Source organism: Thalassospira sp. A3_1 (assembly GCF_017744215.1).
In the GTDB taxonomy this organism is placed as follows: domain Bacteria; phylum Pseudomonadota; class Alphaproteobacteria; order Rhodospirillales; family Thalassospiraceae; genus Thalassospira; species Thalassospira lucentensis_A.
This window is the reverse complement of record NZ_JAGHQQ010000001.1, coordinates 230687-346029: the sequence shown is the minus strand read 5'-3', so window position 1 is coordinate 346029 and position 115343 is coordinate 230687. Positions and strand designations below refer to the sequence as shown.

Annotated in this window: 98 protein-coding genes and 1 other RNA gene (1 of these 99 cut by a window edge); 36 read left to right on the top strand and 63 right to left on the bottom strand. The window is 56.5% G+C overall.

Annotated elements, in window-relative coordinates; all coding sequences use genetic code 11:
• Positions 1 to 81 precede the first annotated feature (81 nt).
• Genes J7395_RS01565 through J7395_RS01550 form a run of 4 tightly spaced genes read right to left on the bottom strand, consistent with a single transcriptional unit; the run spans position 82 to position 5241 of the window.
• Positions 82 to 633 (bottom strand): sarcosine oxidase subunit gamma family protein, encoded by a 552-nt coding sequence (locus J7395_RS01565; RefSeq protein ID WP_209220318.1) that lies wholly within the window; start codon positions 631 to 633, stop codon positions 82 to 84.
• 32 nt (positions 634 to 665) lie between these two features.
• Positions 666 to 3659, bottom strand: coding sequence for a sarcosine oxidase subunit alpha (locus tag J7395_RS01560; RefSeq protein ID WP_209220317.1), 2994 nt, complete (start codon positions 3657 to 3659; stop codon positions 666 to 668).
• Positions 3656 to 3976, bottom strand: a complete 321-nt coding sequence (locus J7395_RS01555) for a sarcosine oxidase subunit delta (RefSeq protein WP_062960758.1) — start codon at positions 3974 to 3976, stop codon at positions 3656 to 3658. Before J7395_RS01555 ends, J7395_RS01560 begins: the two co-directional genes overlap by 4 nt.
• An 11-nt stretch (positions 3977 to 3987) precedes the next feature.
• Positions 3988 to 5241 (bottom strand): sarcosine oxidase subunit beta family protein, encoded by a 1254-nt coding sequence (locus J7395_RS01550; protein ID WP_062947815.1) that lies wholly within the window; start codon positions 5239 to 5241, stop codon positions 3988 to 3990.
• 245 nt (positions 5242 to 5486) lie between these two features.
• Between J7395_RS01550 and J7395_RS01545 the strand changes: the two genes are divergently transcribed.
• Positions 5487 to 6434 (top strand): 2-hydroxyacid dehydrogenase, encoded by a 948-nt coding sequence (locus J7395_RS01545; protein WP_209220316.1) that lies wholly within the window; start codon positions 5487 to 5489, stop codon positions 6432 to 6434.
• 66 nt (positions 6435 to 6500) lie between these two features.
• The gene (locus J7395_RS01540) at positions 6501 to 6881 is read left to right on the top strand and encodes a LysR family transcriptional regulator (RefSeq protein ID WP_209220315.1); all 381 of its coding nucleotides are present in this window, start codon (positions 6501 to 6503) and stop codon (positions 6879 to 6881) included.
• On the opposite strand, the gene modC is transcribed toward J7395_RS01540, so the two are convergent.
• From modC to J7395_RS01500, 8 genes are all read right to left on the bottom strand, one after another.
• Positions 6878 to 7993 (bottom strand): molybdenum ABC transporter ATP-binding protein, encoded by a 1116-nt coding sequence (modC, locus tag J7395_RS01535; RefSeq protein WP_209220314.1) that lies wholly within the window; start codon positions 7991 to 7993, stop codon positions 6878 to 6880. The two genes, J7395_RS01540 and modC, sit on opposite strands and share 4 nt — an antisense overlap.
• Positions 7990 to 8682 carry a molybdate ABC transporter permease subunit gene (modB, locus tag J7395_RS01530; RefSeq protein WP_082832814.1) on the bottom strand — a complete coding sequence of 231 codons (693 nt, stop codon included), beginning with the start codon at positions 8680 to 8682 and terminating at the stop codon, positions 7990 to 7992. The genes modC and modB overlap by 4 nt, the downstream gene beginning before the upstream one ends.
• 6 nt (positions 8683 to 8688) lie before the next feature.
• Complete coding sequence (gene modA / locus J7395_RS01525) at positions 8689 to 9477, bottom strand: molybdate ABC transporter substrate-binding protein (protein ID WP_209220313.1); 789 nt, start codon at positions 9475 to 9477, stop codon at positions 8689 to 8691.
• A gap of 169 nt (positions 9478 to 9646) precedes the next feature.
• Positions 9647 to 10162, bottom strand: coding sequence for a hypothetical protein (locus J7395_RS01520; protein WP_062960752.1), 516 nt, complete (start codon positions 10160 to 10162; stop codon positions 9647 to 9649).
• A gap of 75 nt (positions 10163 to 10237) precedes the next feature.
• Positions 10238 to 10927, bottom strand: a complete 690-nt coding sequence (locus J7395_RS01515) for an exonuclease domain-containing protein (protein WP_062947804.1) — start codon at positions 10925 to 10927, stop codon at positions 10238 to 10240.
• A gap of 2 nt (positions 10928 to 10929) precedes the next feature.
• Positions 10930 to 12798 carry a DUF294 nucleotidyltransferase-like domain-containing protein gene (locus tag J7395_RS01510; protein WP_062947802.1) on the bottom strand — a complete coding sequence of 623 codons (1869 nt, stop codon included), beginning with the start codon at positions 12796 to 12798 and terminating at the stop codon, positions 10930 to 10932.
• Between the two features lie 114 nt (positions 12799 to 12912).
• Positions 12913 to 14679, bottom strand: a complete 1767-nt coding sequence (locus J7395_RS01505) for a sodium:solute symporter family protein (RefSeq protein ID WP_209220312.1) — start codon at positions 14677 to 14679, stop codon at positions 12913 to 12915.
• Positions 14680 to 14714: 35 nt separating this feature from the next.
• On the bottom strand, positions 14715 to 14972 hold the full coding sequence (locus J7395_RS01500) for a DUF4212 domain-containing protein (RefSeq protein ID WP_062947798.1): 258 nt from the start codon (positions 14970 to 14972) through the stop codon (positions 14715 to 14717).
• A gap of 538 nt (positions 14973 to 15510) precedes the next feature.
• Between J7395_RS01500 and ettA the strand changes: the two genes are divergently transcribed.
• The gene (ettA, locus tag J7395_RS01495) at positions 15511 to 17193 is read left to right on the top strand and encodes an energy-dependent translational throttle protein EttA (RefSeq protein WP_062947796.1); all 1683 of its coding nucleotides are present in this window, start codon (positions 15511 to 15513) and stop codon (positions 17191 to 17193) included.
• A gap of 133 nt (positions 17194 to 17326) precedes the next feature.
• Here the strand turns inward: ettA and J7395_RS01490 are convergent, their stop codons facing one another.
• Together J7395_RS01490 and J7395_RS01485 are read right to left on the bottom strand one after the other, a co-directional pair.
• Positions 17327 to 17974 carry an ABC transporter substrate-binding protein gene (locus J7395_RS01490; protein WP_247741919.1) on the bottom strand — a complete coding sequence of 216 codons (648 nt, stop codon included), beginning with the start codon at positions 17972 to 17974 and terminating at the stop codon, positions 17327 to 17329.
• A 14-nt stretch (positions 17975 to 17988) separates the two neighbouring features.
• The gene (locus J7395_RS01485) at positions 17989 to 18774 is read right to left on the bottom strand and encodes a VacJ family lipoprotein (RefSeq protein ID WP_231858108.1); all 786 of its coding nucleotides are present in this window, start codon (positions 18772 to 18774) and stop codon (positions 17989 to 17991) included.
• Positions 18775 to 19078: 304 nt separating this feature from the next.
• Here J7395_RS01485 and J7395_RS01480 point away from each other — a divergent pair, with 304 nt between their 5' ends.
• The 4 genes from J7395_RS01480 to metH all read left to right on the top strand — a co-directional run bounded on the left by J7395_RS01480 (position 19079) and on the right by metH (position 24832).
• Positions 19079 to 20056, top strand: coding sequence for a metalloregulator ArsR/SmtB family transcription factor (locus tag J7395_RS01480; RefSeq protein ID WP_209220310.1), 978 nt, complete (start codon positions 19079 to 19081; stop codon positions 20054 to 20056).
• Between the two features lie 78 nt (positions 20057 to 20134).
• Positions 20135 to 21037, top strand: a complete 903-nt coding sequence (gene metF, locus J7395_RS01475; RefSeq protein WP_209220309.1) for a methylenetetrahydrofolate reductase — start codon at positions 20135 to 20137, stop codon at positions 21035 to 21037.
• Complete coding sequence (locus tag J7395_RS01470) at positions 20985 to 22151, top strand: homocysteine S-methyltransferase family protein (protein ID WP_247741918.1); 1167 nt, start codon at positions 20985 to 20987, stop codon at positions 22149 to 22151. The genes metF and J7395_RS01470 overlap by 53 nt, the downstream gene beginning before the upstream one ends.
• A 35-nt stretch (positions 22152 to 22186) precedes the next feature.
• Positions 22187 to 24832, top strand: a complete 2646-nt coding sequence (gene metH / locus J7395_RS01465; protein WP_209220308.1) for a methionine synthase — start codon at positions 22187 to 22189, stop codon at positions 24830 to 24832.
• A gap of 63 nt (positions 24833 to 24895) precedes the next feature.
• On the opposite strand, the gene J7395_RS01460 is transcribed toward metH, so the two are convergent.
• Positions 24896 to 26140, bottom strand: coding sequence for a multidrug effflux MFS transporter (locus tag J7395_RS01460; RefSeq protein WP_209220307.1), 1245 nt, complete (start codon positions 26138 to 26140; stop codon positions 24896 to 24898).
• Positions 26141 to 26466: 326 nt separating this feature from the next.
• On the opposite strand from J7395_RS01460, the gene J7395_RS01455 reads away from it, so the two are divergent.
• Positions 26467 to 28260 carry a chloride channel protein gene (locus J7395_RS01455; RefSeq protein WP_062947781.1) on the top strand — a complete coding sequence of 598 codons (1794 nt, stop codon included), beginning with the start codon at positions 26467 to 26469 and terminating at the stop codon, positions 28258 to 28260.
• Between the two features lie 106 nt (positions 28261 to 28366).
• On the opposite strand, the gene J7395_RS01450 is transcribed toward J7395_RS01455, so the two are convergent.
• Positions 28367 to 29128 carry an EF-hand domain-containing protein gene (locus J7395_RS01450; protein WP_209220306.1) on the bottom strand — a complete coding sequence of 254 codons (762 nt, stop codon included), beginning with the start codon at positions 29126 to 29128 and terminating at the stop codon, positions 28367 to 28369.
• 208 nt (positions 29129 to 29336) lie between these two features.
• Here J7395_RS01450 and J7395_RS01445 point away from each other — a divergent pair, with 208 nt between their 5' ends.
• Positions 29337 to 31694: a UvrD-helicase domain-containing protein gene (locus J7395_RS01445; RefSeq protein ID WP_209220995.1), complete on the top strand. Its 2358-nt coding sequence runs from the start codon at positions 29337 to 29339 to the stop codon at positions 31692 to 31694.
• A 60-nt stretch (positions 31695 to 31754) separates the two neighbouring features.
• Positions 31755 to 32636 (top strand): 50S ribosomal protein L11 methyltransferase, encoded by an 882-nt coding sequence (locus J7395_RS01440; protein WP_209220305.1) that lies wholly within the window; start codon positions 31755 to 31757, stop codon positions 32634 to 32636.
• Here the strand turns inward: J7395_RS01440 and J7395_RS01435 are convergent.
• From J7395_RS01435 to J7395_RS01405, 7 genes are all read right to left on the bottom strand, one after another.
• On the bottom strand, positions 32633 to 33394 hold the full coding sequence (locus J7395_RS01435; RefSeq protein ID WP_062947775.1) for a sulfite exporter TauE/SafE family protein: 762 nt from the start codon (positions 33392 to 33394) through the stop codon (positions 32633 to 32635). The genes J7395_RS01440 and J7395_RS01435 overlap by 4 nt on opposite strands.
• Positions 33395 to 33515: 121 nt before the next feature.
• Entirely contained in the window at positions 33516 to 34871 is a 1356-nt protein-coding gene (locus J7395_RS01430) for a DUF2252 family protein (RefSeq protein WP_209220304.1), read from the bottom strand.
• A 78-nt stretch (positions 34872 to 34949) separates the two neighbouring features.
• Positions 34950 to 35690, bottom strand: coding sequence for an SDR family oxidoreductase (locus tag J7395_RS01425; protein WP_209220303.1), 741 nt, complete (start codon positions 35688 to 35690; stop codon positions 34950 to 34952).
• A gap of 94 nt (positions 35691 to 35784) precedes the next feature.
• Positions 35785 to 36744, bottom strand: a complete 960-nt coding sequence (locus tag J7395_RS01420; RefSeq protein ID WP_209220302.1) for a diacylglycerol kinase family protein — start codon at positions 36742 to 36744, stop codon at positions 35785 to 35787.
• Complete coding sequence (locus J7395_RS01415; RefSeq protein ID WP_209220301.1) at positions 36731 to 38404, bottom strand: phosphoethanolamine--lipid A transferase; 1674 nt, start codon at positions 38402 to 38404, stop codon at positions 36731 to 36733. The genes J7395_RS01420 and J7395_RS01415 overlap by 14 nt, the downstream gene beginning before the upstream one ends.
• Positions 38405 to 38535: 131 nt before the next feature.
• Positions 38536 to 39075 (bottom strand): cytochrome b/b6 domain-containing protein, encoded by a 540-nt coding sequence (locus J7395_RS01410; protein ID WP_209220300.1) that lies wholly within the window; start codon positions 39073 to 39075, stop codon positions 38536 to 38538.
• A 2-nt stretch (positions 39076 to 39077) separates the two neighbouring features.
• A complete protein-coding gene (locus tag J7395_RS01405) occupies positions 39078 to 39356 on the bottom strand; it encodes a PepSY domain-containing protein (protein WP_062947763.1) in 279 nt (92 codons plus the stop codon).
• Between the two features lie 168 nt (positions 39357 to 39524).
• Between J7395_RS01405 and J7395_RS01400 the strand changes: the two genes are divergently transcribed.
• Positions 39525 to 40181: a response regulator transcription factor gene (locus J7395_RS01400; RefSeq protein ID WP_062947761.1), complete on the top strand. Its 657-nt coding sequence runs from the start codon at positions 39525 to 39527 to the stop codon at positions 40179 to 40181.
• A gap of 1 nt (position 40182) precedes the next feature.
• Positions 40183 to 41583, top strand: coding sequence for a HAMP domain-containing sensor histidine kinase (locus J7395_RS01395; protein WP_209220299.1), 1401 nt, complete (start codon positions 40183 to 40185; stop codon positions 41581 to 41583).
• A gap of 106 nt (positions 41584 to 41689) precedes the next feature.
• Here the strand turns inward: J7395_RS01395 and J7395_RS01390 are convergent, their stop codons facing one another.
• Complete coding sequence (locus J7395_RS01390; protein ID WP_142994591.1) at positions 41690 to 41887, bottom strand: hypothetical protein; 198 nt, start codon at positions 41885 to 41887, stop codon at positions 41690 to 41692.
• Positions 41888 to 42162: 275 nt separating this feature from the next.
• Between J7395_RS01390 and J7395_RS01385 the strand changes: the two genes are divergently transcribed.
• Together J7395_RS01385 and mgrA are read left to right on the top strand one after the other, a co-directional pair.
• The gene (locus tag J7395_RS01385) at positions 42163 to 44187 is read left to right on the top strand and encodes an aminopeptidase P family protein (RefSeq protein WP_209220298.1); all 2025 of its coding nucleotides are present in this window, start codon (positions 42163 to 42165) and stop codon (positions 44185 to 44187) included.
• Between the two features lie 163 nt (positions 44188 to 44350).
• Positions 44351 to 45406 (top strand): L-glyceraldehyde 3-phosphate reductase, encoded by a 1056-nt coding sequence (gene mgrA / locus J7395_RS01380; protein WP_209220297.1) that lies wholly within the window; start codon positions 44351 to 44353, stop codon positions 45404 to 45406.
• 58 nt (positions 45407 to 45464) lie between these two features.
• Here the strand turns inward: mgrA and J7395_RS01375 are convergent, their stop codons facing one another.
• Entirely contained in the window at positions 45465 to 46370 is a 906-nt protein-coding gene (locus J7395_RS01375; RefSeq protein ID WP_037992114.1) for a LysR family transcriptional regulator, read from the bottom strand.
• Between the two features lie 141 nt (positions 46371 to 46511).
• On the opposite strand from J7395_RS01375, the gene J7395_RS01370 reads away from it, so the two are divergent.
• Positions 46512 to 47558: a DMT family transporter gene (locus J7395_RS01370; protein ID WP_209220296.1), complete on the top strand. Its 1047-nt coding sequence runs from the start codon at positions 46512 to 46514 to the stop codon at positions 47556 to 47558.
• A gap of 9 nt (positions 47559 to 47567) precedes the next feature.
• Here the strand turns inward: J7395_RS01370 and J7395_RS01365 are convergent, their stop codons facing one another.
• The 8 genes from J7395_RS01365 to ftsA form a co-directional block, all read right to left on the bottom strand.
• On the bottom strand, positions 47568 to 48116 hold the full coding sequence (locus J7395_RS01365; protein ID WP_247741917.1) for a thermonuclease family protein: 549 nt from the start codon (positions 48114 to 48116) through the stop codon (positions 47568 to 47570).
• Positions 48117 to 48131: 15 nt separating this feature from the next.
• Positions 48132 to 48524 (bottom strand): hypothetical protein, encoded by a 393-nt coding sequence (locus tag J7395_RS01360; protein ID WP_209220295.1) that lies wholly within the window; start codon positions 48522 to 48524, stop codon positions 48132 to 48134.
• Between the two features lie 34 nt (positions 48525 to 48558).
• Positions 48559 to 50658 (bottom strand): NAD-dependent DNA ligase LigA, encoded by a 2100-nt coding sequence (gene ligA / locus J7395_RS01355; protein WP_209220294.1) that lies wholly within the window; start codon positions 50656 to 50658, stop codon positions 48559 to 48561.
• A gap of 62 nt (positions 50659 to 50720) precedes the next feature.
• Entirely contained in the window at positions 50721 to 52391 is a 1671-nt protein-coding gene (gene recN / locus J7395_RS01350) for a DNA repair protein RecN (RefSeq protein ID WP_209220293.1), read from the bottom strand.
• Positions 52392 to 52616: 225 nt separating this feature from the next.
• Complete coding sequence (locus tag J7395_RS01345) at positions 52617 to 53441, bottom strand: outer membrane protein assembly factor BamD (protein WP_062947741.1); 825 nt, start codon at positions 53439 to 53441, stop codon at positions 52617 to 52619.
• Between the two features lie 224 nt (positions 53442 to 53665).
• Complete coding sequence (lpxC, locus tag J7395_RS01340) at positions 53666 to 54634, bottom strand: UDP-3-O-acyl-N-acetylglucosamine deacetylase (RefSeq protein WP_209220292.1); 969 nt, start codon at positions 54632 to 54634, stop codon at positions 53666 to 53668.
• 297 nt (positions 54635 to 54931) lie between these two features.
• The gene (gene ftsZ / locus J7395_RS01335; RefSeq protein ID WP_062960729.1) at positions 54932 to 56614 is read right to left on the bottom strand and encodes a cell division protein FtsZ; all 1683 of its coding nucleotides are present in this window, start codon (positions 56612 to 56614) and stop codon (positions 54932 to 54934) included.
• A gap of 254 nt (positions 56615 to 56868) precedes the next feature.
• Positions 56869 to 58119, bottom strand: coding sequence for a cell division protein FtsA (gene ftsA, locus J7395_RS01330; protein ID WP_062947737.1), 1251 nt, complete (start codon positions 58117 to 58119; stop codon positions 56869 to 56871).
• Positions 58120 to 58415: 296 nt separating this feature from the next.
• Here ftsA and J7395_RS01325 point away from each other — a divergent pair, with 296 nt between their 5' ends.
• The 5 genes from J7395_RS01325 (at position 58416) to J7395_RS01305 (ending at position 63724) form a co-directional block, all read left to right on the top strand.
• Complete coding sequence (locus J7395_RS01325) at positions 58416 to 59675, top strand: ABC transporter substrate-binding protein (RefSeq protein ID WP_114111400.1); 1260 nt, start codon at positions 58416 to 58418, stop codon at positions 59673 to 59675.
• A gap of 64 nt (positions 59676 to 59739) precedes the next feature.
• Positions 59740 to 60633: a sugar ABC transporter permease gene (locus J7395_RS01320; RefSeq protein ID WP_209220291.1), complete on the top strand. Its 894-nt coding sequence runs from the start codon at positions 59740 to 59742 to the stop codon at positions 60631 to 60633.
• The gene (locus J7395_RS01315; protein WP_114111398.1) at positions 60633 to 61511 is read left to right on the top strand and encodes a carbohydrate ABC transporter permease; all 879 of its coding nucleotides are present in this window, start codon (positions 60633 to 60635) and stop codon (positions 61509 to 61511) included. Before J7395_RS01320 ends, J7395_RS01315 begins: the two co-directional genes overlap by 1 nt.
• Before the next feature lie 31 nt (positions 61512 to 61542).
• Positions 61543 to 62652 (top strand): ABC transporter ATP-binding protein, encoded by a 1110-nt coding sequence (locus J7395_RS01310; RefSeq protein ID WP_209220290.1) that lies wholly within the window; start codon positions 61543 to 61545, stop codon positions 62650 to 62652.
• Between the two features lie 25 nt (positions 62653 to 62677).
• Complete coding sequence (locus tag J7395_RS01305; protein WP_280634641.1) at positions 62678 to 63724, top strand: LacI family transcriptional regulator; 1047 nt, start codon at positions 62678 to 62680, stop codon at positions 63722 to 63724.
• Between the two features lie 528 nt (positions 63725 to 64252).
• Here J7395_RS01305 and J7395_RS01300 read toward each other — a convergent pair.
• The 6 genes from J7395_RS01300 to J7395_RS01275 all read right to left on the bottom strand — a co-directional run bounded on the left by J7395_RS01300 (position 64253) and on the right by J7395_RS01275 (position 70222).
• Entirely contained in the window at positions 64253 to 65290 is a 1038-nt protein-coding gene (locus tag J7395_RS01300) for an L-idonate 5-dehydrogenase (protein WP_209220289.1), read from the bottom strand.
• Between the two features lie 11 nt (positions 65291 to 65301).
• On the bottom strand, positions 65302 to 66069 hold the full coding sequence (locus tag J7395_RS01295; RefSeq protein ID WP_209220288.1) for an SDR family oxidoreductase: 768 nt from the start codon (positions 66067 to 66069) through the stop codon (positions 65302 to 65304).
• Positions 66070 to 66093: 24 nt separating this feature from the next.
• A complete protein-coding gene (locus J7395_RS01290) occupies positions 66094 to 67293 on the bottom strand; it encodes a mandelate racemase/muconate lactonizing enzyme family protein (RefSeq protein WP_209220287.1) in 1200 nt (399 codons plus the stop codon).
• 19 nt (positions 67294 to 67312) lie between these two features.
• Entirely contained in the window at positions 67313 to 68617 is a 1305-nt protein-coding gene (locus tag J7395_RS01285; RefSeq protein WP_037992146.1) for a TRAP transporter large permease subunit, read from the bottom strand.
• Positions 68607 to 69134, bottom strand: coding sequence for a TRAP transporter small permease (locus J7395_RS01280; RefSeq protein WP_085644079.1), 528 nt, complete (start codon positions 69132 to 69134; stop codon positions 68607 to 68609). The genes J7395_RS01285 and J7395_RS01280 overlap by 11 nt, the downstream gene beginning before the upstream one ends.
• A 62-nt stretch (positions 69135 to 69196) precedes the next feature.
• Positions 69197 to 70222 carry a TRAP transporter substrate-binding protein gene (locus J7395_RS01275; protein ID WP_209220286.1) on the bottom strand — a complete coding sequence of 342 codons (1026 nt, stop codon included), beginning with the start codon at positions 70220 to 70222 and terminating at the stop codon, positions 69197 to 69199.
• A gap of 172 nt (positions 70223 to 70394) precedes the next feature.
• On the opposite strand from J7395_RS01275, the gene J7395_RS01270 reads away from it, so the two are divergent.
• Positions 70395 to 71156, top strand: a complete 762-nt coding sequence (locus tag J7395_RS01270; RefSeq protein ID WP_209220285.1) for a GntR family transcriptional regulator — start codon at positions 70395 to 70397, stop codon at positions 71154 to 71156.
• Between the two features lie 110 nt (positions 71157 to 71266).
• Positions 71267 to 72238, top strand: a complete 972-nt coding sequence (locus tag J7395_RS01265) for a 2-hydroxyacid dehydrogenase (protein ID WP_209220284.1) — start codon at positions 71267 to 71269, stop codon at positions 72236 to 72238.
• Between the two features lie 116 nt (positions 72239 to 72354).
• On the opposite strand, the gene J7395_RS01260 is transcribed toward J7395_RS01265, so the two are convergent.
• The 5 genes from J7395_RS01260 to murG are packed head-to-tail and all read right to left on the bottom strand — an operon-like array spanning position 72355 to position 77785.
• A complete protein-coding gene (locus J7395_RS01260) occupies positions 72355 to 73230 on the bottom strand; it encodes a cell division protein FtsQ/DivIB (RefSeq protein ID WP_062947728.1) in 876 nt (291 codons plus the stop codon).
• 39 nt (positions 73231 to 73269) lie between these two features.
• Entirely contained in the window at positions 73270 to 74184 is a 915-nt protein-coding gene (locus J7395_RS01255; protein ID WP_209220283.1) for a D-alanine--D-alanine ligase, read from the bottom strand.
• Positions 74181 to 75125 carry a UDP-N-acetylmuramate dehydrogenase gene (gene murB / locus J7395_RS01250; protein ID WP_209220282.1) on the bottom strand — a complete coding sequence of 315 codons (945 nt, stop codon included), beginning with the start codon at positions 75123 to 75125 and terminating at the stop codon, positions 74181 to 74183. Before murB ends, J7395_RS01255 begins: the two co-directional genes overlap by 4 nt.
• 39 nt (positions 75126 to 75164) lie before the next feature.
• Complete coding sequence (gene murC / locus J7395_RS01245; protein WP_209220281.1) at positions 75165 to 76574, bottom strand: UDP-N-acetylmuramate--L-alanine ligase; 1410 nt, start codon at positions 76572 to 76574, stop codon at positions 75165 to 75167.
• Positions 76575 to 76585: 11 nt separating this feature from the next.
• Positions 76586 to 77785 carry an undecaprenyldiphospho-muramoylpentapeptide beta-N-acetylglucosaminyltransferase gene (gene murG, locus J7395_RS01240; RefSeq protein WP_209220280.1) on the bottom strand — a complete coding sequence of 400 codons (1200 nt, stop codon included), beginning with the start codon at positions 77783 to 77785 and terminating at the stop codon, positions 76586 to 76588.
• A 243-nt stretch (positions 77786 to 78028) separates the two neighbouring features.
• On the opposite strand from murG, the gene J7395_RS01235 reads away from it, so the two are divergent.
• Together J7395_RS01235 and J7395_RS01230 are read left to right on the top strand one after the other, a co-directional pair.
• On the top strand, positions 78029 to 79039 hold the full coding sequence (locus J7395_RS01235) for a hypothetical protein (RefSeq protein ID WP_209220279.1): 1011 nt from the start codon (positions 78029 to 78031) through the stop codon (positions 79037 to 79039).
• Positions 79033 to 79848 carry a hypothetical protein gene (locus tag J7395_RS01230; protein ID WP_209220278.1) on the top strand — a complete coding sequence of 272 codons (816 nt, stop codon included), beginning with the start codon at positions 79033 to 79035 and terminating at the stop codon, positions 79846 to 79848. The genes J7395_RS01235 and J7395_RS01230 overlap by 7 nt, the downstream gene beginning before the upstream one ends.
• A 404-nt stretch (positions 79849 to 80252) precedes the next feature.
• Here the strand turns inward: J7395_RS01230 and J7395_RS01225 are convergent, their stop codons facing one another.
• The 11 genes from J7395_RS01225 to J7395_RS01175 all read right to left on the bottom strand — a co-directional run bounded on the left by J7395_RS01225 (position 80253) and on the right by J7395_RS01175 (position 92047).
• Positions 80253 to 81215: a zinc-dependent alcohol dehydrogenase family protein gene (locus tag J7395_RS01225; RefSeq protein ID WP_062947827.1), complete on the bottom strand. Its 963-nt coding sequence runs from the start codon at positions 81213 to 81215 to the stop codon at positions 80253 to 80255.
• 77 nt (positions 81216 to 81292) lie between these two features.
• Positions 81293 to 81595 carry a metalloregulator ArsR/SmtB family transcription factor gene (locus J7395_RS01220; RefSeq protein ID WP_062947825.1) on the bottom strand — a complete coding sequence of 101 codons (303 nt, stop codon included), beginning with the start codon at positions 81593 to 81595 and terminating at the stop codon, positions 81293 to 81295.
• Between the two features lie 167 nt (positions 81596 to 81762).
• The gene (gene ftsW / locus J7395_RS01215; RefSeq protein ID WP_209220277.1) at positions 81763 to 82908 is read right to left on the bottom strand and encodes a putative lipid II flippase FtsW; all 1146 of its coding nucleotides are present in this window, start codon (positions 82906 to 82908) and stop codon (positions 81763 to 81765) included.
• Positions 82905 to 84311: a UDP-N-acetylmuramoyl-L-alanine--D-glutamate ligase gene (gene murD, locus J7395_RS01210; protein ID WP_062947716.1), complete on the bottom strand. Its 1407-nt coding sequence runs from the start codon at positions 84309 to 84311 to the stop codon at positions 82905 to 82907. Before murD ends, ftsW begins: the two co-directional genes overlap by 4 nt.
• A gap of 17 nt (positions 84312 to 84328) precedes the next feature.
• The gene (gene mraY, locus J7395_RS01205) at positions 84329 to 85417 is read right to left on the bottom strand and encodes a phospho-N-acetylmuramoyl-pentapeptide-transferase (protein ID WP_062947714.1); all 1089 of its coding nucleotides are present in this window, start codon (positions 85415 to 85417) and stop codon (positions 84329 to 84331) included.
• Positions 85418 to 85441: 24 nt separating this feature from the next.
• Positions 85442 to 86872 carry a UDP-N-acetylmuramoyl-tripeptide--D-alanyl-D-alanine ligase gene (murF, locus tag J7395_RS01200; protein WP_209220276.1) on the bottom strand — a complete coding sequence of 477 codons (1431 nt, stop codon included), beginning with the start codon at positions 86870 to 86872 and terminating at the stop codon, positions 85442 to 85444.
• A gap of 65 nt (positions 86873 to 86937) precedes the next feature.
• On the bottom strand, positions 86938 to 88398 hold the full coding sequence (locus J7395_RS01195) for a UDP-N-acetylmuramoyl-L-alanyl-D-glutamate--2,6-diaminopimelate ligase (RefSeq protein ID WP_209220275.1): 1461 nt from the start codon (positions 88396 to 88398) through the stop codon (positions 86938 to 86940).
• A complete protein-coding gene (locus tag J7395_RS01190; protein WP_062947708.1) occupies positions 88385 to 90103 on the bottom strand; it encodes a penicillin-binding protein 2 in 1719 nt (572 codons plus the stop codon). The genes J7395_RS01195 and J7395_RS01190 overlap by 14 nt, the downstream gene beginning before the upstream one ends.
• Positions 90100 to 90531: a hypothetical protein gene (locus J7395_RS01185; protein WP_062947706.1), complete on the bottom strand. Its 432-nt coding sequence runs from the start codon at positions 90529 to 90531 to the stop codon at positions 90100 to 90102. The genes J7395_RS01190 and J7395_RS01185 overlap by 4 nt, the downstream gene beginning before the upstream one ends.
• Positions 90528 to 91511: a 16S rRNA (cytosine(1402)-N(4))-methyltransferase RsmH gene (gene rsmH / locus J7395_RS01180; protein WP_209220274.1), complete on the bottom strand. Its 984-nt coding sequence runs from the start codon at positions 91509 to 91511 to the stop codon at positions 90528 to 90530. Before rsmH ends, J7395_RS01185 begins: the two co-directional genes overlap by 4 nt.
• The gene (locus J7395_RS01175; protein ID WP_209220273.1) at positions 91511 to 92047 is read right to left on the bottom strand and encodes a division/cell wall cluster transcriptional repressor MraZ; all 537 of its coding nucleotides are present in this window, start codon (positions 92045 to 92047) and stop codon (positions 91511 to 91513) included. Before J7395_RS01175 ends, rsmH begins: the two co-directional genes overlap by 1 nt.
• Before the next feature lie 566 nt (positions 92048 to 92613).
• On the opposite strand from J7395_RS01175, the gene J7395_RS01170 reads away from it, so the two are divergent.
• Positions 92614 to 93327: a hypothetical protein gene (locus J7395_RS01170; protein WP_348541197.1), complete on the top strand. Its 714-nt coding sequence runs from the start codon at positions 92614 to 92616 to the stop codon at positions 93325 to 93327.
• Between the two features lie 164 nt (positions 93328 to 93491).
• Positions 93492 to 94532, top strand: a complete 1041-nt coding sequence (gene corA, locus J7395_RS01165; RefSeq protein ID WP_209220272.1) for a magnesium/cobalt transporter CorA — start codon at positions 93492 to 93494, stop codon at positions 94530 to 94532.
• Here corA and J7395_RS01160 read toward each other — a convergent pair.
• Positions 94529 to 95515, bottom strand: coding sequence for a helix-turn-helix domain-containing protein (locus tag J7395_RS01160; protein ID WP_209220271.1), 987 nt, complete (start codon positions 95513 to 95515; stop codon positions 94529 to 94531). The two genes, corA and J7395_RS01160, sit on opposite strands and share 4 nt — an antisense overlap.
• 99 nt (positions 95516 to 95614) lie before the next feature.
• Here J7395_RS01160 and J7395_RS01155 point away from each other — a divergent pair, with 99 nt between their 5' ends.
• Both J7395_RS01155 and J7395_RS01150 read left to right on the top strand, forming a co-directional pair.
• Positions 95615 to 96193, top strand: coding sequence for a cysteine hydrolase family protein (locus J7395_RS01155; protein ID WP_209220270.1), 579 nt, complete (start codon positions 95615 to 95617; stop codon positions 96191 to 96193).
• 56 nt (positions 96194 to 96249) lie between these two features.
• Positions 96250 to 96870: a pyridoxamine 5'-phosphate oxidase family protein gene (locus tag J7395_RS01150; RefSeq protein ID WP_062947692.1), complete on the top strand. Its 621-nt coding sequence runs from the start codon at positions 96250 to 96252 to the stop codon at positions 96868 to 96870.
• A gap of 73 nt (positions 96871 to 96943) precedes the next feature.
• On the opposite strand, the gene rnpB is transcribed toward J7395_RS01150, so the two are convergent.
• Positions 96944 to 97339: RNase P RNA component class A (gene rnpB, locus J7395_RS01145), an RNA gene on the bottom strand.
• Between the two features lie 199 nt (positions 97340 to 97538).
• On the opposite strand from rnpB, the gene J7395_RS01140 reads away from it, so the two are divergent.
• On the top strand, positions 97539 to 98351 hold the full coding sequence (locus J7395_RS01140; protein ID WP_181850618.1) for a transporter substrate-binding domain-containing protein: 813 nt from the start codon (positions 97539 to 97541) through the stop codon (positions 98349 to 98351).
• A gap of 9 nt (positions 98352 to 98360) precedes the next feature.
• On the opposite strand, the gene J7395_RS01135 is transcribed toward J7395_RS01140, so the two are convergent.
• From J7395_RS01135 to J7395_RS01115, 5 genes are all read right to left on the bottom strand, one after another.
• Positions 98361 to 99089: an N-acetylmuramoyl-L-alanine amidase gene (locus tag J7395_RS01135; RefSeq protein WP_209220992.1), complete on the bottom strand. Its 729-nt coding sequence runs from the start codon at positions 99087 to 99089 to the stop codon at positions 98361 to 98363.
• Positions 99090 to 99104: 15 nt separating this feature from the next.
• Positions 99105 to 99977 carry an EamA family transporter gene (locus J7395_RS01130; protein ID WP_062958465.1) on the bottom strand — a complete coding sequence of 291 codons (873 nt, stop codon included), beginning with the start codon at positions 99975 to 99977 and terminating at the stop codon, positions 99105 to 99107.
• A 156-nt stretch (positions 99978 to 100133) separates the two neighbouring features.
• Positions 100134 to 100316, bottom strand: a complete 183-nt coding sequence (locus J7395_RS01125) for a hypothetical protein (RefSeq protein ID WP_114123976.1) — start codon at positions 100314 to 100316, stop codon at positions 100134 to 100136.
• A 91-nt stretch (positions 100317 to 100407) separates the two neighbouring features.
• Positions 100408 to 102240 carry an ATP-binding cassette domain-containing protein gene (locus J7395_RS01120; RefSeq protein ID WP_209220269.1) on the bottom strand — a complete coding sequence of 611 codons (1833 nt, stop codon included), beginning with the start codon at positions 102238 to 102240 and terminating at the stop codon, positions 100408 to 100410.
• A 107-nt stretch (positions 102241 to 102347) separates the two neighbouring features.
• A complete protein-coding gene (locus tag J7395_RS01115) occupies positions 102348 to 103121 on the bottom strand; it encodes a TerB family tellurite resistance protein (RefSeq protein WP_209220268.1) in 774 nt (257 codons plus the stop codon).
• A 238-nt stretch (positions 103122 to 103359) separates the two neighbouring features.
• Here J7395_RS01115 and J7395_RS01110 point away from each other — a divergent pair, with 238 nt between their 5' ends.
• From J7395_RS01110 to J7395_RS01100, 3 genes are all read left to right on the top strand, one after another.
• Positions 103360 to 105354 carry a HAMP domain-containing methyl-accepting chemotaxis protein gene (locus J7395_RS01110; protein WP_209220267.1) on the top strand — a complete coding sequence of 665 codons (1995 nt, stop codon included), beginning with the start codon at positions 103360 to 103362 and terminating at the stop codon, positions 105352 to 105354.
• A gap of 253 nt (positions 105355 to 105607) precedes the next feature.
• Entirely contained in the window at positions 105608 to 107572 is a 1965-nt protein-coding gene (locus J7395_RS01105; protein WP_209220266.1) for a methyl-accepting chemotaxis protein, read from the top strand.
• Positions 107573 to 107708: 136 nt separating this feature from the next.
• Positions 107709 to 108218 (top strand): winged helix DNA-binding protein, encoded by a 510-nt coding sequence (locus J7395_RS01100; RefSeq protein WP_062953248.1) that lies wholly within the window; start codon positions 107709 to 107711, stop codon positions 108216 to 108218.
• Positions 108219 to 108293: 75 nt separating this feature from the next.
• On the opposite strand, the gene J7395_RS01095 is transcribed toward J7395_RS01100, so the two are convergent.
• On the bottom strand, positions 108294 to 109043 hold the full coding sequence (locus J7395_RS01095) for an SDR family oxidoreductase (RefSeq protein WP_209220265.1): 750 nt from the start codon (positions 109041 to 109043) through the stop codon (positions 108294 to 108296).
• 271 nt (positions 109044 to 109314) lie between these two features.
• Here J7395_RS01095 and J7395_RS01090 point away from each other — a divergent pair, with 271 nt between their 5' ends.
• From J7395_RS01090 to J7395_RS01075, 4 genes are all read left to right on the top strand, one after another.
• The gene (locus J7395_RS01090; protein ID WP_062958461.1) at positions 109315 to 110289 is read left to right on the top strand and encodes a TRAP transporter substrate-binding protein; all 975 of its coding nucleotides are present in this window, start codon (positions 109315 to 109317) and stop codon (positions 110287 to 110289) included.
• Between the two features lie 127 nt (positions 110290 to 110416).
• Positions 110417 to 110929, top strand: coding sequence for a TRAP transporter small permease (locus tag J7395_RS01085; protein ID WP_209220264.1), 513 nt, complete (start codon positions 110417 to 110419; stop codon positions 110927 to 110929).
• Between the two features lie 10 nt (positions 110930 to 110939).
• Complete coding sequence (locus J7395_RS01080) at positions 110940 to 112241, top strand: TRAP transporter large permease subunit (protein ID WP_062953252.1); 1302 nt, start codon at positions 110940 to 110942, stop codon at positions 112239 to 112241.
• A gap of 68 nt (positions 112242 to 112309) precedes the next feature.
• On the top strand, positions 112310 to 115343 hold the 5' portion of the coding sequence (locus J7395_RS01075) for a hydantoinase B/oxoprolinase family protein (protein WP_209220263.1). Its footprint extends 620 nt past the window's final position; only the first 3034 of its 3654 coding nucleotides appear in the window; the start codon lies at positions 112310 to 112312; its stop codon lies off the right edge, out of view.

Here is a 115343-nt window from a genome sequence, read left to right as displayed (position 1 = left end):
GGGAAATGCCGTTGGTCGAGGCGTCATATCGCAGCGTCGGTCCCGGTTTGCGGCAGCTTTGCAAAGAGCCTGAGTGTCGGGTTATTCGCCCGCCAATTCACCACAACCCGTTTCCAGAAGGGCGATGACATGCGGAGCAAAGGAGCGCCAAAGATCGAGGCGGTAATCCTGATCGCCATCCCGCCAAAGCACCGCGGACACACCATCAAAAACCGTGCGGCGTGCTTCGCCGGTTGGTAGTTGATCAAGGTCGCGCGGGCATCCGATGGTGATAAGGTCGCTGGCCTTCGGGCCTGTGATATGGACGGTAACCTCGCGGTCGGAAATTTCCGTCAGGCTGTGCGGGGTTTGGGCATAGATCGCGGCACAGGCATCGGTGATCGTTCCTGCCTGATCTTCGGGGGCGATGATCGTCCATTCGTCCGGGCCAAGGCATATGATTTCAATATCCCCTTTGCGCCCGCACTGACCGATTTTGGCCGGAAGGGTTACGCCAAGCGCCTTTGACAGGGCTTTCTGTTCGGGCGTTGCGGCCCGAAGGGAAAAGCGGGCGACAGGGGGCAGAAGTGCTACACGCACGGCGGAGCTTTCGGCCAGTATCCCGGCTTTGGACAGGTCGATATGTGCAGTCATTGCAGTCATCTCCGCTTGTATGACCTTGGAATTTAAAGTTTGAGACGCGCATTTTCGGGGTCGTAAAAGACCGTGCCGGTGATGGTGGCCCTGATCGTCCGGTCCGGCATCGGGATATAAACCGTTTCGCCGGTCTTGCCGTGGCCGCCTTCGATCAGGGCAAGGGCAATCGGGCGACCTGCCGCGTCGCTGTGATAGGACGATGTCACGTGGCCGACCATCTTCATCGGGATCGGCTGGTTCGGATCAAGGACAATCTGCGCGCCTTCTTCAAGTTTGGATACGCCATCATCGGTCAGAAGCCCGACCAGTTGTTTGCGGCCTTCTGCCGTCAGGTCCGGGCGGTTAAGGGCCCGCATGCCGACAAAGTCGGGCTTGTTTTTGCCAACCGCCCATCCGGCACCCGCGTCATAAGGCGTCACCGTCCCGTCGGTATCCTGACCGACAATGATGAAGCCCTTTTCAGCACGCAGGACATGCATGGTTTCGGTGCCATAGGGGCAGATATCGTATTTCTGACCCGCCGCGAACAGCGTTTCCCAAAGCGCGCGGCCATGACGGGCGGGGACATTGACCTCAAATCCAAGTTCGCCCGTGAAGCTGACGCGGAACAGGCGGGCCGGGAAACCGGCAACCGAGCATTCGGCAATCGACATATGCGGGAAGGCTTCGTCGGAAATATCGAGCCCCTCGACAAACGGGGCCAGAAGATTACGCGCATTCGGACCGTTCAGCGCAATGGTTGCCCATTGTTCGGTGGTCGAGGTCAGCCAGACTTTCAGATCCGGCCATTCCGTCTGAAGGTAATCTTCCATCATGTTCAGGACACGCGCCGCCCCGCCGGTGGTGGTGGTGATGTGGAAACGGTCATCGGTCAGACGGCCAATCACGCCGTCATCGCGGATATAACCATCATCGCCAAGCAAAAGGCCATAACGGGTGCGACCGGGGGCAAGTTTGGTCCAGGGGTTGGTATACATGCGGTTCATGAATTCAACCGCATCAGGGCCGACCACCTCGATCTTGCCAAGGGTTGATGCGTCAAACATGCCAAGCGATTTGCGCGTTTCGCGGCATTCGCGACGTACGGCGGCGTCCATGTCTTCGCCGTCCTTGGGGAAATACCATGCACGACGCCACAGGCTGACCGGTTCGAATACGGCGCCATTTTCTTCGGCCCAGCTATCGATGGGGGTTTTGCGGGTGACTTCGAAATGATCCCCCTTGTGATAACCGACAAACGCCCCGAACGTCGTCGGGGTATAGGGCGGGCGGAACGTAGTCAGGCCGACTTCGGGCTGTTTCTTGCCAAGCGCATCGGCGGCAATGTTCAGGCCGTTGATGTTTGACATCTTGCCCTGATCGGTTGCCATACCATTGGTGGTGTAGCGTTTGACATGTTCGATCGAACGCATGCCTTCGCGCACGGCAAGGCGCAGATCCTTGGCCGTCACATCGTTCTGATAATCGACAAAGGCGCGGGCCTTGCCAGCGTCAAGGTCGGTCGGAAGTTCGGTGTGGCTGGCACCCGAACCGGTTCGATCATCGGCAACCGAAAGCGTTTTGACCGTGGCGGTTTTGCCAAGTGCTTTGGCCGCCGCAGCGCCCATCGCGGCCCCGTCATTAAGGGCGGCTTCGATCCCCCAAAGGCCACGCCCGGCACCGGCGATCTGGCAATCCTCGGTAATGCGGTCGGGCAGGAAGGTCTGGCTTTGGTCATCCCATTTTAGCGATCCCTTGGTGTGGGAAAACAGATGGAGCGACGGGGTCCAGCCCCCGCAAACCAGAAGGCTGTCGCAGGCCAATGTCTGGGCGGCCAGAACGGTGCCATTTTCAACCTTGTTGATCCGCACCGATTTGATGCGCAGGCGACCGGACGTGCCGGTTGCGGTATAACCGGCAAAGACCGTGATCCCGCGTGCGGCGGCTTCCTTGACAAGGTCGGCATTCGGGGTCGGGCGGGTGTCGACAATGGCTTCGATCTTCGTTCCGGCCGATGCCAGATCAAAGGCCGCATACCATGCGCTGTCATGGCTGGTGACGACGACGGCATTGTTTCCGACACGCACGCCATAGCGGTTCAGATAGGTTTGCGCCGACCCGGCCAGCATCACGCCCGGACGATCATTGCCATCAAATACCAGCGGCTTTTCAAGCGCACCCTGCGCCAGAATGACCTGTTTGGCGCGCACCCGCCACATCCGTTCCCGCGGGGTGCTGGCGGCCGGTTTTTCGAGATGATCGGTCAGTTTCTGACACAGGCCGATCATGTTCTGATGGTAATAGCCAATTGCTGTGGTGCGGGTCATGATCCGCACACCAAGGTCGGTCAGGGCATCAAGTTCGGCCTCCAGCCAATCCCATGCCGGTTTGCCGTCAATTTTTGCCTGTGGTTCGCTTAAAATCGTTCCGCCCGGTTCGGCGTTTTCATCGACCAGTGTGACGCGAAGCCCGGATTCAGCGGCGGCACGTGCGGCGGCAAGGCCGGCAGGACCGGCACCGACAACCAGAATATCGGTATGCAGATAACGCGATGCGTAATTGTCCGGATCGGGTTCGGTCGGTGACACGCCAAGACCGGCAGCCGCCCGGATGAAGGGCTCGTAAACCTTGTCCCAGAACGAGCGGGGCCACATGAAGGTCTTGTAATAGAACCCGGCGGAAAACAGCATGTAAAGGCGGTCATTGATCGCGCCGATATCAAATTTCAGGCTGGGATATTTGTTCTGGCTGTTGGTTTCAAGCCCGTTCCAGATTTCCTGCACGGTTGCGCGCGTGTTGGGTTCAAACTGTCCCTTGCCGCGGCGCGTTCCGATCAGGGCATTCGGTTCTTCCGAGCCTGCGGCAATCGGGCCACGTGGACGATGATATTTGAACGAACGCCCCATCAGGTGAACGCCATTGGCGATCAGCGCAGATGCGACAGTGTCGCCTTCAAGGCCCTGATAGGTGTCGCCGTCAAAGGTGAAGGAAACCGGCCGATTGTGAAGGACCCGGCCACGCCCCGGAACACGGAAAGCGGTCATTTCGAAGGCTCCTTCTTTGCGGCATCTTCAAGCAAAACAGCAAGGTCAGGGCGCGGTTCGCCTGCCTTGTATGTCGTCAGGAACCGGTCCGAAACGGTGTCGCGCACGGCGTTAAAGAACCGGCCGCAGCCATGTGCATGACGCCAGCGTTCAAAATGCGGTCCCTTGACATTGGTGCGGATGAACAGGAAATCGCGCCATTCATCATCGGTTTTGTCCGCCGGATTTTCCGGACGCGCGATATGGGCTTCGCCGCCATAGGTGAATTCCAGTTCCGGCAGCGTTTCATCGCAATAGGGGCAATGGATGAGAAGCATGTTCGTTCTCCTCAGTGTGCGACGGCGGCTGCGGCCGCTTCGTCAATCAGACGGCCGGTCCGGAAACGGTCCAGCGTGAAGGGGGCGTTGATGTCATGCGGGGTGCCCTTGGCAACCGTCCATGCAAGCGTATGGGCAGCCCCCGGTGTGGCCTTGAACCCGCCCGTGCCCCAGCCGCAATTGACGTAAAGGCCGGGTACCGGTGTCATGCCAAGGATCGGGGAGCGATCCGGGGTCACATCCACAATGCCGCCCCATTTGCGCAGCATCCGCATGCGGTTGAAGATCGGGAAAATCTCGCAGATCGCGGCAACCGTATGTTCGATCAGCGGCAGGCCGCCACGTTGCGAATAACTGGTATATTGATCGGTGCCCGATCCGATTACGAGTTCGCCCTTGTCCGACTGGCTGATATAGGCATGCACGGTGTTGGACATGACGACACAGGGGAAGATCGGCTTGACCGGTTCGGACACCAATGCCTGAAGCGGATAGCTTTCAAGCGGCATGCGCACACCGGCGGTTTCCATAACGACACTGGTGTGACCGGCAGCCGAAACCGCGACCTTTTTCGCACGGATAAAGCCCTTGGCGGTTTCAACACCTTCGACCGCGCCATCCGGCCCGCGGCGGATCGCAGTGACCGGGCAGTTCTGGATGATGTCGACACCGCGTTGCGATGCCCCGCGTGCATAGCCCCACGCAACCGCATCGTGGCGGGCGGTTCCGGCACGCATCTGAAGCGCGGCACCGACGACCGGATAGCGTGCGTTGGGCGAAATATTAAGCGGCGGGCAGAATTCCTTGGCTTCCTGGGGCGTGAGCCAGCGGTTATCGACACCGTTCAGGCGGTTGGAATGGATGTGGCGCTGGAAGGACTGAACGTCGTGAACATTGTGTGCGAGCATCAGAACGCCGCGGCGCGAAAACATGACGTTGTAATTCAGATCCTGGCTAAGACCTTCCCAGAGATCAACGGCATGGTCATAAAGCCGCGCACTTTCATCATAAAGATAGTTTGACCGGATGATCGTGGTGTTGCGCCCGGTATTGCCGCCACCCAGCCAGCCCTTGTCGATCACGGCGACATTGGTGATGCCATGTTCCTTGGCCAGATAGTAGGCCGCGCCGAGCCCGTGCCCGCCGGCACCGACAATGACGACGTCATATTCTGCCTTCGGTTGGCTGTCGGGCCATTGCTCCTGCCAGTTCTTTTGTCCTGTAAGAGCATTCTTTAACAGCGACAAAGCAGAAAAATGCGTCATGAGAAGCGGCTCCACCAAGTGTCATGATTTTGCACGATTAGATGTGAATTTGCGACGTCGCGATTGGATATTTGCGTCATATCTGTTGTACATATTCGCCATCCGGGCAGGTAGTGTGCAATGGCGCAGCGGCAGGTGGCAAGTTCAGGGGGCCTGCACACGGGCCTGTTAATTGTCCTGTTCTCTTGTTTTACAAGTTGCATGCCGCTAGTCTGTGACCTCCCGCCACCAACGGAGAAGCCCCGATGTCACGTTCTGACAAACATATCCTTGTTGTTTCGGCCATCCGGCCGCGTCACATGGAAGAACTTGCTGCGAAATACGAACTGCATCGCTGGGATCAGGCGACGGACAAGGATGCGTTTCTGGCCAATGTGGCGGACAGGATTACAGCCCTTGTTTCGACCGCCGGGGTCGGGGTGCCGACGGAGCTGATCGGGAAGTTGCCGAACCTTAAGGTCATTACAAGTTTCGGGGTCGGTTATGATGCGATTGATATTGCGGCCTGCACGGCGCGAGGCATTCGCGTTTCCAATACGCCCGATGTTTTGAATGACGATGTGGCCGATACCGCGATCATGCTGCTGCTGGCGACGCTTCGGCGGCTGGTTGTTGGCGACCAGTGGGCGCGCAGCGGTCAATGGTCGGAAAAGGGGGCGATGCCGTTAACCACAACGGCACGCGGCAAGAAGCTTGGCATTGTCGGGCTTGGCCGGATCGGGCAGGCGATTGCGTCGCGGGCGGAGCCGATTGGCATGGAAATCGGTTATTTCGGACGATCCAAAAAACCGGTCGATTATCATTATGAGGCCGATCTGATCGGGCTTGCGAACTGGGCGGATGTTTTGATGATTTCCTGCCCCGGCGGGGCGGCGACACAGGGGATCATTAATGCCGACGTTTTGAAGGCGCTTGGCCCGCGTGGTTTTGTCATCAATATCGCACGTGGTTCGGTGATTGATGAACCGGCCCTGATTGCGGCACTTCGGGATGGCGTGATTGCCGGGGCGGGGTTGGATGTGTTCCATAATGAGCCGCATATGGACCGTGCCTTTGCCGAATTTGAGAATGTCGTGCTGTATCCCCACAACGCCAGCGGCACGGTTGAAACCCGCGATGCGATGGCGCAGATGGTGGTCGATAATCTGGCGCGGTGGTTTGCGGACGGGACGCTGGTGAGCCCGGTTAACTGATTGTACGGATGCCCGTTTCGCGGTTGGCAGTAGCGCACATGTGACCAAGGCGCTAGATTGTCCGTCATGAGCAAAAACGACCTTAAAATCCGGCTTAAAATCGAATTGCCCGATGGGGTTCGCCTTGGTTATGGCAAGATTGATCTGCTGCGCGCGATTGATCGTGAACAGTCGATTTCGGCGGCGGCGCGGTCGATGGGCATGTCCTATCGCCGGGCATGGATGCTGCTTGAAGAATTGAACAAAAGCTTTGCCAGCCCGGTTGTTGAAACCCGGATGGGGGGTGCAGGCCGTGGCGGGGCCAGCCTGACCGGGACGGGGATGCGGATCATTGCGATTTACGACGATGCGCAAACCCGTGCGGAGGACGCGCTGGCCGACCAGTTACGCAAGCTTGCCGATGAACTGGCGGGCGATCCTTCCCCGCCGACCGAAGACGGGGCTTAAAGATCGTCGGCGCGCAGATGCCCGTCGACCGTGACCGATTTGATCACCGCGAAGACCCTTTGTCCGATGGCAAGTTTCAGACGTGTTGCCGACCATTGGGTGATGCGGGCATGGATTGTGCGGTTTTCACCGGTATCGTCATGACCCAGCCCCAGTGTGACATCCAGCGTATCGCCGCCATTATCGGCGATATCGCGGATCGTTACCGGCAGGACGTTGTTGGCGCTGATCCCGGTCGGGGCTGTTCGGGCGATCATCACATCCCGTGCACGGATATGCAGGCGCACCGGGCTTCCGGATTTCTTGCCAAGGAAGGGCACGACAAATCGTTGCCCGGCACAGTCAAGGAAGCTTATGACACCCTTCGGGTCGCGGCTTTTGACCGTGGCCGGAAGTACGGTTCCCGTATCGAACTGCCCGGCAAGCGGGGCAAGGTCGGTTCGGCCCAGCATGTCAAACACCGATCCGCTGGCAAGCGTTTTGCCGCCTTCCATCACCACCATATGATCCGCCAGACGGGCGACTTCATCAATCGCGTGACTGACATAAAGGATCGGCAATTGCCGTGCGTCGCGCAGATTTTCCAGATAGGGAATGATCTCGTTCTTGCGGCCCTGATCAAGGGCGGAGAGCGGTTCGTCCAGCAGCAGGATTTCCGGATTGCCCAGCAATGCCCGGCCCAGCGAGACGCGCTGTTTCTCGCCGCCGGAAAGAAGGTTGGGGCGGCGCGATAGCAGATTGCCGATACCGAGCATCGCGATGACATCATCACAGGCGGCTTTGTTCATGGGCCGGTCGCAGCGTTTATGGCCGTAAAACAAATTGGCCGCGACACTCAGATGCGGGAACAGTCTGGCATCCTGAAACACATAGCCAACCCGGCGTTTTCGCGGTGCCAGATTGATCCGCTTCATGCTGTCAAATACAGCACGGTCATGGATGGTGATCCGCCCCCGATCCGGGCGCAGCAACCCGGAAATCGCATTGATGATGGTGGTTTTACCGCTGCCCGACGGGCCAAAAAGGGCGGTAATGCCGGGTTCGGCAATGTCGAACTGCGCATGCAGGTCCAGCTTGCCGATCTTGTGGCGGATATCGACGGAAATGCTCATGCGCGGGCCCTTTTGCGAATATGGCGCATGGCAAATTCCGAAAGCAGAAGCCCGATCAGGGCAAGTCCGATGGAAATGGCCGCAAGGCGTGCGGCGGCCAGTTCGCCGCCCGGTGTCTGGATCGCGGTATAGATCGCAAGCGGCAGGGTGCGTGTTTCACCCGGAACGTTCGACACAAAGGTAATGATGGCACCAAATTCGCCAAGGCTTGCGGCAAAGGCGGTAATCGCCCCGGCAATGATACCGGGCAGGGCCAGCGGCAATGTCAGGCTGAAAAACCGGTCAACCGGCCCGGCCCCCAGCGTTTCGGCGGCGTGATAAAGGCCGGGATCGATATTTTCCAGTGCCAGCCTGATGGCGCGGACCTGAAACGGGAAGCTTACGATCCCTGCGGCCAGTGCCGCACCGGTCCAGCTAAAAATCAGGCGGATATCAAACGTTTCCAGCAACCATGCACCAAGCGGCGCGCGGGTGCCAAAACTGATCAGCAGCAGATAACCCATCACAACCGGTGGCAGGATGAGGGGCAGATGCACCAGGGCATCGACCAAAATCCTGCCGGGAAAGCGGGCCTGCGCGAGAAGGGAAGCGGCCAGAATGGCAAAGGGCAGGGCACATATCACCGCCACGCCGGAAATGCGCAGGCTTAGCAGCAGGGCTTCGATCTCGGCTTCGGTGAGTGTGATCATGGTTTGTTATTGTGTCTTCGGGCTGGTTGCCGGGCGGTTGAAACCATATTCCGCAAAAATCATGCCCGCGTCATCCCCCAAAAGCCACGCCAGCAATTTTACCGCGGCGGGGTTTGTTTGCCCGGTGGTGATGGCAACCGGATAGGTAATGGCCTGATGACTGTTTTCGGGGAAGGTGGCGATGATTTTAACATCGGCCGCGATGGCGGCATCGGTGGCGTAAACGATGCCAAGCGGTGCCTCGCCCCGTTCCACCAGCGCCAGGGCGGCGCGCACATTGTCAGCGCGTGCGAGCCTTGGTTCCACGGTGTTCCATTGGCCAAGGTTTTCAAGTGCCTGTCTGGCGTAAATGCCCGCCGGGACATGGTCCGGGTCGCCAACGGCGATGCGGTCTTCTTCACCGATCAGGCTGGTCAGATCGGTTTGGGAATTGATCGTGATCGGGGCGAGGTCGCTGTCGGCCGGTGCGATCAGGACAAGCGCATTGGCCAGAAGGTCATGGCGGCTGTTGGCGGCAATCAGGTCCTGATCGGCAAGCCAGGTCATCCATTTCTGATTGGCTGAAATATAGAGATCAGCCGGGGCACCTGCGGCGATCTGGCGGGCCAGTGTCGATGAACTGGCAAAGGACAGTTGCAATGTGTCCCCGGTCGCCGTGGCATAGCTTTGGGCCACCTGTGTCATGGCATCGGTGAGGCTGGCGGCGGCAAAGACCGTGATTTCCTCGGCGCGGGCGGTGGTTGCGGCAGCCACAAGCAACAGGGAAGCAAGGCCGGTTCGGATCAGATGGCGCATGGGAAAAACCGTGCTGATGGGGTTGGGAAGGGGCAATAATCCCCGCTATATTTCATGAAATATAGCGGGGCGTCAACCACCTGCACCGTCAGGGCGAAACCGGTCGGGATCGCCAAAAAGAAAGGACCGGCAATGCCGATCCCTGTCTTGGATGGTTGGAATGTCCGGTTCAGTTGCAGACCGATCGCAGCGGATCGTCGTCATTCATGGCGAACCATTCGTCAATTCCGGTCGGGAAACCGTTGGCGTCCAGTTCGGTTTGGGCGGTGATATATCCGCGCCTGTTTGCACCGCACTCCACCAGATGGGTAAGGGCGAGCGTTTCGGCACCCTTTTTAAGCAGCAGGGTGGTGACCCGTTTCTGATCGGGGTTATCCGGATTAACGACAATCTTTTCGCTGTCGATGGCGGTAAAGCGGTTAACCGGTGCCGAAATCAGCGTCCAGGGTGCAAACGGATTTTCGTCGGCAAAAGTCTGCACGATGCTGATCTGTCCCGGCAGGCGTGACGAATAGCGATCAAACCAGCTATATTCGTCCCAGATCATATAGGCGAACATGCCGATTGCCGCGACAAATGGAATGACATATTTCGGTGCCTTTCGCCCCCACAGGCGAAACAGCAGCATGACGACACCGGCACAGGCAAAACCGACCACAACGGTCGTCAGAATAAACACATACATCCGGCGCGAAGTCCCCTGATTTATTGTTATGACTTGATCAGTCTGGCGGGTGTTCCCGTTTCCCCTGATAACGGATTAGCGCAGCACGCGGCGAAGCTCAAGTTCACCTTTCGGATCACGCTTGGCAATCTGTGCCAGAAACAGCCCGGATGCGGCAATCGCATCGGAAAGGGCATTGTGAACGCGATACGGCGGCAGGTTGTGGGTATGGCGCAGTGATTCCAGTTTCAGTGCCCCGGCCTTCATCGGTTGCCCCTGCCGGTGCAGATCACGAAGGGCCAGTACCAGCGTATCGACGGTCGGCATTTGCAGGGATGCGCCAAAATAACGTTTGCAGGCATGACCAAGAAAGCCCAGTTCAATCGGCGCGTGATGGGCCACCAGAACCCGCCCGGCGAGAATCGGCAGGATATGGGCCAGCGCGATTTCGATATCGGGTGCCTGTTCGACATCGGTATCGAAAATGCGGTGCACGATCACCGAACTTTCGCTGAGTTCCTTTTTGGGGCGCACCAGAAGATGCTGGCAGCTTGAAAAATCGACTTCAAGGCGGCGAATGATCACAAGGCCAATCGAAACGATTTCGTCCTGTTTCGGATCAAGGCCGGTGGTTTCCAGATCAAGGGCGACAAATTCGACATCGCGGACCGGCGTATCGGGATCGGCGGCGGGGATATCGTAATAGGCGCGAAGCGGCCCGGTTGCCCGACGCTGGACCATCTGGCGGTAAAAGTCGCTATCGATGATTTTCTGACGCAGGCCCATTGTTATGTCCCGCTTTTGCCAAAGGCGCTTTCAAGGGCGGCCTGGAGATTCTTGATCACCGAAAACGCATCTTTCAGATGGGTGCGTTCAAATGCCGACAGGCTTTCGGGATGCAGGAAGTTATCGGGGCGGTCGCCATCACGAATTTGCCGGACCTGATGTTTCAGGCGCGTGATGCTGATGAATTCAAATGCATCCAGAAGGTCGGATGCCCCCTGTTTGCTGATGGATGGGAAGGCCATCGCGGCCTCGAGCCGTTCATAGGTATTGACCACGTCAATGCCGTTCGCAAGCGCATGGATGCGCGCGATATCGACAATCGGCACCACGCCGTTATGTTTCATATCGAGCGTGCGGTCATGTTCGCCGCCACGGATCATGACAAAGTTTTTAAAGAAGCCAAGCGGCACATGATGGGTCAGGGCGTTGCCAACCATATAGGCCAGGAAAATGCGGTTGCCCTTTGCCTTGGTGACAATCATCCGGTGCAGGTCTTCAAAGATCGCACGTGTCCCATGGATCACCCGCAGGTCGAACCAGACAGAACACAGCATCAGGGCCTTTGGCTCCGGCTGTTCGATCCATTTGTTGAAATATTGCTGCCAGACACGGACCGGCTGACGCCATTCGTCGGTTTTTGCCATCATCTCGCCGGGGCAATAGATGTAGCCGACGGTATCAAGGCCATCACAGACAAAATCGGCCAGTGATTTGAAATAATCCCCATGCTGTTCGGGATCATAGGCGTCATCAAGGATCAGGCAGTTATCCTGATCCGAAAGGGCGGTCTGTTCCTGTCGCCCCTGTGATCCACCCGCCATCCAGACATAGGGGACAGGCGGCGGGCCAAATTTTTCCTCGGCCAGTTGCAACAGGCGTGATGTTGCCGCGTCCGAGAGGGTGGTGACGATATGCCCCGCATTGCGCGATGTCGCCCCGGCCTCGATCAGGTTGCTGAGCAGTTCGGGGATTTGCGCAATGACCTTTGCCATGTCTGCCGGTCTGGTCATCTTGCGGATGCGTCCGACCATGTGGACGGCGGAAAGCGATTGGCGCGCCAGCAGGTTGTTGGTGGTAATCACGCCGATTGCCTTGCCATCCTTCATCACCGGAAGGTGACGGACATTGTTGCGCGTCATGGTCAGAAGCGCGTCAAAGGCATAATCGTCCGGCCCGATGCTGATCGGGTTCGGGGTCATGATATTTGTCACCGGCTCGTCAAAGGATCGGGCTTCGGCAACAACGCGGTTGCGCAGGTCACGGTCGGTCATGATACCGGCAACCTCGTCCCCGTTTTGCGTGATCAGCAGGCAGGAAACCCGTTCACTGCTCATAAGTTTGCCGGCTTCGAGGATGGAGGCACCGATATCGATGCTGACAAGGTCCCGCGCGATCAGATCGGATACCCGGATGGACATCAGTTTAAGCTGATCATCATCACGTTTTTCAAGCAGTTGCATGCCGCTTCGAAGCCGGGCACCGCCCATCTGTTCAAAGAAGTAATTGAACTGCGGGTATTTCCCCGCCAGATCGTGGAAATCCTTTTCGGGCAGCAGATAGACAAGGCTGTCTTCGAGCATGGTGATGTTGTTGGCGGCCTTGCCATTGCGGAACATCGCGCGCACGCCGAAACATTCACCTTCGCCAAGGCGGGCAAGAAGCTGTCCATCGGGATCGCGTGTTTCGGTTCCGCCTGTCCGGATGATGTGCAGATGCAGGCATTGCTGTTCGGGTGAGAGGACTTTGGTGCCTTTGCGGAAATAGCGCGCGGTAAGGCGCTTTGGCAACGCCTCGATCACGTCGTCTGGCAACAGATCGAACGGGTGATGCTGTTTGAGGAAATCGCTGATTTCTTTTAGTTCCAGACTCATATGACCATTCCTCCCTGTCGTGCTGCATTGTTGCCCGACTTCGAGGCAAAAGAAAAGGCCCCCGGAAGAACTTCCGGGGGCCAGCAACAGGTTTCTTGCAAACCAGTCGACCGATTAGTGGTCAACGGCGCCACCGGCTCCTTTCGGAACGCGGATGTCTTCAATCAGGTGCTGGATATGTGCCGGCGGTTCCGCCGTAACTTTCGACACGCCGAAAGCAACGAGGAAGTTCAGGATCATACCAACAACACCGATGCCTTCCGGCGAAATGCCGAACAGCCAGTTTGCCGGAACGTTTTCGATCAGCACCGGGATAAAGATGCCCTTGTAGGACATGATATAGCCCATGGTGAAGACCAGGCCGACAAGCATCCCGGCAATCGCGCCTTCACGGTTAACCTTCTTGGAGAAGATCCCCATGATGATAACCGGGAACAGCGATGCGGCAGCCAGACCGAAGGCAAAGGCCACCACCTGCGCCACGAAGCCGGGCGGATTGTATCCCAGATAACCGGCAATCAGGATCGCAACGGCTGCTGCGATACGACCGGCCATCAGTTCCTGTCCTTCTGTCATATCCGGCGTCAATGTGCCTTTCAGAAGGTCATGCGAGATACCCGACGAAATCACAAGCAACAGACCGGCTGCCGTTGACAGTGCGGCGGCAATACCACCGGCAGCGACAAGGGCAATCACCCAGTTCGGAAGCTGTGCGATTTCAGGGTTGGCCAGAACCATGATGTCGTTGTCAACTTTAAGTTCGTTACCGGCCCAGCCATATTCGGCGGCTTTGGCGGCAAAGTCCTTGTTGGCATCGTTATAGTACTGGATACGGCCATCGCCGTTTTTGTCTTCGAATTTCAGAAGACCGGTGGCTTCCCAACGGCTCATCCAGTCCGGACGATCTTCGACTTTAAGGTTGCCTTCCGGATCGCCAACTGCGCCGATCTGGACGGTTTCGGTCAGGTTCAGACGCGCCATTGCGCCAACTGCCGGGGCAGTGGTGTAAAGGATCGCGATGAAGACCAGTGCCCAACCGGCCGAAGAACGCGCATCGCGGACTTTCGGAACCGTGAAGAAGCGGACGATAACGTGCGGCAGACCTGCCGTACCGACCATCAGCGCAAGCGTGATGCAGAAGATGTCGATCGTCGATTTGCTGGTGGTGGTATATTCGAGGAAGCCCAGTTCGGTCACGATCTGGTTCAGACGGTCGAGCATGTAATCGCCCGTGCCGTTAACCGTGGAACCGAATGCCAGCTGCGGCAGCGGATTGCCGGTAAGCTGGAAGGCGATGAAGATTGCCGGAATGGTATAGGCAATGATCAGCACGCAATACTGTGCCACCTGGGTGTAGGTGATGCCCTTCATGCCGCCAAGAACGGCATAGATGAAGACGATGCCCATGCCGACGATCAGGCCGGTCAGGATTTCGACTTCGAGGAAGCGCGAGAACACGATACCAACACCGCGCATCTGGCCTGCAACATAGGTGAACGAGATGAAGATCAGGCAGATAACGGCAACGATACGCGCTGCTTTGGAATAGTAACGGTCACCGATGAATTCCGGCACGGTGAATTTGCCGTACTTGCGCAGGTAAGGTGCCAGAAGCATTGCCAGCAGGCAGTAGCCGCCGGTCCAGCCCATCAGGTAAACCGAGCCGCCATAGCCAAGGAAGGCAATCAGGCCGGCCATTGAAATGAAGGATGCAGCAGACATCCAGTCTGCAGCGGTCGCCATGCCGTTGACGACCGGGTTAACGCCCTTGCCAGCGACATAAAACTCGCCGGTGGTGCTTGCCTTGGCCCAGATCGCGATGCCGATATACAGCGCGAAACTCAGACCGACGACAATATAGGTAAGGGTAGTAAGATCCATTTGTCTGTCTCCCCGGATCCGGAACTTCGTTGACGTCAGTCGTCTTCGTGAACGTCGAATTCACGGTCCAGTTTGTTCATCTTGCTCACGTAGACGAAAATCAGCGCGACAAAGACGTAAATGGACCCTTGCTGGGCAAACCAGAATCCGAGCTCAAAGCCCGCGATCTTGATGCTGTTCATCGCATCGACAAACAAGATGCCGAAACCGTAGGAAACGACAAACCAGATGATCAGCAAAGTGGTCACCAGTTTTACGTTTCGCTTCCAGTAGGCTGCGCTTTGCTCATCCATAGCGCGTCTCCTTCCTAGAAAATGAAAACTTCCCTGCCGACCGGTTATTGAGTTCTTTTTTGTCCCGGTCCGCCTGCTTTTGATGCAGTGGTGGCGTCTGCACACACCATTGCCAACAAATTCGATAACAGTTTTCAGAATGCGCCAGAAGCTAATCATTAGTCGTATATATTAGGGCTCCTGCGTTCCCCAACCTGCTGGAAACACTGAAAGAACCCACAAAATCCGCCATTTTTTCGACATTGTTCGGCGCTGCACAATGACATGCTGTTTTTAATCGAAATACGCGCATATTTGTTTGATTCTGCATTATTAACGGTTGATTTTGCCCCGAACGGGGTGTTTTGCGACGCGTTTTGGCCCGCGTCGTTTCCACCCGTGCACATTCAAAGCGCATCACAGTGATTGCCGTTGTTTGTCATTGTTTGTAAGGGGCCGGTCGGTTACAAACGGGCAAAGCTTTCTGGATGGTCGCAATGCGATGATCCGCATGTCCCGGCATGGTCCGGGATTTCTCACATTTTGGATGGGGAATTTAATGGCATCCTACCAGTATATTTACGTCATGAAGGACCTGACCAAGATCCTTCCGGGTGGTCGTGAACTTTTCAAAGGCATCACGCTGTCCTTCCTGCCGGGTGTGAAGATCGGTGTTCTCGGGAACAACGGTGCCGGTAAATCGACCCTGCTTAAAATCATGGCGGGTATCGAAAAGGATTTTTCGGGTGAAGCCTGGCCTGCCGAGGGTGTCCGTGTCGGTTACCTTGAACAGGAACCGCAGCTGAACCCGGCAAAAGACGTTCTGGGTAACGTTATGGAAGGCTGTGGTCAGATTGTTGACGATCTGGCGCGCTTTAACGAAATCAGCATGGCGTTTGGCGAGCCGATGACCGACGACGAGATGAACAATCTCCTCGCCGAGCAGGGCGAATTGCAGGAACGCATTGATGCGGCCAATGGCTGGGATCTTGAGCGGACGCTTGATATCGCCATGGACGCGCTGCGCTGCCCGCCCAAGGATTCCGACGTAAGCAAGCTTTCGGGTGGTGAGCGCCGCCGCGTTGCGCTTTGCCGTCTGTTGCTGGCAAAGCCTGACATTCTGCTGCTTGACGAACCGACCAACCATCTGGATGCGGAATCGGTTGCGTGGCTGGAACGTCACCTTGAAGACTATCAGGGCACTGTCATTCTGGTCACCCACGATCGTTACTTCCTCGATAACGTTACCGGCTGGATCCTTGAACTCGACCGTGGTCAGGGCATTCCGTATGAAGGCAACTATTCATCCTGGCTGGAACAGAAGCAGAAGCGTCTGGATCAGGAAGCCCGTCAGGAAGGCAGCCGTCAGAAGCAGCTTGCATCCGAACTGGACTGGATCCGTCAGAACCCGAAAGGCCGTCAGGCGAAATCCAAGGCCCGTGTCCGTGCCTATGACGATCTCGTTGCCGAAGCCGCCAAGGCGGTTCCGGATTCAACCAAGATTGTTATTCCGATTGCCGAACGCCTTGGTAACGAGGTGATCACGGCCGAAGGTCTGACCAAGGCATTTGGTGACAAGCTTCTGTTTGATGATCTGCATTTCCGTCTGCCGCCGGGTGGCATCGTTGGTGTTATCGGTCCGAACGGTGCGGGTAAAACCACTTTGTTCAAGATGCTGACCGGCAGTGATAAACCGGATGCCGGTACGCTCAAGATCGGTGAAACCGTCAAGATGGGCTATGTCGATCAGTCGCGTGACTCGCTTGATCCGAACAAGACCGTCTGGCAGGAAGTCTCCGACGGGCTGGACGAGATCCTTCTGGGCAAACGCCCGATGAGCTCGCGTGCCTATGTATCGCAGTTCGCGTTCAAGGGGGCCGATCAGCAGAAGAAAGTCGGGCAGCTTTCAGGTGGTGAACGTAACCGCGTTCACCTTGCCAAGATGCTGAAATCGGGCGCGAACGTTCTGCTGCTTGACGAACCGACCAACGATCTTGATGTCGATACGCTGCGTGCGCTTGAAGAAGGTCTGCTGGAATTTGCCGGTTGTGCCGTGGTCATCTCGCACGATCGTTTCTTCCTTGACCGTATCGCGACCCACATCCTGGCCTATGAGGGCAATTCGCATGTCGAATGGTTCGAAGGCAACTATCAGGAATATGAAGCGGATTACAAACGTCGTTATGGCGACGCGGCGGATCGTCCGCATCGCATCAAATACAAGCCGCTGACCCGCGGTTAATGACAAAGGCCGCCCATCGGGCGGCCTTTTCTTTTGCGGGCATCTTGGGTTGGCATTCGGGCCGCAAGCGTGAAAAAAGCCACCGGCAAATCACCGCCGGTGGCTTTTGATTTCTGTTCTGGTTGCGACGGAATTATTTTCCGACTTTCGCCCGCAGGTTTTCTGTCAGGGCGGAAACCTCGCCACCATTTTTCTGGATGACAGCGGTAAATTCGTCGCGCTGGGTGATCCCCATGCTCAGGCCTTCGACGGTCACATCAATGATTTTATATTCATCACCGAATTCGCGCAGACGCCAGACGATCGACACCGGCGGGCCGTCCGGGCGGACGAACTGCGAATTGACGAACGTATCCTTGTTCTGCTGTTTCTCGTCGCCGACAACGAACTGCTCGCCATTGAAATCCTTGAACTGGCTGGCATAGTTAAGGGCCAGATAGTCCTGCAGAAGATCGGCGAACTCGTTGAGTTCTTCCTCGGAGATGGAGCGCCAGTAGCGCCCCAAGACAAAACGGGAAATCACATCCATCGCGAAGTAACGATCCATCAGCGCGACGAAGTTCTGTCGGCGGGTGTCGTTGCTTAGCGATTGATCGGTCAGGCCGACAATTGCCTCGCTCGCAAGGGTTTTGATGACGTCGGTTGCACTGCGGCTGGCTGCGACCTCGACCGTATGGGACGATGCGGAAGTCGCGTTACCTGCAAATGCAGGACCGGCCACAAGGCCGGTCACACTGACGATTGCTGCCGCCAAAGCGGGAATCGCAATTCTGCTTTTCATGTTCGACCGAACCATTAATTTGCTGCTGCTTCAAACGCGTCATCAAAGTCGGCAGAAGCGCTTTCGTCTTCGAATTCCGGTGCAGAAGGTTCTGCGCCGTTGCGAATGGCGGCGTTTCGTTGCTGACGATAGAGGCTACGCAAAGCAGCATAATAGTCAATCGAGGTTTGTTGCAATTCGTTAAGCTGGTTGAGCGTGCTGTAGCGCGCATTCAGTGCGGTCAGAGCCAGCGAACCGAGATAGAGCGTATCAAGGGTCTCGCTGTTCCGGCTGCCCCAGGTCAGCGGATTGCTTACATAATCGACCGCAATACCGGCGGTATCGCGCAGGTTCGACGGACCAAGCAGCGGCAGGACGATGTAAGGACCGCCGCCGATGCCGTAATGGCCAAGAGTCTGGCCGAAATCTTCGGAATGATAGGCGATGCCAAAATCGGCAGCCACATCATTGAAACCAAGGAAGCCGATCGTGGTGTTCATGATGAAGCGCTGAACCGAGTCAGCGGCCTGATCAGGGTCACCCTGAAGCAGCGAGTTCAGCGCATTGACCGGTTCACCGATATTGCGCACAAAGCTGCGGACGGCGGTTTTGACCGGTTGGGGCGCGATGTCGCGATACCACATGGCGGCGGGGTAAAGGACCATAAAATCAACGGCACCATTAACCCCGTGAACGACCCGGTTTACCGGTTCGAGGGGGTCATAATCACTTGTGTCCTGTGCCGGCTGGGTGGACGCGCATGCTGTCAGCATGGACAGAGATGCACCAGCGCACAGCGAAAGCAAAGTTCGAAGTTTCATTATTTTTGCCAAACGATTTCGATACAAACTTTCCCCGACCCCGAGACGCCCTTGAAATCGGGACTTCAAGAACATTACCCAACCTGCTGCCCGCGAAGAAAACAGGAATGTGCGATGCACACGTCTCAGATATCCATGTGGTTAGCATAGGGAAGTTTTAAACGCCAGCACACAAAATTATGTGCTCGATCAATGGGATTTGGCGTGTTGCCTTTTTGCCATACTCCCTTTGAATAGGTAAATAGGCCTTGATTAAATATAAACATATCTTTATGTCTTTGGTCAGGTCAATGGAGGCGCTGAAATGGAACAGGTTCTTGCGAGATTGCGCGCGGCGGCAGAGGCGACACGGCTTCGCCTGTTGGCGATCTGTGCCGAATGCGAACTGACCGTCAGCGAGATCACCCAGATCATCGGGCAGAGCCAGCCGCGTGTGTCGCGCCATCTTAAACTGCTGTGCGAAGCCGGGCTGCTTGTCCGATTCCGTGAAGGCACCTGGGTATTTTATCGCACCCCCAATAGCGGCCCCGGCGCGGAACTGGTTCAGCCGGTTCTTGCCCTTCTGCCTGAAAGTGACGAGATACTGGCCCTGGATCGTGCCCGGCTGGAGCAGGTCAAGGCGCAGCGCGAACAGATTGCCCGCGAATATTTCCGGGCCAATGCCGATGACTGGGATCGCATCCGGTCGCTTCATATTGATGAAACGGTCGTCGAGCAGGCCCTGATTGATGCCATCGGCGATCTTTCCGGGGGCCGGATTCTTGATATCGGTACCGGCACGGGCCGGATTCTGGAGCTTCTGGGCAAAACGGCCGAAGAGGGTGTCGGCGTTGATATGTCGCGCGAGATGCTGGCGGTCGCACGCGCACGCTTGCAGCGTGCCGATCTGTCAAACTGTCTGGTACGGCAGGCCGATATGTATCAACTGCCTTATCCCGCAGGGATGTTTGACGTTGTGACCCTGCATCAGGTGCTGCATTACGCCGAACGCCCCGAAGCCGCCATTGCCGAAGCCGCCCGTGTGCTGGCCCCGAATGGCAGGCTGGTGGTGGTTGATTTCGCAACCCATGACCGTGAGGAACTGCGCGAGGAGCACGCGCACCGTCGGCTTGGTTTTGAAGACGGGGCGATCAATACGTGGTTTCGCGCATGTGAACTTTCGTCCGGTGATGTCATAAGCCTGCCCGGCAAACCCTTGACGGTGCGGATCTGGTCCGCACATGCATCGGAGCAGGGGCAGAAGGCATTGCAGGCAAATAACAATAACGAGGCCGCCGAGTAACAATCCGGCAGGCTTATCGCCAACAATAATAACGCATAACGACCCGTTCCACCGGAACGACAAGACAGGATTAAAAGAATGACGGCTAAAAACGACATCGCACCACAGGGCACTTCGCATGGCGATTTGCGGGTTTCATTCGAATTCTTTCCGCCGAAAACGGAAAAGATGGAAGAAACCATGTGGCGTTCGATCCACCGTCTGGCGCCGCTGAACCCGTCTTTTGTTTCGGTAACCTACGGGGCAGGCGGATCAACCCGTGACCGCACGCATAGCAGTGTCACCCGCATTCAGGGCGAAACCGGCATTCCGGCGGCGGCCCACCTGACCTGTGTTGGCCATACCAAGGAAGAAATCGAAGGTATTGCGCGCAATTACTGGGATGAAGGTATCCGGTCAATTGTTGCTCTGCGCGGTGATCTGCCCGATGCGGGCGATAAATATGTCCCGACGCCGGGTGGCTATCCTTATGCGGTTGATCTGGTCGAAGGGCTTAAGCGGATTGCGGATTTCGATATTTCGGTTTCGGCCTATCCGGAAACCCACCCGGATGCCCCCAATGCCGATTTCGAAATCGAATATCTGAAACACAAGATCGATGCCGGTGCGAACCGTGCGATCACGCAGTTCTTCTTTGATAACGAGGTTTTCCTTCGGTTCCGTGACAAATGTGCTGCTGCCGGGATCACCGCACCGATTGTGCCGGGCATCCTGCCGGTGACCAATTTCGGGTCGCTTTTGAAATTTGCCGATATGTGCGGGGCATCGGTGCCCAAGCGCCTGCATTGGCGGTTTGAAGACCTTGACGAAGATCCCGACACGCGTCGGATGGTTGCCTTCCACGAAGCCATTTCGCAGGTCGAGGGCCTGATGGCCGAGGGTGTTACCGATTTCCACTTCTACACGCTAAACCGTGCCGAACTGACATATGCCATCTGTCATGCGCTGGGTATTCGCGGTGTTGCACAGGCTGCTGCCTGAACCGACCCGCCCAAACAGCCTGCATGATCAAAACGACTGGATGACGATGATGAATGACCGCAAGGAACGCATTGCCCTGCTGCGTAAACGGGCCGAAAACAAAATCCTGATCCTTGATGGTGCGATGGGCACCATGATCCAGAAGCACAAGCTGAGCGAGGAAGATTATCGCGGCGAACGCTTTGCCGACTGGAAACAGGATCTGAAGGGCAACAACGATCTGCTGTCCCTGACCCGGCCTGACATCATCAAGGATATCCATCTGCAATATATTGCCGCGGGTGCGGACCTTCAGGGGACCAATACCTTTAGTGCGACGACAATCGCGCAGGCCGATTACGGTATGGAAAGCCTTGCCTACGAGATCAATTACGAAAGTGCGAAAATCGCGCGCGCGGCCTGTGATGAATGGGAAGCCGTCCATCCCGGCGATGTGCGCTTTGTCAACGGTGCCATCGGCCCGACCAACCGCACCGCATCGATTTCGCCCGATGTGAACAATCCGGGTTTCCGCGGTGTTAATTTCGACCAGCTACGCGAAGCTTATAAGGAAGCCGTCAATGGCCTTCTGGATGGCGGGGCGGATGCGCTTCTGGTGGAAACCATTTTCGATACGCTCAATGCCAAGGCGGCCCTGTTTGCCATCGACGAGGTACTTGAAGAACGCGGTGAAGATGTGCCGGTTCTGATTTCGGGTACCATCACCGATGCGTCGGGCCGGACCCTTTCGGGACAGACGACCGAGGCGTTTTACAATTCGGTCCGTCATGCCAAGCCGTTCTCGATCGGGCTTAACTGCGCATTGGGGGCGGCACAGTTGCGCCCCTATGTGCAGGAACTGTCACGCATTGCCGAATGCCGGGTTTCGGTTTATCCCAATGCGGGCCTGCCCAACGAATTTGGTGAATATGACCAGTCGGATGCCGAAATGGCGGCACTGGTCAAGGAATGGGCCGAAACCGGTATGGTCAATCTGCTGGGCGGCTGCTGTGGCACGACGCCGCCCCATATCAAGGCGATTGCCGATGCGGTGGCAAATGCCAATCCGCGCAAATTGCCCAAGATCGAACCGAAAATGCGCCTTTCGGGCCTTGAGCCGTTCAACGCCGCCTGATGCCGGGAAGCTGAAAAAAGAGATCGAACAGACCCATGAGTGACATTTCAAGATTCATCAATATCGGCGAGCGCACGAACGTCGCAGGATCGATCAAGTTCAAAAACCTGATCGTCGAGGAAAATTACGACGCAGCCCTTGAGGTTGCCCGTCAGCAGGTCGAAAACGGCGCGCAGATCATCGACATCAATATGGACGATGCGATGCTGGATGCCGAAACGGCGATGGTCAAATTCGTCAATCTTCTGGCGGCTGAACCCGATATTGCCCGTGTGCCGATCATGATCGACAGTTCCAAATGGAACGTGATCGAAGCCGGTCTGAAATGTCTTCAGGGCAAGGGTATCGTCAACTCCATCAGCCTGAAAGAAGGCGAGGAACCCTTTATCAAGCAGGCACGTCTTCTGCGCCGTTATGGTGCTGCCGTCGTCGTGATGGCCTTTGATGAAAAAGGCCAGGCCGATACCGTTACCCGCAAGATCGAGATTTGCGAACGCAGCTATCGCGTGCTGGTCGACAAGGTCGGCTTCCCGCCCGAAGACATCATTTTCGATCCGAACATCTTTGCGGTCGCGACCGGGATCGAGGAACATGACAATTATGCCGTCGATTTCATCGAAGCCTGCAAGCTGATCAAGGAACGCCTGCCATACGCTAAGATTTCCGGCGGTGTTTCCAACGTTTCCTTCTCGTTTAGGGGGAACAATCCGGTCCGCGAAGCGATGCATTCCGTGTTCCTGTATTATGCAACGCAGGCCGGCATGGATATGGGCATCGTCAATGCCGGTCAGCTTGTGGTGTATGAGGAAATCCCGCTTGAACTGCGTGAACGGGTCGAGGACGTGATCCTGAACCGTCGCCCGGATGCGACCGACCGTCTTCTGGAAATTGCCGAAAAATACAAGGGCACCGGCGGGCCGGAGAAGAAGGTCGATCTGGAATGGCGCAAAAAGCCGGTTAATGAACGACTGGCCCATGCGCTGGTCAACGGCATTGCCGAGTATGTCGAAGAAGACACCGAAGAAGCCCGCCAGCAGGCCGACAAACCCCTTCACGTTATCGAAGGGCCGTTGATGGATGGCATGAATGTGGTCGGTGACCTGTTTGGTGCGGGCAAGATGTTCCTGCCCCAAGTGGTCAAATCCGCCCGCGTGATGAAAAAGGCCGTGGCTTACCTGATCCCGTTCATCGAGGCGGAAAAGGATGGGGTGCGCGAAACCAACGGCAAAATCCTGCTGGCGACGGTCAAGGGCGATGTCCATGACATCGGCAAGAACATCGTGGGCGTGGTCCTGCAATGTAACAATTTCGAGGTCCTTGACCTTGGCGTGATGGTGCCGACCCAGAAAATCATCGAAACCGCCAAGGCCGAAAAGGTCGACATGATCGGTCTTTCGGGCCTGATCACGCCGTCGCTTGAGGAAATGACCTATGTCGCGGCCGAAATGGAACGCGAGGGGCTCAACATCCCGCTTCTGATCGGTGGCGCAACCACGTCCAAGGTCCATACCGCGGTCAAGATTGCCCCGAACTATAACAAGTCGGTGGTTTACGTGATTGACGCATCGCGTGCGGTGGGGGTTGCAAGCCAGCTTGTATCTGAAACCCACCGGGAACGGTTTGCTGCGGAAATCCGGGCGGAATATATCGCGATGGCGGAAAAACACGCCGCCCAGCAATTGCAGAAAAAACGTTTTGCCATTGCGGACGCGCGCGCCAACAAGGTGCAGCTTGACTGGGACGCCTATGATGTTCCCGCACCGGTCAAACCGGGCATTACCCGGTTTGAAACCTTTGATCTGGCGGAACTGGTTGAACGGTTCGACTGGAAGCCGTTCTTTGAAACCTGGGAACTGCATGGCCGTTTCCCGGACATTCTGCAGGACGAGAAGGTTGGCGAAACCGCACGTGGTCTTTACGAAGACGCCAAGGCGATGCTCAAACGCATTGTCGATGAAAAATGGTTCAAACCCTGTGCGGTTGTCGGTATCTGGCCGGCCAATTCGGTGGGTGACGATATCGAAGTCACCCCGGCACCCGATCAGAACGAACCGGTGATGCTGCGCACGCTTCGCCAGCAGATGTTCCGTGAAAACAATTCACGCCCGAACCGCGCCCTTGCCGATTATATCGCGCCAAAGGAATCCGGTAAGACCGATTATATCGGTGGCTTTGTCGTCACCGCCGGGCCGGAAGTCGAAGAAATCGCCAAAAAGCTTGAAGCCGAGCATGACGATTACAACGCCATTCTGGTCAAGGCCCTTGGCGACCGCTTTGCCGAGGCCTTTGCCGAACGCATGCATGAAAAGGTGCGTAAGGAGCTTTGGGGCTATGCCGCGGATGAGAACCTTCCGAATGCCGAACTGATTGCCGAAAACTATCGCGGTATTCGTCCGGCACCGGGATATCCGGCCTGCCCGGAACATACGGAAAAACGCACGCTGTGGCAGTTGCTGGATGCGGAAAAGAATGTCGGTGTCAGACTGACCGAAAGCTGTGCCATGACCCCGGCATCCTCGGTCAGCGGGTTCTATTTCGCCCATCCCGAAGCCAAATATTTCGGCCTTGGCAAGATCGAACGCGATCAGGTCGAAAGCTATGCCGAACGCAAGGGCATGACTTTGGCCGAAGCCGAACGCTGGCTGGCGCCCAACCTGAATTACGATCCGCGTCAGGCGTGATCGTATCAAACAAAAAGCCCCGCAGCTTTCCGGCTGCGGGGCTTTTTTTCGTTTGACCGGTTATCAATGCGTCGCGTGGAAAAACTTTCCGCGTTCGGTAATGCCGACAATCACGATGGCCAGCACCGCCAGCACCAGATAGCCGCCAATCAGCGGGATAACCGTGCCATTGAATAGCTGGCCGATGATCCCGCCTGCGACAACACCGATCAGGGTGCTGTAAACCCCGATCATCGAGGATGCGGTGCCGGCAATCCGGCCAACCGGTTCCATCGCCAGCGAATTGAAGTTTGGCATGGTCATGGAAAAACAGAACAGTGTGACCGTAAGACCCACACCAAACACCGGAAGCGGCGGGGCACCGTCAAAGGCAAAGGCGATGCCCAGATTGATCAGGCTGCTGATTGCCATCACAAGAAGCCCACCCTGCGACAGTTTGTGCATGCCGATCTTGCGGACAAGGCGGGCATTGACGAAGGATGAAACGCTCATGCAGGCGGCGATCATCCCGAACACCAGCGGGAACCAGACGCCAAGTCCGTAAACCTCGGTTTCGAAAATCTGCTGGGCCGATCCGATATAGGCCATCAGACAGGCAAACATCAGCCCCATCGCCGTCGCATAACCCAGCGTCTGGCGGGTGGTGATCGTGGTTTTGATATCGCGCCCAATCCGGCTGAGTGACAGTTTATGCCGGTATTCGGGATTTAACGTTTCGGGCATTCGCAGGCTGTACCAGACGGCAATAATGATCGCCAGCACAAGGGTGCTGACAAAAATCATGTGCCAGTTGGCAAGCGCTAGGATCAGGCTACCCGATGCCGGGGCAAAGACCGGCACGATGATAAAGATCATCATCACGAACGACATGACGCGGGCCATTTCGCGGCCTTCGAAACAGTCACGCGTGATCGCGATTGTCAAAACGCGCGGGGCCGCCGCACCAAGCCCCTGAACGAAACGCGCGACCAGAAGGTGATCGTAACTGTCGGCAAAAATCGCCATGACGGTCCCGATGGCATAAATGAAAAGACCCAGCATCAGAACGCGTTTGCGGCCGAAACTGTCAGCCAGCGGGCCATAGACAATCTGCATCAGGCCAAAGGCAATCATGAAAACATAGATCAGCAACTGCATGCGGTTGCCGTCCTCGATGCCGTAATCGGTGGCGATCGGGCCGAATGCCGGTAACAGGTTATCGATCGAAAGCGCAACCAGACCAATCGTGATTGCCATTAACACAACGAATTCGACAAAACCCGGAAGCGGACGGGCGATGGTGGCGCCCGATTTTTGACTTTCAGTCATTTATCGGAAGTCCTGAAAAAGGAATTTATTGTTATTCGGGGAAAGTCCCGCAGGCTTCGGAAACCTGTATGACGTCAAGCATGCGTTATTTCCCGTTCGAAGATCAATGATGGTTTTCTGAAAAAAGCACTGTCGCGTCATCGACTTGGCCCGAACCTGACCTGCCTGGGCAATGCATTTGAGGTAACCCGCGGTCATCATCTGCATCGGGCAAGGGGCAGCTATTGGCAAATATCACTGGATTTGCCGACCTTTACCTTTTATTCGCAACACCTTGTGATCATATGACAGCTTCCTGTTTCACCCGTTCCCGCCGGTAACCCGATATGGCCGAAAAGCTTTTCAAATCCAACCAGTTGCTTGGGCAATTGCGACGTATCGTCAAAAGCGAGCAGCTTGTGCTGTCGATCCTGGCACTTGTGGTCGGCGCGATGGCCGGGGGCGGGACCATCCTGTTTCGCGAAGGCATCCTGTTTGTGCAGTTGCTGACCTTTGGTTCGGGCGAGGAAGCGGTCCATGAATATCTTGCGCATCTTCCGGCGTGGCATTTGATCATGGTGCCGACACTGGGCGGATTGTTTGTCGGGGTTTTCATTTACCGGTTTTTGCCCGAACGGCGTACCCACGGGGTGGCCGATGTGGTGGATGCCGCCCTGTTTCATGATGCACGCATGTCGTCACGCTGTGGGATCAAATCGGTGTTCATCAGCGCGGTGTCGCTGGGAACCGGTGCGTCGCTTGGCCGCGAGGGGCCGGTTGTTCATATGGGGGCGTCGTTCGGGGCGTGGCTGGCGCGCATTCTTCATCTGCGGCGCAGCACGGCGCGCACCCTGCTTGGATGCGGCGTGGCATCCGCGGTTGCAGCGTCTTTCAATGCGCCGCTGGCGGGTGCATTGTTTGCCCACGAGGTTGCCCTTGGTCATTATGCCCTGACCGCATTTGCACCGATTGTTCTGGCATCGGTGACCGGTACGATCATCACCCGGCTTTATTTCGGCAGCGACATTGCCTTTCTGTTGCCGGCCAATGAAATCCAGTCGTTTCTGGAATTTCCGGCCTTTGCGCTTTTGGGGATTGCGGCGGGGATCACCGCGATTTGCGTAACACGTGCCATCCCGGTTGTGCAAATGGCGGCCAAGGCATCGAAAATTCCGGGCTGGTTGCGGCCGGCCGTGGCGGGACTTGTGATCGGTATTGTTGCGATCAAGTTCCCGCAGATTGTCGGCGTTGGTTACGGTGCGATGAATGATGCGCTTTACGGGGCGTATGGCTGGTCATTTCTCGTACAGCTTCTGATCGTGAAGGCCGCAATGGTGGCGATCTGCATCGGCATGGGCTTTGCTGGTGGGATTTTCAGTCCGGCCCTTTTCCTTGGTGCGATGCTGGGCGGGGCATTCGGGGTGACGGCAACGGCGATTTTCCCCGATCTGTCATCGGGGTACGGGGCCTATACACTGGTCGGTATGGGGGCGGTGGCGGCGGCCATGCTGGGCGCGCCGATTTCAACGACCCTGATCATCTTTGAACTGACCGGCGACTATGCCTTGACCATTGCGGTGATGGTGGCATCGGTGATTGCATCGATTGTGATGGACCAGTTCCAGGGCGGATCATTCTTTGCCTGGCAGCTTAAATGCCGGGGGCTTTCGACCCGGTGGGGCCGGGAAATGAATTTGCTGCGCATGATGAAGGTCGCCGACATCATGAAGGCGGAATATCAGACCGTGCCGCTCGGCGACGGGATGCCGTCCATTCGCGAAAAGCTGATCAATGCGCCCTATTCCGAACTGTTCGTGATTGATGATGATGGCCGGTTGCACGGCACGATCACACTGGCCGATTTGCGCCATGCGGCGTTTGATCCGGAAATGGGCGAAGAAGTTACCGCAGGCCAGGTCGCCCGATCCAAGCCGCCGGTTCTGCTGCGTACTGACAGCATCGAAAAGGCCGTGCGTCTGATGGAACAGACCGGCGAGGAACACCTGCCGGTGATCAATAATGAGGAAGAACGTCTTATGGTCGGTTTCGTCCACGAAAAGGACGCGATGATGGCCTATAACAACGCGCTTCTGGAACTGCAAAGCGAAGAACGCGGTGATGCGCCGCCCAAGCTGTTCTAGACTTTCCCGAACGTGGCAGACAAAAAAATGCCGCCGGTTTGATATCGTGGCCGGCGGCAGGTTGGGGTTCTCGCTTCGTCGAAGAGACCCGGTGTTACGCGATCAGTTATGCCATCAACTGTGCCATCAGGCGGTTATCGAACGGTGTTGCGCCATTGCCGATGGTGGCGGCGGCGTCATCGCCTGTGCTGCTGGTCTGGCTGCTGGTGTCGGGCAGGCTGCTGGCGGATGGAGTTTCGTCCGCCGGGGCGGCAGCCATCAGTTCGGCAAGGCTGACAATGCCGTCTTCGTTGGTATCAAGCGGGTCGTAACTTTCGGTATCGGATGTTGCGGCACTGTCACCACCAGATAAACTGTCCGTGCTTTCATCCGCAGTTGCCTTGGTTGTTGTGACACCGGGTGGGGGAGCCATGCCTGTCAGGTAATCGTCTTGGGAAATGCTTTCGGCATCACTTCCCGCCATCATCGACCACAGGTTTTCAGCCATTTCATCGCTGACATTGTCGGGTTTGCCTGCCAGGAATTCATCCTTGGTCAGGGTGCCGTCATCATCGGTGTCAAGGTCATCGAACAGTTGCTGCGCATCGAAACCGCCATCGGAGGCCGATGTATCCGTGCTTTCCTGCATTTCCAGCAACATGGCTTTGATCTGATCGGAAAGCTGGTCAACGATGCCCTGTCCGTTGGCAGCAATTTCCGAAACCGCGTCGACCGCCTTTGTCGAGGCGGTGCTTTGCGCACTGGCTAACGCAAATCCGCCAATGCCTTCTACGCCGCTACTGCTTTCGGTAGACTGGCTGCTACTGGTCGACTGTGTTTGGCTAAATATTTGCGCAAGACTGGCACTGAGACTGTCGATGCCGCTCATCGGGGGCTCCTTGCGTGGTGATTGTCGTTATGACTGTTCACGCAAGGCGCAGGAAAAACTGGCGCAGAAAAGCAGGCGGAAAAAATATTTTCAGGGAAAAAATTGGTCGACGTTCCCGATTTGTTGCACAATAAGCAACCCGATATCGCCACTTGATTGAATGCCAATACTGGCCCCGTTTGCAGAGCATGTTATATATCCCGACATGATGGATGATCCCTTTGAAATTGATGAATTCGCCGCAAGCCCGGAAATGCGCCTTCAAGACGCACCCGCACCCGATTACCTTGCCAATCTGAATGCCGAGCAACGCGAAGCGGTCGAAACGCTTGATGGTCCGTTGCTGGTGCTGGCAGGTGCCGGGACGGGAAAAACGCGCGTTCTGACGACCCGGCTTGCCCATCTTCTGGAAACCAAGGGACAGACGGAGCGCCTGCATCCGCAGCAAATTCTTGCCGTGACTTTTACCAACCGCGCGGCCAAGGAGATGCAGGAACGTGTCGCCCATGCGCTGGGCCGTCCGGTTGAAGGATGGTGGCTGGGGACTTTCCACTCGCTGGCGGCCCGCCTGTTGCGTCGTCATGCCGAACTGGTCGGGTTGCAATCAAACTTCACGATCCTTGATAGCGATGATCAGGTCCGCCTGCTTAAGCAGATCATGGATGCCGAACAGATTGATCAGAAGAAATGGCCGGCCAAGCAACTGATGGGGATCATCCAGCGCTGGAAGGACAAGGGACTTTCACCCGAACGGGTCAATGAAAGTGTCGAGTTCGCCAATGGCGGGGCCAAGTACCTGTATAAAATCTATCAGGAACGCCTTGCGGTTCTGAATGCGGCCGACTTTGGCGATCTTTTGCTGCATTGCCTGACCCTGTTTCAGAAACACCCGGAAATCCTGCGCCGTTATCAGGAAACCTTCCGCTATGTTCTGGTCGATGAATATCAGGATACCAACGTGGCCCAATATCTTTGGCTGCGCGCGCTGGCGATGGTTCATCGCAATATCTGCTGTGTCGGTGATGATGATCAGGCGATCTATAGCTGGCGCGGGGCCGAGGTCGGCAACATCCTGCGTTTCGAGTCCGATTTCCCCGGTGCCAAGGTCGTCCGGCTCGAACAGAATTATCGTTCCACGCCGCATATTCTGGCGGCGGCGTCCAAGCTGATCACCTTTAACGATGGCCGTCTGGGCAAGGAGCTTTGGACTGAACTTGATACCGGCGAGAAGGTCTTTGTCAAAGGTGTCTGGGATGGCGAGGCCGAGGCGCGGCTTGTTGGCGAGGATATCGAAGCCCTGCAAAGCAGGGGTATTGGTGCATCCCATATGGCGATCCTTGTCCGTGCCGGGTTCCAGACCCGCGAGTTCGAGGAACGGCTGATCACGCTGGGCATCCCGTACCGGGTTGTTGGCGGACCGCGTTTCTATGAACGTCAGGAAATCCGCGATGCGCTGGCTTATATCCGCATGGTCGCCCAACCCGATGACAGCCTTGCGTTTGAACGCATCGTCAATGTGCCCAAGCGCGGGGTGGGAAAGGCCACCTTGCAAACCCTGCATCAATATTCGCGTGATCAGGCGGTTTCGCTTCCGGCGGCGGCGCTTGATCTGATCGGGACCGAGGAACTCAAACCCAAAATGCGTCAGGCGATTGGCGGGTTGCTGGGCGATTTCAAACGCTGGCGTGAAATGCTGGAGACCACATCGCATGTGGCGGTGCTTGAAACGGTTCTTGATGAAAGCGGCTATACCGATATGTGGCGCACATCCAAGGAAATCGATGCGCCCGGCCGTCTGGAAAACCTGAAGGAACTGGTATCTGCGATTGGCGAGTTTGAAAACCTGACCAGCTTCCTTGAGCATGTGTCGCTGGTGATGGAAAATGAACAGAACGCCGATCAGGAAAAAGTCACCATCATGACCCTGCATGCGGCCAAGGGGCTGGAATTTGACTATGTCTTTCTGCCCGGCTGGGAAGAAGGTGTTTTCCCCCATCAGCGTGCCATGGATGAAAGCGGGGTGAAGGGCCTTGAGGAAGAACGCCGTCTGGCCTATGTCGGCATCACGCGCGCACGCAAACGTGCCACGGTTTCCTATGCGGCCAACCGTCGGATTTATAACCAGTGGCAATCGGCCCTGCCGTCGCGCTTTGTCGATGAATTGCCGGACGAGCATGTCGAACGCATCAGCGACACCGGCCTTGGCAATCATCGTGGCAATGTATCGCCCGGTGCATGGGGTGCCGACGACTGGATGAAAATGCCAAGCTGGGCGGATAACAAACCGGCGGAAAGCTATAACCCCTATGGCGGGACCGGCGAACGCCGGTTTGCCAGCGCGGGATGGCAGGACCGGGTGCGCAAAAATGTGATTGATGTAAAGCCGGATGGTGAAACCAGTTACACCACCAGTTCGAAATCATCGAAATACAAGGTCGGCGATGCGGTACGTCATCGCAAATTCGGCCCCGGTACCGTCAAGGCGGTCGATGGCAACAAGCTTGAAATCCATTTCGAGGGTGTCGGCACAAAGAAAGTGGTCGACAGTTTCATCCTGCCGGGTTAAGCCGCCCGGACATTATTTCTGGTGCGGTCAAACGGCCGCCGCAATCTTGCGAGAAGCGATATGACCGAAACCGTTCGTTGCTATAATTTCACCTTCGAGGTTGATGGCAAATATGCCCCGGCCTTTGCCGAGGCGTTGTATGAGCATTGCGATGCCCTGTCGCATTTCGAACGGCCGGGCGATCCGACCGCGCCCTGGAAGGTCGAAGGCTTTTCGGGCGATCATCTTGACAAGACCGCGGTTGAAACCGCCGTATCATTGATGGCGTCTGCGGTCGGTGCTGACGTGCCGGTGGTCGAATTTGGCACCTATGAGCCCAAAGACTGGGTCAGCGATAACCTGCGCAGCTTCAAGCCGATTTCGGTTGGCCGGTTCTATGTTCATGGCTCGCACTGGGAAGACGGTATTCCGGTGGCCAAAACCGGTTTGCAGGTTGATGCCGGTCTGGCATTCGGTTCTGGTGAACATCAGACGACCAAGGGGTGCCTTGCGGCAATCGACTGGATCGCCAAACATTCGTACCGTTACAACGCGCTTGATATGGGCTGCGGGTCCGGCATTCTGGGCATGGCGTGCGCCAAAACGTGGCGCTGCCCGGTGATGATGGCCGATATTGATGCCGCATCGGTGCGCGTTGCCCGTGAAAATGCCCGGATCAACAAGATCACCGATCTGGTCACCGCGATCCATTCCAACGGCTTTAGCGACGTGCGCATCCGCAATGCCGGTTATTACGACATCGTGTGTGCCAATATCCTTGCCCGCCCATTGCGCCATATGGCACGCGACCTGCGCGGTACGCTGGCCGAAGGTGGCTATGTGGTTCTGTCGGGGCTTCTGTCCCATCAGGAACAGTTTGTCCTGTCGGCCTATCGCGATGTCGGCCTGTCACTGGTCAAGCGTTTCCCGGTCGAGGAATGGACGACGCTGGTGGTTGGCTAAGCCACCAGCAACGCACTGACAAACCGGTAAATCCCGAACCCGCCAAGGATCACGATCAGCAATCCGACCGCGATCATGAGCGGTTTGCGCGGGATGATGCGGACAAGCACGGCGGCAAGCGGTGCGGCGGGTACGCCGCCGATCACCAGTGCCAGTGCCGCCATCCCGAAACTTTCCAGTCCGAAATGCCCGGCAAAGGTCACGGTGATCATCACTGTCACGAAAAATTCCGATGCCGCCGAGGTGCCCAGCATCCGGTGCGGTTCAGCATGGCCGCGATAGACCAGCGTGCTTGATACGATCGGTCCCCATCCGCCGCCGCCAACCGCATCAAGGAACCCGCCAACCAGACCAAGCGGGGCAAGCCCGCGCATCGCCGCAGGCGGTTGTACCTTGCGCACCGCCTTGGCAATGACCAGAACGCCCAGCGCGCTTAGGTAAAGGGCGACAAACGGCGCAAGATATTCGCCGATCCCTGATGACAGCAACGCGGCACCGGCAGCACCGCCGATGGAACCGGCAATCGCCAGTGTCCTGACCATTTTCCAGTCAACATTGCGTGCGAAATGATGTGATGTGCCGGAAACGGCGGTGGTGAAAACCTCGGCGGCGTGCACTGTGGCACTGGCTTGCGCCGGGGGCAGGCCGATGCTGATCAGAAGCGATGTCGATGTCAGGCCATAGGCCATGCCAAGCGCACCATCAACAAGCTGTGCGGCAAAGCCGATCAGAACGATCCACCAGAAAAAGTCGTCCATCTATGTGCGTTGCTCCAACAAGAACACAACGCCGGAATTGTATCGACAGGCCGCGTTTTTGATATCGGCAAATGCGCGGCTGGCAGAATGTCCGCCATGCATAAATGCCGCAAGACATTTGCTAACTCAGAAGGGGCGGCATCACCATTTTTTGCAGGGCAAGGCAATCGCACATGGTTTGATCGGCATAGCCTTCTGCTGCGGCAACAAGTCCTTCCGCATCGCGATCAAGCGCCCTGATCATGGTTTCCTCGAACCGGGTGGACCGGATGTCGCCGCGCGCATGCGCCAGTGCCAGCGCGGAGCCGCATGATCTGGCATATTGTTTAAGCGCCTTGCCCGGGTTCTTTGTGTCAAGACAGATATCCTCGGGATCAAGACCGACCCGTGCATGGTGGCGGGATCGCACCAGCCAGTGGTCATCGCGCCAGACGACTTCATCAAGCACAAGGTCGGGGCGGCGCTGCATGACCCGCTGGCAGTCGACCGAAAGATGCGCCGGGTTCAGGCGGTTATTCGGGCTGATATCGGGGAAATGGTGGATCGGGGCGGCTTCACGCTGTTGCTTGACCTCGACGATATGACATAGCGGCAAATCTTCCGGCCCGTCGACTTCATCGGGTCCGACCAGGAGATAAAAGCGGTTCATATTGACCGATCCGGTGCCCGCCCCGACGCGAAGAACGATATCAAGGATGCTGTCATCGACATAGGGACGGAAAACGCGTCTGATTTCCGACATGGTGGCCGCATCAAGACGCTTGTAACGTTCCGGAAGGTCGCGGAACCGCAATGTGCCATCGGTCAGTTCGACCGCCTTGCCAAGTGCGCTTTTGGTTTCAAACTTCTTGCCCCCTGCGGCGCGCTTCAACGCCTTGTCGCGCGCAGCTTCAAGGATATGGCCCTTGGAGAATTTCAAAACAGCACTGCGGCGGTGATCCGGGTCGGAAACGATCTTTTCCAGGGTCTTCCGGTAGCTTTTCAGAAACGCGTCCGCGGCCTTTTTCGCGTCCTTCTGGCTGGCAGCTTCAAGACCAGACAGATCATTCATTTCGTCACTGTCGTAATCGTCATTCGTTAGTCCGTCGGCATAGTCGCAGGCCAGAAACAGGCTGGTACAGAACCGTGCCAGATCCCAGCTTGCCAGCCCGAAACAGGCATCGTCGAAATCATTGGGGCAGAAAATTACATCGTCGCCATGTGACCCATCTTCGGTCAGAAGCCCGAAATTCACCAGATGGCAATCGCCCATGATGGCGGTAATCAGCCGTTTGTCCGTCAGACTTTCGGGCAGGACGATACGACCGGATTTCAGGTCGCCATAAAACATCTGGGCGGCACCCCGCAGGAACCGGAACGGATTGGCAGCCATTTTCTGATGTTTGGCAAGCTTGGTCCTTGCACGCGGGGTGCGGCCATCGACACGTTTGAGTTCACGTGCAATCAGATTGTTTCGGCTGGCGCTGACGATGCTCATCTCGGCTTCCTTTCCGCTCAATGCAGGGTGCAGAGTGCCGGACAGGATCACCGCAGTCAAATCCTGCCGCGGATCATGTTATCGCCCGCCAGCCACGTCAATCAGTGCCCCGGTGACATAGGACGCATCATCTGAGAGCAGCCAGTAGATCAGATTGGCGACCTCGTTTGCCTTGCCTGCCCGTCCCAGCGGGCAGAACGGGCCAAGTTCGGCAACCCGTTCCGGTCGGCCGGCACTGCCGTGGATATCGGTATCAATAATGCCCGGCCGCACGGCATTGACACGTATGCCTCTGGGGCCAAGTTCCTTGGAAAGTCCGATCGTCAGGGTATCAATCGCGCCCTTGGACCCGGCATAATCAACATATTCGCCCGGTGATCCCAGTTTGGAGGCCATCGAGGATACATTGACGATTGAACCGCCCGCATGTGACAGGGTGCGTGCAGCTTCGCGGGCCACGATATAGGCCCCCAGCACATTGGTATCAAACACCGATTTCATCCGTTCGATGCTCATATCCGCCAGATCGCTTTTGGGGGCGACGATCCCGGCATTATTGACAACCGCATCGATTGTGCCGAACCGGTCAAGCGTTGCCTGAAACAGGTCCAAGACGTCCTGTTCGTATTTCACGTCGCATTTCTGGGCGAAAACATTGCCGGTTCGTCCGGCCCGTTCGCACAGCGCACAGGTTTCATCGGCACTTTCCTTGTTGCCGACATAGCTGATGGCGACGTTCCAGTCGTTTTGCGCACACAGAATGGCGGTGGCACGGCCAATGCCGCGTGATCCACCGGTGATCAGAACGGTTTTTGTCATGGATGTTTCCCCGAAAATCAACGTCGGGCGATACTATGGCGCGGCTTTTACGCTCGGGTCAAAAAGAAACCTGCAATTTGTACTACGACCTTAATTAGGCCGTTGCCGACCCTAATGGCATGATCAGCCTGATCGCGTGATCTGATAGACAAACATGGCACGGAAGTCGCCCCCATGCTTCGCCATCAATTTGTAAAGCGGCGTTAGGGGCCGAAGAACAGATTATAATTTCTTTTGTTTTGATGACCCTTACGTCTTTGCTTTGGGATAAACGGCTGCAAAGCAGAGCCAACGCATAGCGCAATTTTGCGATGCGTCCGGTTGCGGAAAGGATAATGATATCAAGGTTGTGGTGTCGCAGACTTGCATCGGGGGCTAGGATATACTTTCCGGCGTAATGGGCTGCATGTGTGGCAATGACGCCGGTGGCATGAGTTGTCTGGCCGTTGGCAGTGATCGTAAAAGCCGGTTGGTTTCCGCGCAATGTCGTGATCAATCCTTGCCAGACATAGGCACCCTTTCCGATCCATCGTTTGAGAAGAGGCGATATGTCTGCGACTGTTTGGGCATCTGCACCCACACCGGCCATCAGCATGAATGCCCGACCGTTTGCCATACCCGGAAATATATCCGCTTCAACACCATTCTGCACGTAGGCTGCAATAGCCTCGGTGCTAAAATCCATTCCGATTTCGATGGCCAGCACATTGGCAGTTCCCATCGGAATAATGCCAAGCGGCGGAATGTTCCGCCCGATTATGCGGGCATCGACCAAACCGTTCAGCACTTCGTTGATCGTACCATCACCACCGGCAACAAACAGTCGGGTTGTTGAAGGTATCCGGAACGCGATTTCGCGGGCGTGGCCAGGATGTTGCGTTTCAATCAGCGTGATATTGCCGGGGAGCCAGCTAAATATCTCTAACAGATGTTTGCGATTTGCTCTCCCGGCGCAGGGATTAAAAATTACTGTGACTTTGGGGATGGCAATGTTTGACACGACTGACGAATATGCCGAAATATCTGCAACTTTGTTCGTGTTATCGATCCGCATGGACAAGATCCTTGCCGTTTTCGCAGGATGCAAAAATATCGGACTTCTGATCGTAAATGCTCGTTTCAACCTGCATCAATCCAAGAACCGTTGAAAACAGATTATCTTGGGAATAGCTGTTTTCCTTGGAAATCGTATTGATACAGTCACGGTCAATATGCCGGGTGCTGGCAAAGGCAGCGGACATCCACGCCATCATCGGAATATGGGTTTGTTCTTCGGGGGCAAAGATATAAGGGGCACCGTGCAGGTATAACCCGCTTTCGCCGAGAGACTCCCCATGATCGGAAAGATACAGCAACGCCGGATTGTATGCGTCGTCGTATTCCGTCAGTTTTTCAATCATCTGTGATATCACGAAGTCGGTATAGCGGATGGTATTGTCATAAGTGTTGACCAGTTCCTGCTGTGTACAGTTTTCAATGTCCTTGCGGGGGCAATCCGGGGTGAACTGGCGAAAGTTTTCAGGGTAACGTTCAAAATAGGTTGGCCCGTGACTGCCGATCAGATGCATGACAATCAGCTTGTCGCCTTTGCCCATATCCAGGATTTCTTGATCAATATTTTCAAGAAAAGCTTCGTCATGGCATGTGCCATTCTGACAAAGGTCGGGGAAATCATCCGTTGATATCTCGACGGTGGGAACGCGGTCGCAAACCCCTTTACAACCACCGTCGTTCTCCATCCAAAGGACCGGAATCCCAGCCTTGGCTATGACGTCGAGCAGGTTTTCACTATTGCGCGCGATACTTTCATCATAATTGGAACGCGACATTTGGGAGAACATGCAAGGTACGGAAATTGCAGTTGCAGTGCCACAGGATCGGACATTCTGAAACGCGATGACAGTGCCAAGTTTTTCGGTGAAGGGCGTCGTCGGTCGGTCATAGCCGTTTGCAGCCAGACTTGCCGCTCGCCCGGTTTCACCGATTACCAGAAACATCAGGGTCGGCTTATCCGTCTTCCGGATAAGGCGGGCGTCATTGCCAATTGTGCGAAACGGAATAGACCGGTCGCGATATACGCCTTTGACATAGCGAATTGTTCCGGTGATGTAGCTTATCGGGACAATTTCCTTACCGAGGATTTTGTTATTACGTCCGACGGATGCGTAATCCTTGAAATATCCGGCGGCTATTGTGCCGATACACAGGATGATAATTGCGGTCATTACGATCCGCTGGCCGATCCCGCGATAGAAAGACGTTGCATAGCGAACCGGCGTCAATACCAGCAGGATAGCAGGCAACAAGCCGGTCATGACAAACCAGAACACAGCCATTGGTGTCAGATAGGAAAAGGCTTCAGCAGCATTGGTTTCGGCAAAGTTCCGGATCATGTCACGATCAAACACGATGCCGTATCGAACCATGCCATAAGTAACTGGCGCGGATGTCAGAATCAGAACCGTAAAAAATGGTTTAAGAACCGGTTTGAAAGAGAACGGTATGAAAACAAGGATCAAGCCAAGGAAAATAACCAAGGGGGCTGTTGCGGCAAAAATTGGATCATAAGCATCAAGTGCGCCAAGGATGCTGTAAAAATCACCCAGGACAGTCCAGTTAAAGGCAACACAAAAATAAAGGGCCAACGCGAAAAGTACGGCGCGGTAGTCAACATGCTGTAAATCTGGCAGGCGTCGGAAAACTGGAAAATGCATTGGTTAACTGCCCTGAACAAGAGAGAAAGGCGAAACGGATTGCCGGAAAGATTAAGACGCTGGCCGAATCAGATGGTTGGCTGATCCGGTAAAAAATCTTCGCAGTGAAGGGTATTGGGAGATGATTTTGATCAGTTGACGTCATTACCGGCAGGTCGGCGTTTGCGACCCGACACCATTGCGCGCACCAGACTTTCCTGATGACGGATACTGGCCAGAACAACCCCGGCAACGTGCAGGCCAACTAGCACAAGCAGGCTATTGGCAAGAAATTCATGCATTTCCTCGACCCAGTCCGAACCCCAGAACATACTGGTGGTATAAAGCCAGCCGGTCAGAGCCGTACCCGTCATGAACAGCAAAAGCACAAGGATCATTGCAGCCCCGGCCGGGTTGTGCCCGATATAGCGTCTTTCCCGACCCTTCAGGATATCGGACAGATAAGCGACAACTTCTGTGGGACGGCGCAGGAACTGCGTGAAACGGGCGTAGCGGGGACCGATAAGCCCCCACAAAAGACGAAATGCGATCAGGGCAGCGGCGATATAACCACTGACCTCGTGCATGTCTTCCCATGTGTCGGCCGAAATCCACGCCACGGCAAAGCATGCCACAAGCCCCCAGTGAAATACTCGGACCAGTGGGTCCCACACTTTTACGGTAGCAACCATGATCAGTCCTTCCGTGGTTTAATCTGATCAAGGGTTTGAGGATCAAAATAGATTTCAACGCGCTTGCCATCCTGTGTAATGGCGTAAACCTCATAACAATTGTCTTCGGTTTTGATGTTCTTGATTTTCCAGCCTTCGGCCTCGAGCTTCTGCTGAAGAGTTTCACGTGGCTGCCATTGGTCCATCGGTGCCTTGCAGCGTTCCTCGTTTGCGGATGCGGCTATGGTTGATGCGACCAGAAGAGTTGCAAAGGCGGTCGCCAGCGTGGTTGCGTTTTTCATCGTGTGTCTCCGGGCGGGATGTGGAAAACTCGTCTGCAGGCAATCTGAAGGGCCAACCTGACAGCAACCTGAACACGCCGGAAAAATGCCTTCAGGCTGTTGTCAGGAAACTGCGGTAATCTGACTTATGGGGTTGTGTACCCACTGGATTTCGTGACGGAGAAGTGCATGAGGCTTTTGCTGATTGAAGACGAAGAAGCACTGGGCGCTGCACTTCGCGACCACTTGATTGCGGCCGGGCATGCGATTGACTGGGTGCAAACCGTTGGCGATGCATCCACCGCAATAATCGGTACGCCGTACGATATTTTACTGCTTGATCTCAATTTACCGGATGGGCATGGCATCGACATGTTGCGATCATTACGCAGGCGGGGTGATGCGACCCCTTGTATTATTCTGACGGCGCAGGATCAGATTACCGATAGGATTGACGGGCTTAATGCCGGGGCGGATGACTATCTGGTAAAGCCTTTTGACCTTGACGAAATGACAGCAAGACTGGCGGCGGTTGCACGGCGTTATTCGGGTAATCCCAATCCACTGATCCAGATTGGCGAACTCGAAATTGATCTGGCAGCAAGAAGCGTTTTCCGGGCGGGACAGACCGTTGATTTGACAGCGCGGGAATGGGCACTGCTTGATCAGTTTGTCCGCCGTCCCGGCGCAACCCTGTCCAAACGCCAGCTTGAAGACGCGCTTTATGAATTTGGTGCTGAAATTGAAAGCAACACGGTTGAGGTATATGTCAGCAGGCTGCGCAAAAAGATCGGTGGAACCCTGATCAGGACTTTGCGCGGCGTCGGTTATCGGCTTGAGGGGTAGGATGGCAGGTTTTTTCAGCAGCAGCCTGACTGCGCGGATTGTCGGGCGGGTGACACTTTGTGTCGTGACGCTATGGTTGGTCGCAGCGGGATTAGCAGCAGTAGTCATCGACGAAGAACTTGGCGAAGCCTTCGATAGTGGCTTGCAGGAAACAGCGCGACGTAATCTTCCGCTTGCAGTCGAATTCATCATGAACAGACCGAATGGCAGCGGGATGACCGAATTGCCCGCGTTGCTTGATCACCATCAGGACGACGGCAAAGACGACGGACCTGATGATAGCGGGGAATATCTTCTCTATCAGATGCGAAACGCTATGGGCGAGGTCCTGTTACAGACGCACGATGCGGGTCAGGTTGCCTTTGCTGCCCCGCTTGAGCCGGGATTTTGGCAGGACGAGATGTTTCGTTACTATACCGAGGCGGCCATTAGCGGCACGTTGTTCTTGCAGGTTGCCGAGCCATTGGCGCATCGGCGGGAGGCAACCTTTGAAAGTGCGGTGGCGGTTCTGTTGCCGGTAATTGTTCTGGTGCCTGCAATCATCGTGGCAATTTGGCTGAGTGTCCGTGCAGGTCTGGGGCCAGTTGCCCGCCTTCATGATGAAATTGATCTGCGCGGCAGTGGTAATCTTGACCCGATTGCGATCAAGCATATTCCTGTTGAGCTTGCCCGGATTGGCGGCGCGGTCAATACGCTTCTGGTGCGCTTGAAATCTGCATTGAATGCTGAACGTTCCTTTGCATCCAACAGCGCACATGAGTTGCGTACCCCGATTGCAAGTGCGTTGGCACAGACACAGCAATTGCTGTCAGAAATGGCACCGGATGACATTCACCGTGAACGGGCAAAAAGGGTCGAACAGTCGCTTGGACGTTTGCGGCGTTTATCGGAAAAACTATTGCAATGGTCGCGTGCCGAGGCTGGGATTGGTAAAAGTGATCAACACCATGATCTTGATGCGATTGTGGATATGGTGGTTGAAGATATCCGGCGCAGCAACCGGTTCGGGGATCGCATTGATGTGATGCGCAACGGGACCTCGCTGGTGGCGGCAATCGACCCGGATGCCTTTGGTATCTGTGTCGGCAATCTTCTTGAAAATGCATTGATGCATGGTGATGCCGATCAGGCGGTCTCTCTGCGCGTCGAAGGTCCGGATACATTGATTGTGGAGAATGCCGGGCGGACTGTACCCGACTATATTCTAGTCCGCCTGACTCATCGGTTTGAACGTCATGGCAAACATCCCGAAAGTTCGGGGCTGGGCTTGTCAATTGTTTCGGCGATCATTGAACAGGCTGGTGGGCAATTGGAACTTATCTCGCCACGCCCGTGCATGACGGACGGATTTATAGCTCGCTTGAAGCTACCTGGAAAAAGAAACGGCCCTGCCGTGGAGTAGCAGGGCCGTCTCAGAGGGAAAGACAAAAAAGACCGCAAGGATCGTGAACCTTCGATCCTGCGCTTCGTCCAATGGCATCAAAGACCTTCGCGGGCGGGATTGATCCCTATTCCCTGTCCGTTGCTTCCATCGAAAGGGTCTGACCCCGATGATGGCTTTCAGCATCGTCTGCCAGAAGGGCAGGGCCTGTATCAAGGCCGAGCGCGGCTCGTTCCGTAAGGGTGAGGCGCTCTAGACCGTCATAGGCCGTCTGGCGACGACGCGATTGAACAACGTTCTGGACAGTAATTGGAAAACGGATCACCGTTTTGGTCTCCTGCAAATTGACGTCCCGACGGGCCATCTTTTTGTCACGCGCCTGTAATAGATTAAACATCTCTTAATTTGTATTGCGAAGCTTGCAGGGCTTTCATACCCATCATGCATGTGGTGGTATAGGCGTGACGCCGGTGTAGTTTGCCGGTCGTCCGATTGGCGTGTCCTGCCACGTTTTCTGGCATTCCATCTTGCAAGTGATCGGCGAAAACCCTTAGATAGCTTTGGTCGGATGCTGCCCCACGCACAGAAACGAGGATTTTGATGACCCTTCCCGGCGATACCCAACTTGCTGCCATGCTTGAACGTGACGGCGTTAACAAGGACGTCACTGCCATTGTCGATCTGATTGACGGTGTGATTGCCAGTGCCAATGGCGATACGCGAACCGACTGGTTTGATCTGGTCGGTGGCAAGCTTGGCGATGATCTGAAATCGGCCCTGCTGGCATTGCGTGATGAACGCAAATCGGAATTTCTGTATGCCAAGGATGGCTATGATGCCGCGGCCCGGATCGAAGCGCTTCGCAAATATCTTGCCGCCAAGGGTGTCGATGGTTTCGTCGTGCCGCGATCAGATGAACATCAGGGTGAATATGTTCCGGCCTGTGCCGAACGCCTGGCGTGGCTGACCGGCTTTACCGGGTCGGCCGGGGCGGCGGTGGTGCTTGCCGACAAGGCCGCCGTGTTTGTTGATGGTCGTTACACCATTCAGGTCCGTCAGCAGGTCAACCGCGACATCTACGAATATCGTCATCTGGTCGATGAACCGGTTGTCGGCTGGATTCACGACAATCTTAAATCGGGACAGAAGCTGGCCTATGACCCGCATCTGCATACTGTCCAGCAGGCCGAACATCTGCGTGGTGCGTGCGAGGGTGTTGGTGCCGAACTGGTCGCAATCGAGCCCAATCCGATTGATGTTCTCTGGCATAAACAGCCCGCCATGCCGGTTGCGCCTGTACGCCCGCATCTTCTGGAACATGCCGGCAAATCAAACGCGGAAAAACGCAAACAGATTGCCGAAATGCTCGAAAAACTGGAATGCGACAGTGCGGTGATTTCAGCCCCTGACAGCATTGCGTGGCTTTTGAATATCCGCGGTGGCGATGTACCCCATATTCCGCTGCCGCTGGGATATGCCATCATCAATGGTGATGCATCGGTTGATCTGTTTATGGATGAACGCAAATTTCCGGCTGAAACCGTCAAATGGCTTGAAAACGACGCGACCATCCGCCAACCCGGCGAACTGGAAGAAGCCCTTGGTGCGTTGGGCAATCAGTCGGTCCGCCTGGACGAGGCAACCGCATCCGACTGGCTGCGCATGAAGCTTTCCGATGCCGGTGCGACGATGCGGATCGGGCGTGATCCGGTGGCGTTGCCCAAGGCCTGCAAGAATGAGGTCGAACTTGAAGGATCGCGCAAGGCACATAAGCGCGACGGCGAAAAGATCATTCGTTATTTCGCATGGCTTGAAGAAGCCGCAGCCGATGGCAGCATTGACGAACGCATGGCGGCAGACAAACTTCTCGCACTTCGTGCCGAAGACCCGTTATTCCGCGATACCAGTTTCGAAACCATCCCGGGCAGCGGCCCGAACGGTGCGCTTTGCCATTATCGCAATACCCCCGAAACCAATCGGAAATTGTCACCGGGCGAAATTTTCCTGATCGATAGTGGTGGGCAGTATCTGGACGGGACGACCGATATCACCCGTACAACCGTGATCGGGCAACCGACCCAGGAACATCGGGATCGTTTCACCCGTGTGCTGAAGGGGCATATCGCACTTGCGCGCGCGATTTTCCCGGTCGGTACCACCGGGCAGCAGCTTGATACCCTTGCCCGTGCGCCGCTTTGGGAAGCCGGGCTTGATTTCGACCATGGCACCGGGCATGGCGTAGGCAGTTACCTTGGCGTTCACGAAGGTCCGCAGCGGATTTCCAAGGCACCGAACAAGATCGCGCTTAAACCCGGCATGATCCTGTCGAACGAACCGGGTTTCTATAAGGAAGGCGAATATGGCATCCGGATTGAAAACCTGATTGCGGTTGTCGAAGTCGATGGCCCGCTCGGGGCGGATCGCCCGATGCTGGGCTTTGAAACGCTGACCTTCTCGCCGATCGAACGCAAACTGATTGATCCGGAACTGATGACCAAGGATGAATTGCAGTGGCTGAATGATTACCACGCACAGGTCTATGCCATGTATGCCGACGATCTTGACGAAGATCTTCTTGAATGGCTGCAAAAGGCAACCGCACCGATCAAGAAACGCGTGGCGTAAGTTCGGTCTTCAGGCAAGGCGCATTACAAAACCGTCCCGACATATCGGGGCGGTTTTTTCATGTTAACACGCCTGACAGCGCGGTCTTTTTGCCTTATGAATAAAACATTGGATCGATTCAATTGCGGGCATGACCCCAAAAGAAAATAGGCAGGAGGAATAAATGGCGTCAGTGGAAGAAGGCTGGAATGCCAATCCCGCACGTTACGACAATGCAACCTATAACCGGTCGGGCAAAAGCGGCCTGATGCTGCCGCAGATCACGCTGGGCCTTTGGCAGAATTTTGGCGGTGTTGACGTTTTTGAAACGCAGCGCGCGATGATTCGGCGCGCCTTTGATCGTGGTGTCATCCATTTCGATCTTGCCAACAACTATGGCCCACCCCCCGGATCGGCCGAGGAAAACTTTGGCAAGGTGCTGGCAAAGGACCTTAAATCCCATCGCGACGAACTGGTGATTTCGACCAAGGCGGGTTACCGCATGTGGCCGGGGCCGTACGGCGAATGGGGTTCGCGCAAATATCTGATTTCAAGTCTGGATCAAAGCCTGTCGCGGATGGGGCTTGATTATGTTGATATCTTTTATTCGCACCGTGTTGATCCGAACACGCCGCTTGTCGAAACCATGGGCGCACTCGATCAGATCGTGCGTTCGGGCAAGGCGCTTTATGTCGGCATTTCGTCCTATTCCGCCGAAATGACCCGCAAGGCGCAGGCTATTCTGGCCGATCTGGGCACGCCCTGCGTCATTCATCAGCCATCCTATTCGATGCTGAACCGCTGGGTCGAAACCGAAGGGCTGCTTGATACCCTGTCCGAGCTTGGCATTGGCTGCATTGCGTTTTCGCCGCTTGCGCAGGGGCTTCTGACCAACAAATACCTGAATGGTGTGCCGGAAAATTCCCGTGCCGCCCTTGAAGGATCGTTCCAGTCCGGCATGCTGTCCGAAGACAACCTGAACCGTGTGCGCGCCCTGAACGAAATCGCCAAACGCCGTGGTCAGACACTGGCACAGATGGCGATTGCATGGGTGCTGCGTCGCCCGGAAATCACATCCGCCCTGATTGGGGCGCGTCATGTCGAACAGCTTGATAACAGCCTTGATGCCCTGAACAACCTTGAATTCAGTGCCGAGGAACTGGCTGAAATCGACAAATACGCGACCGATGGTGGCCTGAACCTGTGGCAGAAATCATCTGATTCCGAAGCCCCGGTCTGATCGCCTCAAAGCCCTTACAGCAAACCCCGGTACGTTTGTCGTGCCGGGGTTTTGTTTTTCAGTTATCAGCCATCGGCATGGTGCCGGCCAGATCGCGCAATGTATCGAGCACGGCCTTGGCCCCGGTACTGAGCGGGCGATCCTGAAGCCACGACAACATTACCTTGCGCGATAGCTGCGGATTAACGATCCGCCGCGCCTTGAGCCGTCCGGTGGATAATTCCATCACAAGCGAGCTTCGCGGCAAAACCGTATGGCCCAGATCGCGATGCACCAGATCGACCAGAACCCGCAACGCATCGGCTTCGACCACCGGGGTAAGGGGGCGACCGGCACGGAATGCTGCTTCCTGCATCTTGGCGCGCAACCCGTGTTTTGGCGTTGGCATGATAAGCGGTAGGGCCAATACATCTTCATAGGCAATTTCGGTTTCGCCTTCGCCGACGCGCGACGGATGGGAAATCAGAAACAGGTCCTCTCGCCACAATGGTTCGGCATGCAGGCTGCGCGATATCATGCCGTCATGCAGGATGCCGATATCAAGGCGCCCTGATAGCAATCCTTCCTGCACATCACCTGTCAGATCCTCGGCAATCGAGATGTTCAGATCGGGATAGCGTTCGCGCAATGCTTCGACCAGTGCACCGGTGATGACGATCCCGGCACTGGGCGGCACCCCGACATGGACATGGCCGGTTACCTTGCTGCGTCGGGCTGACAGGTCTGCTTCGAGGCGCGCCAGATCACCCAGAATAACCCGTGCCCGTTCGGCCAGCATCTGACCGGCTTCGGTCAGTTTTACCCCGCGCCCGGTTCGCTCCAGCAGGCGGGTATCAAGTGCTTCTTCCAGTAGGTTAAGCTGCCGGCTAAGGGCTGGTTGCGACAGGTTAAGCCGGTCGGCCGCGCGCGACAGGCTGCCAAGTTCGGCAATGTGAACAAAGCTTCGAAGCTGTTTGATGTCCATTTATCTGCAATCCAAAAGGAATATGAACCGGCGGATGTTTTGTTAGATATAGCAAATCCTGATATCTGATAACATTTAATTCGAATTGAATAATGGCTATGCGCGGCAGATAGTTAAGGTCGAGAGAGACCGGAGACAATAATGACAAAACCATCCGCGCCAGCAGATGCCAAATCCGTGGCAAAGCCATCGGGTTCGGCCCTGACCCTTGTATTGCTGTCGACTGTGGCATTCGCAATGAAGGGGCTGTTGGCGAAATACGTTTATGCCACCGGCATGACGGTGGATGGTTTGCTGCTGTTGCGTTTTCTGATCGCGATGCCGTTTTTCTGGATCGGTGTTTATCTGTTTGGCAAACACCGGCTGGGCGAACGTACGATGAAGCCGGTCGATATTCTCTGGGGCGCGCTTTATGGCGGGCTGTTCTTTGCCGCTGCCCTGTTTGATTTTACCGCCGTGTCGGTGATTGATGTCACCGTCTCGCGGATCGTGCTTTTCACATTCCCGGCCATCGTCCTGATCCTTGAATGCCTGCATAAGTGGCGGCTTCCTCCCTTGCGCCAGTTTGTCTGCTTTGCTGTTACTTATGTCGGGTTGGTACTTGTTCTCGCCCCCAACGGGATCGGTGCCGTTTCAGATCAGCTTTGGCTGGGGGCGTCGCTCGCGTTTGCATCCGCCCTGACTTACGCCTGTTACCTTTATTTCGGGCAGCGGATGATTTCGGTCATTGGGTCGATGCATTTTGCGGCCCTGGTAAATACCATGGCCGGTATATCGATGATCCTCTATGAGCTGGTTGTGACCAAGCCGCTAAACCTGAATGTTGACGGGGTTTTGTGGACGGCGGGCATTTCGATCTTTTGCACCGTGATCCCGTTCTTCCTGCTTTATGAAGGCATCCGGCGGATCGGGGCGACGCAGGCCGCACTGATTTCGCTTTCGGGGCCTGCCATGACATTCTTTGCCGCGTGGTTGCTGTTAGGCGAGGTGCTGACGGCACCGCAGGCGCTTGGCTTTGCTGTGGTTATTGTCGGCGTCGCGTCGATCAAGAATGGCGTCACACTGGCCGGTCTTGGCCGGTTGCTGGCCCGGCCGTTCTTTTCGGCAACCGGTCGTGGTTCGGATGACGTCAACGCGGCAGATACCGAGCGCGGCCCGGCAGCGGATGCATCGGGCAAAGGTGCCTGATCGCGGCTCTTATTCGTCGCGTTGCCAGCGGCGGACTTCGGTTTGATGTTCCGGTAACCGTTCCCCGCGCCGCCACAGCAACGGGTCGATAAACTGCCCGGCCCATGCCCCGGCACGGCTTTGCCGCGCACTGTTTTCAACCGCACCATAAGGCGGCATTTCATCGGTCCGTGCCACGGCCATGCCGCGCGCAATCAGGCCCTGACCGATATCCTGACCATTGGCATTGCGACAGATCGCCATATTGCGGTGATAGCGGTTCTTGCCCTGCACCTTGCACGTGATCGGCCCGGCGGCGATAAGATTGGTAACGACCTGCCATGCATCCGCACCGCATGCCGTGGTTTGACCATTCACGATGCATCGCTGAAACCGCTCAAGCGCGTCCGCCCCCCAAAGATCAACGCGTTTGAAACCAAACTCCAGCGTGTCGCCATCAACGGCGCGCGCCTTGCCGACCAGTTCGTCAAAATCGGGGTCGGCATGGACAGGGGCATGTAACGTTGCGCAGATCGCAACGCTCAGACAGGCTGCACGGACGAAAGGTGCGGCAGGCATATGGGCCCCTGATGGTCAGTAAAGGTCGCTATATCGGATTTCGTCAAGCTGGGCGAAAACGATCTTCCATGTCTCGTCCTGTTTGAGCAGGGCAAAGGCATAATCGCAATCAAAGATCAGGTTGTTTTCCGAATTGCCGAACCGGAAGGACACAATTGCGCGCGATCCGCCGGGCAGGGCGGAATGCTGTTCTATCAGCATCGATTTCGCCATCGCCAGATCGGCATTTTTCAATTCATCAAAAAATGACTGATTGTATGTATGCAGATCCTCCACCGAGCCGATGGCATGCACCCCCATCAGGTCATTGATCAGGCACGGGAAGTGATAGAACGCATCAAGGGCGTCTGCTTCGAATTTAAGATGTGCATCGGCATAGCGGCGAAAAAAGCTGCCCAGGTCTTCCATCGGATACGTTTTCCTTCCGCTTTGCCCGTGCTGATCATTCTGCGATCAGATCAAGCCATCCTTGTTCATCCAAAACAGTAACACCTAATTCTTCTGCTTTCTTTAATTTGGAGCCCGCACCCGGTCCTGCAACCAGAAAATCTGTTTTCGCCGAAACGGAACCGGCAACTTTGGCGCCAAGGCTTTCGGCCTTGACCTTGGCCTCGTTGCGCGAAAACAGTTCCAGCTTGCCGGTAAAGACAACCGTTTTGCCGCTAACGGGGCTGTCTGTAACCTGCGGGGCTTCGACATTTTCGATGGTCAGAACGGCCTGAAGGTCATCAAGAACATCTCGGTTATGTTCTTCGGCCATGAATTCAATCAGGTCATGGGCCACACTGGGGCCGATCTGGTCGATATTGATCAGATCGCGCAACGCATCACTATCGGGCGTTCCGGCATCATTCATGGCCGTGCGCCATTCCGCGATCGATCCGTAATGCCGGGCCAGAAGCTTTGCGGTGGCCTGTCCTATCTGGCGGATGCCAAGTGCGTAGATAAAGCGGTCCAGCGGCACCGTGCGCCGTTCATTGATGCTGGCAAACAGTTTTTCGGCCGATTTATCGCCCCAGCCTTCAAGCTTGCGAAGGGCATCACCGTGCTTTTCCTCGATCCGGAAAATATCGGCAGGTGACCGGACCCAGCCAAGGTCAAAGAACGCCTCGATATGTTTGCCACCCATGCCTTCGATGTCGAACGCATTGCGCGACACAAAATGCTTAAGACGTTCGACCGCCTGCGCAGGGCAGATCAACCCGCCGCTGCACCGTGTGACGGCTTCGCCTTCTTCGCGGATGGCGTGGCTGCCGCATTTAGGGCAGGTTTCCGGGAAGTGATAGGGGACGGCATCATCGGGGCGTTCATCGACAATAACCTCGACCACCTGCGGGATGACATCGCCAGCACGCTGGATAACGACAAGGTCATTGACCTGCACACCCAGCCGTTCGATTTCATCGCGGTTATGAAGGGTCGCGTTGGATACCACAACACCGCCCACCGTCACGGGTTCAAGTCGCGCAACCGGGGTCAATGCGCCGGTACGGCCAACCTGGATATCAATCGCCTTGACACGGGTGCGGGCCTGTTCCGCCGGGAATTTATGGGCAATCGCCCAGCGTGGTGACCGGCTGACAAAGCCAAGCCGCAACTGCAATTCGAAGTCGTTGACCTTATAGACAATGCCGTCAATATCGTAATCAAGTTCGGCGCGCTGATTGCCGAGTTCCTCGTAGAAGGCCATGATCTCGTCGGTATTGTGCAAAAGCGTCGTGTGGGGATTGGTCACAAAGCCCCAGCCTTTGATCTTGCTGATGAAATCCCAATGCGTCTGGGCAAGGCTTTCAGAAAGTTCCCCAAAGCTATAGGCAAAGAAACGAAGCGGACGTTTGGCGCTGATGGTCGGGTCAAGCTGGCGAAGTGACCCGGCGGCGGCATTGCGCGGATTGGCAAATGTTTTGCCACCGGTTTGTGCCTGCGTTTCATTCAGCTTCTGGAAGGCCGAACGCGCCATGTAAACCTCGCCACGGATTTCAACGACATCGGTCGGCGCATCTTCGGGCAGGATTTTGGGGATATCGGTAATATGGGCGACATTGGCGGTCACGTCCTCGCCCTCTGTCCCGTCGCCACGCGTTGCCGCACTGACCAGTTCACGGTTTTCATAGCGCAGCGATAGTGACAAACCATCGATCTTGGGTTCGCCAACGATTTCGACCGGGCTATGTGCTGTCAGGTTCAGGAAACGGCGAATACGGGCCAGAAAATCAACAATGTCCTCGCGCGAGAAAGCGTTGGCAAGCGACAGCATCGGACGCGCATGCTTGATTTTGGCAAAACCATCGGCCGGTGCGGCACCAACTTCCTGTGTCGGGCTGTTTTTCTTGAGCGTCGGATAGCGCGCCTCAAGCTCGATCAGGCGATTGAACAGTGCATCGTATTCCGCATCGGGAACCAGCGGTTCGTCATTGATATAATACGCCTCGTTAAAGCCGCGAATACGGTCGGAAATTTCGGCATGCTGCAAGCCTGCCTCGGTCCGGGTTTCGGGCATATCGGGGACAATGGACGAGGTTGACCCTTGTTCGGCGCTCATATTTCTTTTTATCCGTATTTAAGGGGCTGGAACGGGCAGGGGGATGAACCCGTGCAAACGTTCTAGCGGGGTTGGTCTAACAGGCTGTCGGCCGCAGCACGGGCTTCGGCGGTGATCGAATGACCGGCCAGCATCCGCGCGATTTCCTCGCGCCGTGCACCATCGACCAGCTCGTTCACACGCGTCACCATGCTGCCGTCATTTTCGCTTTTGGCAATGTTGAAATGGGTGCGTCCACGCGCGGCGACCTGCGGGCTGTGCGTAATCACAAGGATCTGGCGTTCCTCGGCCAGCAAATGCAACCGTTCGCCAATCGCGGCGGCTGTTGCACCGCCAACACCGCTGTCGACTTCGTCAAACACAAGGCTTGGCACCGCGGAAACGCGTGCCAGAACCACCTTGAGTGCCAGCAGGAAGCGGGAAAGCTCGCCCCCGGATGCGATTTTGTTCAGAGGTCCGGCCGGACTGCCGGGGTTGGTGGCGACCATGAACTGAATGCGGTCGATCCCGTCGATGCCCCATTCGTTTTCTTCCAGCTCGGCAATGTCGGTGACAAAGCGCGCCTTTTCCATACGAAGCGGCGGCAGTTCGGCATTGATCGCGGTATCAAGCGTTTCGGCGGCGGCTTTGCGCGCACCGTGAAGCTTTTGTGCGGCATCAATAAAGGCCGCGCGGTGTTCGGCGACCGCAGCCGTCAGGCGCGACAGTTCCTTTTCACCGAATTCAAGCTGATCGATCTGGCTGCGGTAATCCTTCATCAGGCCATTCAGCCCATCGACCGGCACATTGTATTTGCGGGCCGCCGCGCGCAGCGCAAAAAGCCGTTCCTCGACATTTTCCTGCTGTCCGGTATCGACATTCAGATCGGCAAGGGTAACCGATATCGCACGCGATGCTTCTTCAAGCTCGATCGCGGCCCGGTCCAGTGCCTCGATAATCGGTTCGAACCGGCCTTCGGCCTTTTGCAATTCGCGTTCAAGATGGCGCTGCGCACTGCGAAGCGCACTTTCAGCACCTTTGCCCCGCGAAAGTTCGCTTTCGGCATCGTTAAGGGCCGCGACAAGCTTTTCCCCATGCATCAGGAACTGGCGTTCCTCGGCAAGGCGTTCTTCCTCGCCTTCCTCGGGGCCAAGCTTTTCAAGCTCGTCAACCGCATGGCGCAGCCATTCTTCTTCTTCGCGCGCCTTGTTGATCCGGCTGGTGGCCGCAGTCAGTTCCTTTTGCGTATCGCGCCAGGCACGCCACTGATCCCGGACCGCAAGGGCAAGACTGCCAAGATTTCCGTGGGCATCAAGGGTCGCACGATGGGTGGTCGGGTCCAGCAAACCGTGCTGATCAAACTGGCCCTGAATTTCGACGCAGTAATTGCCGACATCGCGCAAAAGCCCGACCGAAACCGACTGATCATTGACATAGGCGCGTGACCGCCCGTCCGAGGTGACAACACGACGCACCACGAGCTCGTCGTCTTCAACCTCGATATCCTGTTCGGCAAGAAGCCCGTAAACCGGATGACCGGCGGGCAGGGTGAAGGTTGCGGTGACGCTGCATTTATCCGTGCCATGGCGGACAAGGCCGCTGTCGGCGCGCGCCCCCAATGCCAGACCCAATGAATCAAGAAGGATCGATTTCCCCGCACCGGTTTCCCCGGTAAGCACACTAAGCCCGTCGCGGAAATCAAGGTCCAGCTTGTCGATCAGAACAACATTTCGGATGCTAAGCCGTCGAAGCATTGCGGGATACTGACATTGTTAAAACAGGTGCGATGGTGCCGGTCAGGCGACGTCGCGACAAGCAGAGTGCCCAATCGCAGCGCGCCTTGCAAGCTTTGGCAGAGCGCAAAATTCACCACATCCCTGTGTTCCGCAGGAAAGAGCGAAAAATGTTGAAAAACAACTGACAAGAAATCGGTGTTCTTGGTGTGTTCTCGTGCGAAAAACAGTTCGACGCGACGAGAATCAGAACCAGTCACCAAGTGCGGTGGTGGTCGAATGCCACCAGCTTTCGCTTTCGCGCGTGTTCAGGCCATCACCCACCAGAAGATCGTAAGAATCCTCATACCACGGGCTGCCGGGGAAGTTATGGCCCAGTACCGATGCGGTACGTTTGGCTTCGCCATCAAGACCAAGTGCCAGATAGCTTTCGGTCAGGCGGGCCAGTGCCTCGGGCACGTGGGTGGTGGTCTGGTATTTATCGAGAACCGATTTGAACCGGTTGATTGCCGCCAGATATTCGCCGCGATCCTGATAATAGCGGCCAACACTCATTTCCTTGCCGGCAAGGTGGTCAACCGTCAGGTCCTTTTTCAGTTTCGCATCGCGTGCATACTGGCTGTCGGGGAAACGGCGGATCACGTCATCAAGCGAATCCATCGCATGCTGGGTCATCTGCTGATCGCGGCCAACGTCGGAAATCTGTTCGTAATAGGACAGTGCCTTGAGGTAGTAGGCGTATGGCACATCCGGGTTGGCCGGGTGCAGCGATATGAAGCGATCGATTGCGGTGATCGCATCGTCATATTTGTTGTCCTGATAATAGGCATAGGCCGACATCAGGGTCGCCTTGGTTGCCCAGACCGAATAGGGGTGCTGACGTTCGACTTCGTCAAATGCCTCGGCGGCTTTCTGGTATTCCTTGGCATCCAGAAGGTCCTGTGCGCCGTTGTAAAGCTCGGAAACCGGGCGTTCGACATATTCCGGTTTGTCGTCGCTGGAGCAGGCCGCAAGAAGCAGGGCCAGACCACAAGCAGCAATAACATTCTTGGCGGAAGCCTTACGAAGCACTGTGACGTTTCCTTAAGCTTTGTGACGCATTCAGGTGGAAATTTGCCGGACTATATCATGCCGGTATGGGCATAGGGCAAGTAGTTGTGTGCCCTTTGCCGGTACTTTTCTGGTGCCCTGACGAAATTGCAATTAGCACCGTGCAAACTGTGGTTGTGAAACACAATAAAAAAAGCGGCCCCGAAGGACCGCCTTTATAGATAAGACCTGTTCACAGGATCGGCTCAAGCCGTTGCAAGAACGGGCGTTTCAACCACATGAAGGGCAGATTTGCGCATCGGTGCAACACGCCATGCGCTTGCATCGGCAAACAGCGCCTTCAAAAGCAGGTTGTTGACATGGTGGCCGGACTTGTACGCCGTGACCTTGCCCTGCAATTGCTTGCCGGCGGTGTAAAGATCGCCAAGGGCATCAAGAATCTTGTGGCGGACGAACTCGTCATCATAACGAAGACCTTCCTCGTTCATGACTTCGTCACCCGAAAGCACGACCGCATTGTCAAGCGAACCGCCGCGTGCCAGGCCCATCGACCGCATGGCTTCGACTTCGTGAAGGAAGCCAAAAGTACGGGCGCGTGCAATATTGGCAACAAACACGCCATCATCGAATTTCACCGACATGCGCTGGTTGTTGATTGCCTTGCTGGCGAAGTCGATTTCGAAATCGACTTCAAAGCCATGACCCGGTTCGATCCGTGCGGTGCAGCCCTTATATTCGACTTCCACCGGTTTCAGGACCTCGATCACCTGACGCGGTGCGTCCTGTTCTTCGATCCCGACGCAATCGATCAGGAAGTTGAACGGTGCGGAACTGCCATCCATGACCGGCACTTCGTCGGCATCGATATCGATCAGAACGTTGTCGATGCGGCTACCGGCAAGGGCTGCCATCAGATGTTCGATCGTGCCAATTTTGATCCCGGCATCGCGGTCGCCAAGGCAGGTGCAAAGCTGGGTATCGATCACGCCATCGTAACGTGCCGGAAACAGTGGCTGGCCATCCAGATCCACGCGGCGGAATACGATACCGTGATTTTCAGGTGCAGGGTGCAGGGTAATGCGGATTTTATGACCTGAATGCAGCCCGACACCGGCACAGCCGATCGATGCTTTAAGGGTGCGCTGGCGTACAATATCCTGATCGGATATGTCCGAAGACGTAAAGGCCGCGCTGAGGTCTGTAATCTTATTCACGGGAACCCCCAGAAGAGTCAGGTCAGTAAGTTATTCATCAAATGCGCTATGTCTGGCGCATCGGGGTGTTAACCCCATTTCTTAGTGTCAGACCCTACAGATACTGTGACAAGAGGACAAATCACTCTTTGTTACGCTTTGTAAGCGACTTAACTTATTGAAAAATATAAAATTAATTTCGAAAAACCGGAAAAATACAATTTCGGATTACAATGTTCCGAGGGTTTCACTTGCAGGTTCCGCATTTAAAAAAAGGGGAAGGCCAAAGCCTTCCCCTTTTTCGCGCGGAGAATGTCGTCAGTTGGCCTGACGACGCAGGAAGGCAGGGATTTCCAGAAGGTCGTCAGACGCATTCGACGTCTTGACGCGGGAAGCTGGATCCGCCTTCAAGGAGTGGTTTGCGGTCTCGCCAAGCGACATTTCGGTCTGACGTGGTGCCGGAGCCTGCGGCTGCGGATGTGCCTGACGCGGTGCTGCGTGGTGAGACTGTTCCCCATGATCGTCGTGTCCACCCTTGTTTTTGCCAAACAGGGTCCGCAGGCCAAAGCGCGGCGGGGTTGCGTTCTGGGCATCTGCTGCTTCGAACACATCCGGGCTGTGGTTTTGTTCTGCATCGCTCGGGCGGGCCGGACGCGGCGGAATAAAGGCCATGTCACCGTTTTCTTTCGGCTTTTCGGCCGGGGTGAAATGCTGTGCCGGACGCGAAACCGGCTTCGGCTTCAGAACGGTCTGGCCCAGTTCGATTGAACCGGTATCGGACGCCGGCTGATTGCTCAGTTCCGGCTGCTGTGCGCTGCCGGTTGCGGCAAAACGTTCGGCCGGAATTTCGTCAATCGATGCACCGCCCTGATAACCGTCATGTGCGCTGGCAACGGCGGCTTCCGGGGCGCTGGCGACGGCTGCGGCCGCCCCGTGCTGGCCAAAGGACGGGGTTGCCGGTTTTGCTGCCTGCTCGACCGGTTTGACCGGGGCGACCGAAACGGTGGTCGGCTGCGGGCGACGGACTTCCTCGGCATCAATGCCCGTGGCAACCACGGAAACGCGAAGCGCGCCTTCGATGGTCGGATCGAACGTCGAACCAAAGATGATGTTGGCTTCCGAAGCAACTTCCTCGCGAATACGGTTCGCGGCTTCGTCGACTTCGTAAAGGGCCATATCCATGCCGCCGGTGATGTTGATGAGGACTGCACGTGCGCCCTTCATCGAAGCATCTTCCAGAAGCGGATTTGCAATGGCGGCCTCGGCGGCCTCAAGGGCACGTTTCTCGCCGGTGGCTTCGCCAGTACCCATCATGGCTTTGCCCATTTCGCTCATGACAGTGCGAATGTCGGCAAAGTCAAGGTTCACAAGGCCCGGAACCATCATAAGGTCGGTAATCGAACGCACGCCATTGCGCAGAACGTCATCCGCCATCTGGAAGGCATCTGCGAATGTGGTTTTTTCATTCGCGACCCGGAACAGATTCTGGTTCGGAATAATGATCAGCGTATCAACATATTGCTGAAGCTGCTCGATCCCCTGTTCGGCGGTGCGCATGCGGCGCGTGCCTTCGAAATGGAACGGTTTGGTAACGACACCAACCGTCAGAATGCCTGCTTCCTTGGCAGCACGTGCAATGACCGGGGCCGCACCGGTACCGGTACCGCCGCCCATGCCCGCGGTGATGAACACCATGTGGCTGCCTTCAAGCTGGGCCTGAATGTCTTCGATGGATTCTTCTGCGGCTGCACTGCCCGCATCGGGACGTGCACCGGCACCCAGGCCTTGGGTGATTTTACGGCCAAGCTGCATTTTGCGTGCGGCTTTGCTCTGGCTCAGGGCCTGTGAGTCCGTGTTGGCAACAACAAAATCACAACCTTCAAGTTCGGATGCGATCATGTTGTTAACAGCATTGCCACCGGCGCCACCGACGCCAATAACCGTAATCTTCGGTTTCAGGTTTTCTTCCGTTTCAGGAACGGAAAAATTGATCGTGCTCATTGTTTGCTCTTCCTCTCCGCGCTTTAGAGCTCAAGATCGGCGCAGCCTTCCCTTTGCCACGCTACGTCTCAGGTGTCCCCCGGACATTAGACCTTGGCATTCGTTTTAGCGGGCAAAGAGTTATTGCCGTGTTAATAACAATGGAAGATTTCGAAAAATTATCGCGTTTTTTGCGTTAAATAATTTTCGTGTCGCGCAAAAGGCGCATCGCAAACCGTCCGGTTTCGGATATCGGCCGCGAAAATATCCGGGTTTCAGAAGTTTTCCTTGAACCACGCGCCAAGCCGGCCCCAGCGCCCGCCCGATTGGCGGATCTGGTTCATGGCTTCGCTCAGCGGGTCGTTCTGCTGCTGCAGGGCGCGCAACAACAAACCCGCACAGGCCGAAAATGCCGGTCCCGCGGTTGCTTCGGCAAGGCCCGACACACCGTGTGGGGTGGCAATGGTTGCGGGACGTTCAAACATCTGGCTTGCCAGATCGGCAATCGCGTTAAGCTGGCTGGCACCGCCCGTCAGAACGATGGAACGGCCACCAATCTGCGACAGGCCATGTTCGTCAAGCTGATCACGGATCAACTCAAACGTTTCTTCGAGCCTGGGCTTGATGATGTTGATCAGCATCGAACGCGGTACATGATTGACGTTGTTTTCGTCTTCGTCGCCGATCACGGGCACCGCCAGGATTTCCTGATCATCAGATGGTGATGTCAGCGCACTGCCATGCAATGTTTTCATGCGTTCGGCATGATTAAGCGATGTATTGAGCCCATAGGCGATATCACGTGTCACATGCGCCCCGCCAACCGGCACCGTCGCGGTATAGATCACCTGACCACCGTGGAAGACGGCAACGCTTGTGGTTCCGGCCCCCATATCGATCACGGTCGCGCCAAGATCGCGCTGATCAGCAGTCAGGGCCGACAGGCCGGATGCCAGCGGTGTGACTACCGTTTCCTCGATCCCCAGATGGCAACGGCCCAGAAGGGTTTCCAGATTGCGAAGCGGGGCGGTCTGGGTGCGGACAAAATGCAGATCAAGCCCGACCACGGAACCGTACATGCCGCGCGGATCGCGAAGCCCCGTCGCCGCATCCACCCGGAAGCCCAGCGGCACGGTATGGATCAGCTCGTCACCTGCCTGGCGCAGGACGGCTTCTTTCTGATCGTTCAGTTTGCGGATTTCAAGATTGCCGATCGGACGTGAGCCCAGCGGCAATTCAACCGTGTGGGTTTCGGATTCAGGGCTGCCGCCCGACAGATTGACGATGACGGAATCAATTGTGTGGCCCGCCATTTTCTCGGCCGCATTCACCGCCGCAAGGACGACTTCCTGCGCAGCGTCAAGATTGGCAATTGATCCACTTTGCAGCCCTTTGGACATATTATGCCCGATACCGATGACTTTCGGGGCTTCGCCCTTTTCACGACGGGCAATAAAGCAACAGACCTTGGACGTGCCGATGTCCAAGGCCGCGATCAAGCCTGATCTGGTTTTGCTGCGTGCCAATTGAATGCTCTGAACTTTTTAATAAATTGATCTGTCTTTTCCTGACGGACCTTACGCCGGTTTTCGCCCATAAGCTGTTGCAAATTGGTTAAGGCAGGGTGGAGTCTTCTGCATTCTTGTTTTTGGCAGCATATCGAGGGCTGTTTTGCGATGCAAAAACATGCGCCGATCAACCACAGGTTTTCTGCCTGCTGACGGCTTTGCTGTACTGCAACGTTACAGGAGCCGCTTGACTCCCAACTGTAACGTTGCAGTAATCAACTGCCGAATTAAAAAACCAACAGGGAGGAAACAGCATGTTTCTTGGCAAAATGACACGTGCCGGGATCGGTATGATCGCGGCACTCGGGCTTTCGACCAGCATCGCATCGGCGCAGGAAAGTGTGGAAGTCCTGCATTGGTGGACGTCGGGCGGCGAGGCAAAGGCGCTTCAGGTTCTAAAAAAGGACCTCGAAGATCAGGGTGTTTCATGGAATGACATGCCCGTCGCTGGTGGCGGTGGCGAGCAGGCGATGACTGTGCTTCGCGCCCGTGTCACATCGGGGAACGCCCCAACCGCCGTGCAGATGCTGGGCTTTGATATCAAGGACTGGGCGGGCGAAGGTGTTCTGGCCAATCTTGATGAACTGGCCGCCGAGGAAGGCTGGGAAGATGTTGTTCCCGAGGCCCTTAAAGGGTTTTCGAAATATGACGGTCACTGGATCGCAGCCCCGGTCAACGTCCATTCAACCAACTGGGTCTGGGCCAACAAGGCGATTTTTGACGAGCTTGGCCTGAAACAACCGACCAACTGGGACGAACTGATTGCGGCGCTTGATAAAATCAAGGAGGCCGGTTACACCGCGGTCGCGCATGGCGGGCAGGCATGGCAGGATGCCACCATCTTTGATGCGGTTGTCATGGCAACCGGGGGACCGGATTTCTATCAGGCATCCATGATCGATACCGATCCGGATGCACTGGGTTCGGATACGATGAAAACCGTGTTTGACCGGATGGCGAAACTGCGGACCTATGTTGATGACAATTTCTCGGGCCGCGACTGGAACCTTGCGACCGCGATGGTGATCAACAAGGAAGCCGGTGTGCAGTTCATGGGTGACTGGGCCAAGGGCGAGTTTCTTAATGCCGGCAAAGTTCCTGATACCGATTTCCTGTGCTTCCGTTTCCCCGGAACCCAGGATGCGGTGACGTTCAACTCCGACCAGTTCGTCATGTTCCAGGTTGGCGAGGATCGCCGGGATGCACAGTTGAAACTGGCTTCTGCCGTCATGTCGCCAAGCTTCCAGTCGGCATTTAACGTGGTCAAGGGTTCCGTCCCGGCGCGCACCGATGTGCCCAATGACGATTTTGATGCGTGTGGCAAAAAAGGCATGGCCGAGCTGGCGGCTGCCAATGAAAAAGGCACACTGTTCGGGTCGATGGCGCATGGCCATTCGGTTCCGGCCGGGGTCAAAAACGCAATGTATGACGTGATTACCGCGCATTTTAACGGCGAATATGACAGCGCAACCGCTGTCGAGGAGCTGGTTAACGCGGTTGAGTCCGCCCAATAAGACCGGAATGAAACCGACGGCCGGATAACATTCCGGCCGTCGGATAAAGTGCGGAGAATCACTCATGCAACCATCCTTGCCCGGCAAGGCACAGGCAACCCTGCGGGAGGTTCTGCCCCGTCTGGTGCTGAGCCCCAGCCTGTTTCTGATCCTTTTATTCGTTTACGGATTTATCATTTACACCGGTTATCTGTCGCTGACCGACAGCCGGATGCTGCCGTCCTATGAACTGGAAGGGCTTGGCAATTATGCCAATCTGTGGGGGCAGCGGAACTGGCTGATTGCCCTGCAAAACCTTGCAATTTTCGGCATTCTTTACATTGCTATCTGTTCGGTGCTGGGGCTGGTTCTGGCGATCCTGCTGGATCAGAAAATTCGCGGCGAAGGCATTTTGCGCCCGATCTATCTGTATCCGATGGCGCTGTCCTTCATCGTCACCGGCACGGCATGGAAATGGTTTCTTGATCCGGGGCTTGGTCTTGAAAACACCATGCATCTTTGGGGATGGGAAAGCTTTACCTTCAACTGGATCAAGGATCGCGACATGGCGATCTATACCGTGGTGATTGCCGCAGTCTGGCAATCGTCGGGCTTTGTCATGGCGATGTTTCTGGCGGGTTTGCGCGGGATCGACAGTGAAATCCTCAAAGCCGCCCAGATGGATGGTGCGAGCCGCTGGAGCCTTTATACCCGTATCGTCATTCCGCAATTGCGCCCGGTGTTCCTGTCGGCCTTTGTGGTTCTGGCCCATCTGGCGATCAAGGCCTATGACCTGGTCATTGCGTTGACCAACGGTGGGCCGGGCCGGGCCACCGAGTTGCCCGCGACGTTTATGTATTCCTATACCTTTACCCGCAATCAGATGGGGGTCGGCGCATCATCGGCGGTGATCATGCTGGCGATGATTGCCTCGATCATTGTGCCCTATCTTTATTCCGAACTTCGGGAGCGCCGCTAATGTCCCGTTCAACGCAACCCTCGTTTGGCACAGGAAAGCTTTTGCGTGCGGCGCTTTATGCGGTCCTGATCCTGTTTGCGGTTTATTACCTGCTGCCGCTGTTTGTCATGCTGGTGAATTCGGTCAAGACGCTTGATGAAATCCGCGGCGGCAACATGATGTCGTTTCCCGAGATGTTCACCTTCGAGCCGTGGCTGACCGCGTGGTCCAAAGCCCAGATCGGGGTCGAGCCGACCGGATTAAGCCCGTATTTCATCAACAGCATCATGATGGTGGTGCCCGCCGTGGCGATTTCGACAGCCCTTGGGGCGCTGAATGGGTATGTCCTGACCAAATGGCGGTTTCCGGGGGACAAGATCATTTTCGGGCTGATGCTGTTTGCCTGCTTCATCCCGTTTCAGATTGTCCTGATCCCGATGGCGCGTGTGCTGGGCATGATTGGTCTGGCGGGCACGACCGGCGGGCTGGTTCTGGTGCATGTGGTTTACGGGCTTGGCTTTACCACGCTGTTTTTCCGCAATTATTACGCGGCATTCCCGGACGAGCTGATCAAGGCGGCAAAGATGGACGGGGCCGGGTTCTGGCGGACTTTTACCCGTATTCTTCTGCCCAGTTCGGGGCCGATCATTGTGGTGACCGTGATCTGGCAATTTACCAATATCTGGAATGATTTCCTGTTCGGGGCGTCATTTGCCGATTTTGATTCAATGCCGATGACGGTTGCGCTCAACAACCTCGTTTCGTCCTCGACCGGGGTCAAGGAATACAATGTGCACTTTGCCGGTGCGGTCCTTGCCGCCCTTCCGACACTGATCGTTTACATCGTTTCCGGGCGCTATTTCGTGCGCGGATTGATGGCCGGTGCGGTCAAGGGTTAGCTCATAAAAAAAGACTTACAGGGAAGTTATCATGTCCTTTCTGCAAATCGACAAGGTGTGCAAAAGTTTTGGCCCGATCAATGTGCTGCGTGACATTACGCTTGATGTTGAAGAAGGCGGTTTTCTGGTGCTTGTCGGGCCGTCGGGCTGTGGCAAATCGACCTTGCTCAATACCATTGCGGGGCTGGAAAAGCTGACGACCGGGGAAATCCGTATTGCGGGCAATGTCATTGATGACCTGCCGCCGTCGGAGCGCAATATCGCGATGGTGTTTCAAAGCTATGCGCTTTATCCCAACATGAATGTCGGGCAGAATATCGCATTCGGCCTTGAAATGCGCGGCATGCCAAAGGATGAACGCGACGCCAAGGTCGCCGAGGTCGCAAAAACGCTTCAGATTGAACATCTTCTGGATCGCAAGCCCGGCCAGCTTTCGGGCGGGCAGCGCCAGCGCGTTGCGATGGGCCGCGCACTTGTGCGCAATCCGCAGCTTTTCCTGTTTGATGAACCGCTATCAAACCTTGATGCCAAGCTGCGCGTGGATATGCGCACCGAAATCAAACGCATGCATCAGACATTCGGCACAACGATTGTTTATGTCACCCACGACCAGATCGAAGCCATGACGCTGGGCACGCGCATTGCGGTCCTGAAGGACGGTATTGTCCAGCAATACGGCACCCCGGCTGAGATTTACAACGATCCGGCCAACCTGTTTGTCGCCGATTTCATGGGGTCGCCCGCGATGAACCTGATCCCGGCGACGGTGCGGGGCAATGCGGTTGAAATGGCACGTGCGGGCGAAGAGCCGCTGATGCTTGAATTTCAACAACTGCCCGCGGATGTCCGGGCGCGGGACGGGCAGGAAGTTATTGTCGGCATCCGGCCCGAGGCGATAACCGATGCCGATAACCGGGCACTGGTGCGCGATGGGCAGCAGGCGGTCAGTGCATCGTGCAGGATTGATGTGGTTGAACCGGCCGGGGCGGATATTTTTGCCATCACGTCGCTGGGCGGCAAGGAGGTGGTGACCCGCCTGCATCAGGACTGGAACGGGCAGGCCAACAGCCATGCCGAACTGGTGTTCAACCTTGAAAAAGTTGTGTTTTTTGACCCCGAAAGCGGCGTAAGACTGCGCTAGAAATACCCCACGGAGGCTTTGACAACTGTCCGATCACGATCTTGCCGGGAAGGCCGGGCGCCCCGCCGCCCCATCCCGGCCGACCCTTAAAACCATTGCGGAAATGACCGGTCTTGGTGTGACGACGGTGTCGCGCGCGCTTAAGGATGCGCATGATATTAGTGCCAAAACCAAGCTGCGCGTGCGCAAGGTGGCGGACGCCATCGGTTATCATCCGGACCGGGCCGGGGTGCGTTTGCGGACCGGAAAAACCAATGTTATCAGCCTGATCCTTGATCAGACCGACAAGGTGCCGGAATTTGCCAGACGGCTGATTGTCGGCATTTCCGATGTCATCCGTGGCACGCCCTATCACCTTGTCGTCACACCACAATCACGTACCGATGACCCGATGGACCCGGTGCGCTATGTGCTGAATACCCGTGCTGCCGACGGGGTGATCATCACCCATATCAGGCCGGATGACGAGAGGGTTCAGGCGCTATCCCAAAGCGGGCTGCCGTTTGTGGCCCATGGGCGGTGCCTTTCGGCACCCGATCATGCCTACCATGATTTTGATAACCGGGCGTTTTGCGAGATGGCGGCAAGGCGCCTGATTGCGCGGGGGCGCAGGCGGCTGGCGCTGCTTTCGCCGCCGTCGGAATTTTCATATTATCAGGAAACCCTGGCCGGGCTTGCGGCGGTGGCGGAGGCAGAAAATGTGCCTTTTCAGGTGCTTGGCGGGATTGACCTTGATAGCAGTAGCGAGGTTTTGCGTCAGGCCGGCATGGCATTGCGCCATCAGGATTATGTGCCCGACGGGGTGATTTGCGGCAGCGAGCTGTGCGCGATGGCGCTGATTGACGGGATGATCCAGTCGGGGATGAATGTCGGGCGGGACATTGATGTGATCGCCAAGGAAACGTCGGATTTGCTGAACTTTACCCGGCCCCGGATCGATAGCCTGCGTGAGGATCTGATCGTTGCGGGGCAGCAATTGGCGACTCATTTGCTCGACGTGATCGAGGGGCGGGAGGATGCAAATCTGCAATCGCTAAGCGCGCCGATCCCGGTCTGGCGCAACGATATTTAAGCAGCCGGTTACCCGGATTTATTATTCACTTAAAATGAAAAATAAGATCTATTATTCATTTTTGGTTGTTGATCGCTTTTCGGGCGTGAATCATCGGCCCGGCGAAGCGTGAAAATAGCGTTTTTATTTGTATGAGGAATTGATTTTCAAAACCGGCATTTCAGGCAGTTTTTGAGCCTCGGTCTGCCAGATAAATCACGGAAATCCGCCATTAATGTTATTTGTATGAGGATTGTTTCGGGCGTTTTGCGTGCGAGGGCCGCGGAGCTCGGCCGCATTGTCTTTTTTGGCGGGTTGAGGCGTTGTTGGTGGCCCGAGGTCAGGCGGACAAAGATGGGGCGAACGGGCAGGGGGGGACAAGTGCGTTTTGCGCACTTATGAAAGCAGTTTAACGTGGTCGTATGCGGATGGTCTGCATCTTTGCCCGAGATAGATCGTGGCAGCGAGTGCGGGCAAGTTTATCGATGTATCTTGCCCGCCCCGGTGATCCGCGCGGCGATAGGGGCGCGCGGCCAGATATGTATGCCGTCAGCCGAAATCCAGTTGTACTTTCATGGATTGGTTGCGATCCGAGGCAAGGTCAAAGGCGGTTTTGGCATCCCGGAAGGGCAGGACCGAACTGATGATCGGTGAAACGTCAATGACCTTGCGGTCAATCAGTTCTGCGGCCTGGGCAAATTCCGCATCAAAGCGGAAGCTTCCGATCATTCTGACTTCTTTGGTGACGGCGAGACTGAGCGGGAGTTCGCCATTGCCACCAAGGCCGACCGTGATGATGGTGCCGCCCGGTTTGACCGCATCGAATGCATTGGCAAGCGCCTGCGGGCTGCCGGAGCATTCAAAGACCACATCCTGCGTGCCCTTGTTCATGCCGAGCGTTTTGAAGGCATCGGCATTCCGGGCAACATCGATGCAGCTATTGGCACCTGCCTGTGATGCAACATCCAGGGCGGCCTTTGACAGATCGGTCGCGGTAATCCAGTGCGCCCCGGAATGGGCGGCGGCCAGAATGGTCAGGCAGCCGATGGGACCGCAACCGGAAACGAGGACCTTTTTCCCCGACAGTGCCCCGGCCTGACGCACCGCATGAAGGCAGACGGCCAAGGGTTCGCTGCAGGCGGCGTGTTCCATATTGATATCGGGGGACAGTTTCACCAACTGTTCGGCGGGCAGGTTGATCTGTTGGCGGAACAGGCCCTGTTGATGGGGAAAGCGCATTGCGCTGCCAAAGAAGCGCATGTCGGTGCATTGGTTGCGCATGTTCGCGCGGCAATACTGGCATTGGTTGCATGGCATGGAGGGGTTGACCGCGACCCTGTCATTAACGGCAAGGCCGGTCACGTTTTGACCAACGGCAATGATCGTTCCGGCGACTTCATGCCCGAGAACCATCGGTTCGCGGATTTTAACCGTGCCAAAACCGCCGTTATGATAGTAGTGCAGGTCCGAGCCGCAAATGCCGCCCTTGTCGATCTGAACGGTTATCGTGCCCGGTTCCGGTGCGCCGGGCTGGTCGATCTGATCGACACGCAGGTCGTGGGGTGAATGTATGACAACAGAGTACATGTAAGATCACCTTAAAGAACGGAAATCATGCCGCCATCGGCATAGATGATCTGACCGTTCACATAGTTGGACGCATCCGAGCAGAGATAAATCGCCGTGCCGATCAGCTCGTCAGGCCGGCCCCAGCGCCGTGCGGGGGTGCGTGCCTTGACCCAGGCGTCAAATTCCGGATTGGATGTCAGCGCCGCGTTCATGTCGGTGAGCATGTAGCCCGGACCAATCGCGTTAGCCTGAAGGCCGTGTTCGCCCCATTCGGCTGCCATCGCCTTGGTCAGCATTTTGATGCCGCCCTTGGCGACGGTGTAGGGGGCGACGGTGGCACGTGCGAGTTCGCTTGTCAGCGATCCGATATTGACGATTTTGCCATGCCCGCGTTTGACCATGCGTTTGGCGGCTTCGCGGCCAATCATGAAGGCCGATGTCAGATTGGTATCAATCACGCGCTGCCAGTCGGCAGTGTCGAGTTCCAGCATGGGTTTGCGGAACTGGATACCGGCGTTATTGATCAATATGTCGATCTGCATACCGGCGGCATCAAAGCGGTCAAAGGCGGCTCTGATTGCGGCTTCGTCGGTGACGTCAAACAGGGACATATCGACTTTCATACCGGCATCAGACATTTCCTTGCAGGCCTGCGACAGGCGTTCGGAATTGGTGCCGTTCAGGATGACGGTGGCCCCGGCCGCAGCCAGACCTTCGGCAAAGGCGCGACCAAGACCGCGGGAAGAGCCGGTTATGAGGGCTGTTTTACCGGCGAGCGAGAAAAGTTCGAGAGACATGTTTCCTCCAACGGGCTTTTATTTTCAGGCTTTGCTTTCGCGGACGGTCAGGTCGCTGCGATCAAAGAAGGTTTTCTGCAATTCGACACCAAGGCCGGGGCCTTCCATCGGATAGACATAACCGTTTTCGATTTTCGGAACGGCGGTGACCAGTTCATTGTACCAACCCTTGTAGAAGGCGCGGACACTTTCCTGGATGAGGGTGTTTGGCTGACTGAACGACATGTGAATGGCAGCGGCAAAACCAACCGGGCCGATGCAGTCATGCGGGGCAAACGGGCGATGCCATGTTTCCGCCAGAGCGGCGATTTTCTTGCCTTCGGTAAGGCCACCGGTCCAGCACAGGTCCACCATGACCACATGGGTTGCATCGCGGTCGAGCATGTCCTTGTAGGGCCAGCGTGATCCCAGTGTTTCACTGGCACAGGTCCAGACATCGGTGGATGCGGCAAATTCTGCCAAAGCCTGCGGCGAGTTCATGCGGATCGGGTCTTCGTACCAGGTCGGGCTGAACTGTTCGAGTTCGCGGGCGATCTTCTTGGCGGTCGGCAGGTTCCATTGGGAATGGAATTCCACCATGATTTCCATTCTGTCGCCCACGGCCTTGCGGATTTCTTCGAAAGGACGGATCGCCTTTTTCATCTGTTCGGTGGTGATGTACTGGCCGCGCGTTTCGGCCGCCATCGGATCAAATGGCCAGATTTTCATGGCGGTGATGCCGGATTCCAGAAGGTTTTCGGCCAGTTGGGCCGGGCGGTTCATGAAACCGTCCAGATCCTCGTAGGGGCCTTCCGGTTCGCCAAGGTTCCAGTTCGATACGGGTTTGATATTGTTGGTGCGGACATAGCGATATCCGGCACAGGTGTTGTAAATCCGGATTTTATCCCAGCACAAACCGCCCAGCATCTGATGGACGGGCTGGTCGCAGACCTTGCCAAAGATGTCCCAAAGGGCGATGTCGATGGCGGATGCGGCACGATATTCCGCGCCCGTCGATGACTGTGCCATCGGCAGGTTGACCATTTCCTTGTGCAGGGCTTCGATGTGAAGGGGGTTCTGCCCGATCAGGCGTCCTGCCAGTGTATCGTGAATGTGTGCTTCGACCGCACCGGCACCATAGAAGGTTTCGCCAAGGCCGGTAATGCCCGCATCCGTTTCGACATGGACCCACAGGACATTGGCAAATTCGTCTACGCGGTAGGTTTTGATTGCTGTGATCTTCATTTTCTTATCCGAATTCAGATTAATTGAGTATTTCCGGGAGCCATAGCGCGATGGACGGGAAGGTGAGCATCAGCGCCAGGAAGGCGATCTGAATGAGCATGAAAGGCCAGAGAGACGCGAAAATCGTCTGAAGGGTGATTTCCGGCGGGGCGACGCTTTTGAGATAGAAAGCGGCCGGGCCAAAAGGCGGTGAGAGGAAAGCCACCTGCATGGTCAGCGAGAAAAGCACCCCGAACCATACCGGGTCATAGCCAAGCTGGGTGACGATGGGCACAAAGATCGGAATGGTCAGAAGCAGGATGCCAATCCAGTCCATGAACAGCCCAAGGACGATGAAGATCGCCATCATCAGCATGATCGTGACGACAGGTGCGATATCCAGACCGGTGATCATGCCGGTGACAAAGCGCTGGCCGCCCGAAAGATTGTAAATGGCAATCAGCGATGCCGCGCCAAACGTCACCCACAGGATAATCCCGCAGGATTGCAGGGTGCGTGTCAGGGCCTGCCACAGCATGGTTATGTTCAGTTCGGATCGCAGGGCGATAATGAGGATGGAGACGCCAACCGCGATGCCCGCGGCCTCGGTAATGGAGGTCACCCCGCCGTAGATGCAGCCGAAAACAATGCCGATCAGAACAAGCAGTGGCAGAACGCCGCGTAAGAAATCCTGTTTTGTGAAGGGCTCGGTCTTTTCCGGTGCCTTTGGGGTCAGGGCCGGATTAAGCGTGCAGCGAATATAGATATAGGCGAAATACGCAAAGGCGAGCGCGAAGCCCGGTACGAAGGACGCCAGAAAGAGCTTTTGCACCGAGACATCGGCGGTCAGCCCGTAAATGATCAGGACAATCGAGGGCGGCACCATTGTGCCGAGTGACCCGCCCGCGCAGATGATCCCGATGGAGAGTTTCCGGTCATATTGCAGGCGCATCATCTGTGGCAGGGCAATCAGACCAAGCAGAACGATTTCGCCGCCAATGATGCCGCTTATGGCGGCCATGAAAACGGAAATGATCAGGGTTACGGTCGCAACGCCGCCCTTCAGATTCCCGAAAACCTTGAACAGGGCATCGTATAGATCCTGTGCCAGCCGGGAGCGTTCCAGCAGGGTTGCCATCAGAATGAAAAGCGGCACGGATAACAGCGAATATTCGGTCGCAAGCCCGTAAACCGTTTTATGGGCAAGTGCGATGACCGCCGGACCGAATTTAAGATAGCTGACAAGGACGGCAAGCGACCCGGCGGCGAAAGCCAGCGGAACACCCAGCGCCATCAGGGCAAAGACGCCACCGACGAGGATAATGGAAATGAGTTCAATCGACACGGTTGTCCTCCGTGACTGATTCTGCGGTGTCGGCGGGGATGCCACGGAACCTTTTGACGCAGTTGATGATTGCGTAAAGCGCCATCAAACCGGTTGTCAGAACAATGAGCGGCTTGACCGTTGCTGGGATCGGCGGGTTCCATGCCGTGCCAAACGGTTCCCAATTCATCAGGGATTGCCACGAGCTGGGCGCGCCGAACCATGCAATGCCCAGACAGAATGTCAGGCAGCAGGCCAGCGTGATGAGATCGAATATGCGCTGAAGCCATGCGGGGCTTGCGTCATAGAGGACGGTAATTCTGAGATGCTGGTCTCTTTGCATGGCATAGAGGCCCGCGGCCAGAAACAGGATTGCCGAGAGCCACAAGGCCAGTTCATTGGCCCAGATTGTCGGGGTTCTGAATATGTAGCGTGCGATGACTTCGTAAAAAGTCACCCCGACAATGACCAAAAGAAGTAGGGAAAATAGTGCGACGACGAATTGAAAGCTGCGCACGCGTTTCGGGGTTGCCTGCATCGCGGACCTCCAGAAAAGCCCCCGGGGGAAACCCCCGAGGATCAGAATGACGGACTTGCTGGTTAGTCGAGGATGCCGTTTTTCTTCATGTAGGCGATATGCGCGTCATAGGCCGCCTTGGCTTCGGGGCTACGCGTTGCCCAGTCGGCCCACACGTCCTGTGCCGCCTTGCGGAATGCCAGACGGTCTTCGCTGCTCCAGTCTTCGAGGGTGACGCCGGCCTCGGTCAGTTCCTTGGCGGCTTCCTGATCAAGCTTGTTTGATTCTGCGATGACTTCCGGGGCAATCGTTGCGATGGCGTCCTGCATTGCCTTTTGCTGGGCCTCGTTCAGCGCATTCCATTTTTCGAGATTAATGGCGATATGTTCGATCGGCATGGAATGGAAGCCGGGATAGGTTGCGTATTTGGCGATGTCATAGAGGCCGAGTTTCTTGTTCACGGCGAGCGTGGAGGCATCCGCCCCCGAAACCGTGCCGGTGGACATGGCGGTAAACACCTCGCCAAACGGCATCACAACCGGGCCAGCGCCAAGTTTCTGGAAAATTTCGGATTCCATGCCCGGAGGCGAGCGGAATTTCCAGCCCTTAAGATCATTGATCCCGGCAAGCGGGGTGGTTGAGCTTAGCGATTCGGGGGTTGCGATGAAGACACCGACAAGATGCATGTTGAATTTGTGATACAGCTCGTTTGCGAGGTCGAGACCGCCATCCTTGTACCAGCCAAGAAGCTGTTCCGGGGTGCTGTATCCGCCCATGATGTCGCCATAGAACTGGAAGGCAGGGTTTTTGCCGGTGATATAGCCCGCACCGGTTGCGTCACCGTCAATGATGCCCATGCTGGATGCTTCGAAGGCTTCGTTCGAGTTCACGACCGATGAACTGGTGTGCATTTCGACCTGCACCGTGCCGTCGGAATATTCTTTGACAAGATCGGCAAACCGCAACAGTGCCTTGCCCTGCAATGAGGAGGCGTTGTGATGGGTCTGGAATTGCAGCGGGGTCGGGTCGGCCGCGAAGGCCTGTGAGGTGGTGAAAGTCAGAAAGCCGGTGGCGGCCAGAGCGGTTAATGTTTTTGTTAGTTTTTTCATGTCGTTGGTTCCTCCCTTATGTGACATGTTGTGATATTTCACGAAACATCAGTAACATGTATCAAGCGGGAACTTCAACAGGTTTTACTTTTCCATCCATGGGAATGTGTATATATGGTATTGAATAAAAACAAATATATTGTGACTTTTTATGAAATTACAGAGAGAAATAATGGCGTCGAAACAGAAAGATAAGGTCATTTCGGGCGATTCTTCCGAGCCGGGAAAAGCAGGATCGGGCGGGGGCAAAAACCTGAACGAGCTTGCCTATAACAAGCTTGAAGAACTTATCGTGACCTGTGAATTGAAGCCGGGCAGTTATCTGCGCATACAGGATTTGCAAACCGCAACCGGTATCAGCCGCACGCCGGTTCATCAGGCGGTCACGCGCCTGTCAGCCGATACCCTTATGATCATTCAGCCCCGCCAGGGCATCCAGATTGCGCCGATTGATCTGACGCGCACCCATTTGCTGTTGCGGCTGCGCCGCGATATGGAAAGGTTTGTTGTGTCGCTGGCGAGTGCGCGGGCGAGTACGTCGCACAGAAGTCAGATGCGCCATCTGATCGGGCTTTTGACCACGCATCGCGACAAGATGACGATTGTCGAGTTCAACGAATTCGATCGCCGGATTGATCAGATGATGCTGGCGGCCTGCGGCGAGCCGTTTCTTGAATATACGCTGCGTCCCCTGCACACGATTTTCCGTCGTCTGGGGTGGATTTATCATACGCAGACGGTTGATGGGGTGTCGCTTGACGTGACCATCGACAGCCATCTGGATGTGCTGAATGCGGTTGTCGAGGGGGAAAAGGATGCGGCACTGGTTGCGTCGGACAAGCTGATCGAGTTTGTGGATGCGATGTTCCCGGTCCTTGAAAACAGTATCGCGCCGAGCATTTTTGACGTGACGCAGGACTTTGATCCATTTTGAGATAAAGGGCCGAAGGGCCAGTAGGATTTTGCGATTTTCCTATTGAAATTTTGTGAAATATCAGAAAATATCAAGGCGAAAAAAATAATAACCATTTGTGGGAGGATTTCGTGAAGGTCGTGTTCCATGGGGCGAATGCCTCGACTTTTCATCCCGGTTTTGCCGAATTGCTTGATGCGGCACATGAGCTTGTTCTGTTGCCCGATCATCTTGGTAGTGAGCTTGACCGCGAAGCCTATGCCACGGCGGATGTCATTATCGGCATCAGGTTTGATGACAGTTTTCCAACGCCGCGTAACCTGAAACTTTATCAGGTGCCGGGTGCGGGCTATGACGGCATCCGAGTTTCGGACCTGCCGGTGGATGCCGATCTTTGCAATTGCTTCGGGCATGAGATCGCGATTGCGGAATATGCGATGTGTGCGTTGCTGTCCCGTCATGTTCCGCTTGCGGATGCGGACGCGCGTTTGCGCAAAGGGGACTGGAAATACTGGGCGGGTGGCCCGTCCGGCATGAGAACGGAGCTTGGCAGTACCACAATCGGTATTCTGGGTTACGGGCATATCGGCAAGGCGATTGCCCAACGCGCCAAGGCGTTTGGCATGAATGTACATGTTGCCAACCGTTCCCGCCCCGAGGACCAGAGCCAGATCGATGCGTTTCATGCGATTGATGATTTCAGGGAAATGCTGGCGCATGTGGATGTTGTCGTGAATACGCTGCCGCTGGCGGCGAACACGACCGGCCTTGTCGATGGCAAGGCGTTTGCCAGCATGAAGCCGACTGCGGTTTTCATGAATGTCGGCCGCGGTGGCGTGGTTGATGAAGAGGCGCTGTTTGGTGCGTTAAAAGACGGCCTGATCGAACATGCCTTTATTGATACATGGTACCAGTATCCGAGCGGACTGGACGCGGTGCCCCATCCCTCGCGCCTGCCGTTTCATGAACTCGGCAATATTACAATGACACCCCACATGTCGGGCTGGACGCATGGCACGATTGAACGGCGCAGAAATGTCATGGCAGATAACGTCAACCGTATCCGTCAGGGATTGGCACCGGTCAATCGGATTGCAAAATAACGCAATTTGACCTCATCTCCCACCGGCCGGACGGTTGATTTTCGACCGACCGGCTATCCCCGGAGCAGAAGCCGCCCTTTTGCTCCGGGTCTTTTTTGAGAAAACGGCACGCGGCCCTAGGCCGCGTTACCCTTCTTTGGCGGGTTGCGGCGTTGCTCAGCCGCGCCTGGTGTCAGGCGCACGAAGGTGCGATCAGGCAGGCGCAGATCGACGATCAGGACGTCGCGTGACAGGATGTGGTGTTCCTGATCAAGCTGATCGAGGCGGGCCCAGGCCTTGTCCATGTTTTCCTCGGGCAGGCGGATGAACATGCCGTTGGAAAGCTGGATGTTCCAGCGGCGGTTGCCGATGCGCTGTGCGCCGCTGACCATGTCAAACAGGCGCGGGATGGATTTGAGCGTGGTCAGCATTTCGCTGGCATGTTCGGGGGCGTCCGCGCCGACCACGACCGGCAGGTCGAGATAATCACCCAGTTCATAATCCTGAAGCTGCGCCCCGTCGGCATCGATCACGGTATGACCATGATCGGTTTGCCAGAGGGCAACCGGCTGGCGTTCGGAGATCGAGACGATCAGGGTGTTGGGCAGGCGGCGTTCGACAATCGCATCGCGGACCCAGGAAAGCTGTTCGATGCGTTCGCGCGCGGCATCGACATCAAAGGTGACAATCGGGGTGCCGGGCTTCTGGCCGATGGCGGCAAGAAGGGCTTCGGGGTCGGTTTTTTCACGCCCCCGGACTTCGATGTTTTTCACCGTCATGCCAAATTCGGCGGAAAGGCGGATCGCCTCCACCTCGGCGACCGCATACCATTTTTCGGCCTTGCCGGTGTACCAAAGCGCAAAGGGCCCGGCGATCAGAAGGGCCGTGAGGCTCGACCACCAGAAAACACGCACCAGTTTTTTCAGGTTGGCGCCAACACTGTGCTGCTGTTCAAGCTTCTCGCGGCGTTCGCGGGCCTGTTCTTCAAGGGTGCTGGGCGGGGTGCTATACATGGTAGCCATTTCCAGAGACTTTATGCACAAGTGTGAGCATCAGCGTTCGCATGAGGCATCCTCGACCATCCAGGCGACAATGTCGGCGAAGCTTAGACCGTCATGACGGGCGGCATCGGGGACAAGCGATGTCGGGGTCATGCCGGGCTGGGTGTTGATTTCAAGGATCGCAACGCGGTCTTCAGTCGGGTCATAGCGGAAATCGGCGCGCGCAATCCCGCGGCAGCCAAGCGCGCGATAGGCCTTTTCGGCGCAATCCTGAATTTTGGCGCGAAGGTCGCCGGGGATATCGGCCGGGATGATATGCTCGGAGCCGCCCGCGACATATTTTGATTCAAAATCATAAAAGGCGTGATTGCCGGTCAGGATTTCGATGATTTCCATCGCCTTGCCATCCTTGACCGCCACGGTCATTTCGCGGCCGGGAATGAATTCTTCCTGCATCACGCCATCGCCATGCGTCCATTCGCGCGCCAGCATGTTCTGTTCTTCCTCGGCCGTCAGGATAATCTCCACCCCGACGGATGATCCCTCGTTATTGGGTTTCAGGACATAGGGTGGCGGCAGGGCATTACCCGCGGCAATTTCATCGCGCGACACCCAGACGTGACGGGCGCAGGGAATGTCATATTCCATGAACATTGCCTTGGCCGACATTTTATCCATGGCGATGGAGGATGCGCGCACACCGGAATGGGTATAGGGAATGCCCATGATTTCAAGCAACCCCTGCACGCAGCCATCCTCGCCCCAGCGGCCATGCAGGGCGTTGAACACGACATCGGGTTTGGGATCAATCGCGGCAAGCTGGGCGGCCAGATCGCGACCGGCATCAATTTCGGTGACGCGATAGCCCTTTTCACGCAGCGCCTTGATGCATTCCGTGCCCGAGGACAGGGAAACGGGGCGTTCTGCGGACCAGCCGCCATAAATGACGGCGACATGCTTGCTCATGCGTCTTTTCCTATGATCGAGTGTCCCAGTCGGTCGCCGATGCGCCGGATTTCCCAGCGCAGATCGACGCCACTATGTTTTTTCACGCGCTCGCGCACGGTTTCGCCGAGTTCTTCGAGATCAAAGGCGGTGGCGTTGCCCAGATTGATCATGAAATTGCAGTGTTGCGGCGACATCTGCGCCCCGCCAATCGTCAGCCCCCGGCACCCGGCGGCATCAATGACTTCCCACGCGCTATCGGGCAGGGGATTGGCGAAGGTCGATCCGCCGGTGCGCGATTTGATCGGCTGTGATCCGGCACGGGCTTCCTGAATTTCATCCATGCGTTTGGTGATCTCGGCCGGGTCGCCCGGCTTGCCACGCAGGATGGCGGATGTGAAAATCCAGTCTTCGGGCAGGCCACAATGCCGGTACGTCATATCCATCGCCTTGGCGGTGACGGTATGAAGGTCGCCATTGCCGTCAATCGCATTGGCGCTGATCAGAACATCCTTGATTTCCGTGCCATAGGCCCCGGCATTCATGCGAAGCGCGCCGCCAATCGTGCCCGGAATGCCAGATAGAAACTCAAGCCCGGCAATCCCGGCATCGCGCGCGATTTGCGCAACGTTCAGGTCAAGCGCACCGGCCCCGGCATGAATTTCACCGTCCTTGATGATGGCATCGGTAAAGGGCCGACCCAGACGGACGACGACCCCACGAATGCCGCCATCACGGACCAGAAGGTTCGAGCCAACCCCGATCACGGTGATCGGAATTTCGGCCGGGCGGTTTTTGATGAAATCGGCGAGATCCATTTCATCGGCCGGGCGGAACATCACATCGGCCGGGCCGCCGACCTGAAACCAGGTGACCTTGGACAATTGTGCGCCTTCGCGCAGCTTGCCGCGCACCTTTGGCAGGCGATCAATAAGCGGTGTGTGATGTCCCGGCGTGCTCATGACAAACTCGTCAAATCCGTTGCAGGTTTCGGTTCAGGCTCAGTTCTTAAGCGCTTCAAGCTGGGCTGGCAGGGCGTTGGCCCATGCGCTGATCGATCCGGCACCCAGGCAGACGACCAGATCGCCCGGTTTGGCTTCCTTGGCGATCATGCTTGCCAGGGCTTCGGGGCCTTCAAGAGAGGCAACATGGCGGTGGCCGCGATTGCGAAGCCCTTCGACCAGTGCATCGCGGTTTGTCCCTTCGATCGGGCTTTCGCCAGCTTCGTAAACGTCGGCGACGATCACGCTGTCGGCGTCGTTAAAGCAGGTGCAGAATTCCTCGAACAGGTCATGCAGGCGTGAATAGCGGTGCGGCTGAACGACGGCAATCACGTTGTTTTCGGTTGCCTTGCGGGCGGCCTTCAGCACCGCCTTGATTTCGACCGGGTGGTGACCGTAATCATCAATGATGGTGACACCATCAACCTCGCCGGTTTTGGTAAAGCGGCGTTTGACGCCGGTGAAACCGTCAAAGGCAGAGACGATTTTATCGTCAGGAATGCCAAGTTCGAGTGCGACCGTGATCGCGGCCAGCGAGTTTGACACGTTATGATCGCCAACCATCGGCAGGCGGACATCCTTGATCACGCGTTCTGCGCTATCGACCCGTTCGCGAATGACGACGTCAAAGGTGCTTTGGCCGATTTCGGTACGGACATTGACGGCACGGACATCGGCCTGCGGGGAGAAGCCAAAGGTAAAGATGCGACGATCCGTGACCTTGCCGATCAGGGCCTGGACTTCGGGATGGTCGATGCACAGAACCGCAAAGCCATAGAACGGGATGTTCTGAACGAAGTTCTTGAAGGCATCGCGGAGTTGATCAAAGTTTTTCCAGTGATCAAGATGTTCCGGGTCGATATTGGTCACGACCGAAATGGTCGAGGGGACCTTGACGAATGTGCCGTCACTTTCATCGGCCTCGACCACCATCCAGTCACCATCGCCAAGGCGCGCATTGGTGCCATAGGAATTGATGATGCCGCCATTGATCACGGTCGGGTCAAGCCCGGCGGCATCAAGCATGGTGGCAACCAGCGAGGTCGTGGTGGTTTTGCCATGCGTGCCGCCAACCGCAATCGCGGCCTTGAGGCGCATCAGTTCGGCCAGCATTTCGGAGCGTCGTACCACCGGGATCATATCAGCACGTGCGGCGACGACTTCGGGGTTATCAGGCTTCACGGCGGTGGAGATGACCACCACCTTGGCGTCTTCGACATTGGCGGCCTGATGGCCGACGAAAACCCTGATCCCCAGATCGCGCAGGCGCTGCACATTGGCATTGTCGGAAATATCCGACCCCTGCACCGTGTAGCCAAGGTTGTGCAGGATTTCGGCAATGCCGGACATGCCGATGCCACCAATACCGACAAAATGGATGGTGCCGATGTTGAGCGGCAGGGTGTTCATGGAGTGTCTCCTCATACCTTCTGGGGGTCTTTCTTTGTCATGTTATCATTATCGGGGCTGCCGGCCGGGTTCAGCCCCAGCAGATCCAGCACCATGTCGGCCAGCCGCTCGGCGGCATTGGGGCGACCGGTTGCCTTGGCAGCCTTGGCAGCGCGGGTGAGTGCGGCCGGGTTTTGCAGAAGCTTGGTCAAACGTTCGCTTAAAATCTCAACCGTGAAACGGTCTTGTGGCAATAGCCACGCGCCACCGGCTTCTTCGACCTGCTGGGCGTTGAAACGCTGGTGATCGTCAATCGCACTGGGCAGCGGCACCAGAAGGGCCGGACGACCGGCTGCGGTGAGTTCGGCGACGGTCGAGGCACCAGAGCGCGCAATCACCAGATGGCAGTCGCGCAGGCGTTCGGGAATATCGTCAATGAAGGACGCCAGCGTCACATCAATGCCCGATCCCTCATAGGTTTTGCGCACAGCCTCAATGTCTTCCTCGCGGGCCTGCTGGGTCACGATCAGGCGGTTGCGCAAATCACGCGGCAGGGCGACCAGTGCGGCGGGCAGAATTTCGGACAGGACGTGCGCGCCCTGCGACCCGCCGGTAATCAGCAGGCGCACCGGGCCCTCGGATGTCGGGGCGTCATATTCGGTGCTGGCGAGGGCGGCGACTTCGTGGCGGATCGGGTTGCCGGTCCAGATGACCTTGGCCGCGTCATTGGGCGCGATCAGTTTGACCGTCGGGAAGGATGTCGCGATGCGGTGTGCCGCCCCCGCAACCATCCGGTTGGCCCGGCCCAGAACCGCGTTCTGTTCATGAATGGCAAAGGGAATGCCAAGCCACTTGGCCGACAGGGTGGCGGGGATGGAGGCATAACCGCCAAAGCCGATGACCGCGGCGGGACGGGATTTTTTCAAAAGCGCGCGCGCCTTCATCGTGCCAAGGCCAAGGCGAAGGGCACCGGTCAGACGGCCCTTGATGCCCTTTCCGGCAATGCCGCCAGCGGGCAGGATGATGGTTTCAACCCCTTCGACCCCCTCGGTATAGCGCGAGGCGCGGGCATCGGTGAAAAACAGCACGTGGGCGCCGCGCCGGACAAGCGCGCGCGCCAGTGCAACCGCCGGAAACATATGGCCGCCGGTGCCGCCCGATGTCAGGGCGATCACCTGTCCTGCCAACGGGTGTTCCATCGGGGAAACTTCAATATTCTGGATGTCGGTCATCAGATCCACATATGCAACGACGGTTTGCCCCTATCAGAACCCGAGAAAGGTTAACATCCCTTCAAGCGCGGGTGTTTGTAGGGGAGGATTTTGTCGTTTTTTTGGGGTGGATTGGTGCGTTTTGAAGTTTTGGCAGATGGGGGATCTGGTTTGGGCTGGATAATGGCGATGTTTCTTGATGGTAACATTATTTTTGAATAGTAACATTTATTGTGATAGGGTTTAATATCGATGTTAATATGAGTGTCTGAAATGGTCGGGAAGCTGCAGGTTCTTAATAAAGTTACAGAATATCTATCAAGGACGCTGCATGCTCAAACCTCTGGTGTGTTTGAGGAAATCAGCGGGATTCCGCTAGGAATCTCTCACGGATATATAACTGCCAGATACCAAATTTTGGGAAATGATTGCGTATTTCTTATAGAGAAGCCTGATAGTTCTAAAACTCCATCTGCGATTGCGGTAGATGCTGCAAAAGTAGAAGTGATAACCGGACATCTTGCTGTATTTGTGACTGAGCAAATGAGTTCGTATTGGCGCGAACAATTTATTTCCAAGGGCACAGCCTTTATACAACCGGGTCAGCAGTGTTATATCCCGCAGCTTGCTATTGATCTTCGGGAGCATTTCCGCAAGAGACTAAATCGTAGCTTGGAAGATAAATTCTCTCCCATTACCCAGCTTGTATTGTTTTACCTGCTACTGCATGGCGAGGGGGCGATATCTCCTACGGCTTCCCGCTTGGCAGAGTTGCTTGATTATTCTCCAATGTCGATTGGGCGCGCTTATCAGGAGCTTGGTGCGCGTAGTATTTGCGATATTCGCAAGGAAGGACGAGAGAAGAGGCTTGGTTTCGCGTCATCGAAAGCGGAAATAATAGAGCGTTCAAGGCAATTCATGATCTCGCCTGTGCGCAAGTCCCTGTACCTTGAAAAATATCGCGAAGTAATTCCGACTTTGCATGTCGCCGGAGAGTCGGCTCTTGCAGAACGTACAATGTTGTCTGCGCCATCAATCCCTGTAAGGGCGATTGCCCCGGATCGTTGGAAACGAGGTCGTGCACATGAAGTTTGGCGCGAGGCCGTTGATCCGGAAGGTGCCATTATTATTGTGGAAATTTGGCATTACGATCCCACGCTATTATCAACCGATTCAGTAGTAGATTCGCTTTCATTATATGCTCAATTTAACCGATCCGATGATCCGCGTTTAGAAGGTGCGGCAGAAGAGCTTTTAGAGAAAATGTCATGGTAAAATTACTGGACGAAATGGTCGTGGGGCTTGAGCGCTTTGCCGAGCATTTTAAAGATTATCAGGATCGTTTTGTCATCATTGGGGGAACCGCTTGCAAGGTCATTCTCGAAGAGAATGCAATTGAGACACGCGGAACCAAGGATATAGACATTGTTCTCTGCCTGAATACCTCGGATAACATTGATGCCGGTTTTGCCAAGGTTCTTCTCGATTTCATCGAGGAAGGGAAATACTCTTCACGTACTCGTAATGACGGTGTGCAAGAATATTATCGTTTCGAAAAACCTGAGCAGCACGGGTATCCGGTTATGCTTGAATTCTTCTCGGGGAAGCCGGGAAGTTTTCCTCTGAAGGATGATCAAATTAAATGCCGGTTGGTGGTTGAAGAGGATATGATGTCCCTTTCAGCCATCCTATTGGATGATGATTACTACAGGGCTTTGATCGAAAATAAGACCATTATTCGAGGCTTGCCTTTTTTGAATGAAGAGTTGCTGATCCCGTTTAAAGCTCGGGCTCATGTTGATCTTTCTCGTAAGAAAGCTGCTGGGGATGCTAATGCTAAATCCAGTGATATTAATAAACATCGGGCAGATATCATTCGTTTGCTTGCTCTGATTTCACCCGACAAGAGACTTAAAATGGCGGACAGCCTGCGGCGAGACGTCGGCTTGTTTATTAACAAGCTTTATAATGAAAAGTTTCGAGTTGAGGGTGTTGTTGCAGGCTTCACTCTTGACATGGTTGTAGAGGTGTTGGGTCGCGTCTATCAGGTTGGCCGAGACGAGTTTCCTTACTTAGAGGAATAACTGTCAGGCTGAAGTGATATGCTTAATTAGTCCAGAGAAGCCAATTCTTTATTGTCTGTACCCTCACGGAATAGCTTGATTTTCCGCTTCATTTTGAGTCCTGAGTTTCAGACCAACTCAATCTTATACAGCACGGAATCAACCCGTTTTGCCAGCCGGTTATACAGGCGTTGGGCGCCGTCGCGATCATCGTTGAGATTCTTCCGATTTTATTTACAACACCATCAGAGAAAGACTATAAATTCTGTACTAAGGCTTTGAGGTTCGCGGGTGTAAGTCTTCCCTCATTGTCCAAAGAAATTGAACAAGCTCACCCTTGTGGTGGGCTTTTTTTATGCCTGTTTGGAAAGGAAACGCCGCACCTTTTGGTGCGGCGTTGTCGGGGGGGGGGGATGGTTGCCGGGTTATGGGGCGACCTTGATCGCGATTTTACCCCGGAGGCCGTTATCGGGGTTTTCCAGCCGGGCGTGGGCAAGCGGGATGTCTGCGAGTGAATAGACGGCACCGACATGCGGGCGAAGCTGACCGCGTTCGATCAGGGTGCTTAGCTCGTCAAGTTTGCCCCGGTTCTGGCGGGTGAACACGAAGTGGTAGCTGGCATTTTTGCCCCAGGCTTCGATCAGGTTCTGCGGCTGTGCGATATCGACAATCGAGACGACACGGCCAAGCTGGGCCAGTGCATCGGCACTTTTGGCGAGTGTATTGCCGCCGATGGTATCAAAGATGACATCCACCCCGTTGCCATCGGTTTCGCGCAGGATGGCATCGACATAATCTTCCTTTGTGTAGTCGATGAGGACGTCGGCACCGAGGCTTTGGGCAAATTCGAAGTTATCTTCGCGCACGGTGGTGAAGACCTTGGCACCTATGGCTTTCGCGACCTGGATTGCCACATGGCCGACACCGCCGGCACCGCCGTGGATCAGGATGCTTTCACCGACCCGAAGGCCCGCACGCACCACCAGTGCCTCCCACGCCGTGCCGCCGACCAGCGTCAGGCTGGCGGCTTCGAGGTGGCTGAGCGAGGCCGGTTTTTTGCCGATAATTTTTTCCGAAGCGACATGGTATTCGGCGTAGCTTCCGTCCCCGTCAAAAATCTGCGGGGTGTACCAGACTTCATCGCCGGGGACGAAGCTGGTGACGCCGGGGCCGACGCTTTCGACGACGCCGGAAACGTCATGCCCGGTAATGGCGGGCAGGGGTACGTAATCGGGATAGTCGCCGCGCCGGACCTGATAATCCAGCGGGTTGATGGAGGTTGCGTGGACACGGACAAGGACCTGTCCGGCCTGCGGGACGGGCTTGGCGACGTCCTGAAGTTCAAAGGCTTCCGGGCCGCCAAAGGATTTGAGGATCTGAGCTTTCATTGTCTGGACTTTCATTTTACTGCCTTATTTCGGCAAAAAGGGATATCGCAATTTCTCGATATATTCGGGCAAAAAAACTACAGTTCTTTTCCGATGGCATCGGCAAGAGCGCGGATGGTTGCTTCGTTCCGCTTGTAGTAGGTCCACTGACCGATGCGTCTGACTTCCACCAGACCCACCCGTTGCAGCGTCGCAAGGTAATCGGACACCGTCGATTGCGACAGTCCGACACCTTCCTGAATACTGCTGACGCAAACTCCAACCGTATCGACGTCGCCTTCATCCTGCGGAGGAAAGTTCTTCGCAGGCTCTTTCAAGCCTTTGAGGATTTCAAGGCGGGTCCGGTTCGAGAGGGCTTTGAATATTTCGAGCATTTCCATGATGTGAAATATATCGGGATTTTCCGATATGTCAATATGCGGAATCAACCGGGCAGCTATGCGCTGTCGGGCTGGCTGTGTTGGGGCATCAGCAGGTCGCGAGATGGACTCCCGCTTTCGCGGGAGTGACGGTGGTTTTGTTTTGTGGGGTGTGTTGGGCCGGTTGCTTATTCGCCCGGGCGTTTGCGGGTCAGGGCCAGAACGAAGCCCATGCCGATCGCGATGCCAATGGTGGCGGAGCCGCCATAGGAGATGAAGGGCAGGGTCATGCCTTTTGGCGGGACGAGTTGCAGGGTGGAGGCCATGTTGATCACGGCCTGCAAACCGAACTGGACCAGAATGCCGGTGACCGCCAGCACGACAAACAGGTTGCGTTCGCCCATCAGGCGCGAGAGGCCGCGCATGATGACGAAGCTGAAGACGCCAACCACCAGCACGCAGAACAGAAGGCCGAATTCTTCGCCCGCGACGGCAAAGATGAAGTCGGAATGGGCGTCGGGCAGGTAGTTCTTTACCGATCCCTCGCCGGGGCCCTGACCCATCAGGCCGCCATTCATGAAGGCTTCCATCGAGCGGTCGATCTGATAGTTGTCGCCCGATGCCGGATCCAGGAAGCGGTCCACACGCGACTGCACGTGCGGCAGCACCAGATAGGCGCCAACCGCCAGGCCGACCACGCCAAGGCCGAGGCCAAAGACCAGCACCATCGGCAGGCCCGCGAGGAAAATCTGGGTTGACCAGATGGCGGTGACCACGACGGTCTGGCCAAAGTCGGGCTGGATCATCAGAAGGATGATGCAGGTCGCAAGCAGCATGCAGGAGACGATATAGCCCGGGAAGTTCGGGTTAAGCCGACCTTCGGAAAACATCCAGGCCACCACAACCGCAAAGCAGGGCTTGAGGAATTCGGACGGTTGCAGGGTGATCCCGGCCAGATGAATCCAGCGGACAGCACCCTTGATCTCGGAACCCACGAACGGGGTGATGATCAGAAGGCAGATCACGCCCAGAAACATGATCGAGGCCAGACGCCGCACCCATTTGATCGAGAGCAGCGAAATGCCAAAGGCGCAGATGGCGGCAAGGCCGAGAAACACGAACTGCCGACGGACGAAATGGAAGCTGTCGACATTAATGCGGTCCGCCACCGGCGGGCTTGCCGACATGACCAGCAGCGCGCCAATCCCCATCAGCAGGATGACGGCGGCCAGCATCCAGCGATCCACCGTCCACCACCAGATGCCAAGTACCGAGGTATCGGCCCGCGAAAAGGCGATGTTGTTGTTGGTGCTGTTGCCAAACAGGGTTTTCATGGTTTCTCCTGCCCGGCATGTGCCAGCGCGTTAAACAGGTCGCGGAAGGCATCGCCGCGGGCTTCGAAACTTTTGAACTGATCGAACGATGCGCAGGCCGGCGAGAGCAGCACGACCGGCATATCGACCGCGCGTGATGCGATGCCTTCCCTGGCGTCAAGGAAGGCTGCCGCGGTGGCGCGATCAAGGGTTTCGCATTTCTGCCATGGCAGGTCATCGCCCAGCGTTTCGGCAAAGGCATCGGCAGCCGAGCCGATCAGATAGGCCTTTTTGATCTGCGGATAAAATGCCTGAAGGCCGTCAATGCCGCCTTCCTTGGGCTTGCCGCCCAAAATCCAGTAGATATCGCGATAGGCCGACAGGGCCTTGGCGGTGGCTTCGGCATTGGTGGCCTTGCTGTCATTCACAAAGGTCACACCATCGGCCATGCCCAGCCGTTCCTGCCGGTGGGCGAGGCCGGGGAAGCTCATGATGCCTTCGATGATTTTTGATGCCACAACCCCGCGTGCCCGGCAAAGGGCATAGGCGAATGCGATGTTTTGCCAGTTATGGACGCCGGGCATATGGGCGACCGTGACCAGATCCATGATCCGGGCCTGTGCACCCGACAGATCATCGATCAGCCAGCCATTTTCAACGTAAATGCCATGCGGGGCGGGTTTATGGACTGATACCTCGATCACGCGGCGACCGCCTTCGCGGGCGAGTTCGACCGCCATGCGCGCGCAGGGATCATCATCGACCGAAATCACCGCCCATTTCGGGCCCTTGTTGCGCGCAAAGACGCGGCGTTTGGCACCGATATAGCCATCCATGCCGCCGTGACGATCCAGATGATCGGGCGTGATGTTGAGCAGGCCGCAGGCATCGAAGCTGGCGTCATGAAGCAGTTCAAGCTGATAGGACGAGAGTTCCAGCACGAAGCAGTCATCAGGACCGGCGGGATCAAAGCCCAGCGCCGGATTGCCAAGATTGCCGCCCGCCTGAGTCTTGATCCCGGCGTTCGACAGGATATGGGCGGTAAGGGCGGTTGTGGTCGATTTGCCGTTGGTGCCGGTAATCGCGATGCTGGGCACGTCGGGAAGGGCGGTGCAGAGCAGTTCGACATCGCAGATGATCGGCTTGCCAGCGCGCCGGGCCTTTTCGGCCGCAGGATGCGGTGTCGGGAAGGTGGACGGGATGCCGGGGCTGATGACCAGCATGTCGGGTTCGGTCCAGTCACATTCCGCGAGATTGATCGGGGCGAGGCCGAAGGCCTCTAGCTGGCCGCGGCTTTCAGCGTTGTCATCCCATGCCCAGACGATGGCACCGCCATTGACCAGTGCCTTGACACTGGCCAGTCCGGATTTGCCCAGACCCAGAACCGCGATGGTTTTGCCGCGCAGATGTGACAGGTCGATCAAGGCGGGATGTCCTTAGTTTAACGGAGTTTAAGCGTTGCCAGCCCGACAAGGGCCAGAATGACGGCAATGATCCAGAACCGGATAACGATGGTCGGTTCCTGCCAGCCCTTTTTTTCGAAATGGTGATGCAGCGGCGCCATGCGAAACACGCGCTTGCCGGTCATTTTGAACGATCCGACCTGAATGATCACCGACAGCGTTTCAAGGACAAACAGACCGCCAATGATGGCAAGGACCAGTTCGTGTTTGGTGACAACCGAAACGGCACCCAGCGCACCACCCAAAGCAAGCGACCCGGTATCGCCCATGAACACCATGGCAGGCGGGGCGTTATACCACAGGAAGCCAAGACCAGCCCCGACAAGGGCACCCAGGAAGATGGTCAGTTCGCCCGATCCGGCGACATAATGGACCTGCAGATATTCGGCGAACTGGATGTTGCCGATCAGATAGGTGATCAGCGCGAAGCTGGCCGCCGCAATCATGACCGGCACGATGGCAAGGCCATCAAGGCCATCGGTCAGGTTGACCGCGTTGGACGCGCCGACCATGACAAACATGGCAAAGGGCACAAAGAACCAGCCGAGATCAAGCAGGAAGTTCTTGAAAAACGGGAAGGCAAGGGCGGTTGACAGCGGATCGGCGGTGTTGGTGGAAATCCACCATGCAGCCGCCGCGGCAATCGAAAACTGGCCGAGCAGCTTGAGTTTGCCCGGCAGGCCCTTGGTATTGCGTTTGGAGACTTTCAGGAAATCATCAAGGAAGCCCAGGAACCCGTAACCGATGGTCACCAGCAGCACCGCCCAGACATAGGCATTGGACAAATCCGCCCACAAAAGGGTGCCGATGGAGGTGCACAGCAACAGCAAAAGGCCGCCCATGGTTGGCGTGCCCTTTTTGGTCAGAAGGTGGCTTTCGGGGCCGTCATCGCGGATCGGCTGGCCTTCGCTTTGTTTGGAGCGCAGCCAGTTGATCAGGGACGGGCCAAGCACAAAGGCCAGAATAAGCGATGTGATAATCGCGCCGCCGGTCCGGAACGTGATGTAACGGAACAGGTTGAAGATCGGAAACTGGTCGGCCAGCGGATAAAGCAGATTATAGAGCATCGCCCCGGGGGTTCCTTCTGCGTCTTAACTTTTGGATGCAGCGCCAGATGCGCCATCCGGTGATTTTAAGGCCGAGACAATTTTCGAAACGTAAATGCCAAGCGATCCTTTGACCAAAACCACGTCATCCGCCTGCAAATCGGCCTTTATCGGGTCAATTGCGTCTTCGGCGGCGTCAAAATGGCCGGCATGGAGTTCGCCCGGCAGGGTTTCCGCAAGGTTGGCCATCAGCGGGCCGACCGTATAAACACGTTCGATGCCAAGGGCAACCAGTGGCTGATGCAGGTCCGCATGCAGTTTTTGCGCACCATCGCCCAGTTCGCGCATATCGCCCAGAACCGCGATCCTGCGCCCCGATCCTTCGGGTTTGCTTTGGGCCAGCACGCTCAGCCCCGCCATCATCGAGGTCGGGTTGGCGTTATAGGCATCGTCAATCAGGGTATAGGTGCCATCAGCCCCGTTGGGCAGCGGCAGAATATGGGTTTCACCGCGCCCGGCAGGCGGGGTGAAATCGGCCAGATCCTGTGCGGCGCGCAGCACATCGCCGCCAATCGCATCAACACAGGCCAGAACCGCAAGCGAGTTCAGAACCCAGTGTTCGCCGGGGCAGCCGATGAAATATTCGATGTCACGGCCGCCGATGCGCGCACGCACGGCAGAACCATTGGTGACAATGTTGGCTTCGAACAGGCGGTAATCGGCCATGGCATCGGTGCCAAAGCATTTGATATTCTTGATGCCGAGTTCCTTCGCGCGCCTGGCCAATGCAAAATAATGCAGGTTGTCGCGGTTGAGGATCACGGTGCCATCGGCATCAAGGCCATCAAAGATTTCAGCCTTGGCCTGTGCGATTTCGGCCTCGTCCCTGAAATATTCGGTATGCGCGCCGACGACGGTTGTGATCAGGGCGACCTTGGGGCGGACCATCTTGACCAGCGGGCTGATTTCGCCGGGATGGTTCATGCCGATTTCAAATACGCCATATTCGGCCGCCACCGGCAGGGTGGCGAGGCTCATGGGCACACCCCAATGGTTATTGAAGCTGGCGGGGCTGGCGTGGGTCAGGGCCTGTTCGTTCAGAACGTATTTGAGCGCCTCTTTGGTGCCGGTCTTGCCGACAGAGCCGGTGATCGCGATGATTTTCGCATCGGAGCGTTCGCGCCCGGCAAGGCCAAGGTGGACCATCGCATCAAGCGTATCATCGACCACAAGGGCCGGTGCGCCATTGCCAAGGGTTTTGGTGTCCGACACCATCGCCGCCGCACAGCCGTTATCAAGGGCGGTCTGGGCGAATTTGTGACCATCGAAATTGGGCCCCTTGAGCGCGATGAACAGATCGCCCTTGGCGGCCTTGCGGCTGTCAATCGATACGCCGGACGCCTGCCAGTTGCCGGTTGCCTTGCCCCCGGTGGCTTTTTCGGCGTCTTTTGCCGTCCATAAAACAGCCTTGGTCATTTTTGGGTTTCTTTCGTATCCGCATCCAGCACGATCTTTGGCGTCGTGGCTGGTTTTAAAATCAATCAGTTACCGCCCAGAAGGATGTTGCGCGCGACCGCGGCATCATCGAAAGGCAGAACCGTATCGCCGACAATTTGGCCTCTTTCATGGCCTTTTCCGGCAATAATAAGAATATCGTTGCGTTGCAAGATACCAATGCCGCGTTTGATCGCCTCGGCCCGGTCGCCGATTTCAACCGCACCTTCGCAGGCGGCCTTGATCGCGGCACGGATTTTGGCGGGGTCTTCGCTTCGGGGGTTGTCATCGGTGATGATGGCGATATCGGCGTTTTCCTTGACCACGCGACCCATTTCCGGGCGTTTGCCGGTGTCACGATCCCCACCTGCACCAAAGACGCAGATGATGCGGCCCTTGGCGTGCGGGCGGACGGCCTTGATCACGGTTTCAAGCGCATCAGGCGTGTGGGCGTAATCAACAAAGACCGGTGCGCCGAAGCTGGTTTTGCCAACCAGTTCCATGCGGCCCCGCACACCTTCAAGCTTTTCAAGGGCGGCAACCGCATCATCGACATCGGCACCCGACGCAATGACGATGCCAAGGGCGGCCAATGCGTTCATCACCTGGAAGGAGCCCATGAGGGGCAGATGCACGCCATATTCGCCTTTTTCGATGGCGAGCTTGAGCTTGGTGCCGGTGGCATCGGGCTTGGCTTCGAGCAGTTTGATATCATCGGCGGCAAGGCCATAGGACATTACCGAAATGCCGCGTCCCTCGCACATCGAGCGCAGGATTTTGAATTGCGGGACATCGGCATTGAGAACCGCCGTGCCGTTTTCGGCCAGAAGATCAGCAAACAGGCGGGCCTTGGCAGCGAAGTATTTTTCGAAATTGCCGTGATAATCAAGGTGATCACGGGTCAGGTTGGTAAAGGCGGCAACCGTGACTTTCACCCCGTCAAGGCGATGCTGGTCAAGCCCGTGCGAGGAGGCTTCCATCGCGACATGGGTGACACCGATTTCAGCCATTTCATTAAGGCTTTGATGCAGGGCGACCGGATCGGGGGTGGTGAGTGATCCGGGGATTTTCGCACCGGCGGCACGAATGCCGAGTGTGCCGATCGAGCCCGACATATTGCCAAGGATCGTCCAGAGCTGTTCGGTGAAAACGGCGGTGGAGGTTTTGCCGTTCGTACCGGTAATCGCCGCGATATTGGCCGGCTGTTTGCCATAGAAACGCGCGGCCAGTTGTGCGTAACGCTGGCGCGGGTTTTCCACCGGGATCAGCGGAACCGTCGCGGCGGCGGGTTTGGGGGTGCCTTCCTTTGCAAGGATGGCGGCTGCACCCAGCCGGATCGCATCATTGATGTATTTCGATCCGTCGGTTTTGGCACCAGACAGGGCGGCAAACAGATAGCCATCCTTCACGGTGCGTGAGTCTGCTGTCAGGCCCGTAATGTTCGGGTCCTGTCCGTCGGCATGTTTAAGTGCCGCTTGATCACCTGCCATGAGTTCAGAAAGACGCAAGTTTGCGCTCCCCCTTGCGAAGGTCGATATGCAGCGCTTGCTCAATCTCCGGCGCCTTCGCATTCGCCGGTTCAATGCCCAGAAGGGGAGCAATACGTGTCACAACCTTGCCGACTGCCGGGGCGGACACCCAACCGGCTGTGGCAAATCCATAGGTTTCTTTTGTGCCTTTGGGCTCGTCCAGCGTCACCAGAACCACATATTTCGGGTCCTGCATCGGGAAGGCGGCGACAAAGGTCGACATGCGGGCGTTCTTGACATAGCGCCCGTTCACGAGTTTTTCCGACGTCCCGGTTTTACCCCCAAGGAAGTAACCCGGAACTTCAGCCTTTTTGCCCGATCCATCGGTCACGACGAGGCGCATCAGGCGCCGCATCTTGTCCGAGGTTTGCCGGGAAATAACGCGTTCACCCGCCGGTGCGCCGTCCTGTTTGAGGATCGTTGCCGGACGCAAAATGCCGCCATTTGCAAGGGCGGAGATGCCGCTGACGACCTGAAGCGGTGTCACGGCAAGACCATGGCCAAAGGAAATGGTCATGGTGTTCACTTCGCGCCACGGATTGGGCACAAGCGGAGAGCCGACTTCGGGCAGCTCGATCTGTGGTGTGTCGAGGATGCCGAATTTCTTGAGATATTTGCGCTGGGTCTCGGTCCCGAAATCAAGGGCGATGCGGGCGGAACCAATGTTTGACGAATATTTGATGATCTCGGACACCGACAGCCAGCGGTTTTCGCCGCGATAGTCGCTAATCGCGAAGCGCCCGACGCGGATCGGCTGGGAGGCGTCATACATGCTGTCGAGATTGACGGTGCCGGTTTCAAGCGCAATCGCGGTGTTAAACAGCTTGAACACCGAGCCCATTTCATAAACGCCCAGCGTCGCGCGGTTAAAGCGCGCGTCAGCTGGTGCCTGACCGGGGCGGTGCGGATCAAAATCGGGCAGCGACATCATGCCCAGCACTTCGCCGGTATAGATATCCATGACCATGCCGGTCGCACCGACCGCGTCATAGGTCTTCATCGCGTTTTCGACTTCTTCCTCGAGCGCGTATTGAATGCGGGTATCAAGGGAGAGTTGCAGCGGACCGTTATTGATGCGCAGTTCGTTATCAAATTTGCGTTCCGCACCGGCGATGCCGTTATTGTCGATATCGGTGAAGCCCAGCACATGGGCAAACAGGCGGCCATGCGGATAGACGCGGCGTTCTTCGCGCTGGAAATTAAGCCCCGGTACGCCAAGCGAGTTAACCGCATATTGCTGTTCGGGTGTCAGGTTGCGACGGATCCAGACGAAAGCCTTTTGCGAGCTTAGATGACGGATCAGGGTGTCGCGATCCAGATCGGGCAGGACGGTCAGCAATTGATCGGCCGAGCCAACCGGGTCCTTGATTACGCGCGCATCGGCATAAAGCGAATTGGTTGGAAGATCGGTCGCAAGCAGCATGCCGTTGCGATCAACGATATCGGCACGTTCGGTTTTAAGTTCGCGGGTGTCCGATCCCGATGCCATTTCGGGTTCGTTGCCCTGACGCAGAACGGTGGCATCGACCAGACCGGCGGTGATCCAGACAAAGCCGACGGCAAACATCGCACCGGTAATGAAGATGCGGTTGCGCGCGGTTTCAATCGCGTGACGTTCGCGTTGATCAGGGCCCAGTTCCGGGCGGTCGCCGCGCAGCCAGTATGAGAAACGATAGAAGCTCATTCTCCGCCCTCCTGAACGCTGGCGAGCGACGGGGAATTGATGATCATGGCTTCGGCGGCTTCGTCCGGGGCCAGTTCATCGGGGCGCGCACGCGGTACCGGCAGGAAGGCCACGGCCTCGCCGAATTTATCAAGACGGTATTGATGCAGATCGGCATTTTCAGGCAGGTCATTGATGCTTGCCATCTGAAGCGGGGTGATCTGATCAAGCTTGAGATAGGTATTGGCGAGCGTTTCAACGCGCTGCGGACTGTTCAGGTAGCTCCATTCCGCGTCAAGGACGTGGATGGTTTCCTGTTCGTTGAGGATGTCCGACTGAATGACGGCATACTGTTTTTCAAGGCGTTCGACTTCGTGCGACACCCAATAGGTGCCCGCCCCGATAACGATGGTCAGAAACAGCCCGATAAAGGTCATGGCACGTGTCATTTGCGACCTCCTGTCATTGGGGGCTGTTCGTTACGGGCAACCGCACGCAGTTTGGCCGACCGCGCACGCGGATTGGCGCGCAGTTCGTCCTTTTGTGCGGTCACGGCCTTGCGCGTGATGGTGGTGAAGGTCGGGGTTGCGACCTCTGGCTCGCCCGGAAGGCGGCGCGACATTTTCGACGGATCGCCGGAGCGTTCCTTCATGAAGGTTTTGACACTGCGGTCTTCGAGCGAATGGAAGGTCACGATGACCAGACGGCCACCCGGTTTCAAAAGGTCTTCTGCCGCCTGCATGGCGCGTTCAAGTTCGCCGAGCTCGTCATTGACGTAAATGCGAAGCCCCTGGAAAGTGCGGGTGGCGGGATCAATGCCGTCCTTGGATTTGCGCACGACAGAGCGGACCGCACGGGCCAGTTGCAGGGTGGTTTCAAAGGGCGCCTCGGCGCGCATTTCAACGATCTTGTGCGCGACCTTGCGCGATGCGCGTTCCTCGCCATAACGATAGATGACATTGGCGATGTCTTCCTCGTCGGCGGTATTGACGAAATCGGCCGCGGTCGGGCCGGACATCGACATGCGCATATCCAGCGGCCCGTCTTCGCGGAAGGAAAATCCGCGGTCGGCCTGATCAAGCTGCATGGAAGATACGCCGATATCAAGAACGATGCCGTCAACCTGATCAACGCCAGCGGCGGGCAGAAGGGTGCCCATATCGCCAAAGCAGCCTTCGACCATGTGGAAGCGATTGGCATAATCGGCTTCCATCGCCCTGCCGGTGGCAACGGCGGTCGGGTCACGGTCAATGGCGTAAAGTTCGCAGTCCGCATGATCGAGAATGGCGCGGGAATATCCACCCGCGCCAAAAGTTCCGTCCACCATGATCTCGCCGGTCCCGGGGGACAGGGCATCGAGAACTTCGCGCAACAGCACCGGCTTGTGCGGGCCATCGCCTGTGGCGAAGCTGAGGTCATGGATGCTCATTACGCGCTCCCCCCATCATCTGGTCCCTCTTCATCCGGGGCGGTTTCGCCGGTCGGGCCAGCGGGGCGGCTGCCCGGCGCGAAATCGGATGCCGGTTTCAGTTTGAGGGTCGATCCGCGATTGAAGGTGCGGGTGCGGCTTGCGTCCTGCAGCGGTTTGAAGATTTCCGGGTTCCAGATGCGGAAGGTGCGGCCACGGCCAACAAAGGCGACCTGATCTTCGATGCGGGCGAATTCGATCAGTTCCGGGGGCAGAATGATGCGGCCTTCGCCGTCAAACGGCAGCATGTGGGATGCGCCAAGAATGGTATCGGCAAGGTCGTCGGCCTCGTCCGAGAACATCGCCAGTTCGTCAATCGACGCGGCGATGCGGTCCATGTGGCTTTCGCCACAGCCTTCAAGGGCGGCTTCCTTGTGGGATTGATACAGATAGATGCCAGCGAAGGTTTCGCGTTCCAGGGTCGCACGGAACCGCTTGGGCACGGAGACGCGCCCTTTTCGGTCCAGCTTGTGAATGTGCGTTCCTGTGAACAGCACTTCGCCATTCCCCTGATCAAAAACCCATTTCGAACCGCCAGAGAATGATCAGTTTCCGCGTCGAAATGGATATGCCCCGCATGACACCGTAAATGTGCCTAGTTATGGGGTATCATGGGTTTTGATGGGGGTCAATGGGAATTGATGGGATCAAATAGGGTAATAATGTGGTTTCCTGCGGCTTTGGGGCATATCGGAATGGGGGGCAAATGGGCCAAAAGTAACCGTTTTCCGGGTGATTTTCGGCTCTTGCCCATCAAAACCCACACGCGTCCCCATGCCCGCCCATGCAAATCCATTCGCAGACCATTTTTGTCCTGCATGGGATGTGACGGGATGATGGAGAGACATTTCACGCAACATGGCGATGATCCGGTTTGGGACCGATCCCAGCTTCGGGGATTGGCATTTGATCGTTAATCGGTTTTGATGGGGCAATGTTGCCCGCGATCCGGTCCGTGCTGATATGCTATGATGGTGATCCTGATGCGGGGCAGCCTCAGGACAGGCGAAGGGAACGAGTGTTGCGGAAAAAAGCTGCCATATTGTTAATGATTTGTGCCCTGGTGGCAGTTTTTGGCATTCGGACGCCGGTGCATGCCCAAAGCCTTCAGATGGACAAGGGCAGTGCGACGATTTCGCCCGAGGTCACGTCGCCGGAAATGCGCCAGTTATTGCCCCTGATCATGCAGCAATTGCAGAACAATCCGCAATTGATGGGGCAGTTCGGGCTTGGCGGGCTTGGTGCGCTGAACGGGTTGGGCGGGCTTGAGGATGGCGAGGGCGTGCCGACGGGCCCCGGCACCAACGGCACGGGTGCGGCGGCCATCCCCGGACTTGAGGATGCGATTGCCAAGGCGCTGGCAAAGCAGAATGCGGCGAGCGCAGCGGCAACCGGCATTCCCGAACAGGTGACAATGTATCGGCAGCAATATCATCCGATCGATATGGATCATGACGGGCGGATCAGTGCGGACGAGGCCGCGTCCTATGCGAGCTGGATGTTCCGGCGGCGTGATATCAATGGCGACAGTGTTCTGGTGGGACGTGAATTTGCCGCGGTCGAGGCATTGCCGGGCACGGCGGAGGCCAACCGGCAGCGGCTGCGGACCGAAAGCCGGCGGCTGGAATTGCTGTTTGGCGGGGTTGATGCCAATTCTGACAAAATGATCAGCAAGGATGAGTTCCTTACCTATGCCAAGACGCAGTTTGATGAAAAGCGCGGGAACGATCCGGACATTGATCCGTTTGAGTTTCAGACGGTTTTACCGTTTCAATAGCGGGGATGCCGCGCCCCGGTGGCGTTTAACCGATTTGTCATGGCTTGGCGCGTGACAAAACATGCCCGCCGGGCATATGACATGAAACGCACAAGCCCCAAATAGACCGGTATCGGGCAGGTATCTGGTAATATCCAGTAATCTGGCGCGGATGGAGAGTGACCATGGACAGCAACGAGTTTTTTGCCCCGGCCCGGACCCCGTCGGACGATACGGCGGCACCGGCGGACGATGCTGCTCCGGTCGGCGGTGACGCCGTTGAGGGCGAAATCAGTGCTGCGGAAAGTGTGGCAAAGCCGCCAAAGGCGGAACGCACGCCGGTCTGGATTGACCTTTTGAACCCGTCCGATGACGAAATACACGAGATCGAAAAGCGGTTTGCCATCGAGGTGCCGACGCGCGAGGAAATGCAGGAGATCGAGCTTTCATCGCGGTTGTATGACGAAGACGGCGCGCTTTTCATGACGGTATCGGTGCTAAACAAGGCCAATAGTGACGAGCCGGAAACCACCGCGATCACCTTTATCCTGGTCAAGAAAACCCTGATTACCCTGCGTTATGCCGACCCGGTGCCGTTCAAGACTTTTATCCGGCGGGTCAATCGCAGCCCGTCGCTGGCGTCGAGCGCCGAGGCGGTTCTGTTCGGGTTGCTGGAGCAGATTGTTGACCGGCTGGCCGATATCATGGAACAGGCGGCCGCCGACCTTGAAGGGTTATCAAACATCGTTTTCGCCAATCCCGATGACCCGGCCCATGATCAGGATCACCGGGCGGTTCTGCGCCGCATCGGGCGGGCCGGGAACCTTTCGGGCAAGGCCAAGGACAGCTTGCTGAACCTGCATCGGCTGGGGCTGTTTCTGTCGACGCAGACGCGGCTTAAAAAGGATGCCAAGACGCGGCTTAAAACCATTTCCCGCGATATCGTGTCGATCACCGAACATGCCAATTTCATCGCGAACAAGGTGACGTTCCTGCTCGATGCGACGCTGGGCATGATCAATCTGGAACAGAACAACATCATCAAGATTTTCTCGGTCGCGGCAGCGGCATTTCTGCCGCCGACCCTGATCGCCAGCATTTATGGCATGAACTTTGAGGTCATGCCGGAACTTGATTGGCAGTTTGGTTATCCGCTGGCGATTGGGTTGATGGTGTTATCCGCTGTTCTTCCGCTTTGGTATTTCAGGCGGAAGGGGTGGCTTTAGGTGATGGCCTTGAACCGTTCGCGGTAGTCGCTGGGTGCTACGCCCAGATGTTTGACGAAGCAGCGGCGCATGCGTTCGTCATCGCCAAAGCCACAATTGATTGCGATTTGGCTTATGCGTTTGTCGGTTTGTTCAAGGGCGGTTCTGGCGGCTTCGAGGCGCATCAGTTCGACCGCGCGTGCCGGGCTCAGGCCGGTGGCGGATTTGTAGGTGCGCGAAAAGTTGCGCGGGCTCATGCCCGTCTGTTCGGCGAGGTCTTCGACCGAAAGGCGGGTTTGAAGGTTTTGCGCGATCCAGCCATGCAGATCATCAAAGCGCCCGGTACTGTCATTGGCCTGATGTTCAAGCGGCAGGCTGAATTGTGACTGGCCGCCGGGGCGGCGGATAAAGACGATCAGGCTGCGCGCAACGGCAAGGGCGGCGTCACGGCCATGATCCTGTTCGATCATTGCAACCGCCATATCAATCCCCGTCGTCACCCCGGCCGAGGTCCAGACCGGGCCATCGCGAACAAAGATCGGATCGGGGGCGACACGGCTTTGCGGGAACATGGCTTGCAGGCGGTCGCACCAGCGCCAGTGGGTGACACAGGCGCGATCATTGAGCATTCCGGCGGCACCCAGAATAAACGCCCCGATACAGACCGACCCGATGCGGGCAATTTTACCCCGGTATTTTTCAAGCCAGCCGATCAGATTGGCATCGCCCAGCGCATCAAGCATTTCATCGGACCCGGCGGCGATCAGGGTGTGGATTTTGCCCGGATCAAGATCGGCAAGGGCGACGGTATCAAGGGCGATACCGGTATCGGTCATAACCGGGCCGCCGTGGCTTGAGGCCAGAAGGGTGCGGTAAAGCGGAGTGCCATTTGCTGGATCGCGGGCTTCGTGAAAGGCCTGAAGCGGGCCTGTGACATCGAGCATCACGGTTTGCGGGGTGAGGATGAAAACGATGAGGCGGGGCGGATTTGGTAGCGGGGGCATCAAGGGGATTTGTCCTGAAATGAGGGGTGGTTGTCATTTATGCCATCTGGGGATCGGATAATCTAGGGCCAACAGACACATAAGCCGGAGAGATGGATAATGACCGAGATCGAAACCGAAACCGAAAACACCGCCCTGATCATGATCGACTGGCAGCAGGGCTTTGCCGACCTTGATTATTGGGGGCAGCGCAACAACCCGGATGCCGAGGCCAATGGCGCGAGGCTTCTGGCGCATTGGCGGGGAAAGGGCGCACCGGTCATTCACGTGCATCACGACTCAACCACGCCGACATCGCGGCTTTATCCCGATCATCCGGGCCATGCATTCATTGATTTTGCGACGCCAACGGATGACGAGGCGGTTTATGGCAAGCAGGTCAATTCGGCCTTTATCGGGACGGCGCTTGAGGCCGATTTGCGGGCACGCGGGATTTCAAAGGTCGTTCTATGCGGGATATCGACCGATCATTGCGTGAATACCACGACGCGGATGGCGGCGAACCTTGGCTTTGAGGTCACGATTGTCAGCGATGCGTGTTTTGCGTTTGAGCGGAGGCTACCCGACGGGCGGGTTTTTCCGGCCGATCTTGTGCATGATGTGGCGCTGGCGAGCCTGAATGGCGAGTTTGCCAAGGTTTGCACGACAGATCAGGTGATCGGGGGGAAATGCGATTGACTTGCGTTTCACGGTGACGCAGTTTCCCCATCTGATTCCCGCAAAAGGTGCGCCCCATGACAAAAATCGACACCCATGAAAAGCTGCGCGAGATTTATGGAATGCCAATGGAATTGGCGGTTTCAAAGGCGCTGCCGAAACTTGATCCGCATTGTCGGCATTTCATCGAACTGGCGCCCTTTGCGGTGATTTCATCAGCCGATGCCAAGGGCAATGGCGATGTCAGCCCGCGTGGCGACGGACCGGGCTTTATCAAGGTGCTTGATGACAACACGCTTCTGATGCCGGATCGTCCGGGCAATAACCGTGTCGATACGTTATCGAACATTGTGGAAAATCCGAAAGTCGGGATGCTGTTTTTCGTGCCCGGTTTCAACGATACGCTGCGCGTAAATGGCACGGCGGAAATCCATAATGATCCGGAATTGCTGGCGCATTTTGCCGATACGCCAAAACCGCCAATCACGGTGATCAGGATCCGGGTCGAGGAAGCGTTCCTGCATTGTGCGAAATCGCTGATGCGATCCAAGCTTTGGAGCATCGAGAGCCAGGTGGACCGCAAGGTGATGCCGACCCTTGGCAAGATCATCAAGGATCAGACGGCGGGGAATTTTGACGTCGGCACGCAGGAAGATGCCGACAAGTATTTCGCGCAATCCATCGCGGAACGCGGATAAGGCGGATCGCGCGATTACGCATTTGACGGCGGGGCAGGTCCCCGCCGATCTGTTATCGGCATCAGAAAAAGAAATAACCAGATGGCCTGTAAGCCGGGTTCTGTCCATGCGGCGAACCGCACTGGATGGCCATTCATCTGGGACGCCCGTCGCCGGACGCCTCCTGCAACCAACCCGAATGGTGGCGCGGAAACCCGCCTGCCGACAATGCCGAAGCATCCGGCCGACCATTCCTATTAGGTTTTGCTCCCGGTGGGGTTTACCATGCGTCCCGCATTGCTGAAGGACCGGTGCGCTCTTACCGCACCCTTTCACCCTTTCCTGATGGCTTGCGCGATCAGGTGGTTTGCTTTCTGTGGCACTTTCCCTAGGGTCGCCCCCGCCAGCCGTTAACTGGCACCGTATTTCCATGGAGCCCGGACTTTCCTCCCCCGTTCCGAAGAACAGGGGCGGCCATCCGGCCATCTGGTGGGCGTGATGTAGGTGACATTGACCCCGTCGTCAAGAAAAAGCAGTGGCTACAGGGGCTTATACGATCGTTATTTTAACCATGTGAAAAATGCATGGAAGCCCGGAAAACTGCGGGTTTGCCTTATCCCTCGTAAGGGGGTATGTCCTGTTTCCGGTTTCATATGGATGATGCCGGATTTTCATTTGAAGGATTGGCCATGGGTGCGGCGCTTCGGGTTTTGAGCGCGATACTATTCTTTTGTTCTGTGCCGTTGGTAGCGCAGGCAAAAGACGTGCGCCTGTGCTATGACGAATGGACGCCCTATGCCTATGACGATCAGGGCGTTGCCCGCGGGCTTGCGGTGGATATGGCGACCCGTTTTCTGGAAGATGCCGGGCATTCGGTGACGTTCGTGCAGATGCCGCTTGCACGGTGCCATTTTTCAATCCGCTATGGGGCGGTGGATGGTTTGCTGCTGGATGATCTGTCGATGGCGGATCAAACCGGGCTTGTGACATCGGCCGAGTCCCTTGTCAGCCGGGTGACGGTGGCGATTGTGCGGTCAAGCTTTACGGTTGCGACCTATGACGGGCCGGAAAGCCTTGATAACACCAACTGGCTTAAAGTCATCGGGCAGCCTTATCCCGAGGAAATCCTTGCCAATGACACCATGCATCCGGTGGAAGTCGCCGAATATGCCAAGGGTTACGAGATGCTGAAACGGCATTATGTCGATGTGCTGTTTACTGATCTTGCCTGCCTGCGGTTCAGTGGCGGGGATCAGAAAAGCCTGATGGAGTTCAAGGTATTGCGTCCGGCGGTCGAGACGGCCAAGCGGTATATGAGCCTGCGGCCCGAACTGGCATCGGTCATCAATGATTTTGACCGGGAAATGGCGCACGGACTGGTGAACGGGGTGGTGGATGATATCTATCGCCGGCATCTTGGTTTCAGCCGGGTCGGCTTTGCGCGCTATGTCGGATTGTCGGACGTGCCGATTGCCAATCCGGGCGGGCTGATTGCCCAGTAGACGGACGATCTATCGCCCGGCTTTCGCCAGCAGGACGCGCAAGATCGCAGCACATTCACCATCGAGCTTTCCCGAAATATCGGACGGTCGCCAGTGGCGCTGAAAGGCGATGCGGCGTTTAAGCGCATCGTTTGGCCCGTATCCCAGCCGATCCAGCATCGCGTCAAATTCGGTTTCGGTGCAGGCGTTATCATCCTTCGTTGGTTCCGCGCTCGCCCATAATCCGATGCCGTTGGCGGCAAGCCGATCCCACGGGAAAAGCTCGCCCGGGTCTTCCTTGCGGTCGGGGGCCATGTCGGAATGGGCGATGATGCGATCAGGCCTGATATCATGACGGGTCAGGATATCGCGACATAGCTCGATGACGGCATCAATCTGAATATCGGGAAAGGCGCGATAGCCAAATTCATGGCCGGGATTGACGATTTCAATGCCGATGGAACTGGAATTCACATCGTCGCATTCCTGCCACTGACCACGCCCGGCATGCCAGGCGCGTTTATCCTCGTCGACCAATTGGAAAATGGTGCCGTCTTCCTCGATCAGATAGTGGCTGGAGACCGAGGCCGCCGGATCGCACAGACGATCCAGCGCGGCCGCACCGCTTTGCATGCCGGTATAATGCAGGACGAGGATATCGACCTTGCGGTCCCCCTTGGCATCACCGGGCCGGTCGCCGCAATTGGGCGAGGGGTGGGCGATGATGCGGTTCTTGAGGTTGTCGTTTCCGGCAGACATTGTGGGCATTGCGGGTCAGTCCATTCCCTGTTCCTGTTGCTGCGGCGGTTTGCGCAGCATGATCACGCCGACCCCGGCCAGAACCGTCAGGCCGCCGATAATTTTAAGGGTGCTGATCGGTTCGTTAAAGACAATGAACGATCCGGCGACGCTGATCACCGGGGCCAGCAATGACCACGGCACCACCACATTCACATCCTGCGTTTTCAGAAGATGATACCAGAAGCCATAGGCCACGATGGACGACATCACGACGGTGAACGTCGTGTTGGCCCATGCGACCCAGCTTGCATCAAAGATCGCATCAACAGCCGTGGGTTCCAGCACAAGCGAGAGGATCAGCAATTGCGGGGCGGCCATCAGCGCCATCCAGCCATTGAGCTGGAAGGTATCGATATTGCCGAGTTTCTTGATCATGACATTGGCAACCGCCCACATGAAGGCGGCAAACACCACCAGCAACAGGGGCAATTGCAGGTCGGTCATGGTCGGGTCCCAGAACATGATCATCACCCCGGCAAAGGCCAGCGTCATGCCCGAAAGCCGTTTCCAGCCCAGCCGGTCATTGAAGAAATAGGTCGCGAGCATCGAGGAAAATGGCACGCCAAGCAGAATGATGATCGCGACCGGCCCGGCATCAAGCATCGACAGTGCAAAGAACAGCACCCCGAAATGACCGGTGCCAAAGACGACCGACAGAATGGCGAGACGGCCAAAGCGCCCCGATGGCATTTTGGTGAAGGGCAGCAGCAGGACAGCAACCGCACCAAAGCGGATTGCGGTCAGCATCAGGGGCGGGATTTCGCCGACCGCGCCTTTGACGGTCAGCATATTGACGCCCCAGATCACGGCAACGGACAGGGCCATCAGAACGGCTTTGAGGGGCATGGCACGGGCTTTCGGCAAAGCGCATCGGCGCTGGTGGCGCGTTTGCGGGTTTATCGGTATGCCCCTTCATCGGATGGAAAGGGAAACCCGACAAGTGAATTGTTTTCAGCTGTCGGGTAAATTGTGACCGATCCGAATAGTGCCGTAAAGCATTGGTTACCAAGAGTTAAGCTTGGCCCTTACCGTGTCCATGTCATGGTATTTTCCCGATGTGATGTCATCCTGCCCGCGGCGGATATTTTCCAGCACGTAAAGCCGGTACATGATGTCATTCATACTGGCATCATCGGGTAGCCTGGAAATCGCGTCGATTGCATCCTGTTTTACCGTGCCGCGCATGGCTATTCCCCGTAATGTTCGATCAGAAGATTACGGTTTGAACCCAAAGGGTGCAAGGGATGCGAGCCTGCCTTTGGCGGCGGTCCCAGGCTTATGGCAGCCCGAGTTCCTCGCGGAGCATTTCGAGTTCGAGCCAGCGTTCTTCGCCGGCTTCGAGTTCGGCCCGCGCAGCGGCCATGCGGTCGACCTTTTTCTGGAAGGCATCCGGGTCTTTGGTGAACAGGCTGCCATCGGACAGGGCGGCTTCGATTTCGGCAATCTCGGCCTCAAGCTTGGCGATCTGGCCGGGCAGATTGTCGTATTCGCGCTGGTCCTTATAGCTCATCTTGCCGGTCGGCTTGGGCTTTGCTGCCGGGGCGGGGGCGGATTTTTTGCCGCCTTTGCCCGATGTGCTGCCAAGCTTTTCCTCGGCCACGGCGGGGGCGGCGGACAGTTTGCGTTGCGCGACATAGTCGGAATAACCACCGGGATATTCGGTGGCGATGCCGTTGCCTTCCATCACGATGGACGAGGTTACGACGCGATCAAGGAAGTCACGATCATGACTGACGAGAAGCAGGGTACCTTCGTAATCGGCCAGCATTTCCTGCAACAGATCAAGCGTATCCATATCAAGATCGTTGGTCGGTTCGTCCATGATCAGAAGGTTGGTCGGCTTGGCAAGCTGTTTGGCGAGAAGCAAACGGTTGCGCTCCCCACCCGACAGGGCACCGACGGGGCTTCTGGCCTGTTTTTCATCAAACAGGAAATCGCGCAGATAGCTTACGACATGGCGGGGATTGCCGCGCACCATGACCTGATCACCGCCGATATCGCACAGCGTATCCCACAGGGTCATGGTGTCATCAAGGGCAGCGCGCTTCTGATCGAAATAGCTGGCATTCAGGTTGGTGCCGATCTTGATCGTGCCGCTATCGGGTTCAAGCTGTCCGGTCAGCATTTTAAGAAGGGTTGTCTTGCCAGCCCCGTTCGGGCCGATAATGCCGACCTTGTCGCCACGCAGGATACGGGTCGAGAAACCCGAGATGATCGTGCGGTCGCCAAAGGATTTGGTGATGTCGGTCGCCTCGATCACGACCTTGCCCGAGGTGCTTCCGGCGTCAGCCGCGAGTGACACATTGCCGATGCGTTCGATCTGCTGCGATCTGGTTTCGCGCATATCATAAAGGCGGCGCAGACGGCCCTGATTGCGTTTGCGGCGGGCCGAGATGCCCTGCACGGACCAGACGGTTTCCTGGGCGATCAGCTTGTCGAGCTTGGCGCGTTCCTCGGCTTCCTTGCGGAAGATTTCCTCGGACCATTCTTCGAATTTCGAGAAGTTCTGATCGGTGCGGTGCATGACGCCGCGATCAAGCCACAGAATGCCGGTTGAAATCGCGTTCAGGAAGGCGCGGTCGTGCGAGATGGCGACAACCGCCCCGCGGAAGTTTTTGATCTCGCCCTCGAGCCATTCGATGGTCGGCAGGTCAAGATGGTTGGTCGGCTCGTCGAGCAGAAGGACCTGCGGATCGGCGATCAGGGCGCGCGCAATTGCCGCGCGGCGGCCTTCACCACCCGAGAGTTTGGTCGGGTCGGCCTGCGGATCGATATTGACCGAGTCCAGCAGCATATAGACGCGATAGGCGTAATCGATTTCGTGTTCGTCCAGAGCCGAGAGCACATAATCCTCGACCGTGGCGAAACCATCGAATTTCGGTTCCTGATTGAGATAGGCGACCTTGCATCCCGGCTGAACGAAACGTTCGCCGCCATCGGCCTCGATTTCACCGGCGATGATTTTAAGCAGGGTCGATTTCCCGCCGCCATTGCGCCCGACAAGGCACAGGCGATCCCGTTCGCCGATGGCAAAGGAGACATCGGAAAACAGATCGTTGCCGCCAAAGGTCAGACGGATATCGTTTATATTGATCAGCGGTGGCGCCATGGAAAAACCGATAAGCTTGAGGTCACAAAAATGTGCCCCCTGCAAACCGCAAATCGCGGCATCTTGCAAGGGAAATCATTGCATGCAGGGCAGACGTGCGTGGCAAATTAGCGAATGCCGCGTTCCTTGCGGATCTGATCCCATGCGGCATTGATACGGGCCATCTTGTCGTTTGCCTGTTCGATGAATTCGGGCGGCATGCCCTTGGCCATCAGGGTATCGGGATGGTTTTCGCGTGACAGTTTGCGATGGGCGGCCTTGAGGTCATCGTCGCTGGCATCGCGGCCAAGGCCAAGCTGTTCATAGGGATCGGGGCCGCCGGGGCTGGTGTAGGCGTGATGCACGCGATCAAAATCAACATCGGCAAAACCGAATATGGTTGCGACCTTGTGCAGGTAATCCTTTTCGGCGGGATGCAGGGCACCATCGGCCATGGCGATCTGATAGAGCGCTTCGAGGATGCCTTCGAGCAAAGCACGTTCACCACGGAACAGAAGGGCGATCTGCTGGGCGTAGGGTTCAAAACCGTCCGATGATTTGCGTGCCATGTCAAACAGGCGGCCGACATTCTTTTCCTCGCCGGGCGGGATATGAAACACGCGCTTGAAGGCGTTGATTTCATCACGCGATACCACGCCATCGACCTTGGCCATCTTGGCCGACAGGACGACAACAGCGGTGGCAAAGGCGACCTGACGCGCATCCTGCCCGCCGGGGAAGCTGCCCTGTGTACTGCCGCTATAGCCGCCAATGCGGGCGGTGCGGATATTGTGCTTGATCCTGTCGACGACATGACCGGCGGCAGCCCCCAGAATGGCGCCAAGCGGCCCGCCAAGGGCAAAGCCCGCAGTGCCGCCAATGATTTTACCCCAGATGCTCATGCTTTTGATCAGGCTCTTGGTTGCGAAAAGGACATTCGTTCATCGCCGTATCGGTCAGATGCCGACAGACAAAGCGCATTAGATAGTACGGGTGGCCGACGATACTAGTCCTTAAGTCTATGAAACAGGCTTTTTCGGATATTTATCTGGAATATTACGTTTTCCGTAACAATCTTTAGCTCAAGGTTGAATTAACAAAGTTGAATGAACAAAGATAAAGACTGCATCGGGGGAAACGATGAAATTTCTGTCACGAATGAAGCTGGTCTACCAGATTTCACTGGTCGGGCTGGTGGCGCTTGTTCTTTTTGTTTTTGTCGCGGGTGTTTTGTTTGTCAGCGACCAGCAAAGAAAATCGGCGGAGCACGAAGCCGCCAACGCAATTTCCGATCAGCTTCTGGTGGATCGGGTGTTTCGCGAATTCCTGAATGCAAGGCGGCGCGAGAAGGATTTCCTTTTGCGTCTGGATGAACAGTTCGTGACCGATCATGCGACAACGGTTGCGGCGGTTCGCAGCGGTCTGGAAACCCTTGCCAATGACCCGCAACTGGTGGAATTCCGCGACAATGTCAATCTGATCACCACAGCATTCAACAATTATGCGGCGGCATTTGAAAAAGCCGTCGCCCTGCAACGTGATATCGGGCTGGATGGTGAAAGCGGGCTTTTGGGCAGCCTGCATACGGCCGCACGGAACATCGAAAATGCGTTGGCCGAAGTTGCCAAATTCGAGGCGATGCTGGGGCTGAGCCAGACCAAAGACATGTCGATGATCATGTTGATGATGCGCAGCCTTGAAAAGGATTTCCTTACACATCCCGATCCCGAAATCATCACACAGATGGATAACCGGCTGGCCGACTTCCTGAAGGCATTAAATGCCGCAACCAGCATCAAGGACGACAAGAAGGCATCGATGTCGGATTTGATGAAATCCTATGTCGATGATTTCAAAACCCTGTCGGCGACGATGCTGCAACGTGAAGAGGCGCTTGCGGAACTCAGCACGCATTACAGCAGTGCCGAACCGGTTCTTGAACAGCTTGGTGCCGACATCGGGGCCAATGTGGCACGCATCCAGAAAGAAGCCGAACAGATCGCGCAATCCGCCCTGATGATGACCATCGGGATTTTCGTGGTTGGTGCGGTGTTGCTGGTGGTGTTTTCGATCATCCTGTCACGCGCCATTGTGCATGCGATTGGCGGTCTGACCGGCAAAATGACACGGCTTGCCGGGAACGATTTTGATGTCGATCTGGGCGAGGTCGACCGCAAGGATGAAATCGGCGAAATGGCGCGTGCGGTTCTGGTGTTTCGTGAAAACGGGGTAGAACGCCAGAAACTGGAAGCCGATCAGCGCGCCGCCGAAGAAGCCCAGCGCAAGCGGTTTGAAACGCAGGAAAGCTATATCCGCGAATTTGATACCGAGGTCGTCACAATGATGACGGCGGTTGGCAGCGCGGTCGAGCAATTGCATACGGTGTCCGAGGTCCTTCGCAACAGCGCCAATACCGCAACCGAACAATCCAGCGCGGTTTCCGCCGGGACCGAGGAAGCATCGTCAAACGTGCAGCTTGTCGCGACGGCGGCGACCGAGCTTTCGGCATCGATCCATGAAATCGCCGGTCAGGTAACCGAAACATCAAGCATGGCCCAATCGGCCAGTGAGCGGGCGCAAAGCACGAATGAGGAAATCCAGGGCCTGAATGACGCGGCCCTGCGGATTGGCGAGGTGATCGGGCTGATTAACGATATTGCCGGGCAGACCAACCTTCTGGCGTTGAACGCGACCATCGAGGCGGCGCGCGCAGGCGATGCGGGCAAGGGGTTTGCGGTGGTCGCAAGCGAGGTCAAGAATCTTGCCAATCAGACCGCGCGTGCGACCGAGGATATTTCAGCCCAGATCAACGGCATTCAGCAGGCAACGCGTTCGGCGGTGGATGCGATTGATGAAATCGTTCGCATGATCACCGATATCAGCGAACGGGCATCGGCGGTGGCCGCCGCGGTCGAGCAGCAGACGGTTGCAACCAGCGAAATATCGCAGAATGTCGAACAGGCCGCCGCGGCCACCAGCGAGATTTCGGCCGCCATGCAGGGCGTATCGGGCGCGGTATCCGATACCAATGCGGCGGCAGGCGATGTGCGGGGGTCGGCGGAAAATCTGGGTGATCAAAGCGGCGGATTGCGCCGCCAGATCGATACCTTCCTGCAAAGGATGCGGTCTCTTTGATGAGGCATGTCGCTTTATTTCAAGGCAGCCTAGGTCCCCCTGGCTGCCTTTTTTTCATTATCGGCCCATCGTTATTGTCATAAAACTGTAGCAAACATGGCGATGAAAATCCCCCGGTGCAGCCCAAGATAGCAAAAAAGAACAATTTGGAACGTCCGGTCAAAATTCTCGTGCAATACTATACTAAAGGATGTATATGTATACCTAAGTGTAGTTTTCGGGGTTTATGCTTAGCCTCGTTGGGAGATACGTTATGAGCTTTTTGTCTCGCATGAAGCTGATCTATCAGATTTCGCTGATAGGGTTAGCTGCGCTTTCTATTTTTGCGATCGTTGCCGTGGTTCTGTTTGTGGCGGACAATCAGCGGCAGACCGCCGAAGCGCAGGCAGAGCAGGCGCTTGAGGACCGGTTGGTTGTTGACGGGATCGCGCGCGAATTTCTGAATGCGCGGCGACGCGAGAAGGATTTCCTGTTGCGGCTGGATGAAAAATACGTCGCCGCCCATGCCGAAACCGTTGCAACCGTTCAAAGCGGCCTGAAAGCACTGGCCGCAGACCCGGCGCTTGACCGGTTTGACAGCGAAATTGCGATGATCGAAACGTCATTTGACAATTATGCCGCCGAATTTCGCACCATTGCCAATCTGCAACGCGAAATCGGGCTGAACGAGGAAAGCGGTCTTTTGGGAAGCCTGCGCGGATCGGTTCATAATGTTGAAGAAGCGCTTGCGAAGTACGAGGCCGACAAGCTGACGATCATCATGTTGATGATGCGCCGTCACGAGAAGGATTTTCTGGCGCGGATCGATCCGAGATATGTCGAACGTATTGATGCCCGTCTGGCGGAATTTGGCCCGGCACTGGCGGCGGCGGACAGTATCCCGGCAGATGAAAAGCAGAAGATCACCGATCTGATGAAATCCTATGTCGCGGATTTCAAGGCGCTGGCGGCGGGCATTCTTCAGCGCGAGGAAGAACTGGGCAAGCTGAGTGACTATTACGCCGAAGCCGAGCCGGTTCTGGAACAGCTTAGTGCCGATATTTCGGCCATCGCAACCGCAATGAAGGCCGAGGCCGAGGCGATTTCGCGCCGCAGCCTGATCACGACGGTGGTGATGTTTGTGGTGGGGGCACTGGCGTTGCTGGTGCTGTCGATCTTGCTATCGAAGGCGATTGTGCGGGCGATTACCGGACTGACCGGCAAAATGACGCGGCTTGCCGATAACGATTTTGATGTCGAGATCAATGAAGTCAATCGGGCGGATGAAATCGGCACGATGGGGCGGGCGGTTCTGGTGTTTCGGGAAAACGGGATCGAGCGGGTCAAGCTTGAAGCGGCCCAGCGCGAGGCGGACGAGCGCCGGCGCAAACGTATGGAAACGCAGGAACAGTATATCCGCGAATTTGATCAGGCGGTGGTTTCGGTCATGGCCGAGGTCGGTGTTGCGGTCGAACAGCTTCATCAGGTGTCAAATGTCCTTCGGCGCAGTGCCGATACGGCGGCAAGCCAGTCGATGGCGGTGTCATCGGGGACCGAGGAAGCATCATCAAACGTGCAGCTTGTCGCGACGGCCGCGACCGAGCTTGCGGCATCAATCAACGAGATTTCCGGGCAGGTCAGCGAAACATCGAACATGGCGCAATCGGCAACCGAACGTGCGCGCCATACCAATGAAAACATTCAGGGGCTTAATGATGCGGCGCTCAAGATCGGGGAAGTCATCGGCCTGATCAGCGATATCGCCGGGCAGACCAACCTTCTGGCGCTTAATGCCACCATCGAGGCCGCCCGTGCAGGCGATGCCGGCAAGGGGTTTGCGGTTGTGGCAAGCGAGGTCAAGAACCTTGCCAACCAGACCGCGAAGGCCACCGATGAAATCACCAGCCAGATCAATGGTATCCAGCAGGCGACGGGATTGGCCGTCGAGGCGATTGACGAGATCGTCCGGATGATTTCCGATATCAGCGAACGGGCGGCTGCGGTTGCCGCCGCGGTCGAACAGCAGACGGTTGCGACCAGCGAGATTTCGCAGAATGTCGAACAGGCCGCCGCCGGGACCGAGGAAATATCAGCCGCCATGCAGGGCGTGTCGGCGGCGGTGGCGGAAACCAATGTTGCCGCCAATGACGTGCATGGTTCGGCCGATAATCTTGGCACCCAAAGCGGCAATTTGCGGGGCCAGATTGACGGGTTCCTGGAGCGGATGCGATCACTTTGATAACGAAATGTCGGCAATGATATGTAGCCTGGGCTTGTCCAGGCTGCTTTTTTTGCGATAAAATCCCGACAAAGCGTATAAGTGAATGCCACAAAGCGCATCGCGAAAGTTAACAACGGGATTTCAGGAACGCCGCATGACCGACAAACCACGTATTGTATCATCATCGCATCTTGTATCGGAACGTGCCGCCGAGCTCTCCGAGCTTGAATTTGCCCTGATCCTGTCGGGCAATGCGTTTAACCGCTGGATGGTGCGGTGCATGCGGGCCGCAGGCATGCCCGATGTTTCGGTGCTTGATATCCTTGTTCTGCATAACGTCAATTCACGCGAACGGGAAAAGAGCCTGTCGGAGGTCTGTTTCGTTCTGAATGTCGAAGACAGCCATCTGGTCAATTACTCGCTTAAGAAACTGCGCAAGCTGGGGCTGGTTGACGGGATCAAGCGCGGCAAGGAAGTGCATTATTCGACGACCAAGGAAGGCCGCGAAATGTGCCAGAAATACCGTGACGTCCGCGAGGCCTGCCTGATCGAGACGTTCCAGCGGCTGGGTGTCAATCACGAGGAAGTCGGCGATGTGGCCAAGACGCTGCGCGCGATTTCGGGCGTTTATGATCAGGCATCGCGTGCGGCGAGTGCGATGTGATTAACTTCCAGAGTTTCTGAAGAGCAGATAAAAGGCAGCGCGATGGTTATCGGGGCTGCCTTTTTCATGTCTGGGTTAGGGTTGGGGCAGAAGGGTTCGGTTATGGGTCGGGGACATGATGATTTCGTTAAAGCAGATCCGTGCCGGGGCCGCGACGACATAGGTGACCATGTCGGCCAGATCGTCGGGCTTTAGCATCAGGGCGCGTTCGTCTTCTTTTATCGGGACGGGGCGCTGGTCAAGGATCGGGGTGGCGACTTCGCCGGGGCTGATGCAGCAGCAGCGGATATTGTTGTGCATTTCTTCCTGATTGATGCTGTGCGACAGGTCGACAACGCCGCGTTTGGACGCGACATAGGCCGGGCCCGCGACGGGGAATTCATGCTTTGCCGCCCAGGATGCAATATTGATGATCAGCCCGTCCTTTTGCGCGCGCATGAGGGGCAGGGTCGCGCAAACCGTGTTGGCGACACCATTGAGATTGACCGCGACGATGCGGTGCCAGTCGGCGATATCAAGGTCGCGCCAGTGCCGTTTGGGGCTGTTCATGCCGGCACAATTGATCAGGACATTGATTTTGCCCATGGACGCCTGAATGTTGCGGGCGGCATCCGTGACCTGATCGCTGTTGCTGATATCAAGCGGGTGGATTTCGACCTTTCCGCCATCTGAGGTGATTTCGTTTGCCACCTTCTGAAGGGCTTCTTCGCGCCGGGCAGACAGGGCGACCTGTGCGCCCGCCGCGGCAAGCGATTTTGCAATGGCCTCGCCAATGCCGCTACCGGCACCGGTGATCCAGACCGATTTCCCCGAAAGATCCTGCACGGGCTTTCTCCTTGTTTGTTATTTGCCGGGACACTAGCACACGGCCATAAATCGAGGAATATCATATTGGTGGGGCGTTCTGATCGGCGTTCGGGTGGGGCAATGCCGATAAAATATCCTGCGTAGTTTCCCGCATTATGCATATCAGCCATGAAATAACATTGACAATTTATCAGTAAAATGTGACCGTTCTGTTGGGAGGCTACTTCGGAGTCACGAGATGCGCGCGAAAATGCATGTCGGCCTCATCACACACAGGGAGACTTGACTGATGCTTAAAAAGGCACTTTCCACCGTTGCAGTTGCCGCGATGACCATGTCGGCCGGTTTTGCCATGGCAGCCGAAAAATGGGATATGGCGACCCCGTATCCGGATGCGACATTCCATACCCAGAACATCATCGAATTTGCCAAGGACGTGAAAGAAGCGACCGGCGGTGAACTTGAAATCACGGTTCATTCCGGTGGTTCGCTGTTCAAACACCCGGACATCAAACGTTCGGTGCAGCGCGGTCTGGTTCCGGCCGGTGAAACCCTGATTTCGCTTCTGGCGAACGAAGACCCGGTTTACGGCGTTGACGCGATCCCGTTCCTTGCGACCAGCTATGACGAAGCCAAAAAGCTTTGGGAAGCATCGCGCCCGGCGGTTGAGGAAAAGCTGGCGGCTGATGGCCTGAAGGTTCTTTATGCCGTCGCATGGCCGGCACAGGGCCTTTATACCGCAAAGCCGGTCAATACGGTTGAAGACCTCAAAGGTCTTAAATTCCGTGCCTATAATGCCGCGACCTCGAAACTGGCTGATCTGACCGGCATGGTCGGCACCCAGGTTGAAGTTCCGGAAATCCCGACCGCCTTTGCGACCGGCATTGTCGAAGCGATGATGACCTCGCCCTCGACCGGTGCGAATTCCAAGGCATGGGACTTTGTCGAAAACTTCTATGACGTTCAGGCATGGCTTCCGAAAAACATGGTGATCGTCAATGCCAAGTCGTTTGACGGTCTGTCGCCGGAAGTTCAGAAAGCCGTCATGGACGCAGCCGCCAAAGCCGAAACGCGTGGCTGGGAAATGAGCATGGCCGAAACCGATGCGCAGAAAAAGGTTCTTGCCGATAACGGCATGAATGTTGCCGCACCGAGTGACGAACTGAAAGCCGGTCTTGCCAAGGTTGGCGAACAGATGGTTGCCGATTGGCAGGCCGAAGCCGGTGATACCGGGGCTGCCATCATCGACGCCTTCAAGAAGTAAGCGCGAAACCACGTTTCCCGATCCGGGTGAAAATGCCCGGATCGGGACGCCCCGCCGAAATTCATGATATGACTGTCCGTATTGTCAGCCACCACTGGGAAATCCCGCGGGCGGAAAGGGGACTGCTGTGCGCAGATCATTAGATTATTTGTTCAAATTCAGTGCGGGGTTAGCAGCCATTTTTCTGGTTGCCATCGCATTGCTGATCCTGGCGTCGTCGCTGGGCCGGTTCTTTGGAATTGCCGTGCATGATGCCAATGAACTTGCCGGTTTCTCGCTTGCGGCGGGGACGTTCCTGGCACTTGGTCCGGCACTTCGGGCGGGCACCCACATCCGGGTTCTGATCGTGTTGTCCCATCTTAAGGGCGGTGTGCGCCGGGTGGTTGAGACCATAACGCTGGCGCTGGCCAGTTTCCTTGGCGGGTATTTCGCCTACTGGATGGCAGTTTTGGCGCAGGAAAGTTTTTCGTATGGCGATACGTCGCCCGGTGTTCTGGCCTTTCCGCTCTGGATTCCGCAGGCCGCCATGGCGCTTGGACTGGCTGTTTTTACCATCGCCATGCTTGAGGCATTGTTCGACGTGGCACGCGGTCAGCAGCCCGGCTTTGCCACGCGCGAAACCAGCGAACTGACGGAATAGGGGGACGGTCATGGGTGTACTTGAAATCGGCCTGATCCTTATGGGGATCATGTTCCTGTTCCTTGGGGCGGGGCTTTGGGTGGCATTGTCGCTGTTTGCGGTTGGTGTCATCGGACTTGAGTTTTTTACCAGTGCGCAGACCGGACCGATCATTGCGACGACCGCGTGGTCGGGACTTGCAAGCTGGTCGCTGGCGCCGCTGCCGCTGTTTATCTGGATGGGTGAAATCCTGTTCCGGTCGCGGCTGTCCGAGGATATGTTTACCGGGCTTGCGCCGTGGTTAAACAAGCTTCCGGGGCGGTTGCTGCATGTCAATATTCTGGGCTGCGGGATTTTCGCCGCTGTATCAGGTTCGTCGGCGGCGACCGCAGCCACGATTGGCCGGATGTCGATCCCGGAACTGCGCAAGCAGGGTTATGCCGACAAGCTGATCCTTGGCACGCTTGCCGGGTCGGGGACGCTTGGGCTTCTGATCCCGCCGTCGATCATTCTGATTGTTTACGGTGTTTCGGCCGAGCTTTCGATTGCGCGCCTGTTTATTGCCGGCATCCTGCCCGGTGCGATGCTGATCATCCTGTTCATGGGCTTTGTCATGATCTGGGCGACGATCAACAAGGACAAGATGCCGCCTGCCGGGCCGGTTTACAGTTTTGTCGAGAAAATCCGGGCGTCCGGTCGCCTGATCCCGGTGATCGCGCTGATTGCTGCGGTGATCGGGTCGATCTATGGCGGGATTGCTACCCCGACGGAGGCCGCGGCCTTTGGTGTCGTTGGTGCGCTGATCCTGTCTGCGATCAGCGGGTCGCTGAACTGGGCAAGCTTTATCGACGGCCTGATGGGGGCGACGCGCACATCGTGCATGATCGGTTTCATCCTGGCCGGGGCGGCGGTGTTGACCGTCACCATGGGCTTTACCGGCATTCCGCGCGAACTTGCGGCATGGATCGCGGAAATGAACCTTTCGCCCTATGCGCTTCTCGCGGCACTGACGGTGTTCTTTATCGTGCTGGGCTGCTTCCTTGACGGGATTTCGGTGGTGGTTCTGACCACGTCGGTGATCCTGCCGATGGTGCAGGCCGCCGGGATCGATCTTTTGTGGTTTGGCATCTATGTGGTGCTGGTGGTCGAAATGTCGCAGATCACCCCGCCGGTCGGTTTCAACCTTTTCGTTCTGCAAGGGCTGACAGGCAAAAACCTGTTTTCCATTGCGCTGGCTTCCCTGCCGTTCTTCTTCCTGCTGTTGCTGGCGGTTTTGCTGATTACGGTCTTCCCCGAAATCGCCACCTGGCTTCCGCAGAAAATGAACGGCTGACCCGCGCCGTTTAACGGTCGGCGCATTCGCAAGATTTGTTTGAATACGATGCTGAAGGAGTAAGCATCATGGCTTCGCACACCCAAAATTCGCCCGCTTCGCAAACCACTGATCAGACGACGGGGCAGCCGAAATGGCAGTTCTGGATCGACCGTGGCGGTACCTTTACCGATATCGTCGCGCGCAAGCCCGATGGCAGCCTTCTGACGCACAAGCTGCTGTCGGAAAACCCGGAACGTTATGCCGATGCTGCCATTCAGGGCATTCGCGAATTGCTTGACGTTCCGGCGGGCGAGAAAATTCCGGCCGAGAAAATCGAAGCCGTCAAGATGGGCACCACGGTTGCGACCAATGCCCTGCTTGAACGCAAAGGGGATCGCACGGTTCTGGTGACCACGACCGGTTTCCGCGATGCGCTGCGCATTGCCTATCAGAACCGCCCGAAGCTGTTTGATCGCAATATCAGGCTGCCGGAAATGCTTTATGAGCGCGTGATCGAGGCCGATGGCCGCTTTGACGCGCAGGGCGAGGAACTGACCGCGCTTGATCGCGAGAACCTGCGTAAAGACTTGCAGGCCGCCTTTGATGACGGCATCCGGGCATGCGCCATCGTGTTCATGCATGGTTATCGTTATACCGCACACGAAAATGCCGCGGCCGAAATCGCGCGTGAGATCGGCTTTACCCAGGTTTCGGTCAGCAATCAGGTCAGCCCGTTGATGAAACTGGTGTCGCGCGGCGATACCACGGTTGTTGATGCCTATCTGTCGCCGATCCTGCGCCGTTATGTTGATCAGGTTGCAGGCGAGCTTGGCGGTGTGAAGCTGATGTTCATGCAGTCCAATGGCGGGTTGACCGATGCCGCGAAGTTCCAGGGCAAGGATGCGATATTGTCCGGTCCGGCGGGCGGTGTTGTCGGCATGGTGCGGACGGCCGAAATGGATGGCTTTAATCAGGTCATCGGTTTTGATATGGGCGGCACATCGACCGACGTTTCGCATTATGACGGCGAATATGAACGCGATTTCGAAACCCAGGTTGCCGGTGTGCGCATGCGCGCCCCGATGATGAAAATCCATACGGTTGCGGCCGGTGGCGGGTCGATCCTGCATTTCGATGGTGCGCGTTTCCGTGTCGGCCCGGACAGTGCCGGTGCCAATCCCGGACCGGCGGCCTATCGCCGTGGCGGGCCGCTTGCAGTGACCGATATCAATGTCATGCTGGGCAAGGTTCAGCCGGACTTCTTCCCGAATGTGTTTGGCCCCGAAGGCAACGAGCCGCTTGACGCGGATGCGGTCAAGGCGGGCTTTGCCGATATGGCGCTTAAGATCAAGGACGCCACCGGTCAGGTCCGCACGCCTGAAGAAGTCGCCGAAGGGTTCCTGCGCATCGCGGTTGAAAACATGGCGAACGCGATCAAGCAGATTTCGGTTCAGCGCGGCTATGACGTGACCGATTATATCCTGCAATGCTTTGGCGGGGCCGGTGGGCAGCATGCCTGTCAGGTGGCTGATACGCTGGGCATGACACGCGTGTTTGTCCATCCGTTTGCCGGTGTTCTGTCGGCCTATGGCATGGGGCTTGCCGATATTCGCGCGATGCGCGAACAGGCGGTTGAGGCGAAGCTTGAAACCGCTGCCCTTGCGGGGCTTGATGAAAGCCTTGAGGCATTGGCCGCCGAAGCACGTGGCGAGCTGCACGAGCAGGGCATTACCGATGCCAAGATCAGCATGCTTAAAAAGCTGCATCTGCGTTATGACGGCACGGATAACCCGTTGATCGTTGATTTCGGCGATGTCGCCTCGATCAAGGCGCAGTTCGAGGAACAGCACAAGCAGCGTTACGGCTTTGTCATGGACGAAAAGCCGTTGGTGGTCGAAGCCGTCGCGGTCGAGGCGATTGGCGAAACACAAGGGTTGCCCGATGCCGAAGCCGAGGTTTCCAAGGATGGCGTCAAACCCGATCCACTTGCCACCCGCAAGGTCGTGTTTGATGGCAAATCACAGGAAACGCCGTTCTATAAACGCGAAGATCTGAAACCGGGTGCCACCGTGCGCGGCCCGGCGGTGATTGTCGAGCCGGTCGGGACCACCGTTCTTGATCCGGGCTGGGAAGCCAAGGTCAATGGCCGGGATCACCTTGTGCTGACCCGTGTTGTGCCGTTGAAACGGTCGGAAGCGATTGGCACGCAGGCCGATCCGGTGATGCTGGAAGTGTTCAACAACCTGTTCATGAATATTGCCGAACAGATGGGGGTCACACTTGCCAACACCTCATATTCGGTCAACATCAAGGAACGGCTTGATTTCTCGTGCGCGCTGTTTGATCAGGAAGGTCTTCTGATTGCCAACGCACCGCATATGCCCGTCCACCTTGGATCGATGGGTGAGTCTGTTCGGGCCGTCATGGAAAACAATGCCGGGAAAATGAAATCCGGCGATGTTTACATGCTGAACGATCCTTATAACGGCGGTACGCACCTGCCCGATATCACGCTGATCACGCCGGTCTTTGGCGATGATGGCAAGGAAATCCTGTTCTATGTCGCATCGCGTGGCCACCATGCCGATGTTGGCGGGATCACCCCGGGCTCGATGGCGCCAAATTCCCGTATTCTTGAGGAAGAAGGCGTTCTGATCGACAATTTCAAACTGGTTGATCAGGGTAAATTCGATGAAGCTGGCCTGACCGCCCTTCTGGAAGGGGCGAAATATCCGGCTCGTAACCCGTATCAGAACATCGCCGATCTGCGCGCCCAGATTGCCGCCAATGAAAAAGGCGTGCAGGAATTGCGCAAGATGGTCGATCACTTCGGGCTTGATGTTGTGCATGCCTATATGGGCCATGTGCAGGACAATGCCGAGGAAAGTGTTCGCCGTGTGATTGACGTGCTTAAAGACGGCGAGTTTTCCTATGAAATGGATAACGGGGCAGTGGTGAAAGCCAAGGTCACGATCCATAAGGAAACCCGTTCGGCGACGGTTGATTTCACCGGTACGTCCGATCAGCTTGATAACAACTTCAACGCCCCATCGGCGGTAACAAGGGCGGCAGTTCTTTATGTCTTCAGAACGCTTGTTGATGATGACATTCCGCTGAATG

Excerpts from the sequence above, each read along its gene's own strand:
- J7395_RS01230 (WP_209220278.1), top strand. The coding sequence starts at position 79,033 with ATGGTAAAATTACTGGACGAAATGGTCGTGGGGCTTGAGCGCTTTGCC.
- J7395_RS01425 (WP_209220303.1), bottom strand. The coding sequence starts at position 35,690 with ATGACAAAAACCGTTCTGATCACCGGTGGATCACGCGGCATTGGCCGT.
- J7395_RS01270 (WP_209220285.1), top strand. The coding sequence starts at position 70,395 with ATGGCGTCGAAACAGAAAGATAAGGTCATTTCGGGCGATTCTTCCGAG.
- J7395_RS01520 (WP_062960752.1), bottom strand. The coding sequence starts at position 10,162 with ATGTATGTGTTTATTCTGACGACCGTTGTGGTCGGTTTTGCCTGTGCC.
- J7395_RS01315 (WP_114111398.1), top strand. The coding sequence starts at position 60,633 with ATGTCCCGTTCAACGCAACCCTCGTTTGGCACAGGAAAGCTTTTGCGT.
- J7395_RS01385 (WP_209220298.1), top strand. The coding sequence starts at position 42,163 with ATGACCCTTCCCGGCGATACCCAACTTGCTGCCATGCTTGAACGTGAC.
- J7395_RS01365 (WP_247741917.1), bottom strand. The coding sequence starts at position 48,116 with ATGCCTGCCGCACCTTTCGTCCGTGCAGCCTGTCTGAGCGTTGCGATC.
- J7395_RS01450 (WP_209220306.1), bottom strand. The coding sequence starts at position 29,128 with ATGAGCGGCATCGACAGTCTCAGTGCCAGTCTTGCGCAAATATTTAGC.
- J7395_RS01130 (WP_062958465.1), bottom strand. The coding sequence starts at position 99,977 with ATGCCCCTCAAAGCCGTTCTGATGGCCCTGTCCGTTGCCGTGATCTGG.
- J7395_RS01135 (WP_209220992.1), bottom strand. The coding sequence starts at position 99,089 with ATGTCTGCCGGAAACGACAACCTCAAGAACCGCATCATCGCCCACCCC.
- recN (WP_209220293.1), bottom strand. The coding sequence starts at position 52,391 with ATGCTTCGACGGCTTAGCATCCGAAATGTTGTTCTGATCGACAAGCTG.
- J7395_RS01320 (WP_209220291.1), top strand. The coding sequence starts at position 59,740 with ATGCAACCATCCTTGCCCGGCAAGGCACAGGCAACCCTGCGGGAGGTT.
- J7395_RS01515 (WP_062947804.1), bottom strand. The coding sequence starts at position 10,927 with ATGGGCCTGCGTCAGAAAATCATCGATAGCGACTTTTACCGCCAGATG.
- J7395_RS01225 (WP_062947827.1), bottom strand. The coding sequence starts at position 81,215 with ATGAAAGCTCAGATCCTCAAATCCTTTGGCGGCCCGGAAGCCTTTGAA.
- murB (WP_209220282.1), bottom strand. The coding sequence starts at position 75,125 with ATGAGCACGCCGGGACATCACACACCGCTTATTGATCGCCTGCCAAAG.
- metH (WP_209220308.1), top strand. The coding sequence starts at position 22,187 with ATGAGTGACATTTCAAGATTCATCAATATCGGCGAGCGCACGAACGTC.
- J7395_RS01405 (WP_062947763.1), bottom strand. The coding sequence starts at position 39,356 with ATGAAAAACGCAACCACGCTGGCGACCGCCTTTGCAACTCTTCTGGTC.
- J7395_RS01110 (WP_209220267.1), top strand. The coding sequence starts at position 103,360 with ATGAAATTTCTGTCACGAATGAAGCTGGTCTACCAGATTTCACTGGTC.
- J7395_RS01440 (WP_209220305.1), top strand. The coding sequence starts at position 31,755 with ATGACCGAAACCGTTCGTTGCTATAATTTCACCTTCGAGGTTGATGGC.
- J7395_RS01140 (WP_181850618.1), top strand. The coding sequence starts at position 97,539 with ATGGGTGCGGCGCTTCGGGTTTTGAGCGCGATACTATTCTTTTGTTCT.
- J7395_RS01155 (WP_209220270.1), top strand. The coding sequence starts at position 95,615 with ATGACCGAGATCGAAACCGAAACCGAAAACACCGCCCTGATCATGATC.
- modA (WP_209220313.1), bottom strand. The coding sequence starts at position 9,477 with ATGCGCCATCTGATCCGAACCGGCCTTGCTTCCCTGTTGCTTGTGGCT.
- J7395_RS01360 (WP_209220295.1), bottom strand. The coding sequence starts at position 48,524 with ATGGAAGACCTGGGCAGCTTTTTTCGCCGCTATGCCGATGCACATCTT.
- J7395_RS01115 (WP_209220268.1), bottom strand. The coding sequence starts at position 103,121 with ATGAGCATCTGGGGTAAAATCATTGGCGGCACTGCGGGCTTTGCCCTT.
- J7395_RS01295 (WP_209220288.1), bottom strand. The coding sequence starts at position 66,069 with ATGTCTCTCGAACTTTTCTCGCTCGCCGGTAAAACAGCCCTCATAACC.
- ligA (WP_209220294.1), bottom strand. The coding sequence starts at position 50,658 with ATGAGCGCCGAACAAGGGTCAACCTCGTCCATTGTCCCCGATATGCCC.
- J7395_RS01560 (WP_209220317.1), bottom strand. The coding sequence starts at position 3,659 with ATGACCGCTTTCCGTGTTCCGGGGCGTGGCCGGGTCCTTCACAATCGG.
- modB (WP_082832814.1), bottom strand. The coding sequence starts at position 8,682 with ATGATCACACTCACCGAAGCCGAGATCGAAGCCCTGCTGCTAAGCCTG.
- J7395_RS01100 (WP_062953248.1), top strand. The coding sequence starts at position 107,709 with ATGACCGACAAACCACGTATTGTATCATCATCGCATCTTGTATCGGAA.
- ftsZ (WP_062960729.1), bottom strand. The coding sequence starts at position 56,614 with ATGAGCACGATCAATTTTTCCGTTCCTGAAACGGAAGAAAACCTGAAA.
- J7395_RS01460 (WP_209220307.1), bottom strand. The coding sequence starts at position 26,140 with ATGACTGAAAGTCAAAAATCGGGCGCCACCATCGCCCGTCCGCTTCCG.
- J7395_RS01105 (WP_209220266.1), top strand. The coding sequence starts at position 105,608 with ATGAGCTTTTTGTCTCGCATGAAGCTGATCTATCAGATTTCGCTGATA.
- J7395_RS01125 (WP_114123976.1), bottom strand. The coding sequence starts at position 100,316 with ATGCGCGGCACGGTAAAACAGGATGCAATCGACGCGATTTCCAGGCTA.
- murC (WP_209220281.1), bottom strand. The coding sequence starts at position 76,574 with ATGAACACCCTGCCGCTCAACATCGGCACCATCCATTTTGTCGGTATT.
- J7395_RS01090 (WP_062958461.1), top strand. The coding sequence starts at position 109,315 with ATGCTTAAAAAGGCACTTTCCACCGTTGCAGTTGCCGCGATGACCATG.
- J7395_RS01555 (WP_062960758.1), bottom strand. The coding sequence starts at position 3,976 with ATGCTTCTCATCCATTGCCCCTATTGCGATGAAACGCTGCCGGAACTG.
- J7395_RS01470 (WP_247741918.1), top strand. The coding sequence starts at position 20,985 with ATGCCATCTGTCATGCGCTGGGTATTCGCGGTGTTGCACAGGCTGCTG.
- J7395_RS01220 (WP_062947825.1), bottom strand. The coding sequence starts at position 81,595 with ATGGAAATGCTCGAAATATTCAAAGCCCTCTCGAACCGGACCCGCCTT.
- J7395_RS01505 (WP_209220312.1), bottom strand. The coding sequence starts at position 14,679 with ATGGATCTTACTACCCTTACCTATATTGTCGTCGGTCTGAGTTTCGCG.
- J7395_RS01325 (WP_114111400.1), top strand. The coding sequence starts at position 58,416 with ATGTTTCTTGGCAAAATGACACGTGCCGGGATCGGTATGATCGCGGCA.
- J7395_RS01445 (WP_209220995.1), top strand. The coding sequence starts at position 29,337 with ATGGATGATCCCTTTGAAATTGATGAATTCGCCGCAAGCCCGGAAATG.
- ftsW (WP_209220277.1), bottom strand. The coding sequence starts at position 82,908 with ATGAAAACCCTGTTTGGCAACAGCACCAACAACAACATCGCCTTTTCG.
- J7395_RS01280 (WP_085644079.1), bottom strand. The coding sequence starts at position 69,134 with ATGCAGGCAACCCCGAAACGCGTGCGCAGCTTTCAATTCGTCGTCGCA.
- J7395_RS01545 (WP_209220316.1), top strand. The coding sequence starts at position 5,487 with ATGTCACGTTCTGACAAACATATCCTTGTTGTTTCGGCCATCCGGCCG.
- murG (WP_209220280.1), bottom strand. The coding sequence starts at position 77,785 with ATGACCGACATCCAGAATATTGAAGTTTCCCCGATGGAACACCCGTTG.
- J7395_RS01510 (WP_062947802.1), bottom strand. The coding sequence starts at position 12,798 with ATGAGTCTGGAACTAAAAGAAATCAGCGATTTCCTCAAACAGCATCAC.
- J7395_RS01490 (WP_247741919.1), bottom strand. The coding sequence starts at position 17,974 with ATGAAAAGCAGAATTGCGATTCCCGCTTTGGCGGCAGCAATCGTCAGT.
- J7395_RS01185 (WP_062947706.1), bottom strand. The coding sequence starts at position 90,531 with ATGACACGTGCCATGACCTTTATCGGGCTGTTTCTGACCATCGTTATC.
- mgrA (WP_209220297.1), top strand. The coding sequence starts at position 44,351 with ATGGCGTCAGTGGAAGAAGGCTGGAATGCCAATCCCGCACGTTACGAC.
- mraY (WP_062947714.1), bottom strand. The coding sequence starts at position 85,417 with ATGCTCTATAATCTGCTTTATCCGCTGGCCGACCAGTTTCCGATCTTC.
- J7395_RS01160 (WP_209220271.1), bottom strand. The coding sequence starts at position 95,515 with ATGCCCCCGCTACCAAATCCGCCCCGCCTCATCGTTTTCATCCTCACC.
- J7395_RS01370 (WP_209220296.1), top strand. The coding sequence starts at position 46,512 with ATGACAAAACCATCCGCGCCAGCAGATGCCAAATCCGTGGCAAAGCCA.
- J7395_RS01190 (WP_062947708.1), bottom strand. The coding sequence starts at position 90,103 with ATGAGCTTCTATCGTTTCTCATACTGGCTGCGCGGCGACCGCCCGGAA.
- ettA (WP_062947796.1), top strand. The coding sequence starts at position 15,511 with ATGGCATCCTACCAGTATATTTACGTCATGAAGGACCTGACCAAGATC.
- J7395_RS01455 (WP_062947781.1), top strand. The coding sequence starts at position 26,467 with ATGGCCGAAAAGCTTTTCAAATCCAACCAGTTGCTTGGGCAATTGCGA.
- J7395_RS01375 (WP_037992114.1), bottom strand. The coding sequence starts at position 46,370 with ATGGACATCAAACAGCTTCGAAGCTTTGTTCACATTGCCGAACTTGGC.
- J7395_RS01410 (WP_209220300.1), bottom strand. The coding sequence starts at position 39,075 with ATGGTTGCTACCGTAAAAGTGTGGGACCCACTGGTCCGAGTATTTCAC.
- J7395_RS01290 (WP_209220287.1), bottom strand. The coding sequence starts at position 67,293 with ATGAAGATCACAGCAATCAAAACCTACCGCGTAGACGAATTTGCCAAT.
- corA (WP_209220272.1), top strand. The coding sequence starts at position 93,492 with ATGGACAGCAACGAGTTTTTTGCCCCGGCCCGGACCCCGTCGGACGAT.
- J7395_RS01255 (WP_209220283.1), bottom strand. The coding sequence starts at position 74,184 with ATGAGCAAGCATGTCGCCGTCATTTATGGCGGCTGGTCCGCAGAACGC.
- metF (WP_209220309.1), top strand. The coding sequence starts at position 20,135 with ATGACGGCTAAAAACGACATCGCACCACAGGGCACTTCGCATGGCGAT.
- J7395_RS01120 (WP_209220269.1), bottom strand. The coding sequence starts at position 102,240 with ATGGCGCCACCGCTGATCAATATAAACGATATCCGTCTGACCTTTGGC.
- J7395_RS01310 (WP_209220290.1), top strand. The coding sequence starts at position 61,543 with ATGTCCTTTCTGCAAATCGACAAGGTGTGCAAAAGTTTTGGCCCGATC.
- J7395_RS01485 (WP_231858108.1), bottom strand. The coding sequence starts at position 18,774 with ATGAAACTTCGAACTTTGCTTTCGCTGTGCGCTGGTGCATCTCTGTCC.
- J7395_RS01300 (WP_209220289.1), bottom strand. The coding sequence starts at position 65,290 with ATGTACTCTGTTGTCATACATTCACCCCACGACCTGCGTGTCGATCAG.
- J7395_RS01540 (WP_209220315.1), top strand. The coding sequence starts at position 6,501 with ATGAGCAAAAACGACCTTAAAATCCGGCTTAAAATCGAATTGCCCGAT.
- J7395_RS01260 (WP_062947728.1), bottom strand. The coding sequence starts at position 73,230 with ATGTATAGCACCCCGCCCAGCACCCTTGAAGAACAGGCCCGCGAACGC.
- rsmH (WP_209220274.1), bottom strand. The coding sequence starts at position 91,511 with ATGAGCATCCATGACCTCAGCTTCGCCACAGGCGATGGCCCGCACAAG.
- J7395_RS01435 (WP_062947775.1), bottom strand. The coding sequence starts at position 33,394 with ATGGACGACTTTTTCTGGTGGATCGTTCTGATCGGCTTTGCCGCACAG.
- J7395_RS01415 (WP_209220301.1), bottom strand. The coding sequence starts at position 38,404 with ATGCATTTTCCAGTTTTCCGACGCCTGCCAGATTTACAGCATGTTGAC.
- J7395_RS01400 (WP_062947761.1), top strand. The coding sequence starts at position 39,525 with ATGAGGCTTTTGCTGATTGAAGACGAAGAAGCACTGGGCGCTGCACTT.
- J7395_RS01565 (WP_209220318.1), bottom strand. The coding sequence starts at position 633 with ATGACTGCACATATCGACCTGTCCAAAGCCGGGATACTGGCCGAAAGC.
- J7395_RS01430 (WP_209220304.1), bottom strand. The coding sequence starts at position 34,871 with ATGAGCATCGTCAGCGCCAGCCGAAACAATCTGATTGCACGTGAACTC.
- J7395_RS01550 (WP_062947815.1), bottom strand. The coding sequence starts at position 5,241 with ATGACGCATTTTTCTGCTTTGTCGCTGTTAAAGAATGCTCTTACAGGA.
- J7395_RS01395 (WP_209220299.1), top strand. The coding sequence starts at position 40,183 with ATGGCAGGTTTTTTCAGCAGCAGCCTGACTGCGCGGATTGTCGGGCGG.
- murF (WP_209220276.1), bottom strand. The coding sequence starts at position 86,872 with ATGACCAAGGCTGTTTTATGGACGGCAAAAGACGCCGAAAAAGCCACC.
- J7395_RS01275 (WP_209220286.1), bottom strand. The coding sequence starts at position 70,222 with ATGAAAAAACTAACAAAAACATTAACCGCTCTGGCCGCCACCGGCTTT.
- modC (WP_209220314.1), bottom strand. The coding sequence starts at position 7,993 with ATGAGCATTTCCGTCGATATCCGCCACAAGATCGGCAAGCTGGACCTG.
- J7395_RS01500 (WP_062947798.1), bottom strand. The coding sequence starts at position 14,972 with ATGGATGAGCAAAGCGCAGCCTACTGGAAGCGAAACGTAAAACTGGTG.
- J7395_RS01480 (WP_209220310.1), top strand. The coding sequence starts at position 19,079 with ATGGAACAGGTTCTTGCGAGATTGCGCGCGGCGGCAGAGGCGACACGG.
- J7395_RS01150 (WP_062947692.1), top strand. The coding sequence starts at position 96,250 with ATGACAAAAATCGACACCCATGAAAAGCTGCGCGAGATTTATGGAATG.
- J7395_RS01080 (WP_062953252.1), top strand. The coding sequence starts at position 110,940 with ATGGGTGTACTTGAAATCGGCCTGATCCTTATGGGGATCATGTTCCTG.
- J7395_RS01420 (WP_209220302.1), bottom strand. The coding sequence starts at position 36,744 with ATGCGGATCGATAACACGAACAAAGTTGCAGATATTTCGGCATATTCG.